Origin of the sequence: Frankia sp. AiPa1, assembly GCF_023243075.1 — a bacterium.
Classification (GTDB): domain Bacteria; phylum Actinomycetota; class Actinomycetes; order Frankiales; family Frankiaceae; genus Frankia.
Genome location: NZ_JALKFZ020000126.1, coordinates 1 through 115,343, shown reverse-complemented (window position 1 = coordinate 115,343; position 115,343 = coordinate 1). Strand labels below are relative to the sequence as shown.

The 115,343-nt window shown below is 71.4% G+C and carries 91 protein-coding genes, 2 tRNA genes and 1 pseudogene (1 of these 94 running past the window's edge); 41 read left to right on the top strand and 53 right to left on the bottom strand.

Translation table 11 applies throughout. From position 1 onward, the window contains the following. The 11 genes from MXD95_RS12180 to MXD95_RS28505 all read right to left on the bottom strand — a co-directional run. Positions 1 to 2,048 carry the 5' portion of an ATP-binding cassette domain-containing protein gene (locus MXD95_RS12180; RefSeq protein WP_250640696.1) on the bottom strand. It extends 568 nt beyond the left edge of the window, so the window shows 2,048 of its 2,616 coding nt (coding positions 1–2,048); it begins with the start codon at positions 2,046 to 2,048; the stop codon falls past the left edge of the window. A gap of 236 nt (positions 2,049 to 2,284) precedes the next feature. Beyond that, positions 2,285 to 2,731 carry an FHA domain-containing protein gene (locus tag MXD95_RS12175; protein WP_250640695.1) on the bottom strand — a complete coding sequence of 149 codons (447 nt, stop codon included), beginning with the start codon at positions 2,729 to 2,731 and terminating at the stop codon, positions 2,285 to 2,287. A 470-nt stretch (positions 2,732 to 3,201) separates the two neighbouring features. Continuing rightward, positions 3,202 to 4,557 carry a vWA domain-containing protein gene (locus MXD95_RS12170; RefSeq protein ID WP_250640694.1) on the bottom strand — a complete coding sequence of 452 codons (1,356 nt, stop codon included), beginning with the start codon at positions 4,555 to 4,557 and terminating at the stop codon, positions 3,202 to 3,204. After that, positions 4,557 to 5,663 carry a PP2C family protein-serine/threonine phosphatase gene (locus MXD95_RS28225; RefSeq protein WP_250640693.1) on the bottom strand — a complete coding sequence of 369 codons (1,107 nt, stop codon included), beginning with the start codon at positions 5,661 to 5,663 and terminating at the stop codon, positions 4,557 to 4,559. The genes MXD95_RS12170 and MXD95_RS28225 overlap by 1 nt, the downstream gene beginning before the upstream one ends. Continuing rightward, complete coding sequence (locus tag MXD95_RS12160) at positions 5,660 to 7,960, bottom strand: serine/threonine-protein kinase (protein WP_250640692.1); 2,301 nt, start codon at positions 7,958 to 7,960, stop codon at positions 5,660 to 5,662. The genes MXD95_RS28225 and MXD95_RS12160 overlap by 4 nt, the downstream gene beginning before the upstream one ends. Continuing rightward, positions 7,957 to 9,183 carry a hypothetical protein gene (locus MXD95_RS12155; RefSeq protein WP_250640691.1) on the bottom strand — a complete coding sequence of 409 codons (1,227 nt, stop codon included), beginning with the start codon at positions 9,181 to 9,183 and terminating at the stop codon, positions 7,957 to 7,959. Before MXD95_RS12155 ends, MXD95_RS12160 begins: the two co-directional genes overlap by 4 nt. Before the next feature lie 27 nt (positions 9,184 to 9,210). After that, entirely contained in the window at positions 9,211 to 10,188 is a 978-nt protein-coding gene (locus MXD95_RS12150) for a glutamate ABC transporter substrate-binding protein (protein ID WP_250640690.1), read from the bottom strand. Further along, on the bottom strand, positions 10,188 to 11,168 hold the full coding sequence (locus MXD95_RS12145; RefSeq protein WP_250640689.1) for a glutamate ABC transporter substrate-binding protein: 981 nt from the start codon (positions 11,166 to 11,168) through the stop codon (positions 10,188 to 10,190). The genes MXD95_RS12150 and MXD95_RS12145 overlap by 1 nt, the downstream gene beginning before the upstream one ends. After that, entirely contained in the window at positions 11,165 to 12,583 is a 1,419-nt protein-coding gene (locus MXD95_RS12140; RefSeq protein ID WP_250640688.1) for a GlnX family signal transduction membrane protein, read from the bottom strand. Before MXD95_RS12140 ends, MXD95_RS12145 begins: the two co-directional genes overlap by 4 nt. Positions 12,584 to 12,771: 188 nt before the next feature. Beyond that, positions 12,772 to 15,252: a beta-glucosidase family protein gene (locus tag MXD95_RS12135; RefSeq protein ID WP_250640687.1), complete on the bottom strand. Its 2,481-nt coding sequence runs from the start codon at positions 15,250 to 15,252 to the stop codon at positions 12,772 to 12,774. A gap of 103 nt (positions 15,253 to 15,355) precedes the next feature. Further along, positions 15,356 to 16,513 carry a Clp protease N-terminal domain-containing protein gene (locus MXD95_RS28505; RefSeq protein WP_285223608.1) on the bottom strand — a complete coding sequence of 386 codons (1,158 nt, stop codon included), beginning with the start codon at positions 16,511 to 16,513 and terminating at the stop codon, positions 15,356 to 15,358. A 105-nt stretch (positions 16,514 to 16,618) separates the two neighbouring features. On the opposite strand from MXD95_RS28505, the gene MXD95_RS12125 reads away from it, so the two are divergent. Further along, on the top strand, positions 16,619 to 16,981 hold the full coding sequence (locus MXD95_RS12125; RefSeq protein WP_250640686.1) for an excisionase: 363 nt from the start codon (positions 16,619 to 16,621) through the stop codon (positions 16,979 to 16,981). Positions 16,982 to 17,110: 129 nt separating this feature from the next. Here the strand turns inward: MXD95_RS12125 and MXD95_RS12120 are convergent, their stop codons facing one another. The 3 genes from MXD95_RS12120 to MXD95_RS12110 all read right to left on the bottom strand — a co-directional run bounded on the left by MXD95_RS12120 (position 17,111) and on the right by MXD95_RS12110 (position 22,904). Then, positions 17,111 to 18,157, bottom strand: a complete 1,047-nt coding sequence (locus MXD95_RS12120; protein WP_250640685.1) for a TIGR03857 family LLM class F420-dependent oxidoreductase — start codon at positions 18,155 to 18,157, stop codon at positions 17,111 to 17,113. A 144-nt stretch (positions 18,158 to 18,301) separates the two neighbouring features. Further along, entirely contained in the window at positions 18,302 to 22,534 is a 4,233-nt protein-coding gene (locus tag MXD95_RS12115; protein ID WP_250640684.1) for an SNF2-related protein, read from the bottom strand. 91 nt (positions 22,535 to 22,625) lie between these two features. After that, on the bottom strand, positions 22,626 to 22,904 hold the full coding sequence (locus MXD95_RS12110) for an FMN-binding protein (RefSeq protein ID WP_250640683.1): 279 nt from the start codon (positions 22,902 to 22,904) through the stop codon (positions 22,626 to 22,628). Here MXD95_RS12110 and MXD95_RS12105 point away from each other — a divergent pair. Continuing rightward, positions 22,903 to 23,217, top strand: coding sequence for a hypothetical protein (locus MXD95_RS12105; protein ID WP_250640682.1), 315 nt, complete (start codon positions 22,903 to 22,905; stop codon positions 23,215 to 23,217). The genes MXD95_RS12110 and MXD95_RS12105 overlap by 2 nt on opposite strands. Positions 23,218 to 23,524: 307 nt before the next feature. On the opposite strand, the gene MXD95_RS12100 is transcribed toward MXD95_RS12105, so the two are convergent. The 6 genes from MXD95_RS12100 to MXD95_RS12075 all read right to left on the bottom strand — a co-directional run bounded on the left by MXD95_RS12100 (position 23,525) and on the right by MXD95_RS12075 (position 30,828). Beyond that, positions 23,525 to 24,220: an ABC transporter ATP-binding protein gene (locus MXD95_RS12100; protein ID WP_250640681.1), complete on the bottom strand. Its 696-nt coding sequence runs from the start codon at positions 24,218 to 24,220 to the stop codon at positions 23,525 to 23,527. A gap of 7 nt (positions 24,221 to 24,227) precedes the next feature. After that, positions 24,228 to 27,140 (bottom strand): ABC transporter permease subunit, encoded by a 2,913-nt coding sequence (locus tag MXD95_RS12095; RefSeq protein WP_250640680.1) that lies wholly within the window; start codon positions 27,138 to 27,140, stop codon positions 24,228 to 24,230. A gap of 82 nt (positions 27,141 to 27,222) precedes the next feature. Beyond that, positions 27,223 to 28,437: an ABC transporter substrate-binding protein gene (locus MXD95_RS12090; RefSeq protein ID WP_250640679.1), complete on the bottom strand. Its 1,215-nt coding sequence runs from the start codon at positions 28,435 to 28,437 to the stop codon at positions 27,223 to 27,225. Positions 28,438 to 28,834: 397 nt separating this feature from the next. Beyond that, complete coding sequence (locus MXD95_RS12085; RefSeq protein WP_250640678.1) at positions 28,835 to 29,011, bottom strand: SDR family oxidoreductase; 177 nt, start codon at positions 29,009 to 29,011, stop codon at positions 28,835 to 28,837. A 65-nt stretch (positions 29,012 to 29,076) separates the two neighbouring features. Beyond that, positions 29,077 to 29,994 carry an LLM class F420-dependent oxidoreductase gene (locus MXD95_RS12080; protein WP_250640730.1) on the bottom strand — a complete coding sequence of 306 codons (918 nt, stop codon included), beginning with the start codon at positions 29,992 to 29,994 and terminating at the stop codon, positions 29,077 to 29,079. Between the two features lie 228 nt (positions 29,995 to 30,222). Further along, positions 30,223 to 30,828, bottom strand: coding sequence for a TetR/AcrR family transcriptional regulator (locus MXD95_RS12075; RefSeq protein WP_250640677.1), 606 nt, complete (start codon positions 30,826 to 30,828; stop codon positions 30,223 to 30,225). A 511-nt stretch (positions 30,829 to 31,339) separates the two neighbouring features. Between MXD95_RS12075 and MXD95_RS12070 the strand changes: the two genes are divergently transcribed. Beyond that, complete coding sequence (locus tag MXD95_RS12070; RefSeq protein WP_250640676.1) at positions 31,340 to 32,920, top strand: DMT family transporter; 1,581 nt, start codon at positions 31,340 to 31,342, stop codon at positions 32,918 to 32,920. 23 nt (positions 32,921 to 32,943) lie between these two features. Here MXD95_RS12070 and MXD95_RS12065 read toward each other — a convergent pair whose 3' ends face one another. After that, positions 32,944 to 37,656: a LysM peptidoglycan-binding domain-containing protein gene (locus MXD95_RS12065; protein ID WP_250640675.1), complete on the bottom strand. Its 4,713-nt coding sequence runs from the start codon at positions 37,654 to 37,656 to the stop codon at positions 32,944 to 32,946. Between the two features lie 815 nt (positions 37,657 to 38,471). On the opposite strand from MXD95_RS12065, the gene MXD95_RS12060 reads away from it, so the two are divergent. Continuing rightward, positions 38,472 to 39,095, top strand: a complete 624-nt coding sequence (locus MXD95_RS12060) for a hypothetical protein (protein WP_250640674.1) — start codon at positions 38,472 to 38,474, stop codon at positions 39,093 to 39,095. 33 nt (positions 39,096 to 39,128) lie between these two features. Here MXD95_RS12060 and MXD95_RS12055 read toward each other — a convergent pair whose 3' ends face one another. From MXD95_RS12055 to MXD95_RS12030, 5 genes are all read right to left on the bottom strand, one after another. After that, positions 39,129 to 39,413 (bottom strand): hypothetical protein, encoded by a 285-nt coding sequence (locus MXD95_RS12055; protein WP_250640673.1) that lies wholly within the window; start codon positions 39,411 to 39,413, stop codon positions 39,129 to 39,131. A 49-nt stretch (positions 39,414 to 39,462) separates the two neighbouring features. Continuing rightward, entirely contained in the window at positions 39,463 to 39,678 is a 216-nt protein-coding gene (locus tag MXD95_RS12050; RefSeq protein WP_250640672.1) for a pyrophosphorylase, read from the bottom strand. Beyond that, positions 39,647 to 44,386 (bottom strand): FtsK/SpoIIIE domain-containing protein, encoded by a 4,740-nt coding sequence (locus tag MXD95_RS28500; RefSeq protein WP_285223607.1) that lies wholly within the window; start codon positions 44,384 to 44,386, stop codon positions 39,647 to 39,649. Before MXD95_RS28500 ends, MXD95_RS12050 begins: the two co-directional genes overlap by 32 nt. Before the next feature lie 124 nt (positions 44,387 to 44,510). Beyond that, positions 44,511 to 45,710, bottom strand: coding sequence for a diguanylate cyclase domain-containing protein (locus MXD95_RS12035; RefSeq protein ID WP_250640671.1), 1,200 nt, complete (start codon positions 45,708 to 45,710; stop codon positions 44,511 to 44,513). 249 nt (positions 45,711 to 45,959) lie between these two features. Continuing rightward, positions 45,960 to 46,739, bottom strand: coding sequence for an NAD(P)H-dependent oxidoreductase (locus MXD95_RS12030; protein WP_250640670.1), 780 nt, complete (start codon positions 46,737 to 46,739; stop codon positions 45,960 to 45,962). 150 nt (positions 46,740 to 46,889) lie between these two features. Between MXD95_RS12030 and MXD95_RS12025 the strand changes: the two genes are divergently transcribed. Beyond that, entirely contained in the window at positions 46,890 to 47,738 is an 849-nt protein-coding gene (locus tag MXD95_RS12025; RefSeq protein WP_250640669.1) for a helix-turn-helix transcriptional regulator, read from the top strand. A gap of 133 nt (positions 47,739 to 47,871) precedes the next feature. On the opposite strand, the gene MXD95_RS12020 is transcribed toward MXD95_RS12025, so the two are convergent. The 4 genes from MXD95_RS12020 to MXD95_RS12005 form a co-directional block, all read right to left on the bottom strand. After that, a tRNA-Ser gene (locus tag MXD95_RS12020) sits at positions 47,872 to 47,962 on the bottom strand. A gap of 76 nt (positions 47,963 to 48,038) precedes the next feature. Then, a complete protein-coding gene (locus MXD95_RS12015) occupies positions 48,039 to 50,453 on the bottom strand; it encodes a [protein-PII] uridylyltransferase (protein ID WP_250640668.1) in 2,415 nt (804 codons plus the stop codon). A gap of 183 nt (positions 50,454 to 50,636) precedes the next feature. Continuing rightward, positions 50,637 to 50,978 (bottom strand): P-II family nitrogen regulator, encoded by a 342-nt coding sequence (locus MXD95_RS12010; protein WP_250640667.1) that lies wholly within the window; start codon positions 50,976 to 50,978, stop codon positions 50,637 to 50,639. Then, complete coding sequence (locus MXD95_RS12005; protein WP_250640666.1) at positions 50,975 to 52,261, bottom strand: ammonium transporter; 1,287 nt, start codon at positions 52,259 to 52,261, stop codon at positions 50,975 to 50,977. The genes MXD95_RS12010 and MXD95_RS12005 overlap by 4 nt, the downstream gene beginning before the upstream one ends. A gap of 610 nt (positions 52,262 to 52,871) precedes the next feature. Here MXD95_RS12005 and MXD95_RS12000 point away from each other — a divergent pair. Then, on the top strand, positions 52,872 to 54,131 hold the full coding sequence (locus MXD95_RS12000) for a C40 family peptidase (RefSeq protein WP_250640665.1): 1,260 nt from the start codon (positions 52,872 to 52,874) through the stop codon (positions 54,129 to 54,131). 90 nt (positions 54,132 to 54,221) lie between these two features. Here the strand turns inward: MXD95_RS12000 and MXD95_RS11995 are convergent, their stop codons facing one another. After that, positions 54,222 to 54,911, bottom strand: coding sequence for a metal-dependent transcriptional regulator (locus MXD95_RS11995; RefSeq protein ID WP_250640664.1), 690 nt, complete (start codon positions 54,909 to 54,911; stop codon positions 54,222 to 54,224). Positions 54,912 to 55,056: 145 nt separating this feature from the next. On the opposite strand from MXD95_RS11995, the gene MXD95_RS11990 reads away from it, so the two are divergent. Next, positions 55,057 to 55,281, top strand: coding sequence for a DUF3039 domain-containing protein (locus tag MXD95_RS11990; protein WP_250640663.1), 225 nt, complete (start codon positions 55,057 to 55,059; stop codon positions 55,279 to 55,281). A 455-nt stretch (positions 55,282 to 55,736) separates the two neighbouring features. Beyond that, positions 55,737 to 55,809: transfer RNA gene (locus tag MXD95_RS11985), tRNA-Arg, on the top strand. 1,288 nt (positions 55,810 to 57,097) lie between these two features. On the opposite strand, the gene MXD95_RS11980 is transcribed toward MXD95_RS11985, so the two are convergent. Further along, positions 57,098 to 57,541, bottom strand: a complete 444-nt coding sequence (locus MXD95_RS11980) for a type II 3-dehydroquinate dehydratase (RefSeq protein ID WP_250640662.1) — start codon at positions 57,539 to 57,541, stop codon at positions 57,098 to 57,100. Positions 57,542 to 57,879: 338 nt separating this feature from the next. On the opposite strand from MXD95_RS11980, the gene MXD95_RS11975 reads away from it, so the two are divergent. From MXD95_RS11975 to MXD95_RS11965, 3 genes and pseudogenes are all read left to right on the top strand, one after another. Beyond that, the gene (locus tag MXD95_RS11975; protein ID WP_250640661.1) at positions 57,880 to 59,046 is read left to right on the top strand and encodes a DegT/DnrJ/EryC1/StrS family aminotransferase; all 1,167 of its coding nucleotides are present in this window, start codon (positions 57,880 to 57,882) and stop codon (positions 59,044 to 59,046) included. 86 nt (positions 59,047 to 59,132) lie between these two features. After that, positions 59,133 to 60,332 (top strand): Gfo/Idh/MocA family protein, encoded by a 1,200-nt coding sequence (locus MXD95_RS11970; protein ID WP_250640728.1) that lies wholly within the window; start codon positions 59,133 to 59,135, stop codon positions 60,330 to 60,332. A 141-nt stretch (positions 60,333 to 60,473) separates the two neighbouring features. Then, positions 60,474 to 61,043 (top strand): annotated as a pseudogene (locus MXD95_RS11965) (HAD-IA family hydrolase); the annotation flags it as partial. 230 nt (positions 61,044 to 61,273) lie between these two features. On the opposite strand, the gene MXD95_RS11960 reads toward MXD95_RS11965, so the two are convergent. The 3 genes from MXD95_RS11960 to MXD95_RS11950 form a co-directional block, all read right to left on the bottom strand. Further along, the gene (locus tag MXD95_RS11960; RefSeq protein ID WP_250640660.1) at positions 61,274 to 62,287 is read right to left on the bottom strand and encodes an ROK family protein; all 1,014 of its coding nucleotides are present in this window, start codon (positions 62,285 to 62,287) and stop codon (positions 61,274 to 61,276) included. 96 nt (positions 62,288 to 62,383) lie between these two features. Next, a complete protein-coding gene (locus tag MXD95_RS11955; protein ID WP_250640659.1) occupies positions 62,384 to 63,286 on the bottom strand; it encodes a shikimate dehydrogenase family protein in 903 nt (300 codons plus the stop codon). Then, the gene (locus tag MXD95_RS11950) at positions 63,283 to 64,368 is read right to left on the bottom strand and encodes a 3-dehydroquinate synthase family protein (RefSeq protein WP_250640727.1); all 1,086 of its coding nucleotides are present in this window, start codon (positions 64,366 to 64,368) and stop codon (positions 63,283 to 63,285) included. The genes MXD95_RS11955 and MXD95_RS11950 overlap by 4 nt, the downstream gene beginning before the upstream one ends. Positions 64,369 to 64,763: 395 nt before the next feature. Between MXD95_RS11950 and MXD95_RS11945 the strand changes: the two genes are divergently transcribed. Continuing rightward, a complete protein-coding gene (locus MXD95_RS11945) occupies positions 64,764 to 65,234 on the top strand; it encodes a hypothetical protein (protein ID WP_250640658.1) in 471 nt (156 codons plus the stop codon). Positions 65,235 to 65,365: 131 nt separating this feature from the next. Here MXD95_RS11945 and MXD95_RS11940 read toward each other — a convergent pair whose 3' ends face one another. Continuing rightward, positions 65,366 to 65,944 (bottom strand): VOC family protein, encoded by a 579-nt coding sequence (locus MXD95_RS11940; RefSeq protein ID WP_250640657.1) that lies wholly within the window; start codon positions 65,942 to 65,944, stop codon positions 65,366 to 65,368. 299 nt (positions 65,945 to 66,243) lie between these two features. Here MXD95_RS11940 and MXD95_RS11935 point away from each other — a divergent pair, with 299 nt between their 5' ends. Continuing rightward, positions 66,244 to 66,606, top strand: a complete 363-nt coding sequence (locus MXD95_RS11935) for a cupin domain-containing protein (protein ID WP_250640656.1) — start codon at positions 66,244 to 66,246, stop codon at positions 66,604 to 66,606. Between the two features lie 74 nt (positions 66,607 to 66,680). Here the strand turns inward: MXD95_RS11935 and MXD95_RS11930 are convergent, their stop codons facing one another. After that, complete coding sequence (locus tag MXD95_RS11930; RefSeq protein WP_250640655.1) at positions 66,681 to 68,330, bottom strand: NAD(P)/FAD-dependent oxidoreductase; 1,650 nt, start codon at positions 68,328 to 68,330, stop codon at positions 66,681 to 66,683. A gap of 203 nt (positions 68,331 to 68,533) precedes the next feature. Then, positions 68,534 to 68,737, bottom strand: a complete 204-nt coding sequence (locus MXD95_RS11925) for a hypothetical protein (protein ID WP_250640654.1) — start codon at positions 68,735 to 68,737, stop codon at positions 68,534 to 68,536. Positions 68,738 to 69,042: 305 nt separating this feature from the next. On the opposite strand from MXD95_RS11925, the gene MXD95_RS11920 reads away from it, so the two are divergent. Continuing rightward, entirely contained in the window at positions 69,043 to 69,837 is a 795-nt protein-coding gene (locus MXD95_RS11920; protein ID WP_250640653.1) for an HD domain-containing protein, read from the top strand. A gap of 595 nt (positions 69,838 to 70,432) precedes the next feature. On the opposite strand, the gene selA is transcribed toward MXD95_RS11920, so the two are convergent. Continuing rightward, on the bottom strand, positions 70,433 to 72,286 hold the full coding sequence (gene selA, locus MXD95_RS11915) for an L-seryl-tRNA(Sec) selenium transferase (protein ID WP_250640652.1): 1,854 nt from the start codon (positions 72,284 to 72,286) through the stop codon (positions 70,433 to 70,435). 407 nt (positions 72,287 to 72,693) lie between these two features. On the opposite strand from selA, the gene MXD95_RS11910 reads away from it, so the two are divergent. Next, entirely contained in the window at positions 72,694 to 73,476 is a 783-nt protein-coding gene (locus MXD95_RS11910) for a TMEM165/GDT1 family protein (RefSeq protein ID WP_250640651.1), read from the top strand. A 33-nt stretch (positions 73,477 to 73,509) separates the two neighbouring features. Here MXD95_RS11910 and MXD95_RS11905 read toward each other — a convergent pair whose 3' ends face one another. Beyond that, the gene (locus MXD95_RS11905; RefSeq protein ID WP_250640650.1) at positions 73,510 to 74,061 is read right to left on the bottom strand and encodes a frankia-40 domain-containing protein; all 552 of its coding nucleotides are present in this window, start codon (positions 74,059 to 74,061) and stop codon (positions 73,510 to 73,512) included. Positions 74,062 to 74,332: 271 nt separating this feature from the next. On the opposite strand from MXD95_RS11905, the gene MXD95_RS11900 reads away from it, so the two are divergent. Further along, positions 74,333 to 74,692, top strand: coding sequence for an STAS domain-containing protein (locus tag MXD95_RS11900; RefSeq protein ID WP_250640649.1), 360 nt, complete (start codon positions 74,333 to 74,335; stop codon positions 74,690 to 74,692). A 58-nt stretch (positions 74,693 to 74,750) separates the two neighbouring features. On the opposite strand, the gene mshD is transcribed toward MXD95_RS11900, so the two are convergent. Further along, on the bottom strand, positions 74,751 to 75,815 hold the full coding sequence (gene mshD, locus MXD95_RS11895) for a mycothiol synthase (RefSeq protein ID WP_250640648.1): 1,065 nt from the start codon (positions 75,813 to 75,815) through the stop codon (positions 74,751 to 74,753). Between the two features lie 164 nt (positions 75,816 to 75,979). Further along, a complete protein-coding gene (locus MXD95_RS11890) occupies positions 75,980 to 76,732 on the bottom strand; it encodes a response regulator transcription factor (RefSeq protein WP_250640647.1) in 753 nt (250 codons plus the stop codon). A gap of 126 nt (positions 76,733 to 76,858) precedes the next feature. Here MXD95_RS11890 and MXD95_RS11885 point away from each other — a divergent pair, with 126 nt between their 5' ends. The 8 genes from MXD95_RS11885 (at position 76,859) to MXD95_RS11850 (ending at position 82,477) form a co-directional block, all read left to right on the top strand. Next, on the top strand, positions 76,859 to 77,722 hold the full coding sequence (locus MXD95_RS11885) for an alpha/beta hydrolase (RefSeq protein WP_250640646.1): 864 nt from the start codon (positions 76,859 to 76,861) through the stop codon (positions 77,720 to 77,722). After that, positions 77,712 to 77,990, top strand: coding sequence for a MoaD/ThiS family protein (locus MXD95_RS11880; RefSeq protein WP_250640645.1), 279 nt, complete (start codon positions 77,712 to 77,714; stop codon positions 77,988 to 77,990). The genes MXD95_RS11885 and MXD95_RS11880 overlap by 11 nt, the downstream gene beginning before the upstream one ends. 159 nt (positions 77,991 to 78,149) lie before the next feature. Continuing rightward, positions 78,150 to 79,247 carry a hypothetical protein gene (locus MXD95_RS11875; protein ID WP_250640644.1) on the top strand — a complete coding sequence of 366 codons (1,098 nt, stop codon included), beginning with the start codon at positions 78,150 to 78,152 and terminating at the stop codon, positions 79,245 to 79,247. Between the two features lie 112 nt (positions 79,248 to 79,359). Further along, positions 79,360 to 80,115 carry an LmeA family phospholipid-binding protein gene (locus MXD95_RS11870; protein ID WP_250640643.1) on the top strand — a complete coding sequence of 252 codons (756 nt, stop codon included), beginning with the start codon at positions 79,360 to 79,362 and terminating at the stop codon, positions 80,113 to 80,115. A gap of 205 nt (positions 80,116 to 80,320) precedes the next feature. Further along, complete coding sequence (locus MXD95_RS11865; RefSeq protein ID WP_250640642.1) at positions 80,321 to 80,716, top strand: thioredoxin family protein; 396 nt, start codon at positions 80,321 to 80,323, stop codon at positions 80,714 to 80,716. A 208-nt stretch (positions 80,717 to 80,924) separates the two neighbouring features. Then, positions 80,925 to 81,344, top strand: a complete 420-nt coding sequence (locus MXD95_RS11860; RefSeq protein WP_250640641.1) for a DUF4395 domain-containing protein — start codon at positions 80,925 to 80,927, stop codon at positions 81,342 to 81,344. Beyond that, positions 81,341 to 82,174: a sulfurtransferase gene (locus MXD95_RS11855; protein ID WP_250640640.1), complete on the top strand. Its 834-nt coding sequence runs from the start codon at positions 81,341 to 81,343 to the stop codon at positions 82,172 to 82,174. Before MXD95_RS11860 ends, MXD95_RS11855 begins: the two co-directional genes overlap by 4 nt. Before the next feature lie 3 nt (positions 82,175 to 82,177). Then, positions 82,178 to 82,477: a DUF1416 domain-containing protein gene (locus tag MXD95_RS11850; RefSeq protein ID WP_251078215.1), complete on the top strand. Its 300-nt coding sequence runs from the start codon at positions 82,178 to 82,180 to the stop codon at positions 82,475 to 82,477. A 225-nt stretch (positions 82,478 to 82,702) separates the two neighbouring features. Here MXD95_RS11850 and MXD95_RS11845 read toward each other — a convergent pair whose 3' ends face one another. Together MXD95_RS11845 and MXD95_RS11840 are read right to left on the bottom strand one after the other, a co-directional pair. After that, positions 82,703 to 82,963: a hypothetical protein gene (locus MXD95_RS11845; protein ID WP_308301481.1), complete on the bottom strand. Its 261-nt coding sequence runs from the start codon at positions 82,961 to 82,963 to the stop codon at positions 82,703 to 82,705. A 138-nt stretch (positions 82,964 to 83,101) separates the two neighbouring features. After that, entirely contained in the window at positions 83,102 to 83,464 is a 363-nt protein-coding gene (locus MXD95_RS11840; RefSeq protein WP_250640638.1) for a DsrE family protein, read from the bottom strand. A 306-nt stretch (positions 83,465 to 83,770) separates the two neighbouring features. On the opposite strand from MXD95_RS11840, the gene MXD95_RS11835 reads away from it, so the two are divergent. Then, positions 83,771 to 84,301: a nitrobindin family protein gene (locus tag MXD95_RS11835; RefSeq protein WP_250640637.1), complete on the top strand. Its 531-nt coding sequence runs from the start codon at positions 83,771 to 83,773 to the stop codon at positions 84,299 to 84,301. A gap of 52 nt (positions 84,302 to 84,353) precedes the next feature. On the opposite strand, the gene MXD95_RS11830 is transcribed toward MXD95_RS11835, so the two are convergent. After that, positions 84,354 to 84,848: a type III secretion system chaperone family protein gene (locus tag MXD95_RS11830; protein WP_250640636.1), complete on the bottom strand. Its 495-nt coding sequence runs from the start codon at positions 84,846 to 84,848 to the stop codon at positions 84,354 to 84,356. 143 nt (positions 84,849 to 84,991) lie between these two features. After that, positions 84,992 to 86,290: a D-inositol-3-phosphate glycosyltransferase gene (mshA, locus tag MXD95_RS11825; RefSeq protein ID WP_250640635.1), complete on the bottom strand. Its 1,299-nt coding sequence runs from the start codon at positions 86,288 to 86,290 to the stop codon at positions 84,992 to 84,994. A gap of 398 nt (positions 86,291 to 86,688) precedes the next feature. Between mshA and MXD95_RS11820 the strand changes: the two genes are divergently transcribed. Beyond that, complete coding sequence (locus tag MXD95_RS11820; RefSeq protein WP_250640634.1) at positions 86,689 to 87,573, top strand: class I SAM-dependent methyltransferase; 885 nt, start codon at positions 86,689 to 86,691, stop codon at positions 87,571 to 87,573. Here the strand turns inward: MXD95_RS11820 and MXD95_RS11815 are convergent. Beyond that, positions 87,527 to 88,063 (bottom strand): O-acetyl-ADP-ribose deacetylase, encoded by a 537-nt coding sequence (locus MXD95_RS11815; RefSeq protein WP_250640633.1) that lies wholly within the window; start codon positions 88,061 to 88,063, stop codon positions 87,527 to 87,529. The genes MXD95_RS11820 and MXD95_RS11815 overlap by 47 nt on opposite strands. 195 nt (positions 88,064 to 88,258) lie before the next feature. On the opposite strand from MXD95_RS11815, the gene MXD95_RS11810 reads away from it, so the two are divergent. Then, a complete protein-coding gene (locus MXD95_RS11810; protein ID WP_250640632.1) occupies positions 88,259 to 88,765 on the top strand; it encodes a DUF1269 domain-containing protein in 507 nt (168 codons plus the stop codon). A gap of 54 nt (positions 88,766 to 88,819) precedes the next feature. Here MXD95_RS11810 and MXD95_RS11805 read toward each other — a convergent pair whose 3' ends face one another. From MXD95_RS11805 to MXD95_RS11790, 4 genes are all read right to left on the bottom strand, one after another. After that, a complete protein-coding gene (locus MXD95_RS11805; RefSeq protein WP_250640631.1) occupies positions 88,820 to 89,776 on the bottom strand; it encodes an aldo/keto reductase in 957 nt (318 codons plus the stop codon). Positions 89,777 to 89,905: 129 nt separating this feature from the next. Continuing rightward, on the bottom strand, positions 89,906 to 90,802 hold the full coding sequence (locus tag MXD95_RS11800; RefSeq protein WP_250640630.1) for a hypothetical protein: 897 nt from the start codon (positions 90,800 to 90,802) through the stop codon (positions 89,906 to 89,908). Positions 90,803 to 90,991: 189 nt separating this feature from the next. Then, on the bottom strand, positions 90,992 to 91,705 hold the full coding sequence (locus MXD95_RS11795) for a helix-turn-helix domain-containing protein (protein ID WP_250640629.1): 714 nt from the start codon (positions 91,703 to 91,705) through the stop codon (positions 90,992 to 90,994). 308 nt (positions 91,706 to 92,013) lie between these two features. After that, positions 92,014 to 93,228 carry a DUF349 domain-containing protein gene (locus MXD95_RS11790; RefSeq protein WP_250640628.1) on the bottom strand — a complete coding sequence of 405 codons (1,215 nt, stop codon included), beginning with the start codon at positions 93,226 to 93,228 and terminating at the stop codon, positions 92,014 to 92,016. A 445-nt stretch (positions 93,229 to 93,673) separates the two neighbouring features. On the opposite strand from MXD95_RS11790, the gene MXD95_RS11785 reads away from it, so the two are divergent. From MXD95_RS11785 to MXD95_RS11775, 3 genes are all read left to right on the top strand, one after another. Beyond that, positions 93,674 to 95,017, top strand: a complete 1,344-nt coding sequence (locus tag MXD95_RS11785) for an extracellular solute-binding protein (protein ID WP_374122013.1) — start codon at positions 93,674 to 93,676, stop codon at positions 95,015 to 95,017. 43 nt (positions 95,018 to 95,060) lie between these two features. Continuing rightward, on the top strand, positions 95,061 to 95,963 hold the full coding sequence (locus tag MXD95_RS11780; RefSeq protein ID WP_250640627.1) for a class I SAM-dependent methyltransferase: 903 nt from the start codon (positions 95,061 to 95,063) through the stop codon (positions 95,961 to 95,963). 722 nt (positions 95,964 to 96,685) lie between these two features. After that, complete coding sequence (locus MXD95_RS11775; RefSeq protein ID WP_250640626.1) at positions 96,686 to 98,035, top strand: NsdA family TPR-like regulatory protein; 1,350 nt, start codon at positions 96,686 to 96,688, stop codon at positions 98,033 to 98,035. 94 nt (positions 98,036 to 98,129) lie between these two features. Here the strand turns inward: MXD95_RS11775 and ygfZ are convergent, their stop codons facing one another. Further along, positions 98,130 to 99,479 carry a CAF17-like 4Fe-4S cluster assembly/insertion protein YgfZ gene (ygfZ, locus tag MXD95_RS11770; protein WP_250640625.1) on the bottom strand — a complete coding sequence of 450 codons (1,350 nt, stop codon included), beginning with the start codon at positions 99,477 to 99,479 and terminating at the stop codon, positions 98,130 to 98,132. A gap of 1,203 nt (positions 99,480 to 100,682) precedes the next feature. Between ygfZ and MXD95_RS11765 the strand changes: the two genes are divergently transcribed. Further along, entirely contained in the window at positions 100,683 to 101,420 is a 738-nt protein-coding gene (locus MXD95_RS11765; RefSeq protein WP_250640624.1) for a phosphoglyceromutase, read from the top strand. Positions 101,421 to 101,608: 188 nt separating this feature from the next. Here the strand turns inward: MXD95_RS11765 and phoU are convergent, their stop codons facing one another. Further along, on the bottom strand, positions 101,609 to 102,256 hold the full coding sequence (gene phoU / locus MXD95_RS11760; RefSeq protein ID WP_250640623.1) for a phosphate signaling complex protein PhoU: 648 nt from the start codon (positions 102,254 to 102,256) through the stop codon (positions 101,609 to 101,611). Positions 102,257 to 102,616: 360 nt separating this feature from the next. Between phoU and MXD95_RS11755 the strand changes: the two genes are divergently transcribed. The 10 genes from MXD95_RS11755 (at position 102,617) to MXD95_RS11710 (ending at position 115,113) form a co-directional block, all read left to right on the top strand. Further along, positions 102,617 to 103,915 carry a sensor histidine kinase gene (locus tag MXD95_RS11755; RefSeq protein WP_250640622.1) on the top strand — a complete coding sequence of 433 codons (1,299 nt, stop codon included), beginning with the start codon at positions 102,617 to 102,619 and terminating at the stop codon, positions 103,913 to 103,915. Beyond that, positions 103,912 to 104,592: a response regulator gene (locus MXD95_RS11750; RefSeq protein ID WP_250640621.1), complete on the top strand. Its 681-nt coding sequence runs from the start codon at positions 103,912 to 103,914 to the stop codon at positions 104,590 to 104,592. The genes MXD95_RS11755 and MXD95_RS11750 overlap by 4 nt, the downstream gene beginning before the upstream one ends. 122 nt (positions 104,593 to 104,714) lie before the next feature. Next, positions 104,715 to 106,019 (top strand): Ppx/GppA phosphatase family protein, encoded by a 1,305-nt coding sequence (locus MXD95_RS11745; protein WP_374122012.1) that lies wholly within the window; start codon positions 104,715 to 104,717, stop codon positions 106,017 to 106,019. Positions 106,020 to 106,598: 579 nt separating this feature from the next. Further along, positions 106,599 to 107,453, top strand: coding sequence for a sugar phosphate isomerase/epimerase family protein (locus tag MXD95_RS11740; RefSeq protein ID WP_250640619.1), 855 nt, complete (start codon positions 106,599 to 106,601; stop codon positions 107,451 to 107,453). 160 nt (positions 107,454 to 107,613) lie between these two features. Then, complete coding sequence (locus tag MXD95_RS11735; protein WP_250640724.1) at positions 107,614 to 108,363, top strand: class I SAM-dependent methyltransferase; 750 nt, start codon at positions 107,614 to 107,616, stop codon at positions 108,361 to 108,363. 399 nt (positions 108,364 to 108,762) lie between these two features. Beyond that, positions 108,763 to 111,384, top strand: a complete 2,622-nt coding sequence (locus MXD95_RS11730; protein WP_250640618.1) for an acyltransferase — start codon at positions 108,763 to 108,765, stop codon at positions 111,382 to 111,384. A gap of 264 nt (positions 111,385 to 111,648) precedes the next feature. Next, entirely contained in the window at positions 111,649 to 112,449 is an 801-nt protein-coding gene (proC, locus tag MXD95_RS11725) for a pyrroline-5-carboxylate reductase (RefSeq protein ID WP_250640617.1), read from the top strand. 129 nt (positions 112,450 to 112,578) lie between these two features. Beyond that, positions 112,579 to 112,677 carry a 30S ribosomal protein bS22 gene (locus MXD95_RS11720; protein ID WP_003948845.1) on the top strand — a complete coding sequence of 33 codons (99 nt, stop codon included), beginning with the start codon at positions 112,579 to 112,581 and terminating at the stop codon, positions 112,675 to 112,677. Between the two features lie 231 nt (positions 112,678 to 112,908). Next, a complete protein-coding gene (locus MXD95_RS11715; RefSeq protein ID WP_250640723.1) occupies positions 112,909 to 113,772 on the top strand; it encodes an SAM hydrolase/SAM-dependent halogenase family protein in 864 nt (287 codons plus the stop codon). Between the two features lie 297 nt (positions 113,773 to 114,069). Continuing rightward, positions 114,070 to 115,113, top strand: coding sequence for an NAD-dependent epimerase/dehydratase family protein (locus tag MXD95_RS11710; protein ID WP_250640616.1), 1,044 nt, complete (start codon positions 114,070 to 114,072; stop codon positions 115,111 to 115,113). Positions 115,114 to 115,343: the final 230 nt, after the last annotated feature.

Below are 115,343 nucleotides of genomic sequence, written 5' to 3'. Positions count from 1 at the left end.
TGCAACACGGTGATGATGAACAGCACCAGCACCTTGGAGCCGACGTAGGCGGTCCGCGACAGCCCGATCGCGCGTTCCCGTTGGTAGATCGCCCGTTCCTTGACGATTTCCCGCACGGAGTTCGACATGCCCATGAAGCAGGCACACAGCACCATGATCAGGAAGATGGTGGGGCCGTTCGAGTTCGGGGTGAACGGATCGTGGGTGTCGGCGAAGTCCCCGCCGATGAACCGGGGGATCGCGCCCAGCACGAACGGGAATGCGACGGCCAGCCGCAGATAGCCCTTGTCGGACACGATGACCGACAGCGTCCGTCTACTGAGCGACACCAGCTGGGACAGCACCGTCTGTTGCCGGATGCTCGGCAACTCCTCCGGCTCGGGCCGCGCCGACGGCGCCGTCACCGAGGCGGGGACATAATGCCGCGACGCCCGGAAACGTGCCGCGGACTCGGCGCCCGGGTCTTCCTGCAGGCGCAGGAACACCCACGGGTAACCCTGTTCGCCGAAGAACGGCAGCGCATCTCCCGGCGGGCCGAAGTAGGCGACATGACCGCCAGGGGCCAGCACCAGGACGTAGTCACAGAGGTCAAGCTGCGCCACCGAGTGGGTGACGACGATGACGGTGCGGCCGTCGTCGGCGAGCGCGCGCAGCGACTGCATGACCTGCAGGTCCATACCCGGATCGAGACCCGAGGTCGGCTCGTCCAAGTAGAGCAGCGTCGGCCGGGTGAGGAGCTCCAGGGCCACCGACACCCGCTTGCGCTGACCGCCGGACAGCCGCGCGACCACCGTGTCGGTATGCGGGGTGAGGTTCAGCTCGGCGAGTACCTCGTCAATCCGCCGGTCCCGCTCGGCCTGCGTCACGTCGGGCGGGAACCGCAGCTTGGCGCCGTACTCGAGCGCCTTGCGCACGGTCAGGGAGGTGTGCAGGATGTCGTCCTGCGGCACGTAGCCGATCCGGCGGCGCAGCTCGTCGTACTCGTCGTAGAGGTCCCGGCCGGCATAACGCACGGAGCCCTCGTTGGCGGGGCGGAAGCCGGTCAGCGCGCCCAGCAGCGTCGACTTTCCGGCGCCCGACGGGCCCACGACGCCGAGCAGGGCCTGCCCTGGCAGGCGAAACGTCATGTCGTGCATGAGCTGCTTGTCGCCGGCCCACACGTTGAGATGCTCGGCCTCGAAGCTGACGTCGCCAGAGTCGATGTACTCGACGAGCTGGTTGCCCTCGAGCTGCAGGACATGGTGACCGATGGCGATGATGTCGCCCTGGACGACCTGGGCGCGCTGGATGCGGCGGCCGTCGAGGAACGTTCCGTTCGCCGAATCCATGTCGACGAGCTCGATGTCGGATCCGCGCACGGTCAGCGTGGCATGCAGCCGGGAGGCGAGCAGGTCGGAGATGACGATGTCGTTGCCGCGGCCACGGCCGATCTGCATCTGGCCCTGGCGCAGCGGGTAGGTGGTGCTGCGCTCGTGCTCGCGGTCCAGGCGGGTATGCCCGGCCGGGGTGGGGGGCACGGCGGGGGCGGCGCCGGCGGTCCGGCGGGCGTGGCCGGATCCGGATCCAGCACCGGCACCGGCCCGGACCGGCGCACGCGGCGGGGCGGGGGCTGTGCGCTCCGGTCCGCGGGGCGGAGCGTAGCTCGGCTGGCCGGGCAGCATCGTCTGCAGGTCGGCGTACCCGCCCTCGAGACCTCCGCCGAACGTGCCACCGAAGTCATCGGACGGGTAGTTGCCCCGACCGCTGTCGACCTCGACGCGAAGGAGGACCTCGGGGCCGCTGAGCGAGCCGAGCCGGAAGCGCGTATCGCCGCGCACCTCGATGGCGGTCAGCATCCGGCTGCCATCCAGCCAGGTCCCGTTGGTGCTGACGTCCCGCACCGCCCAACCCGGCCCGGTCTTCTCGATCATCAGATGCTGCCGCGAGACCTGGCTGTCCGCGATCACGTGGTCCGCGTTGCGTGCTCGCCCGATGATGAACCGCGGCTGTCCCGAGGGGACAGTGACCTCTCCGGCCATGCTGGTCACCTTCAGAACGGCCGTGGACATGTTTTTCTCCCCCTCAGAGCGAGATCGGCCGATCAGCCCCGCCGATTGGCCGCGAGCATATGCGGTCCGATCGACCTTGGCCGGCCTTTGACTGAAAGCCGACGAAAGAGGACGATAAGGCCGGCCTGCGCGATAGGACAGTGGGCTCGGGCGGGCTCCCAATCCGGCTTCACATCGGCGCTGACCGGCGCGGACGTGGAATCGGTCAGGGTGGCGGCCGGGGCCGTCCCGGTAGGTCAGCAGGTGCGGCGGACGGTGATGCGGGTGAAGGAACCGACGTAGATGTGGTCGCCGTCGGCCAGGGGGACTGTCCGGCCCGGCGGGATCGGGCGCGGGTCGCTGCCGATCCAGGTGCCGTTGGCCGAGCCCGCGTCGGTGACGGCGAGCCTTCCGTCGTCGGAGTGGTCGAGGAAGGCGTGCACGCGGGACACCCCGCGGTCCTCGGGGGGCAGTGTCAGGTCGATCTCCGGGAGGACATTGCGCCGGGGGCTGCGTCGTCCGATGAGGGTCCGGTCGCCGGCGAGGGCGACCTGACGCCGCGTGACCAGGTCCGGAAAGTCGACGTCGTCGTCGTTGCGGTCGAAGAACGCGCGGTCAGGACCGATCTCGGCGACCCAGCCGACGCCCGCGCCCGCGCCCGCGCCCGCGCCCGCGATGACGGTCTGGCCGTCGGCCGAACGCACGGCGGCGACCGGATCGGCTGTCGCCGGCAGGTGGGGGCGCGGCGGGGAATGGGGCGGCGGGCCTGAACGAGACGCCGGGCCCGCGTGGGATGCCGGGCTTGGACGCGCGACCGGAACGGGGGCGCCGGGCACGGTTCCCGTGTCGAAATCGTAGGCGCACGCCTCGCAGTAGCGGCTGCCGGAGCGCGGTTCGGTGCAGACCGGGCAGGCCGGGGCGGACGGTGGGGGCGTGGTCAACGGTGCGGCCGACCGGGTCGTCGGCGGCAGGTCGGCCCCGTCGGCAGGTCCGGCCCCGTCGGACGGCCCGGCCTCATCGACGGCGCCGGCTGGACCCCGCTGACCATCCGCGGGAGGCGGGCCGGCCGCGCGGGACGGCTGGGCGCGGGGAGAAGGACCGGGGGCGATCGGCGAACCGCAGAGGTCACACCAGTCCTCCGTGGCGGACAGATGTCCCTCGGGACAGACCGCGCTCACGGCGTCTTCGGGGTGACGGTCAGCGTGGACGACGCGTCGAGGTCCATCTCGTCGAGCTTCTCGACACTGTGGCGCGGGCGAACCTGGCCGGTCTGCGCATCGACGATCTCAACGACCTTTTCCAGCCGGCGCAGGGTCAGCTCGTCGCCGGCGGCGGCGGCGAGCTGAGCCGCCCGGCCGAGTGCGGTGACGGCGCTGTCCTCGTCCCCGGCCTGCCGGGCGCGGATCCCGTCCTGGATGGCGCGAGCCAGTTCCGCCTGCCCGGTGTAATGGGCGACGACCTCGTTGATCCGGGTGGACTCCACCGAATCGTCGGTCCAGATCACCTCGACCTTGGTGGTGGAGAGCGTCTGTTCGCCGTCGAGCAGGCTGATCCGGGCGGCCAGGCGTCGGCCGCCGACCGGGGCGGGCGGCACGTCGACACACACGTGGTAGTCCCGCGTCTCCGATCCCCACGCACCCGTCGGATAGTCCTGAACGAGGTCACTGACGGCGACGGCCCGGCCGGTCAGCTCGTCGATCTGCGGCGAGACCTGCCGGACGAACCGGATCCGGGCGCCCCGCGGGGCCCAGATCCGCAGGCGGACGTCCCGCACCCCGCGATCCATGACGGTCTGGATCACCGCCTGGAAGTCGGCGGCGATGTCCGCCGGTTGCCGCAACAGGGCGACGCTGCCCAGCAGAGCGGTGGCGATCAGCCGCAGCTCGTCGACCTTCCAGTCCGCGCCGACGCCCCGGGCGTCGCACTGGAAGACGCCCTCGCAGGCGGCCAGGGCCTCGGCGAGCGTGTCCGGGGGCTCGTTGTTCTGCCCGTCGGTGAGCAGCAGGGCGTGGTGGATGGCGTCGGGCGCGAGCAGCATCAGCGCGCGGGCCGCCCGCAGCCAGGCGCCGATCGCGGTGCCACCACCCGCCGCCAGCGTCCCGATCCTGGCCTTCGCCTCCTGCCGGGTGCGGTCGGAGACGATGGCGAGGCCCTCGTCCGGATAGATCATGCTCGCGCCGGAGGTGCCGCAGATCACGGCGAACCCGACACCATCACGCAGCGTGTCCACCGCGACCGCCGCCGCCCGCTGGGCTTCCGCCATCTTGCGGCCACCGGACATCGACCCGGAGCAGTCCAGCAGGATGACCTCCACCGCATCCGGCCCGCCTCCGGCCGCCCGCCCGGTACCAGCACCGGCAGGGTCCCCGGCGGCAGTACCGGCGGCCTCGCCGTGCGCGGGTCTGGCCGTGGCAGCCGGCCCGGCGCCGTCGACGTCGGCGGTGACGGTGACGGTGACCACCGCGTCGACCTGCGTGCCGTCCTCGGGCAGGTAGGGGTTCTGATGTACCTCGCAACGGAACGACACCATCAGGCTCTCCCGGGGATATCCATGACGACGACGGTGATGTTGTCCCGGCCGCCGGCGCGCAGGGCGGCGGCGACCAGGTGGCGGGCGGTCTCGGCCGCGGAGGCGTCACCGGGCAGCTCGGCGATCTGGGCGGCCAGCGCACCGGGCGACGACGCGTCGTTCCAGAGACCGTCCGTGCAGACCAGAACCCGGCCAGGGCCGACCGGGTGCGCGGTCCGGACGTGGGGGATGGGTTGGCGGCTGTTCAGGCCCAGCCAGGAGGTGATCGTATGGGCACCGGGTGCGGTCTCCGCCGCTTCGGGCGGGATGAGGCCCTCGCGCGCGGCGGCCGCCGCGACGGTGTCGTCAAAGGTCAGCAACTGGGGGCCGGTCTGGTCGAGCAGGTAGACCCGGCTGTCGCCGAGCCAGCCGACGGTCAGCACCCCGCCCGCGTACAGGGCCGCCGCGAATGTGCAGGACGGCTCGTCACCGGTGGATGCCGCCACAGCCTCGATCGCCGCCTGCCCGGCACCGGCCGCCGCGCGGATGGCGTCTCCCGCCGGGCCGGCAGCTCTCGCCAGCGACGCCAGCGCGGCGGCAGCCGCCGCCCGGGCGCCGGGGCCAGAGCCGACGGCCCGGGACACGCCGTCGCACACCACCGCGATCAGCGCACCGGCCGAGCCCTCGGACGCGGCCATCGCATCCTCGTTGGCCTGATGCACCAGGCCGCGGTCGGAGACTCCCGCGAGCGGGCCAAGGTCGAACTCGGTCCGCTCGGGCCGGCCGGATCCGGGTCGGCTGCGCTGAAGACCGCACGTCAGGCAGTACCCCTCGGCGTCGACCACGACGCCCTGGCACTGCGCGCATGGCTCTGGCCGCGACAGTGCCGCCCCCGGATCCGGACCAGGCTGGACAGCCGGTTCCGCGACCGCTGGATCCGCTGGATCCGCTGCATCCGCCGCATCGACCATGGCGGCCAAGCCGAGCGGCGTGACCGGGATGTGCAGGGCGTCGGTGTGCAGGGCGGCGCCGCAGGCCTCGCAGAAGCGGTCGGCCGCAAGCGCCTCCTCGCCGCAGGACGGGCAGGCCGACGACGCCCGGTCGGCAAGACCACCAGGGCCGCTCACACAAGCGTCCAGGGTCGGATCCGGTTGGCTTCCTGGACCAGGCGGTGGCGTTCGGCCTCGCTGCCCGCGAGGCGGGCCGCCTGCCGGTAGACCTGTTCCAGGCCAAGCCGCAGGTCGGGACCGCGCAGCGGCCGGCCGGCGATCGTGATGTCGTCGCCAGGCGCGAGCGGACCGGGTTCGATCAGGTCCACCGCGGCGGTGAGCAGCTCACGGGTCAGCTCGACCCGGCGAATCCCATCGAGGTCGAGCGTCTCCAGCACGCGCGCGGCCTCGGCCAGATCGTCCCGTGAGGGCGTGCCGGCGACGGTGGTCGTTCCCAGCAGACGGACGAGCGCCGCCCGGGCGTCCACGTAGGCGGCCGAGGCCGGCGCCACCCGCCGGTAGGCGGCAACCGCACCGACCCGGTCACCGACCGCCGCACGCACCCGGGCCAGGCCGAACGCGGCACTGGTAAAGGTGTCGTCCGTGCTGGACACGACGTTGTACAGGCGTTCGGCGGACGCCAGGTCGCCGTCGGCCTCGGCGGCGTGCGCCAACGCCAGTTTGGGCGCCAGCTCGCCCGGCGCCTGCGCGTACACCCGGTCGAAGAAGCCGCGGGCGGCGGCGGTGTCCCCTTCGGCAAGGTTGATCATGCCCCGGTAGTAGGCGGCGCGCCACTCCCACGGGTCGTCGGACTCGAGGGCGTCCAGCAGGTCCCGGGCCCGGCCGAACCGGCCGGCCTCCACCTGGGCCCGGATGAGCCGTAGCCGTACCTCGACCCCGTCGATCCCGGCCGCGGTCAGCAGCGGCTCGAGCTCCTCCGCGTTGACGGCGGGCAGCCGGGCGAGCGCGATCGCGGCCGGGTCGGAGTCATCGACGAGCAGCACCGGCAGGACGACCCACGGCGGGCCGGCGGGGGTGCCGTCGGCGGCGCGCCCGGTTGGATGGGCGTCGCCGGTGAACCGCCGGCTGGTCGACCGGAACGGTCGGCCGGCGACGTCCGCCCCGACCTCGCGTAGCACCCCCTCCAGCTCGTCGTGCATCTCCTCGGCGGAGACGAACCGGTCGTCCGGATGCACGGCGGTCGCCTTGACCAGGAAGCGGTACAGCGAGTCATAGCGGGCCAGCGCCGGATGGTCGGCGGCGGGCGGGATGCTGTGCCGGTAGGTGCTGGTGTTGCCGCGGAAGTCCAGCAGCAGCGCGGCCAGAGTACGACCCACCGTGTACAGGTCGGAGGCGAGGGACGGCCCGGTCTCCGACACCTCCGGGGCCTGATAGCCCTTGGTGCCGTAGACCGCGCCGCCCTGCTGGTCGAGGTGCCGGACGGCGCCGAGGTCGATCAGCTTGACCGTGTCCCGGCTGAGCATGACGTTGTCCGGTTTGAAGTCGCAGAAGACCAGGCCGGCGCGGTGCAGGTAGGTGAACGCGGGCAGGACGGCGAGGATGTACGAGATCGCCAGGTGCGCGGGCAGCGGGTCAGTTCGCCCCGCCGCGGCCCGGCGGTCCTTCAGCAGGTCGCGCAGGGACGTCCCGCCGACGTACTCCATGACGATGTAGCCCGTGCCGCCATGCTCGACGAAGGTGAAGATCTTGACGATGCCCGGATGGTCGACGGTGGCCAGAAAGCGCCGTTCGGCGATGGCGGCGGCACGCGCATCCGGGTCGCCCTCGTCGAGCAGGCCCTTGAGTACCACCCAGAAGTCGTCGGCCACCGAGCGGTCCCGGGCCAGGTAGATCCAACCCTGACCGCCGTGGGCCAGCGCGCCGGCGATCTCGTAGCCGCCGATGGTGTCACCGGCACGCAACGCCGGGACGAACGAGAACGGCGCCTGGCACTCGCCGCAGAACCCGACCGTGCGGCCCGGCCGGCCACCGCGAGCCCGCCCGACTGGATGGCCCCGCGGGCAGAACCGCCGGTGCTCGGGCACGCTGGGTGAGGTCAGCAGTCGCGCCGTCGGATCGGGAGCGGGTAGCTCCGGCACCTGGACGATTCCTGCGCCAAGGCCACGCCGTCGCCCACCGGAGGGCGTCGACGGACGCGAACGCACCGACCCGCCGGCCACACCCCGGCTGGACGATCTGGTCGGCCCCGCGCTGGCGGGCATCGCCTGGGGACTGATCGGCCGCCCGCCTCCGCCGATCGCGTTGGTGGTCGCGGGAATCGCGTTGATGGGTTCTGGACCGCCCGGACCGCCCGGCGCCGTCCCGTCGGAGGCGACGCCGCTGGCGGGGGGCGGGTAGGCCAGGCCCGTCTCGGTGCAGTAACCATCCTCGATGACGCCCGGGCAGCCCGGCTCCGGACAGGCGATCACTGTCATGACGTCGCGCCCCGCCCCTCGTTGTTCGCGCGGCACGCTCCGTTCAGCGCCGACGCGTAGTCGGTAACCCGGTCCTGGGCCAGGGTCAGATCCGTCGGCGCGGTGTACAGGACGTCGCGCGCGCCGGCGTAGCTCTGCTCGAGCGCCGGGTCCTCGGCCTGCCCGGTCGCGACCGCCTTCTGCCGCAGCGCTCCCAGTAGTCCGCGCAGCTCGTCGCGCCGCCGCAAGGGGAGTGTGTTCGCCTCGGCGACGTGCCGGGCCTGCGCCAGTGCCTGCTCGGCGACGGCGGTCCAGGCGGCGAGGCCGCGCACGGCGGCGAGGCGCCGCTGCGGTGGGCCGGCGGCAAGCCCGCGCAGCCGTTCCAGCCAGGGGCGCAGGCCGTGACCGGGATCGTCCAGCCAGCCCTCGGGCAGGCGCAGCAGCTCGCCCTCGGCGAGGCGGATGCGGCCCGCGGCCCGGCCGGCGTCCCGCTCGCCGTCCGCGGCGACGCCCACCACCGTGTCGAGCAGGGTGGCGGCATCGCGCAGCCCGTCGTCCAGGGTGTCGTAGGCCCTGACCAGCGGGTCGATGCTGGCCGCGGCGCGGTCGAGGGCCGCCCTGGCTTCGATCGGCTGCCGCGCCGCGAGGCCGAGCGGGTCCGCGGCGATGGCCGCCGATAGCGGCGCCAGCGCCGCGGCGGCCGCGCCGAGCTCCGCCAGCGGCGGGCTGCCGATCCGGGTGGCCTCGGCGACGAGCCGGGCCAGCAGTTCCTCGGCGCCGGCGAGGATCGCCAGATGAGCCTGGTGAGCGTTCACCACCGCGTCGAAGTCGGTGCGTACCCGAGCGACGGTTCTGGCAATCGCGGCCAGGCCCATCTCGTCCGACGCCCCGCTGCCCGGCGGAGGATCCTCTGGTTCGGGATGGGGCGGGCCCGGGTGGGCCGCGGCCTCGGCGGTGCGCAGCAGATCGGTGAGCTGCTCGCGTCGCCGTCCACCCCGCCGTGCCGCCGCGGTGTCCGCCCTGGTGAGCAGGTCGAACAGGGCCAGGTACCGGTCCCACAGCCAGGCCAGCCGGTCGAGCGCGACGGTGGCGCGGGCGGCGGTGGCCCCCGCGCAGTGGGCCGGGTCCAGCAACGACCGGCCCCGATGGGCGTCGAGCTCGATCAGCGTGGCGGCGAGCTCGGTCGATGCCGCGCGCAGGCGCGCGACGGACGCGTCCACGCCGGAGAGCCCTTCGGCGATCATCGCGATCGTCCCGGTGGCACCGTCATGTCAGTCTCGATACCTCGGCGTCGGCGGGGCGGGGACGGCGCCCAGTTCCCCCAGCCGATGGCGGTAGATCTGCGCCCAGGTCCCGTCGGCGAAGATCCGCGCGAGCACGCCATTGACGAACCGGGTGAAGTCGGGGTGCGCGAGGCTGATGGCGATCGCGTCCGGCTCCTCCTCCAGCGACGGTCCGACGATCCGCAGGTGTGGGTCCTGCGCGACCATGCCGGCGAGGACCGTGTCGTCGTTGGAGGCGGCCTCGACCCGGCCCTGCTGGAGGGCGACCAGACAGTCGGCGACGTTCGTCACCGGGTAGGGCTGCGGGTGGGCGGTGCCCTCACCCTGGGCGATCCGCGCGATCGTGGTCGTGCCGACCGCGGCACACACCTTCTTTCCGTCGAGGTCGGCGAGGCTGGTGATGCCCGACCCGGCCTGGACGAGCAGCCGTTGCCGCGCGTCGTAGTAGACGGAGGAGAAGTCGACCTGCGTCCGGCGCTGGCAGGTCACCGACATCGTCGCGACGACCAGGTCGACCGCGTCGTCGCGGACGACGTTGATCCGCTCCGCGTTCGTGATGGTGCGCAGCCGAACGTGACCGTCGGAGCCGAACAGCGCCCGACCGATCTCGTCCGCGATGTCGACGTCAAACCCCTCCGCCTGCCCGGACAGCACGTTGATCGACCCGAAGGGCGGGGAGTCCCCCAGCACCCCGACCCGTAGGTAGCCGCGACGGACGATCCGCGCCATGAACGAGCCGGACGGCATCGCTCCCGGCGTCGGCTGGGTCGCGGCCGGGCGCCAGCTCGCCCGCGGATCGGTGCAGCCCGCGACCGGGGCGGCCGAGGTGGGCGGCGCGGCTGAGGACGAGGCGGGCAGACTCAGCGGGCGCGCCTGCGCCGGCAGCCGGCTCGACACCGTCGAGCAGCCCGTGACCACAGCGGCGGCCACCGCCGCCGCCAGCACCACCACCAGAACCCTGCGCATCAGCGGTCCCGGTAGTGCGCGGTGGGCGGGGCGAGGGCCGGGCCGAGCACCTGGGTCAGGCCGTTGGCGGCATAGAGCCGGACCCAGCTCCCATCGGCCGCCATCCGGGCCAGTACCCCGTTGACGAACCTCGTCAGTTCCGGATGGTCGCGGCCGACCGCGATGGCCGTGGGCACGTCGAGGGACTTCGGCCCGGTGATCCTGGTCTGCGGGTCCTGCGCCGCCATCCCGGCCAGCACCGTGTCGTCGTTGACGACGCCCTCGACCGTGCCCTGCTGCAGGGCGACCAGACAGTCGGTGACATTGGCGACCGGGTAGGGAACGGGGTGGTTCGGGGTGTCGACGACCAGCTGCAGCGAGGTGGTTCCCACGGCGGCGCAGACTCGGCGTCCGCCGAGGTCGGCCAGCGAACGGTAGGGCGACGAGGCCCGCACGAGCACGTTCTTGGACGCCTGGTAGTACACTGCGGAGAAGTCCACCTGGGCCCGGCGGGCGCAGGTGACGGTGACCGTCGCCACCGACAGGTCGACCTCGCCGCGACGGACCACGTCGATGCGCTCGGCCGCGGTCACCGCCCGGAAGCGGACATGGCCGTCGGCGCCGAACAAGGCCCGGCCGATCTCCTTCGCCAGGTCGATCTCGAAGCCGGTGAACTCGCCGGTATCCACGTCGACGGACGCGAACGGCGGCGTGTCCGGCCGCACGGCGACCGTCAGATAGCCGCGGTCGAGGATGGGGCGCAGCGCCGCGGTGGCAGGGGCCGCGTCCGGCTGCCCGGTGTGCGGGCGCAGGCTCGCGGTCAGATCGCCGCAGTCGGCGGTGTGCCGGGACGACGGTGTTGGAATGGCCAGCGCCGGTTGCCGGGGCGGCGTCAGCGGTTCGGCCGCGGCGGGCATCTCACTGCGCACCGTCGGGTCCGTGAGCGCGAGGACCCCCATCGCGACCAGGACGACGGCGGGCACCCACCAGCGGGGCGTCATCGGAACTCGTCGATTCTCGTCTGGTACCCGGCGAGGACACCGACCGCGGCCAGCGCCAAGGCCACGCTCACCAGCACGGCCAGGCCGCCCAGCGCGTCGCCGGCGGAGGTGAGCCTGGCGTCGAACCGGTGCTGGCTGGTGGTGAGCGCGGTGTCGGCAGCGGTGTCGAACTGGCGGAAGGCCGTCGTCCCGTCACCAAGGGCAAGGCGCACGGCCTCCTGAAAGCCGCCGAGGGCGGAGGCTCCGGCGCGGATTTGTCCGGCCTTCGCCGCGTACGCCTGCCAGTACTCGGCGAGGTGCGCACGGGTTGTGGCATCGGGCCCGCCGAGCTGCTCGGCCGCGGGCAGCACCCCGGTGCCGGTCGGCCGGCCGGAGGCGTCATAGCCGAGCCGGGCGGTGGCGCGCACGGCGTCGTCGTCCTGGGCCGCGCCGTCGCCGTGGGCGATCAGGGACAGGCTGCTGTCGCCCCAGGCCCGCAGAGCCAGTACCCGGGCCTGCGCGACGACCGTCATCGGCACGAACCCGCCATCGCGTCCCTCGACCAGCCGGGAACGTTCCACCGAGAGCGCCGCGAGCGTCAGCCCGAGCGAGACGGCCGTCACGACCGTCGCCGCGACCAGCGGGACGTTCAGGTAGCGGTGGGTGCGCCGGGCCAGCGCCACCTGCGCGACGACCAGGCCGCCCAGGGCCGCGAGCCCGGTGATCGCGACCAGGGTGGGCTGCCACCAGCGCGTCGCCCGACCGTAGCTGTCGTCGACCCGGACCGCCTCCGCCGCCGCCAGCCGGTCCGCGGCGGGCAGGATGGTGGTCTGCATCAGGGTCGAGGCCTGCCGCAGGTAGGCGCCGCCCACCGCATACCCGAGGCGGTTGTCCGCCCGCGCCTGATCGACCAGTCCGGTGTACACCGGGATCTGCCCCGCGAGGGTCGTCAGTTCGCCCTGCACGGACGCGGGAACCCGGGCCCGGGCCAGTTGCAGGACCTGCGTCGAGGCCTGCGCGATGCTGCGCTGGTAGGCCTGGCGCTGGGCGACGGGTTCGACGCCGCCGGCCAGGAACGCGGCGGCCGCGCTGGCATCGGCCTCGGACAGGTCGGCGTGCACCCGCTGCGCCGCCACGAACGCCGGGCCCGAGGTGTCCCGGACGTCGGCGACCGCCCGCTGGCGGGCCACCGTGGTGATGAACGCCGCCAGCCACAGCAGCACGATCGCGGCCACCAGCCCGGTCGAGACCAGCCGCAACCGCCCCGGCGGGGTGGCTGCCCGCCGGCGCACCCAGCCGGCCAGCCCCCACCACCGCAGAAGGCGCCCTCGCGGCGCTGGCCGCCGCGCGGGAGCGGAGACCTCCGGCGCGTGTGGCCCGGCTTCGGCCGGCGACGGCGGCGCGGCGCTGGACGGCACCACTGTTACGGAAGCCACATTTGTGAGCGTAGGGCGACAGAGTCGCTGCGACCAGTATGAGTCAGCTTCACGACGTGCACCTGCGCTTCCCGTGACCTTTGCGCCCTTCATCCCGCGAGCGCAAGTGCGAGCGTCCGTCGTCGTCGTCCGTCGGTCGCGTGGATCGCAGGGTTACGAGGTTGCAGGGTTACGAGGGTTGCAGGGGGTTACGAGGGTTGCAGGGTTACCTGGGTGGAGTGGGGCAGGTCGACGGCGCAGGTGCCGGTCCGCAGCGTGAAGGCGCCCGGCTCGTACTGCCATCCGGCGGACCAGTGGGCCAGCAGACGGGTGGGGACGTCGATGGTCGCGAGGCCGGTGCCGCCGGCGGGCAGGCGGACCGGGGCGAAGCCGACCAGCCAGCGGGCCGGGCGTTCGACCGTGGAGTCCGCGCGTTCGGCGTAGATCTGGATCACCTGCTTGCCGGCGCGGCGGCCGTTGTTGCGGACCCCGACCCGGACCGGGATCACGCCTCCAGGAATCGCCGTCGTCGGCGCGTCGACCGACGTGACGGTGATGTCGGTGTAGCCGAGGCCGCTGCCGAACCAGAAGGCCGGCCGCACGGGCGCGGCGGCGGCAGGACGGCGCAGCCAGGCGCGGTAACCGACGTGGATGTCCTCGTCGTAGTGGAGCTCGTCGTCGGTCGGAGCGGTATTCAGGATGGGAGCGTCGTCCATGGTCGCGGGCCAGGTGGTGGGCAGTCGTCCGCCTGGCTCGGCGTGGCCGAGCAGCACGTCAGCGAGGGCGTGGCCCGTCTCCTGACCGCCGAAGTAGCTGACCAGGACGGCCGCGACCTGGTCTCGCCAGGGCAGCAGCACCGGGGCGCCGGCGTTCACCACGACGACGGTGCGGGAGTTCGCCGCGGCCACCGCGCGGACCAGGTCGTCCTGGCGGCCGGGAAGGGCGAGGGTGGTGCGGTCGAAGCCCTCGGACTCGACGGTCGCGTTGGTCCCGACCACGACCAGTGCGACGTCGGCGTCCGCCGCGGCCCGCGCGGCGGCGGCGATCAGGTCATCTTCGTCGACCGGCACCGGCTCGGTGCCGAGCTGGAATCTGAACACGGTGGCGGCGATGCCCTGCCGGCCGCGCAGAGAGTAGGTGAAGCGGAGATCGACGGGCACTCCGGCAGTCGTCTCGATCTCGGCGCTGGCCTTCGGCGGGGCCAGGAACGCCGCGACCAGATCGGCGCCGTCCTCGGGCAGTAGCAGGCATTCGAGCAGCGGTTGCCCGTCGACGTGCAGCGTGGCCGGGCCCAGCAGGGCGACGCCGATCCGGACGGCGCCTGAGCCGGTCGGCGTCCAGCGGGTGGTCAACTCGAAGGCGGCGGCGGCCGCGACCGGCGCGTCGCCGCCGAAATAGGTCAGGCTGCTCACCAGACGGTCCTCGGCGAGCAGCTCCTGGCCGTCCTCGTCCAGGAAGCGGGCCCGCAGGCCCGGCGCGCCGGTGGCGGGGTTGGTCAGCTCCCGCGGTGGCAGGTCGGCCAGGCCATGGTGGACGAGCGCCCCGAGGGCGTGGCTGACCTCGATGCCGGGCAGCGCGGCGCGCAGGCCGTCGAGCGGGGAGACGACGTGGGCGGGGATCACGGTGGCACTGCCGCCGCCCTGCGTCCGGGCCTGGACGGCGTTGTGGCCGATGACCGCGACCGAGCGCAGTGCCGCCGCGTCCCAGGGCAGCTCGCCGTGGTTGACCAGCAGCACGGTGCCCTCGGCCGCCGCCTCGCGGGCCAGCGCGACACCGTCCTCGACCCAGCTCGGCGCCACCGGCGGGTAGCCGTCGAGCGCGCCGACCCGCGCGGCGAGCGTCAGGATCCGCGCCACCTTGCGGTCGACCACCGCCTGCGGGATCTTCTCCGTACGCACGGCCTCGAGCAGGGCGTCACCCCAGGGGCCGTCCGGGCCGGGCATCACCAGGTCCTGCGCGGCGGCCGCGCTGTCCAGGGAACGCACGGCGGTCCAGTCGCTGACGACGACCCCGTCGAAGCCCCATTCGTCGTTCAACGGGCTTTCCAGCAGCGGATGCTCGGTCATCGTCACGCCGTTGACCGCGTTGTACGCGCTCATCACCAGCCAGGCGCGGGCCTCGACGACGGCCTGCTCGAACGCGAGCAGATACAGCTCGTGCAGCGCCCGGCCGCTGACCACGTTGTTCACGGTGAACCGGTCGGTCTCGGCGTCGTTGGCCACGTAGTGCTTGAGCGTGGCGCCGACGCCGTTGCCCTGCACCCCGCGGACATAGGCGGCGGCGAGACCGGCGGTGAGCACGGGATCCTCGCTGAAACATTCGAAATGCCGGCCCGCGAGAGGGGTGCGATGCAGGTTGATGGTCGGGCCGAGAATCACGTCGACACCCTTGCGGCGCGCCTCCACCGCGGCGGCGGCGCCGTAGCGGCGGGCGATGTCCGGGTCCCAGGTGGAGGACAGCGCGGTCGCGGACGGCAGGTTCAGTGAGGGATCACGCTCGTCCCACGCCCGGCCACGCACTCCCGACGGGCCGTCGGAGAGCACCATCGGACGCAGCCCGATGCCATCGATGGCCTGGGTGCTCCACAGATCACGACCAGTGAGCAGCCGCACCTTCTCCTCGAGCGTGAGCGCCGCCAGCGCCCCGGCCGCGTGCTGTTCCATGCCGGACACCGGTGTGGAATCGTCCATCAGGTTTCCTCGTCGAGTCCAGAGTGCGCGCGCTCCTGCTCGTGGATGGTGTCCCGGATGGGCGCGGGTGTCGAGTTCGATCTGACCGTGTCACCGGTGTACCTCAGCCCTCCGCCGGGCTCGCGATGTCATGACTGGTGGGGGCGTCGGCCGTGGTGGGCCGCGGGCGGGCGTCGAGGGCGCGGGAACGGATCTCCTCCAGGCTGGCCTCCAGCACCGTCCAGACGGCGGACAGGCTCTCGGCGATCTCGTCGTGTCCGCTGATCGTCTCGGTGGGAACCTGCCCGCCGTCATGCGAGGCGTCGGCGGGGATGGGAGCGGTCGGGGAGCCGGCGGCGGGGGAGGCGCTGGCGCGGTGGCCGGCGAGCGCGGCGAAGGCGAGGCGGGCCAGGCCCACCAGGCGTTGGTCGGTCGCCTCGACGACGACGGCGGACTCGGTCAGGCGCAGCGACATCCCGCGCCGGCCGGCCACCTCGGGCAGCTCGTCGGAGGTTCCGGACAGCGCGGCGTGCAGAAGCGCGTCGCGGGCGGCGCCGATGTCGAGGCCAAGGTCGGTGAGGGTGCGGGTCGCGACGCTGTCCGGGTCACTGAGCAGGGCCAGCATGAGATGGTGGGAACCGACCGGGTCGCCCCCGGCAAGATCGTCCGCACCCGAGATGCCGGCGTTCGCCGCCACGGTACGGCGCGGCTCGCCGGCCGAGGCGCCGGACCCGACCAGGTGGGCCTCCGCGCTGAGATCGGTCCAGGCGCTGAGATCGGTCCCGGCGCGTAGCCGGCGCCGGCGAGTACGGATGGGCGAGGGTATGCCGGCCGCCCGGTCGGCCGATGCGGCGGCGGTCAGCTGGAGCACCCGGGCCCGCAGCCGCTCGGTGTTCACCTGCCACCCGGCCAGCAGCGTCGCGGACAGTCCGCCCTCGACCGCCAGCATCCCGAGCAGAAGATGCTCGGTGCCGATGTAATCGTGGCGCAGGGCGAGTGCCTCCCGCAGCGACTTCTCCAGAGTCTTCTTGGCCCGCGGGGTGAACGGGATATGGCCGTTGCGCGGCTTCTTTCCCCTGCCGACCTCGGCGACGATCCGTGACCGGGTCATCTCCAGCGACAGCTTCACCTCGGCGAGGGCCTGGGCGGCGATGCCGTCCCCCTCGGCGAGCAGCCCGAGCAGGAGATGCTCGGTGCCGATGTAGTTGTGATCGAGGCCGCGGGCCTCCTCCTGGGCGAGGACGACGACCTGGCGGGCGGAGGTGGTGAATCGCTCGAACATGACAGCAGTGTCGATTCAGCCTCTAGCATGGTCAATACCATGCTAATAGTAGGGTCAGGAGGTCGCGTCGGAGTCGAACGTGGTCATGGACCGCAGGAGGTGGCTGTGAGCTGGGACGATCGTCTGGATCAGTGGGATGTCGAGCGGGACCTTGCCGCCCAGCTCGAGGATTCCGACTGGGTGACCCTCGAGGAGGCGTCCGCCCGCACCGGGGTGTCCCGGGCGGCGCTGCGGACCTGGTACCGCGACGACCTGATCCCATCCCGCCTGATCGACGGCCCGCACGGCCCGCAGCGACTGGTCCCGCTCGCGATGGTGGCGGCCCGGGCGCAGGAGTCCCCGCGGCTGCGTCGAAGCCTGGAGCGTCGCCTTGGCGAAGAGGCGCAGCTCGAGCTGCTCCGGCACCGTGTCGAGGAGCTCGAGGCCCGGATGGCGGCGCTGGAGAAACGCGGCGATCAGCCGACGTAGACGGAGAGCTCGGTGTGTGGGCACAGATGGGCGGGGCATCTCCACGAGTAGTCGCTCGATCGCGATCTTGGAGCAATCGCGATCTTGGAGCAACGATGGATGCTGCGCGGCGTAGGCGAGCAGCGCCGCTTAGACGGGAACTGTGGCGCGGAATTCTTCGAGGATGGGGGCGAGTTCGGCCGGGGTGGCGCCGTGCATGATGACGCCGTCACAGCCGAGGTCGAACTGGTTGCGGACGGCGGCGACGCACTGGGCGGGGGATCCGGTGGCCGAGGGGGCGAGCCATTCGTCCGGGATGAGCGTCGCGGCGTGCTCGAGTTGTTCCTGGGTGCCGACGATGTCGAGGCCGCGGACCTGGGAGACCGGGTCGGCGAGGAAGCGCTGGAGGACGGCTCGGTCCCAGCCATTGGTCCGCACCAGCAGGTCGCCGTAGCCCTGCAGGTAGGTGCCGAGCCGGCCGACGGACTTCATCAGCCGGCGGTCCTCGGGGATGTGATCGCCGATGGTGGCGAAGCAGGACCACACCTTCACGGAGTCCGGGTCACGGCCCGCCTTCTCGGCAGCCTGCTTGACCGTCCGAACACTGCGGGCGGTCGTCTCGTCGGTGAAGTAGGTGTGCAGCACGACATGGTCGAAGGCGCGGCCGGCGAGCTCGAGCGTGTTCGGGCCGAAGGCCACCATGCCCAGGGGAAGGTACTCGTCGAGGGACGCGTCCAGGTGCAGTACCGGCCAGGAGCCCGCCGGGCCGTGGTGACCGATGATCGCCTCGCCGCGGAACAGCCGGCGCATGAGGTCGGCGAAGTCCTCCATCTCGGCGGTCGTGATGCGGGGGATGCCGTAGGCGTCCTGCAACTTGGGGACGCCACGGCCGAGGCCGAGGACGAAACGGCCGCCGGTGAGGCTCTGCATGGTGCGGGCGTAGCCGGCGGTCACAAGGGGGTGGCGGGTGTTGTGGTTCGTGGCGCCGGTGCCGATCAGGATGCGGTCCGTGACCGCGCCGGCGGCCCCCGAGAGCGTCGCCGCCTCCTTCTTGTTGTACCGCTCGGAGATCCACGCCATCCCGAGACCGAGCGCATCCGCCTCGGCGGCCTCGGCCACGATGTCGCGAGAGCTTTTCGGCTGGCCCGCAAGCAGGTAACAGCCGAGCTTTTCGACCTCCGTAGACGCGTCCGGCATGGTCTTCTCCTTGGTCTCGGATCCATCGGTCACTGCGTCGCCCGACGTTTCGCGGTGAGCAGGACATTGTGCGGGTCAGGGGTCCTCTCGGCCAGGACCCGGATCCCCTCGTGGAAGGTGGTCGTAGAGGTCGGCATGTGACCGTCAGGACAGCAACTGGCGGATGTCGTCGGCATCGAGGGTGGTGTCGACGAAGTCGCCGCCGTCCATGATGCTGGCGAACAGTTCGGCCTTACGGACCTTGAGCGCCATGACCTTCTCCTCGATGGTGTCCCGGGCGACGAGCCGGTAGACCATGACGTTGCGGGTCTGGCCGATGCGGTGGGTCCGGTCGACCGCCTGCGCCTCGGTAGCGGGATTCCACCACGGGTCCAGGAGGAAGCAGTAGTCCGCCTCGGTCAGGTTCAGGCCGGTCCCGCCGGCCTTCAGGCTGATCAGGAAGACGGGTACGGTTCCGGACTTGAACCGGCGCAGGACGGCGGGGCGGTCGCGGGTGGCGCCGTCGAGATAGCAGTACTCGATGCCGGCGGCGTCCAGTGCGTCGCGGACCTTGCCGAGGAACCGGGTGAACTGGCTGAACACCAGCGCGCGATGGCCGCCGTCGACGACGTCGCGGAGCTGCTCGAGCAGCACGTCTATCTTGGCGCTGGCGATCGCGTCATGGGCGTCGTCGACGAGACCGGCGTGCAGGCTGAGCTGGCGCAGGGTCGTCAGCGACTGCAGGATCGTGAACCGGTTGCGGTTCATGTCGTCGACCAGCCCGAGGACCCGCTGCCGTTCCCGTTGCAACCGGACCTGATATGCCCGGCGATGCCGGGGGTGCAGGTCGACGTCGATGACCTGTTCCTGCTTGGCCGGCAGGTCCGGCGCCACCTGTTCCTTGGTCCGGCGGGTGACCAGCGGTCGGATCCGGCGGCGGAGCTGGCCGAGGAGCTCGGCGTCACCCTGTTTCTCGATGGGGCGGGCGTAGTACTCGTGGAAGCGGGTGCGGTTCGGGAACAGACCCGGAGCGGTGATGGACAGCAGTGACCACAGCTCCATCACATTGTTTTCCAACGGTGTGCCGGTCACGGCCAGCTTGAACGGCGCGGGCAGCAGCCGGGCGCACTGGTAGGCCTTCGACTGGTGGTTCTTCACCGTCTGGGCCTCGTCGAGAATCAGGCCGGCCCAGGCGGCGGCGGAATAGTCCTCGGTGTCGAGCCGAAACAGCGTGTAGGACGTGATAACGACATCGGCGGTGGCGGTGATGTCGTCCAACGACTGGCCGCGGCGGCGCAGCGTGTCGGTGAGGGTCGCGACCCGCAGCCGCGGGGCGAACCGGGCGGCCTCGGCCGCCCAGTTTCCCACCACGCTCGTCGGCGCGATGATGAGAAACGGTGGGAGCGCCGGATCCCGCCTGCGCGCGTGGCAGATGAGCGCCAGGGACTGCAGCGTCTTGCCGAGCCCCATGTCGTCGGCGAGGATTCCGCCGAGCCCGCAGTCCCACAGGAACGTCAACCAGCGGAATCCGTCGACCTGGTATGGCCGCAGGCTCGCCCGCAGGGTGTCCGGCGGTTCCTTCGCCCCGGCGGTCTCGAAGGCGAGGATGCTCTCCACCTGGGTTCGCCACTGCTCCGCCTGGTGGCCGATCACGCCGAGGGCCACCAGTTCCTCCCAGAGCCCCGCCTGGAAACGGCTGATCCGCAACGGCCCGGCCGGGTTGTCCCGCAACGCGGCGGCCTCCTCGATCAGGCGGCGCAGCGAGTGCAGCTCGGGCCGGTCGAGGCGCAGGAAGGCGCCATCGTCGAGCAGCAGGTAGGGCTCGTCCCGGCTCAGTGCCTCGAAGACCGGTGGAAACGGTATGAGCTGCCCGTCCAGCCGCACGGCGACGCTGAGATCGAACCAGTCCGGCTCGCCCGGCACCGCATCGGTGGACACCTCGATCCGCAGCGTGTCGCTCGCGTCGCGGTAGTCGAGCGGGTCCCCGCCGATCTCGACGATGACGCCGTCCAGCGCGGTCAGCCGCGGCAGCAGCTGTGTGCTCAGCCGCATGGTGTCCATCCCGCGCAGCACAGTCGCCGCCGGCCCCCCCGTCGCACCCACACCCGCCACACCCGCCACACCCGCCCCGACCTGGCCCAGGGCCGCCAGGCCCAGGCCCGCGTTGGCCGGCAGCTCGGAGCGGTTCAGCCCGGAGAGGATCTCCGCCTCGGCCGCGTGGTCACGGTAGCCGGCATCCGGGCCGTCGGCCTGCAGCGGTACGCGCCGCCGAAGGGCACCGATCTCGTGGTTTCCGCTGGTCGGGTCGCCGTCGGTCAGAGCTGCGTCCGCCGCGGTCGCGTCCGTCAGATCTCCGTCCGCCAGATCTCCGACGGAGTAGTCCCACTCCCAGTCGAGCTGGACGGTGTGGTCGGGTCCGAAGGTCGCCCGGGCGACCAGGGTGGGCCTGGGCAGGGCGGGCGGCTCGAACGAGCCGTCACTGGAGACGATCCGAGCCAGCCGGGCGAGTCGTGGATAGAAGTCGACGAGGAACCGCGGCTGGTCGGCGGCCGGGATCCGCATGCGTTGGTTCGCCACCGCCATCCGCACCAGCGCCGGCGGCACCGGCGAGGTCAGCCGGGCGAGCCGCAGGTGCCAGTTCTCGTGCTGGTCGGTGGTCTGGATCTCGGCGCGGTCGATGGCGACGACACCGTGGCGGCCGATGAACGCGAACGGCGCGAGGTCCACGTCCGAGTCGCTGACCTGGAGCACCGGGCGAAGGGTGAGCGCGCGCGAGGTACGGGTGATGTCCAGGCAGAACTCCGCCGACGTGTACGGCTCGACGCTGCCCATCCGCTTGCGCTGGTGCACGAGCTCCACTCCGGCGGCGCGGGCCTCGTCGAGCAGCGGCCACAGCCGCGGGCTGTGGAACTCGCCGAGGTCAAGGTATTTCTCCTCGCCGTAACGCGGATACGGCGAGCTGCTGTCGCCGGCCTGGTAGACGGCGTGGATCTCGCGCAGGATGCGCAGCTGCGCCTCGTGATGGCCGCTGTGGTGGTACCTCCCGTAGGGCGCGTTCAGCTGCGACCAGGTGGGCGCGCTGATCCAGCCGGTTTTTCCCTGCTGCACCAGGCGTGCCATGACCCGCAGGGATGGACCGGCCGGTGGCCTGCGGCCCGCTGCCGGTTCGTCGGACAGCGACAGCTCGATGGCCAGCGGCGTCGTCCGCCCCGGCCCCTTCGGGCTCGACGTCTCGCCGAGCAGGTCCGTCAACGTCGATGCCCAGGTGGGCGGTGGTGTGACCGGGCGGATCGCACCGCCGCGCTGCGCCCGCGCGGGCGCAGCGGTACCGGAAACCATGGAGTCCGTCCATCTCTCGGCCGCGGGTTTCGCCACCGCGGTGAGGCTGGCGGCCTGCGCCGCGGCCAGGACGAGCGCCGCCGTGTGCTTGCAGTCGAGAGCCATCGGGCAGCTGCAGTTGCCGCCCCGGAACTGCCAGGGATGCGCCTGATCGCCCTCGACGAAGTACGCCGTGGTGCTGTAGCGCTTGCCGTTGCTTCCCGCCACCCGGCCGATGAGCGTGTTCCCCGACGGTTGCCACGACACCTCGGCCACGGCCCCCCTGCGGGCATACTGTTCGCCGCGCCGAAAGGTGGCCTCGCCGACCACGGCCCGCACACGGTTACGGTCAATGTCCCGCAAGGACGCCGGCACCATGCGTCCTGACGCTAGCAGCAGGCCATACGAATCCGGCACCCCGGACAGACACGGTCCCCGCCAGCCCAGACAGACCACACCGGCCACCATGTGACCACGCCGGCCGGTGCCCGGCCTTGACGATCGACGCCAGGCATGACATAGGTGCGCTACGGCGAGTTCTCCGGTACCGGTGCGTGGGTCGATGACGTGCGCACCTCGCTCGCGCGTCCCCGAGGTGGCGACGGCGAGGTCGCTGCCCTCGACGACCGCGACGAGGTGGCCGGGACGTGCCGGGTCGGCGATGCCGAGCCGCCACGGGACCCCGGGGGCGGCCAGTCCACGAACCCGTAGGTCCCCGGCCGCGTTCACGCAGTGCGCGGTGGCACTCGCGCGGGTCAGCGCCCAGGATGCGGCGTCGGCGGCCCAGCCCTTGACCAGCCCGGTCGGGTCAAGGGTGCCGTCGCGGCGCCAGCCCGGGTCGAACAGGCCACCGGTGCGTGCCCGGCAGGCCTCGGCCGCCCGGTAGATCGCCTGGATGTGCTCCGGGCAGTCGGACAGCGTGCACGCGCCACTTCGCATCCGGGACACCCAGGAGTCGGGTCGGAAGGTGCTGAGATCGGCGTCGGCTTGGTGCAGGACGGCCACGGCCGCGTCGATCGCGGCGTCGAGGCGATCCGGCGGCAACAGCGTGCGCACGTCGATGCTGACGACCGTGCCCATCACCGGTTCGGCGTGGACGCGCCGCACTCGACCCCCAGGGGCCTCGCCGCCCCGTGCGACCCGGGCGGCACCCCGCGCGGGGGCGGCGGGCCTAGACACCGGCCTTGTCCAGGGCGGACTGCACTGACCAGGCGTACCCGTAACTCGTGTACGACGCGCCGGAGACACTGTCGATCTTTGCGTTCTGCGCGGTGAGCACCTCCTGCTTGAGGATGGGCACGGCCTGGTCGTTGATCTCGACGTCGCGCCGCTCGCGGTCCGGCACCTGCACCGTCACCACATCCACGATCTTCTTGCCGGTCAGCACGACCTTGACCTGCACCGCCCCAAACCGGGTGTCGATCGCGTCCCCGGTGATCGTCCTGGTCATGGACGTGCCGGACGACGAGCTCCCGGACGAGGCGGCGGTGGACGGGCTCGCCGTCGGGGCCGTCGTGCCAGTCGATCCGGTCGAACCCGACGAAGCGGATGCCGTACCGCTGCCGCCGCCGGACGAGCCGTCGCCCGTCGTGCCCGGCGTGGCGCTGGCCGACGGTGTCGCCGTCCCGGCAGTTCCGGCAGTTCCGGTCGTCCCGGCGGTTCCGGCGGTTCCGGCGGTTCCGGCCGGGGCGGTGCCGAGCGCGACGGGACGCTCGCCCGACCCGGTCGCCGCCTTGCCGCCGACCACCAGGACGACCTGTTAGTTCCCCATGGGCCCCCTGTGGGTGACCTCAGAGCTTGCCGGGCTCTCGGACGACCCCCGAATGCCTTCCGTGTGATCGTCCCGCACCAGTTTCGTTGCCAGCCGGGAGGCCCGCGGGCCGGATGTCACCTTCCGTGACGGTCTCACCGAGTGCAAGATCCAGGTAGGTCGTCGTGGGGGTGTTCGTGTCCGATTTGCCCCCCACGGCGACCTGTTTGGGCGGATCTTGCTCGGCGGTCGCCGCAGGGCGTAGCAATCGTGGGGTGCGCGTCCTTCGGTGGGCCGGCGCGGGCCGGCGGGGGCGGGTGCTAGGCGTTGATGCCGAGGTAGCGTTCGTAGATCTCCTCAATGTCGATCTCCTTGGCGGGGCCGGAGCGGACCATGACGCCCTGATTGAGGATGAACGCCGTGTCGGCGATCGCGAGGGCCTTCTGCACGTACTGCTCGACGACGACCAGCGAGACATGGTGCTCGACCAGCCGGCCGAGCGCCTCGTAGATCGTGTCGACGGCCAGTGGCGCGAGGCCGAGCGAGGCCTCGTCCACCAGCACGATCTTCGGATCGGTGAGGTAGGCCCGGGTGAGCGCGAGCATCTGCTGCTCGCCGCCGGACATGCTCCCCGCGGTCTGGCGCAGCCGGCGGCCGAGCACCGGGTAGAGCTCGGCCGCCGTCGCGATCGACGCGTCCAGGTCCCGACCGCGGGCCTGGATCATCAGGTTCTCCCGGACGGTGAGGGACGGGAAGATCCCCCGGCCCTCGGGCAGCAGGCAGATGCCGTCGCGGGAGAAGTGCTGCGCCGCGCGGCCGGTGATGTCCCGACCGCCGAACTCGATCCGGCCGGCGGACGGGCGCAGCAGGCCGGTGGCGGTGCGCAGCAACGTGGTCTTGCCGGCGCCGTTCGGGCCCAGCAGCGCGACCACCTCGCCGTCGCCGACCGCGAAGTCGACGCCGCGCAGGACGGTCGTGCTTGCGTAGCCGGCGGTCACTCCGGTCAGGTTCAGCATCGTGAGCTCACCTCTTCCCCGCGGAGTCCTGGCCGGGCACCACGGACGCGAGCGTGCCCGCGGCGCCGCCGGCTGCCGCATCCGCGGCGGCCGGGTTCGACGTCACTGCCATATCGCCGAGGTAAGCGGCCCGGACCTGCTCGGAGCGGGCCATCTCCTCCGTCGTACCCGAGAAGATCAGGGCACCGAAGTCCAGAACGTAGACCCGGTCGCAGATGGCCCGCACCAGGGTCATGTCGTGCTCGACCAGCAGAATGCCGCAGCCCCGCTCGCGTACCACCTCGGTCAGGACCCGGCCGAACCCCTCGGTCTCGTGCGCGTCCAGGCCGGACGATGGTTCGTCGAGCAGCAGCAGGTCGAACCGGCCGGCGAGGACCCGGGCGAGCTCCACCAGCCGTCGCTGGCCGAGGGGCAGCAGGCCGACCTGCAGATCGGCGATGTGCTCGATGCCGGTCAGCGTGATCGCGTCCGCGGTGGCCGCGGCGACCGCCCTGGCCTGTGCGCGGGTGCCGACCAGTTGGCTCGCCGGGTTGCGGCCGGCGAGCGCGGCCTCGTGGCCGAGGGCGACGTTCTGTCGCACGGTCAGGCTGTTGAACAGTTCGATGCGCTGGAACGTCCGGCCGAGCCCGCGCCGGGCCCGCTGGGCAGGGCCGTGCGCGGTGACGTCCGCGCCGTGCAGCAGGATCTGGCCGTCGCTGGGCCGGTTCAGGCCGCTGCAGGCGTTGAAGGTCGTCGTCTTTCCGGCGCCGTTCGGACCGACCAGTCCGGTGATCGCACCGGCGGGTGCCGTGAGGCTCACGCCGGACACCGCCCGTACCCCGCCGAATCGGACGGTCAGATCCCGCACGACCAGTCCCGCGTTCTCGCGTCCTGGCTGGGCGGGCAGGCTCACCCGCGGTGGTGTCAGGTCGCCGGGACCAGACCGCGCCGTGGAGCCGGCCGCGGCAGCGACGCCTGTGCTGCCATCCCCGGCCGGGGCGGAAGGTGCGCGCGTGGGTGCTGCCGGCTGGCCGGGGGTTCCCCCCGCCGCGATGGGTTCCAGGGCCAGCCGGGGTGCGCGTCCCCCGAGCCGGTCGAGGAGGCGCCGCGCTGCCTCGGGAGTCGTCCCGCGCCGCGTGCCGTGGGCGGAGACGGCGGCGCCGATGCCGAAGAGCAACGTCAGATACGTCGACGTGTCCGAGTTGGTGATGTAACCGGGGATGACGGTGAAGCCGATCGCCGCGATCACCGCGTACCAGGGTTCACCGATGGTGACGATCACGACGAGCGCGACCAGTGTCAGCGAGTCGAAGGAACCGAAGTAGGTCCCCACGCTGTACTGGTACAGCATGCCGGTGAGTGCGCCGGCGAGCGAGGCCATGGCCGCCGCGATGCAGAAGACCAGCACTTTCAGCACCGTCGAGGTGGTGCCCTGGGTCTCGAGGGCCAGCGGCGAGTCGGACATGGCGCCGAGCAGACGGCCGAGGCGGCCATGGCTGATCGCGGTGACGACGAGCACGCACAGGACGACGATCAGCAGGAGCAGATAGTAGAACCCCGTGTCGCTCGACAGGTCCCAGTTTCCGATCTTCACCATCGGGCGCGGATCGGGGATGCCGATCGAGGTCGTCCCGAACATGAAGTGGCGCGGGTAGAAGACCTGTTGCAGCACGATGCCGAGGCCGAGGGTGGCAAGCGCCAGGAACACCCCCGACAGCCGTACGGCCGGGATCGCGACCAGCGCGCCGACCGGGACGGCGATCAGCGTGGCCAGCAGGAGCGCGACCAGCCACGGCAGGCCCGCACCGACCGCGAGGTGGCTGAACGCGGCCGCTCCCACCGCGGCGAATCCGAGCTGGCACAGCGAGATCTGACCGGACTGGCGGACCAGCAGGCCCAGCGACAGGAACAGGATGATGTAGATCAGCGCCGCCGACCACACCGCGATGTGACCCGCCTGCAGGCTCGGCACCAGCGCCAGCAGCACGATCGCCACCGCCCCGGCCACCAGCCGGACGCGGCCCGGCGCCTGGTAGGAGCGGCGCACCGAGGCGACGCCCGCGGGACGGCGCGGTGCGAGCCGGGCCCGTGGGGTGACGATCAGAACGACGAAGAGCACCAGGAACGGCAGACTCGGCGGCAGCCCGCCGACCCAGCTCACGGTGGCGGCGTACTTGTCCAGCAGTGCGCCGCCGATACCGACGAGCAGACCACCGGCGAAGGTCAGCGGCAGGTTCGAGAAGTAGCCGATCGCCGCCGCGCCGAACGACGCGAACACGGCGGTGGTCAGGGTGACCCCGTCCAGCGACAGTGCCGGGGCCACCATCAGCCCGGCGATCGAGGCGAACACGGCGCCGATCATCCAGGCCCAGCGTCGCACCCGCACCGGGTCGTCGCCGCAGACCGCGACGAGTTCAGAGTTGTCCACGACGCCGCGCATGACGACGCCGAGCCGGACCGCGAGGAAGAACCAGTAAAGCAGCGCCGATGCCACCAGGGAGAAGGCGAAGATAATGATTTGTTCCCAGGTGACGTTCACGCCGAGCATGCGTACGGTCGACTGCGGGAGGAAATGCGGGAACGTCGGCGTCGCACTGCCGTGCCAGAGCTGGCCGAGCGCGGTGACGAGGAGAATGACGCCGACTGTGGACACCACTTTGATGGTGTCGCTCGCGCCGTCCAGGAGACGGGCGAGAAGTTCCAGCCCGAGGCCGAGAAGCGGGGCGAAGACGGCGACACAGACCAGTGCGGCCAGTGGCCAGGGTAATCCGTGGTCGGTATGCAGGAAATAGAAGAGATAGGCGTCGAGCGCGGCGACGGCGCCATAGCCGAAGTTGAAGATTCCGGACGTCTTGTAGGTGAGGACAAGACCGACGCCGGCCATGCCGTAGACCGCGCCGGTGGCAAGGCCGATGACAATGAAGGGAAGGAACTGGTGCACGCGGCGCTCCGATTCGGGCGTGGCACCGCCGTGTCCCGGGCCAGGCCTGTCCGCCTGGCCCGGGGCGGTGGCGTCGTTTCGGCTAGCTGCTGGTCATGCAGGTGGGTTTCGTGCCGTTCGGCACGCTGTACTTCCCGTTCACCAGACTGGTCTCGAACCAGCAGTTGACCTGATGTGCCTTTCCGGCGTCGAAGGTCAGCGGTGCGGCGAACCCGTCGAGGGTCTCGCCCTTCAGGGAGTTCAGTCCGGTGATGACCTGCGCGGCCGACGGCGCGGAGCCGTTCGCGCCGAGCCCACCGGCCTTGGCGGCGGCGGCGAACAGCAGCCCGGAGACCCAGCCCTCGCTGGGGAGCTCGCCGTAGGTCGCATGGTCGTCGCGCAGACCGGGCGCGTACTTGTCCAGGGCCGCGTTCATGGTTGTGACCACGGGGGCGTCCGAGAAGTACGGCAGGTTCGGCGACGGCGAGACCAGGTGGTCCTTGAGGCCCGGCGAGGTCAGGAACGTGTCGGTGAGGATCTCACCATCCACCACGTAGATCGGATGGTAGCCCTGCTGCGCGCAGTTCGCGCCGAGCTTCTCGGCGACGAACGGGACGTCGGCGATGAACAGCGCCTCGATCTTCTTGTCGCGCGCGGCGATGCACTGGGCCGTGTAGTTGGGCGCGGTGGCGGCGACCTCCGTGCTGTAGGTCACCGGCAGACCGAGGCTGTTCCCGACCTTCTTGAGGGGATCGATCCCCTCCTGGCACTGCACGGCCTCGGCGCAGTAGACCAGCCCAAGACTCTTCGCCCCGGCATCCTTTGCTGTCTGGATGATCGAGGGGAACAGCGCGTTCTCGGTCTGGCCCTCAGGATAGAAATCGGGGTTGCTGTACATCGGTGTGGTAGAGGTCGACAGGCCGACTACCGGAATCTTCGCATCCTGCACCAGCTTGGCCCATGGTTCGTCGACATTGGTGATGTCGACGATGGCCACGACGTGCTTCGAGATGAGGGTGCGGGCGAACGTCACGGACTTGCCAGCGGTTCCGCCGTCGTCCAGTAGGGTGAACTCGATCTGATGGCCGTTGATGCCACCGGCCGCGTTCGTGCTGGCGACCCATGCCTTGTAGGTGTCTGCCCCGCCTTTCAGGCCGAGCGGGCCGGAGCAGGTGCAGATTGCCCCAATTTTGATGGGCGATCCGGTGGCCGTCGAGGTGCCGCCGTCCGAGGAGCCGCTGGAGGAACAGGCCGCGGCGGCCACGATGACGGCGGTGGCAACACCGACGGCCCGGAGTAATCCATGTAAGGTGCGCATCGCCGAGTTCAACGTCCTTTCACGAGCATGGTCGTGCCGCCCTGAATGCGCCGGGCACCGAAAGTCCCTGTGTGGACGAATTTCGGCGCGGGCTCGGCGAATGGGCTGGATTGATGGCGGCCGGGTGAGAGTAGCGCCGTGTCAATGTCGACGTCAACCTCGACTTCGACTCGGACGGAGGCGGCCGCGCAATCGATGGTGAGCCGTGGCAATGTGATGTGATCGCATTTACGGTGCGTAATCGAGAAGAGGTGACCTGCCCCTTTCAGGGCCTTTGTCCTTTTCTCCCGATCGGAATCGCTCCGTGCTCCGCCGGTCTACTGGGCCAGGCCCGACGGATCGGTCACGGCGAGCGCGTCCAGCAGGTAGGTCGGGGGTGGTTCGCCCAGCCCTCGACCTACCAGTGGAACTGGCCGGAGGACGCGTGCGTGCCGCCGTCCACATGCAGGGTGGTGCCGGTGACGTAGCTGGACAGGCCGGAGGCCAGCAACACCGCGGCGTGCGCGACGTCCTCGATCAGCCCGGGCCAGCCCATCGGGATGGCGACCGCCGTGCCGGCCGGCACGCCGGTCACCCCCGATGCGCCGGCCCGATCACCTCGCCGGTCCGATCACCTCGCCGTCACGGTGACAGCGCCGGTCACCGGGACGACAGGTAGGTTGCGCCGACGGTCTCGATAAAACGGAGGGTGTCCGCTGGCGTGCGGGTGGGGCGGGAGATCACGAGCCAGGTCACGCCCGCCTTCTCGAGATTGGCGAACGCCTCTCGATGACGGTCCGCGGCCGCGGCGGGATCGGACTGCGGGCCCGCGATACCCGGGTCGACGTACGAATAGGTGACGTCGACCGGCTCGCGCCCGGCGCTGGCAGCTTCCGTGCGGACCTCGGCGATCAGCTCGGCGAGATGCGCCTCCGAGCTGATGTTGGCGGTCTGGGCGGACTGGCTGAGCTGCGGCGAGCCGGCCATCGGCATCCAGCCCTGGGCCTGGTGGGCGACCCGGCGCCGGGCTCGCCGAGAGTTGCCGCCGATCCACACCGGGATCGGGTCCTGCACCGGCCGGGGGAGGGCGATGACGTCGCGGGCGTTGAAGTGACGTCCGGTGTAGCTGAACGGCTCGCCGCTCCAGTGCAGCGGCAGCACCTCGAGAACCTCGTCGAACAACTCGCCGCGTTCGGCGATGTCGACGCCGAGCGCGAAGTACTCGGACTTCTGGTAGCCCGCGCCGAGCCCCAGGATGAACCGTCCATCGGACAGCTTGTCGACGGTCGCGGCGGCTTTGGCCAGCAGGAACGGGTTGCGGTACGGCGCGACGGACAGGTAGGTAAGCAGCCGGAGCCGAACGGTTGCCGCCGCGACATAGCTCAGGGCTACGAACGGGTCGAGGCTCTGGTGCCCGCCGTTGTCCAGCCACCGGGCCCCGGGGATGGGGTGCTCGGTCAGCGAGAAACCGTCGAACCCGGCCTGTTCCGCGGCTTGCGCCACCTCGCGTAGCGTCCCGGCGTCGAGCATGTCGCCGTCCCGGCCGTGCTTGTCGGGATAGTGGTAGATGAAGCGCAACGCCATGATCCCTCTTCCCGTTGGCCCGTGGCGTGCCATCGCGGTGGCTGACGTTCGCCCGGACTCGGCCGATGCCCCTTCGCGTGTCCCCGATGCCGGCGCCTGCGGGTGCCGGCAGGTTCAGGCGCAGGCAGGACGCGCCCGGTTCCTGACGCTAGCCAGGGTGAGATTGCGCGGCAACCGTCTCGAATCGGCGTCCTGGGATGGCGTCCCAGGACGCGGGTGGCGTCAGCGCGGTGCGGTGACCGCGGGGGCGATCCAGCGCCGTAGGAAGTCGCGTAGCTGCCGGTCGGAACGTGGCGGGCGGGGCGGGTCGATCGTCATCGACTGCAACAGGCGTAGCAGCAGCTCACCGAGTTCGTCCAGGCGGCGGTCGTCGAAACCGGCGGCGGCCCAGTCGATGTGCGAGCGTGAGATCAGGGTGCGCAACAGCCGCAGAGACGTCGCCGACGTGACGCCGCGGCTGAACGACTCGGTGCGGCCGGCCGCCAGCAGCAGCGTCAGATGGCGCTTGCTCGGCAGCCGCTCGATCGTCGACGCCAGCGCCTCGACCACCCAGTCCTCCGGCCGTTCCAGCGCCGCGAGGTGCGCGGTGAGCTCGTCGACGAACGAGTCGACCGTCGCCCGGCCGACGGCGTTGAACAGCTCGTCGGCGCTCGGGTAGTAGCGGTAGACGGTCTGGCGGATGACGCCCAGCTCCGCCGCGACGTCCGACAGGGTGCACTCACTCGGCTCGGACCGGTCGACGCAGCGCAGCGCGGCTTCGATGATCCGCGCGCGAGCCTCGCTCTCATCGGCCGGAGGACAGCCGGCCCAGCCGCGTCGCCTTGCCATGTTCCGTGCACCCTCACGATTCCGCGCGGTGCCGGCTCGGCCCTCCGGCCGATCTCGGAGCTCTTGTCGCATACCGCGCTGTTTGTCACCTTAGCGGCACACGGTAACCATACGCGCCCGCACAGTATGTGTTACCTGGATTCGTGCCATCTGGCTGCCCGCATCGTCGATGACCTGGATGAGCGTCGCTCGTGCCCGGCGCCCGTCCCGGCTGAAATGACGTCTTGTCACGATGCGGGCAAAGCATCCGAGGGTCTCCCATGGGAAACCCCTGGGCTCGTGATGGCAGGAATCCGACCCTCGTGTGGATCCGCGGCTATCCAGTGTGACACTGGATGTCCGCGTAGCCCAGTTGGGTACAGACGACCGGCCAGAGCCCGACGTCGGGCGCCAGGCATGACACCCTGTGAGGTGACCAGCTTCCAGGCCGTTGGAGGGTACCGCGGGGTCCGCGCTCCGCGGCAGCACAATGATCACCGTCCACGAACACGGACGGTGGGATCGAGGAGGCGTGTCGACCTATCTGCTGGGCCTGTCGGCCGCAGTCTGTTTCGGTATCGCCGCCGTGATACAGCAGCGGGTGGCCTTCCGCGCGCCACCGGGCGACGTCCTGCGCCTGCGGCTGCTGTGGTGGCTCGTGCGCCGGCCGACGTGGGTGTTCGGGGTCGCGATCGGCGGCGTTGGCAGTCTGCTGTCCGCGGCGGCGCTGACCAGCGGAGCGGTGGCCCTGGTCGAGCCGTTGCAGATCTGCCAGCTGCTGTTCGCCCTGCCGCTGGCCGCGCTGCTCGCCAGGCGGGTCGTCCCCCAACGGGACTGGACCGCCGCGGCGGCGACGGCCGTGGGCCTCGCGCTGTTCGTCGTCGCCGGCCGTCCGGACTCCGGTGACGTGGACCATGCCACCTCCGGCGGATGGCTGGCGACCATGCTCGTCGTCGCCGTCGTGATGGTCGCCTGTCTCTGGGGGACCCGCGGACTGCCCGCGGTGCGCCGCGCGCCGATACTGGCCGGCGCGGCGGGCCTGCTCTCCGCCCTGCAGGCCGCGCTGGTCAGCGGTGCTGGCCAACTGTTGACCTCCGGCGGGATCGGTGCGCTCGCCCGCTCGTGGTTTCCCTGGATCATCGTGGCCGCCGCCGTGATCAGCGCGCTGCTGGCCCAGAGCGCCTACGGCATGGCACCGCTGCCGGCCTCGCTGCCCGCCTCGGTCAGCGTCGAACCGCTGGCCGGGGTCGCGATCGGAGTGGTCCTGCTGGGCGGCGGCCTGCGTCTGACCCCGTGGGCCGTGGCCGGGGAGCTCGTGGGCCTCGCCGTGATGACCTTCGGTGTACGGAGCCTGGCTCGCTCGCCGCTGATCACCGGCCAGATCTCCCGCCTCGCCGCGCGTCAGGCGCAGGGCCGGCTGTCACGGTTGGAGGAGCAGGTCCATCATGATCTGGAGCGGCTGCGCCACGACCTGCGCCGCAGCCGCGAGGCCGGCCCGAGCGGCCCGGCGGTCCGGCGACTGCGGCGGCGCCTGGTCCGCGACCTTGACCGCATCTGCGAGGAGCTCGCCAGCCTCGCGGACGAGCGCGACCGCTTCGAGGAGCAGCTGCGCCCGGTCCGTCGCCGCCCCCGTCCGGTGAGCGTCGCACGGTCCGCACGCAGGAGTACGGACCGTCCCCTTGCCTCGGTCGGCGGACGTCCGGCCGGTGGCGGTCCGGCGTCAACGCGTCCGTCGAGTTCCGCGCGCTCCCTCTCCGTCGCCCGGGGGCCCTCCACCCGCGACGAGATTCCGGCACATATCTCCGCGAGGTCGCGTCCGGCACCATCGACCGCGGCCGTGCCGCCACCGGCGCGCCCGGCTGCGTTGCCACCGGCGCGTCCGGCGGGGGCGCGCGCGACGACCCACGGGCCGTCAGCTGGCGGCGGGCCGGCAGCCGTTCCAGGGCCGGCGGCATCTGATCAGCGCAGCGCCCTCGGGGACGACGGGATCGCCTTGGAGGGTCTGCTCGCCGCTCGGCGCGAACTTGACGCGCGGGCCGAGGAGCTGCGCCGGCAGGCCGAGCGTCTGGGCCGGGCGACGCGACGCGTCCTCGCCCAGAACGGCCTGACCTAGCCTGGCTGCCGCTGCCGGCCGGGTCAGCGCCGGGTCCGGCGGTATCCGGGAAGCAGTGTCTGGACCAGCGCGTCCGTCTCAGCCTCGGCCCGTCCGCCGCGACGGGACCCGTCGGCGCTGATCGTCCGGTACATCTCGGTGACCACCGCCTCCAAGGTCCTTCGGTCACCGCGGGTGGCCACGGTGCGCAGAAGATCCCGCCACAGCACCTGCGCTGCCGGCACCGCGCGCAGCCCCGTGCGGCAGGCGGCCATCGCCGTCATGGTGTCGCCGAAATCAAGCGTGAGCCCAGCCAGGCGATGCGCGACGTCGACGACCCCGGCCCGCGTACTGCGCGCGATCGCACTGGTCGTCGCCCACCTGTATCGCTGGTCGGGAAGGCCTGTCCACAGCGGACCGCTCACCATGCGCAGTGCCGTGGTCAGGTCGGCCTCGGTGTCGCTGCCGGGCAGGTCAGCCCGATGGGTGTAGGCGACGAACAGCTCCCAGTCGCAGCGCACGTCGGGGCTCAGCCGCCAGCGGCCCTGCAGGTCCGCGGCCAGCCGCGGACCGCCGGCCGCGTCGACCCCCAGCCACTGTCCGGCGCGGGCCAGCACGGCCGAGACGACACCGTCGGCGACCGGACCGGCATCGGCGAACCAGATCTCCTCGGCGAGGGTGCGCTCGTGCGCGCCCTCGCGGTGCAGGGCGAGATAGATGATGATCTCTGTGAGCAGTTCCGTGTCCACGACCGGCGGTCGGCCCGGGGCCTCCACGGTCGGTGCGCCGAGGATCCGTACCTGGGCCTCTCCCGTGGCCGGTGGCTCCTCGGCCGCGAGTGGGGCCGCCCGCCCGCCCGCGGGCGTGCCTGCCGGCGGCGGCGGAGGAGGCGGAGGAGGAGGTCCCGCGGCCGGTACGGCCGCTCCCGGAGCCGGCGTACCGGCCGGCGGCAGCGCGGGCGGGGCCGGCACGGGGGTGGACAGTCCCGCCGCGGGCGCCGCGACGGTCGGCGTGGGGTGGGCCGGGGCCGTGGTCTCGCCGTCCGAGTAGGGCGCGCCGGGCCTGGGCCGACCCGGCTGGGCCTGCGACGCCGGGCCGGTCGTCTCGCCCGGCGGACGCGGTGGCGTTGCGGAGACCTGCTGACCGTTGGGCATCTCACCGGGAGGTGGGATGGGTGGACGCCGGGGTGGCGTGACCGGCGGCGCGGTGGGGACTCGCTGCTCGGGTGGCGGGCCGATCTCAGGAGGTCCATCCACCACGGGAGCGGCCGCGGACGGCCCGGCTGGCGGGACAGGTGCGCGATCGACATCCCGGCTCGCCCGCATCCGAGGGGTCTCGTAGTAGAGCACCGGCGGGACCCGGGGAATGTCCGTGGGTCGAATCAGCGGATCACCGGGACGGAACAGCGGCGCCGGCCGGCCGGCCGGGGCATCGACATTCTCACCATTGGTGTGCGACCGCGTCGGAGGATCGCCGCGGGACGGCTCGGCCGGGGACGGCGGAGGAACTGCCGGGTGCCGCTGGCCGGCGGCCGGTGGACGGGTCTCGTCAACGTCGAACCCGGCCAGGGCGGCGCTGGTCGGATCCAACGCGGACGCCGGTCCGGTGGAGATCGGTTCGGTAGAGATCGGTCCGGTGGGGACCGGTCCGGCGAACGGCGGGCCGGCGAGTGGGGGCGGCATCCACGGAACCGCGCCCGGCACCGATCCCAGCGCAGGTGGCCGGGTGATCTCGTCCCGAGCTGCCGGGTCCGGTGCTGCCGGGTCCGGTGGCGGGTTGAGCGCCGCTGGACCCGGGCCTGGTGCCAGTGCCGCCGGGCGCCGGCTGGCCGCCTGGTCCTGGCTGGCTGGCTGGAACAGGCCGGCTACCGCGGTGTACTCGTCCGGTCCGAGGGCCTGCGCCCAGACCTCGACGCCGAGAACACCCAGCGACATCCGGCGGTTCGCCTGCACCGTGAACCGCCACTGTGCGATCGGAAGATCGCCGATCGTGAGGACCCCGATGGCGTGCCGACGTCCCCGCGCCATCCGGCTCAGCCGTTCGGAACCGGCCGCATCCACCGGCTCGGCTATGATCAACAGGTCAGGTGCGAGCGCCTCCGGGTTGCCCGGGATGCGCTGCCCCGCTTCCAGTGGGAAGTCCGTGTCGCCGAGATGCGTGACCGCCTCCTCGTCGTCGGGTCCCGACAGTTCGTCCAGCGCGTGCGCCACGCTGGGCGCCGTCCACAGCCGCTCGGGGGCAATGGCCAGCAGGCCCTCGAACGCGGTATCAGGGGGGAACCCGATGAGGCAGACCCGCAGGTCATCGGACCAGACGTTGGTCGCGAGCTCCAGTGCGATCGTCATCGCCACCTGCACTGCGGCGGCCCGGTCGCCGAGCAGGCTGATGACACCGGGCGCGCCCTCGAGGTCCACCAGGATGCGGGAGCCGGAGTCGTCGTGCCCGAAGCTGACCAGGGCCGGGTAGGGGGCGGGCACCTGGTCGGCGGCCAGGGCAGCGTCGGTGGGCAGATCGGGATCGTCGAACAGGCCGGCGCCGCGGTCGATCCGCCACGAGCCGGGAACCTCTCCCGCGAGCCACGGTGCGGGGGGCGGGTTGGCCTCGGGCGGCGCCATGTGCAGGATCAACGTCTCGTCGGTGAGGATCGCCGCATAGACGGGGGGGAGTAGACGACGTTGCGCGGTGAGCCCGACAGCCAGGGCACGCAGCGCCTGGTCGACGAAATGGGCGGTGTCGACGTCCGCAGCCAGCACCAGTGCCTCATGTGCGGCGCCGGCTGAGGACGCGTCGTTGCCCGCGACGGAGCGATGCCGGCCCAGCGCGGCGAGAACCCCGGCGGCGAGCAGACCAGCCGTGGCGATGCCGGCGAAGCCGCGCGCGGGTACGAGGGACGCGGCGGCCGGCGCCGGCGGATCGAAGCGGTCTGACGATGCGAACGCCCGCGGCCCGGATTCCAGCCCGCCCTCCGTCGCCGCCGATTCCGGCATACCCGATTCGTCCTCGTCGGACGGCTCGGCCGGCAGTGCCGGCACCGGCACGAAGTCTTCGCCGCCCGGATGGTCCGTGGTGAATCGGTCGCTACCTGGACCGTTCGGATCGTGATGGTCGTCCCGCCCGGTGCCGACGACGCCGTGCGCATCCCCGTCCAGGTCATCGTTCAGGAGGTCTCCGTCACCGTCCTCGTCCACGTCCTTGATGGCCGTGGACCAGCCGGCCGTGGCCTCCGACAGGCGCAGGATTCGCAGCCCGTCACCCTGGGCATCGGCCGGGAGCAGCAGGACCCAGCCGGCGTGGATGAGCGACGGCTTGGACAGCGTGCGGCCGTCCGGCTGGGTGCGACCCTCGTTGAGGTCGAAGATCTCGCGGTACCGCAGCCCGTCGCCGAGGAATCGCTCGGCGATGCCCCACAACGTGTCGTGATGGCGTCCTTCGGCCGAACGGACCTCGTAGAGCTTCACCACCCGCTCGGCCGGTACGATCCCGCGATGATCGTCCACGATCGGGCCGATCAGCTCCGGCCGGTCGGAGGGACGGGCCCCGGTGTCGGGGTCGGTGTCCTCGGACCTGGGCCAGGTGGATCGAGCAGGGACGGAACTGGCATGGACAGATCCGAGATCGGGGAAGCCGGAGCCGCCGAATTCGAGATCCTCAGGCGGACCGATGTCGTCGCCGAGCTGATCGTGGTCCGTCTGGCCGCTTCGCTCACCGTGGCCCTGCGCTCCCGGTGGAGCGGGAAGTTCACGGTCCGGCCTGGGGTGATCAGGCCGACCGTCCGGCGCATCGCCGCCCGCCAGACCCCGCTGCGAGGGGCGCGGGAGCTGTGCCGGCATGGAGTGCTGTGCCGGACCGGGGTGCTGTGCCGGCATGGGGTGCTGTGCCGGACCGGGGTGCTGTGCCCACCTGGGAGTCGCTGCTGTCGGGGTGGGGAACGGCGCCGATCCAGGGAACCGCGCCGGCTGGGTGAAGCCGGCGTCGCGTCCCCAGGTGTCGACCGGCCGCCGGGGGACGGTCGCCGCGACATCCTCGGGGTCCGCGTACTGGTCGGTCGGGCCGGCACCCGGCGGCAGGTCTGCGGGGAAAGCGCCGGGAAGCTGCGGCCGGCTGGCCGCCGGGACGCCGACCGCCGTCCGGGTGCCGGTTGCCGGTGGGCCGTCGGCGTTCGCCGGGATGCCGGCCGCCCGCGGTCGTGCGCCGATGGCCTGGCTGTACGTCACCGGCACAACCAGCGCCGTCGTGCCCGACAGCAGGAGGGCCGTGACCACGAGGCGGCGGGCGCCTGCCTGCGGAGGGCCACCGAACGGGATGCGGGGGGCCAGCCCGCTGCCCCGCACCTCGGCGCGCCACTCCGCGAACAAGCACGCGACGAAGTGCGCCCATCCCGCCCACAGCAGTAGGGAAAAGATCGCCCGAGTGACGGCGCCGGAGCCGCCGCCGTGCATGATGGGCGCGCCGAGCAGCAACGTGAGCAGTACCGGGATGCCCACCACGGCGAAGACGATCGCCGCGAGAGCGGCCACGGCGTGCAGCTTTTCCCGGGCTCGCTCTGGTGGGGGCGAGATCGGAAGCTCCCGCCGGGCCGGCACGGCCCCCGCGGCCGGAACACTCTGCCCGGGCTGCTCGGCCGTCCAGGTCTGGCCGGTCGGGACCTCCAGCTCGGCCGGCGAGCCATGTCCGGTTCCTGGCGGAAGGGACCGGTAGCCCTCGTTGCCCGGCGGCGGCATCGGCGGCGGCGGCGAGGGAAACGATGCGGTCGACATGGATCGCCCCCGATCAGGTACAGGGCCGGGCGGACAAGTGTGCCGGGTGGGGGTCGTCGTCGATCCGCGGGGCACGTCGGGTGGCGCTCATGCTAGGTCGGACGGGTGGGAATCCGGTGCGAAACGAGAGTTCTCCCGTCGTCCAGTGATGATCGGCTGGAATCGGTCCTCTGATGGGCACGGAGAGCTCCGGCCACCTGCCGTTCGGGGCGGCGCGGCGTGTCGGCGGCAGCTGATCCGCTGCGTCCGTGACACCCCCTGCCTGCGGTGCTGGGCGGGCATCTGGCCTCCTCGCGGGCTGGGTTAGCCGGCGCCAGTCGGACAAACCCGCAGTGACCGTACCAGTGCGGTCGCGCAGCGACCATCGTGGGGTGACGGATATAGCGGCATTACTGCACGTTAAGCGGCCACGAGGTGAGCATTCACCGGATGTTCCCGCACGTGCTTGCTCTGGGTGATCGGGCGTTTGACGCTTCAGTCAGGTCGGAGCCCGCCGGCACCCGGGTCCGCGCCGCCCGGCCGCGGCGGGGACGCCGTTTGATGATCACCGTGGGTTCACTGTGGTGGATCTCCAGGTGGGGTGGCGTGGAGGTGGCGGGTAGTGGCCCGTCGGTGATGGTGCGAAAGGCGGGCATCGTTCGGCTGTGCCCGGCAAGCGTGTCGTCTCGCAGGGACAGGTCTGCTCCCTGGCTCGATGTGATCACGGATTGGTGGCGCATCTCCGCCCCATTCGTTAAGTTAGGCAAACCTAAGTGGATGCTCAACTGTAGGTCGAGTGGAGGCCCTGGATGGCGGAGCAGCGGCGAAGCGACGGCGTGAGCGCGGTCGAAGCGGCCACGGCTTTGATCGCAAGCGTGCCGTACGCCAGCCTGGTTGGCTGGGACGGCCGGGTCGCGTACGGCCTGCGATTCACGACCGAGACAGTGCGCCGTGCATCGAGTGCACCGAGCGACTCCGTCACTGCTCCCTGGCTGAATTCCGGGGTCTCCCCGGCTCATCCGGTAGCCGGCGCGGCGGTGCCGATGGAAGCGGAGCCGCCGTCGGACGCGGTCCCGGCCGATGCTCTGCGGTCCGGCGCGGACCAGGCGGCCGCCGCCGGTGCCCGGGTGCTGCTGTTGGCCCCGGGCCCGTTCGTGGTGGGCCTGGCACACGGCGAGCTGGCGGTGCGGCTGAACCTCTGTGGGTGGGCCGCGGGTACCCGGCGCTGGATCTCGGTCGCGCTGGGCGGGTGGACGTCGTTGTTGTCCGACGCCGACCGGCGCGCGGCGGCGGTCCATTTCGCACAGCGACACCCCACCGATGACCTCCTTGATCTCGGCTCGCGCTGGTCGCTGGTGCAGATGGACGTCGGTGAGGCGCTGCTGCGTACCAACCGGGAGTGCCTGCAGCTTGGCCGTGCGGGGGCGATCGGGCTGCTGGTGTCCGCCGGGCCCCGGTGAGCGGGCCGGGGCCCTGACCCGTCGTCGTGCCACTCATCCGGCGTTCTGGATCTCGCTCTGAATCTCGGCGAGCCGTGTGCGCAACTGGTCAAGCTGGGTGTGCAGATCCGTCAGCGTGCGCTCGTATCCCGGCCAGACATTCGTCCGGAAGTCGGTTGCCGCCCGGCCGTCCCAGGTCTCAGGGTCGGTGAGGGTCCTGGCGATCGAGCGCAGCTCGTCGAAGTGACTCAGCAGTGGGCCGTTGACGATCGAGGCAAGATCGGAGACGGCGGCGACGGCTTCGGGGGTGCTGCGGACGGTGACGTCGATCGAGGTCACGGATTCTCCCTGGTTCTCGTGGTGGCCCGGCGGGTAACGGGCCGAATGATCAACTTCCAGCTTCCGCGGTTCGCCGGTTGATCTCGGCGATGCCGTGGGCGAGCTCGGTGAGGTTCGTGTGCAGGGCGGTCAGCGCACGCTGTACTTCCGGCCAGATCTGGCCCCGAAAGATCTGGGCCTTCGGCCCTTCCCAGTTCCTGGGATCGGCCAGGGTGCTGCCATGGCCGATCAGGTCAGTGGCCGTTCGTTGCAGTCCGGGCAGCATCTGGTTCATCCGGGAGGCGGCCTGCGTCGCTGCCGGGGTGGTGACTGTCCGCATAGGGGATTCCTTCGTGGTGGGCGTGGGATGAGCCGACGACGTTCGCGGTGACCGGGCCGGCGACCTGCACGGGCACCATGCGGCCCCGGTGCAGAAGAAGGCCCCGCCCGGGTGGGCTGTAAGGAGCCGGGGCGCGGGGAAGCCGGACGCCGAGCAGATCACCGTCGGTTGCGCGCCGAGGTGCGAGCAGTAGCCCGTGACCGTCGCGGCGAACATCGACGGCGAATCCCCGGTACTGGAGCAACAGGTCCTCGGTCGATCCAGCCAGGACGAGAGGCGCGCCGCTGCCGCGCGCCTGCCGCCAGTGCTCTGCCAGCGCGCCGGCCGCCGGCTCCGCGACCAGTTCGGCATCGTCGACGAGAATCGCCGGCGTCCGCGTTCCAGGTGGCCCGGCCCACGGGGGACGGGCGCCGGGCTGTGGCCAGGCCAGATCACTCAGCTCGTCGTCGGCCAGCACCAATACCCCGGGGCGGCCGTTCAGAGCGCGCAGTGGGGACGGTCTGGGGGTCACGATGACCAGGGGCACCTCGCGATCCAGCAGGGCAGTAGCGACGGCCAGCAGTACTGAGCTGCGTCCGGAACGCGGCGGGCCACCGACGACGAAGCCGGGATCGGCGCTGAGATCGATCTCCACCACCTCGAGGTCGTCACCGCCGAGCCCGAGAGGTATCCGTAGGGCCGCCGCGGGCATGCCGGCGGACGGCGCTGGGCGAGCACGCAGCGCCGCGCGCAGCTGGGCCACCGCGACCTGCTCGGGGAGGGGCTCGACTCGGAAGGGCCGGCAGCTGGGATCCCGCCCAGTGCGGACCTGGGCGCGGCCCGCAACCGCGCGCAACGCGGCCACCTGGGCCCGCCCGGCCGGATCTGGATCAAGCAGACCCACCTGGACCTCGACCGGATCGGGGTAGCGCCCTCCGATGACCACCCCACGACCCGGCGGCTGATGTTCCGGCATATCCGCTGCCGAGATCCCGGCGAGCGCGCCGTCCGTGGGATCCGCCAGCCGCAGGACCAGGCGCTCGGCCACCAGGGCCGCGAATCGGCCGGTCAGGCCTCTGCGGTCCGCGGAGAGGATCACCCTGATTCCGGCCGCGGGCCCTTCGCGTAGGAGCCGAAGCAGGACATCGACAGTGTCACCGCCGTCCACGTCCTCGAAGTCGGCGAGGAAGCCCTCAAGCCCGTCGATCAGCACGAGCAGATACGGCGGCCTGGCGGTGGCCATATCGGTTTGGCGCGCCTCGCGCAGGTCCGAGACGCCGCGGGCGGCGAAGTGGCGGCGACGTTGTCCGGCCAGTTCTGCCAGCCGGTTCAGCAGCCGAACCACCCGGTCGACATCGCCCCGCTCGACCAGGGCGCCGGTGTGCGGAAGATCCGTGAGCCCGATCAGCGCACCACCACCGAAGTCCAGGCCGTAGAGGTGAACATCGCGGGCGGACAGGGCGTCTGCGATCGAGCCCGCGATGCTGCGCAGCGCCGTCGAACGGCCGGAGCGCGGCGCACCCACGATCAGCAGATGCCCGCCCTGCTCGACATCGATCGTGAACGGCAGTTGGAGCTGCTTGTCGCACAGGTCAGCCAGACCGACGGGTACCGGCGGGATCGCCAGGTCCGCATCGGGCCGACCGCATCGAGCAGCCTGCGGCAGTGGGAGAGCGAGCAGGTCTGGCAGGGGCGGCAGCCAGGGGCTCGGCTGCGCAGGCAGCTGCAGACGGGCGGCTGCGCGACACACGGCCTGACAGAGGATCGTCAGATCGGTGTCGATGGACGCTGTCCTCGACCGGGAGGCGGTGCTGGCAGAGCTGCTCGAACCGGGGGAGCCAGCAGGGCTGTCATCGGAGGCGGGGCTGGCGGGGCTGCCTCGGTGGGTGCGGCCGGTGCGATCTGCGACATTCTGGCCGGCAGGCCAGGGGGCGATATCGGTGCGCCAGGGCCAGGGCAGCGCGACCGCTTCGGGCGCGGACGGACCGGCTCCCGCCCGAACACCAGTGCGGCCGGGCCGGGCGGCCACGTCGCCGACCCAGGCCGTCTGGACGACGGTCACGTCGCCCGGTCCCGTGCGCACCACCGCACGACCAGGCGTTGCCCTGCTGATCAGGGCGGCGTCGGGCCGGCCGACCACATCCTCGCTCTCATGGGCATCCGTGACCCGCAGGGCGATGCGCAGATTGGTGTTGGCCCGGATCTCGGGCGAGACGACTCCGCCAGGGCGCTGCGTGGCCAGCAGCAGGTGCAGGCCCAGCGACCGACCGCGCTGGGCGAGACTGACCAGACCAGCCACGAAGTCGGGTAGATCGCGGGCGAGCGTGGCGAATTCGTCGACGACCAGCACCAGCCGGGGCGGGATCTCTCCCGCTTCTCGCCTGCCGGGCTGGCGGGCCAGGGCATCGAGGTCCTTGGCGGCGAAGCGGGCCAGCAGCACCTCGCGGCGCCGTAACTCGGCTGACAAGGAGGTCAGCGCACGCCGAACGAGATGCGGGTCGAGATCGGTCACCAGGCCCACGGAGTGGGGCAGGGCGGCACACTCGGCGAACGCGCTGCCGCCCTTGTAGTCGACGAGCACGAACACCAGCTCGTCGGGCCGGTAGGTCACCGCATGCGCCATGATGATCGTCTGGAGCAGCTCGGATTTGCCGGCCCCCGTCGTTCCTGCGATGAGGCCGTGCGGGCCGTCCGCGGGGAGACTCAGTCCGTAGGTCCCGCCACCCGCGATGCCGATGGGGACCAGACGCCCGGATGCGTTGTTGTCGGCGCGTGCCGAGGTCCAGCGGCGCAGGATCGCCGCCGCCGACGGTTCCGCCAGGCCGGCCAGGGCGGTCAGACGCACCATGGCCGGCAGGACGGTTTCGTCCGCGTCCGTGTCGCGCAGGGGCGCCAATGCCCGGGCCGTCGACTCGCACCAGCGCACCGTGCCGGCCAGTCCTGACGTGCCGGCGAGGCTCGACGAGCCGGCACCTCTGCCGACCGGCCCGACCAGATCGGGCAACACTCCGACGATCGTGGCGCCCTGATCATGACGGACGGTCAGTCGCCGGCCTTCCGGCTCGATCGTGGCGCGGCACTCCGCGGGAAGGCCGCGGCGGTCCCGTTCAAGGCAGAGCAGGGCGATCCCGGCGGCCGGCCCCGCGCTCAGCAGCGTGCGGATCCCGGGTATGGCACGCAGATCCCGGGTGCCGTCGAGCAGAACCAGGACATCCGGACTCGCGGCGACCTGGCCTCCTGGCTGGTCCCCGCGCTGGTCTATCAGGGAACGCAGCTCGGCCACGCAGGCGGCGCCGGCCACCCGCCCCGCCGCGAACCGCAGGGCCCTCACGTCGCCGGCCACCCGCCGACAGTGCGGCAGCCAGCGGATCCAGGACCACGCATCGGCGTCGGCCTCGTCGGCGAGCAGCACCCAGATGGCCAGATCGGCCGGGCTGTGCAGAATGGCGGCCTGCACCACCAGCCAGCATGCGAGCGCCCGGGCCACCGGGGCTGCCGCGGCCACCCCCACGACCCCCACCGCTGCCAGCTCGATGAGGGCAGGCAGATCGGCGCGTAGACGCCTCGGAGGATCTCCTGGTGCCGCGGCGACGATCTCCACCGCGCTGGGCTGGGTGGCCACGCCCAGCCGAAGGCGCAGATAGTCCGGGTCCTCGCGGCGACGGCGCCAGAGCCCTTCATCCCGTTGCCAGGCAGTGGTGAACAGATCCGCGGGCCCGGGATGGTCGCCATGTCGCCGGTCCCGCTCGGCGCGCAGCGCGGCCCGCGCCGCCAGGTGGACCTCCGTCCGCCTCCGTCGGTGTTCCTCATGGTCTCTCCGGTAGGCCCGGCGGTCACTGCGGCGGGAGCTGACCAGGGAGGCCACCAGGCTCACCGGCCCGAGCGCGGCGAACACCAACAGGGTGAGTGAGCCCAGCACCATGGCCACCGCGCCGGCGGCCAGCAGCGGGAGCACCGACGCGACATAGGGGATCGGCGCCCGGCGCGGTCGTACCGGCGGGGCGGGCAGCCGAAAGCTGCGCACCTCGTGCGGCACCCGGATTCGGGGCGCCCGGTGCACGTCGATCGTCCCGGCAGCCCCGGGACACGGCGAGGATCGGCTGTCCGGACGCTCGGAGTGGAGCAGACGCAAGGTGCAGAGAGGCGCGTGGATCGTGGCGACGAGCCGGCCAGCGCTCGCGCCCCGCTCCGCGGCCGTCACCCGGGCCCACCGCTGTGGGAATACTTCGCAACGTCCGTCGGGAGCGACCCGCACGAGGACCAGCGGTTGCGCCGCCTGTTCGTGCAGCGTGACGAGACCGGCCGAGGTGATGCCGACGCGATGCTCGCCGACGGGCAGCGGGTGGATGACGCCGGCCCCGACGCCGGCGGCCACCTCCAGGTCCACCAGACCGGCTGCTGAGGCTCGCCGGTGCGGCGGCGCGTCCAGGAGCAGCAGCGATCCCTCCCGCAGTGGGGCATCACCCAGACGAAGCGCGGGGTCGAGTGACCGGGACGCCCCGGCGAGCGTCAGGCTGGGATCTGCGGGCAGCCGCCTCGGTCTCGACGAGACGGGCCGGACCGCCTCCGCGAGTACGCGGGCGAGCTCGCCCAGAGTTGTGCGGGCATCGGCGCGCAGAAGAAGGTCGATCTGACGACCGTCGCGGGCGTCGAGCGCGGTAAAAGCGACCTGCATACGCCGGAGATTACGTGGGGAAAAGCGTCTGCGGCCAGGGCGGGCGACGCTGCGTATATGAACTCGAGAAAATGGTCGCGAGTGCGGATTCGAATTCGAGCGGACCGGCGAACAGAAAGATATGTCAGGGGGCGGTGCGATCCGCGCGATCGAGGCGGTTCCGTCGCCGGGCCCGGGTCCGGGTCACCTCCTCGCCGGCCCGCGCGATCAGGACCCTGGCGTCCTGTGTCAGTGCGTGATCGTCGCCCCGGGTGGTGACGTGCCGTGCGGACCTGGCCGGCGCGCCGGCTGCCGACGGCGAGAACCTCGAGGTGCTGGTCGTTGTCTGTGCGCGCGCGACGCCGACGCTGACCGACAGCTGGATGCGATGGCCGTGCACCTCGAGCGGTTCGTCCAGTGCCGCGGCGAGCCGCTCGGCGAGATCGGCCACCGTGGGCGCGGTGCTGGGACCGGTGAGAACGACGAACTCGTCGCCGTCCCATCGGCCGAGAATGTCGGAGGATTCCAGTACGCTCGAAAAGCGCCGGGCTACGGCATGCAGGGTGGCATCGCCGACCGAATATCCGAAGGAGTGGTTGACGCGACGGAATGCGTCGATGTCCAGAAAGAGCGCGGCCGGCTCGGCCGGATTCGAGGCGAATGAGCTGGGGGTGTCCGACGGATGATGTGAGTCACGCGCCGGCGATTCCACGACGCCGGTGGTTTGGCCCGGTCGGAGCCGGTCGGCCGCACGGACGAGAAGCGCGTGCCGGTTCGGCAGGCCCGTCACCGGATCGGTGGTGGCCTGGCGTTGGAGATCGCTCTCACGGTGGTGCCGGTCAGTCACGTCATCCACGATGACGATCACTCCGTCGCCGCGGACGAGGGCCCGGAACCGGACGTCGAGCCAACGGCCGCCCGGCCCGGGGTGTGGTAACTCGAGTCGAGCCCTGGTTCTGCGCCGGTCGATCATCTGCCGGGACAGCAGCGCGAGCGTGCGCAGCGGAGCGGCCGGATCGGTGCCGCGACCGTGGTCGCCGAGACCGTGCCCGCCGGGCCCGGAAAGCGGGAGCCCGGGCGTGTCCGGGCCGGCGGCGTCAGCGCTGTTCGACCGGAGCGAATCCCCGGTGGCGGGTGCGGTGGCGAGCGCTGCCGCGTCCGCCGCGGCGTGATCACAGGCGGCCAGCCAACTCATGCCGGGCCGTACCGGCAGGAGGGCGACTCCGGTGGCGGCGCTTCGCCGCCAGGCCTCGCTCAGTCGGACCACCGAACCATCCGGTCCGAGTAGAGCGACCGGGGTGGGGAGCGAGTCGAGGACGGCAGCTGCGACATCATCGCTGATCACCGGGTTGGGATCCTTCCGGCTGCCGGACCGTGGTGGCGCTGACAGTCCGCATCTTCGACCCGTCGCCCACTGCATCGTCGCGACTTGATTGAATGGTGTCCGGAGAACCCGTTCCATGAGGGGTTTGGGTGGGGAATGGGGCTAACCGATGGATGAAGCCGTCGCCGTGCGTGAATAGATAGCTTTTCCCCGAGTTCCGGTGTTGTCGTATCGTGAATATTGTGTTTTCGTCGTGAGTCGGTCTGGTCGTCAGTCGCGCACGTGCAGCCTGAAACCCGAGCGGCCCGTGGGCTCCAGTCCCTCCTTCAGATGCAGCGAGGGAATCTCGTAGTCGCCGAAGTTCTGCCGCCGAAAGGCGATCGGCTCGGTTGACTCCACCGCGAGCAGGCGCTGCTGCCAGGCCCTGGCGACGTGTGTGTAGTCCTCGTCGGTCATCTGGTCGGTGCCGTACAGCACGAACGGCGGCAGTACCTCGATGCCCGGGTAATAGAGGATGCCGTGCTGGATCGGAAACAGCAGATCGTCGATGGGTCCGTTGATCCCGCGAGCGGCGTAGTGCGACCGCGGGCCACCGACGGTCACCGACAGCAGCGCCTTTCTGCCGGCGAGGGTGCCTTCACCGAAGCGCTCGCCATACCTGGTCGCACTGTGCTCGCCAACGCCGTAGGCGAAGTGGAAGGTGAATACCCGGTCCACCCAGCCCTTGAGGATCGCGGGCATCGTGTACCACCACAGTGGGAACTGAAAGATGATCGTGTCGGCCCAGCGCAGCTTCTCCTGCTCGGCGAGGACGTCCGGGGTGAGCGTCCCGGCGTCGAAGGCCCGGCCCGAGTCCAGGGCGACCTTGAGCGGACGTGATGTGTCGAGGCCGTAGTCGGCGGCATCCACGACCGCCTTCCAGTTCATGGCGTACAGATCGCTGACCCGTACCTCGTGCCCGGCGGTCTCCAGGGTGGTCACCGCGAGGTCCTTCAACGAGCTGTTGAGCGACGTCGGCTCCGGGTGGGCGTAGACGATCAGGGTCTTCACGGGAACTCCTTCGGATCTGGCGCCTTTCGGTTCCCTCTGATCCTCGGCTTCGCGGCGCCCGGCAGTCAGAGGTGCCTTTGTCCGTCGGACGGGACTTCCTGGTAGTGGCAGGACCACCTTCATCGGCGCCGCCGAGGCCATACTGGAGGTATGGACGATCTTGCTGGCTTCCTGCGGACCCGACGTGCCCGGGTCGACCCGGCCGCCGTCGGCATCCCCGTCGACCGGCGCCGCCGGGTCGAAGGGCTGCGCCGTGAAGAGGTCGCGCACCTGTCCGGAGTCAGCGTCGACTACTACATACGCCTGGAGCAGGGCCGTGCGACCCAGCCATCGGACCAGGTCCTCGACGCGATCGCCCGCGTCCTCGGCCTCGATGGGACCGAACGTGGGCACCTGAGCCGGCTCGCATGCCAGCGGCGCCGTCACGCGAAGGCGCCAGGCGGGCGGGTCCGGCCGGAACTGCTGCGCGTCCTCGACCTGGTGGTCGACGCGCCCGCGCTGATCGTGGACCACCGCCTGGACGTCCTCGCCGGGAACCGGTTGGCCGGACTCCTCTACGGCCGGCCGATACCGGGCCTGAACACCGCCCGGCACATCTTCCTCGAGGAGGCCGAGCACGGCCTGTACGCGGACTGGGAGTCCTGCACCCTCGACGTGGTCGGGCACCTGCGCCTGGCCGCCGGCACCTACTCCGAGGACCCCCGGCTGGCCTCGCTCATCGGCGAACTGGCGATGGGCAGCGAGCGTTTCCGCCGGCTCTGGGCCCGCGCGGACGTGCGCGCCCGCACCCATGGACGCAAGGCGTACCGGCACCCGTTGGTCGGACTCCTGGAACTGCACCAGGAGAACTTCGTGCTCCCGAACGAGTCAGGCATGGAGCTGGTGGTGCTGACCGCGGCTCCCGGCAGCCCCGCGGACGACGGCCTGCGCCTGCTCGCGCGCCTTGACGTGGACCGCGGTGACACGCGTCCGCCCACGCACGTTCAGGTCCGTGAGTGAGGAGCGAGTCCGGATCGTTCGCCGTCCTGCGCGCCGCTGCCTTGGTGCCATCCACGTGCCATCTCAAGCACTTTATGATCTTCACGTGAAGACCTGGCCTCCCGAACGAATGTTCAAAAGGCCTGGTCGAGGGCGGAGGCTGAGGGATTTGAACCCTCGATGGGGTTGAAGCCCCAAACCGCATTAGCAGTGCGGCGCCATAGACCGGACTAGGCGAAGCCTCCCAACGTGCTCGCTCATCATAGCGTCTCGCCCGGCGGTGCCGGCAGGCCGGGTCCCGAGGGTCGAGCGCGGGATGGATCACAGCGCCGGTCGGCCCCCCGCGGCCAGGGCCGCACCCGACGACGACGGGTCCGTGCGGTCCGCGCTGGGCACTGTGCCGGCCGGCCCGCTGGTCTCCTCACTGAGGGCACCCAGTACCGACCGGGCGATCTCGGCGCGGCGGTCCGGGTCGGCCACTGGGCCGCCGTCCGCCTCGCGCAGGTAGAAGGCGTCCACCACGTCCAGGCCGAGGGTGGCGACGACGGCGGTGCCGACATCGAGGCGCAGAGTGGACAGCGCCCGCACGATGCGGAACAACACCCCGGCCCGGTCGGGTGCCCGCACCTCCAGCACGGTGGTCGTGCCCAGATCCTCGAAGCTCGCCTGGGGTGGTCCGGGAGTGGTCCACTGGCGGATGCCCGCGTAGTCGCGTTCCCGGTCGGCGAGCCGCCGGGCGATGTCCAGGGATCCGGCGAGGGCGGCGCGCAGATCGGCGAGCAGCTTCTCCCGGTCGGGCAGGTGCCCGTGCTGCGCGGCGACCGCCGCCTGCAGCAATGCTCGCCCGCTCGCACTGCGTGCGGAGGCCCGGCGGATGTCGAGCCGGTTCAGCGCCAGCACGCCGGCGGTGACCGCCAGCAGTCCGACCTGGTCGTCGGTGACCACGACGACCTCGAACATCCCCTCGTCGGGCAGCCGGTTGACCTGGACGACCTGCTCCGACGTCAGCGCGAGCAGGTCGCGCTGACGCTCGTCCAGCCGTGGGGGACAGACCGCGCCCTCACCACCGAGCACGGCCCGCGCCCGCGCGACCAGATCGCCGATGAGTCGCGCCTTCCACGCGTTCCACGCGGTGGGGCCGGTGGCGCGGGAATCCGCCTCGGTCAGGCGATGCAACAGGGTGAGGATCCGGTCGCTGCCCGCCGCGGCGGCGACGGCCTGGATCGTCGCCAGATCGTCGATGTCCCGGCGGGTGGCCGACTCCCCGAGCAGAAGATGATGGCGGACCATGGCGACGAGCACCTCGACGTCCGCCGGGGGCAGGCCGAGGCGTGGGCCGATCACACGCAGCTGCCCGATGCCCGCCTCGGTGTGGTCGCCGGGGTAGCCCTTGCCGATGTCGTGCAACAGCGCGCCGAGCAGGAGCAGGTCGGGGCGGTCGACATCCCGGGTGAAGGCAGCGGCGCGGGCCGCGGTCTCCATCAGATGCCGATCGACGGTGAACCGGTGGTAGGGGTTGCGCTGCGGCCGGCTGCGCACGGCGGCCCACTCGGGCAGCAGCCGCACCAGCAGGTCCACCTGATCGAGGGATTCCAGGACGCCGATGGCGGCCTCCCCGGTGGCCAGCAGCGCGACGAGCGCGTCGAGCGCGGCCGGTGGCCACGGTGTCGGCATCGGGGGGGCCTCGCGGGCCAGCCGGTCGACGGCGAAGCGGCCCAGCGGCAGGCCGGTGCGGGCAGCGGCGGCGGCCACCCGCAGGACCAGGACGGGGTCCTGCGCCGGGTCGACGTCCAGGGCGAGCTGGATCTCGCCGTCCTGGTCGACCACCCCTTCGTCGAGCGGGCGGCGGACCGGCCGGCGGCCGCGCCAGCGTGAGGTGCTGCGCAGACCGGCCGCGGTGCGATACCAGGTGGCGTCCCAGGCCCAGGAGATGGATCGGCCGGCGTCGGCCACCGCGTGGGCCAGCGCCATCGAGTCCGGGTAGCCGAGCGCGGCGGCGAGGGCGCTGCCGTCCTGCAACAGCAACCGGTCCTCGGCCCGCCCGGCGCTGATCCGGCGGATCTCCCCGCGGACGTCGAGGAGCACCTCGGCGGCGGCCAGCACGCGCGCGGAGGGGACCTCGGCGACCCAGGCGGCGGCGAGGGCGTGCAGGGCGGCGACGTCGCGCAGCCCGCCGCGGGACTCCTTGAGGTCCGGCTCAAGCAGGAAGGCCACCTCGCCGAGCTGCCTGGCGCGCTCGGTCACGGCGGCGGCGAGCTCCGGCAGCCGTTTCGGAGCGCGGGTCCGCCATCGGTCGCGAGCCCGGCGAGCAAGGGTCCGGGAAAGCTCGACGTCCCCGGCGATGTGCCGGACGTCGAGCAACCCGAGCGCCGCCTTGAGATCGTCATCGGCGACAACGATGGCCTCGTCGACGGTACGGACGCTGTGATCGAGGTCGACCCCGGCGTCCCACAGCGGGTACCAGAGGGCGTCGGCGACCGCGCTGACGGCCGGGTGATCGCTGCCGTGCCGACGGGCGCCGTCGTGCAGGAGAAGAAGATCAAGATCGCTGCCGAAAGCGGGCTGGGACCGCCCGTAGCCGCCGACGGCGACGAGCGCGATGCCGGGGCCCGGGTCGCCGAGCAGTTCGGTCAGCACACCGTCGGCAAGCTCCGTGAGCAGGCGGCGCAGCGCGGGGCCGGTCTGCTCGGGCAGCGGATCGTGCCGTCCCCGCAGGATGTCCAGGCGGTCCCGCATGACTGTCCTCCTCCGCCCTCCTCCGCACCCGCCGCGCGGCCAGCCGGTGTGGGTGCCGGGCGCATGGCGCGGCACCGCGTCAGTGGTCACGCGGTGCCGCCACATGTGCTCATGTGTTACTGGGTGCTGCGTTCGTGCGGATGGTGCGGATGGTGCCGTGGTGTAGCAGGGCCGTGGGCCGGGTTACAGGGCGTCGCTTCCCCGCTCGCCAGTCCGGACGCGGACCACCGAGTCGACCGGGACGACCCACACCTTGCCGTCGCCGATCTTGCCGGTCTGCGCGGCCGCGGTGATGGCCGTGACCAGCTCGTCGGCGGTCTCGTCCGAGACCACGACCTCGACCTTGATCTTCGGGACGAAGTCGACCTTGTACTCGGCCCCGCGGTAGACCTCCGTGTGGCCCTTCTGCCGGCCATAGCCCTGGACCTCGGAGATCGTCAGGCCGTGCACGCCCAGCTTCTCCAGCGCCGCCTTGACATCGTCGATCTTGAACGGCTTGATGACGGCGGTGACGAGTTTGGTCATGCCTGAGCCTCCTCGGGTACCTTGGCCGGGGTCACGGAGGAGGTCAGCGAGCCGCCGCCCCCGATGGAGGTGTAGCGGTAGGCCGTCTCACCGTGCAGGGCCTCGTCCATGCCGGTGACCTGGTCATCGTCGCTCAGCCGCAGGCCGATCGTGTACTTGATCGCCAATGCGATGATCAGAGTGACGACGGCCGAGTAGCCCAGCGTGGCGCCGACGGCGAGTGCCTGCTCGCCGAACACGCTCGCCGGACCGCCATAGAAGAGGCCGTCCTTGCCCGCCGGGTTGGTGTCGACGGTGGCGAACAGCCCGGTCAGCAGCGCACCGAGCACACCGCCGACCAGGTGGACCGCACCGACGTCGAGTGAGTCGTCGACCCCGACCTTACCCTTGATCGAGGTGGCCAGGGCGCAGATGACGCCGGCGAGGCCGCCGACCGCGATCGAGCCCATCGGCGAGACGAAACCGCAGGCCGGGGTGATGGCGACCAGGCCGGCGACCGCACCCGAGGCGGCGCCGAGCGTGGTGGCCTTGCCGTCCCGCAGCCTCTCGATGGCGAGCCAGCCGAGGATGGCCACACCGGTCGCGATCTGAGTGTTGAGCAGGGCGAGGCCGGCGAGCTTGTTCGCGGCCAGCGCGGAACCCGCGTTGAACCCGAACCAGCCGACCCACAGAATTCCGGTGCCGAGCAGGACGAACGGCACGTTGTGTGGACGGAAGTCACCCTTGGGCCAGCCGACCCGCTTGCCGAGCACCAGCGCCAGGACGATGGCGGCGATACCGGCGTTGGCGTGGACGACCGTGCCACCCGCGAAGTCCATCGCGCCCCGCTTGAACAGCCAGCCGTTGGACGCCCACACCCAGTGCGCGATCGGCGAGTAGACCAGCAGCGACCACAGGGTCACGAAGACCGCGAAGGCGCTGAATTTCATCCGGTCGGCGACGGCGCCCGTGATGAGCGCGGGGGTGATGATCGCGAACATCAACTGGAAGGCGACGAACACGACATACGGGATGGCGCCGTCGCCGGCGCTGAGGTTCTGCAGAGCCGAGTAGTGGAAGCCGCCCCAGAAGCCGTTGCTGTCACCGAAGGCCAGGCTGAAGCCCACGAGCGACCAGACGAGCGTGACGATGCCGATGACGAAGAAGTTCTGCATGATCATGCCGAGGACGTTCTTCGCGCGGACCATGCCGCCGTAGAAGAAGGCCAGTCCGGGCGTCATGAACAGCACGATCGCGGAACTTATGAGCATCCACGCGGTATCGCCCGAATTCAATTGAGCCATGTCTCTCCTGTCATCCCCCCGCGCGTTGCGCGGACTGCGCTCACCCGGTCCCTGGCCACGCTGCGCTCGTCCCGGATCCTCGGGACCGAAGAGTCGGGACGACCTGTTCCCGACCTGTGTCTATGCTGTTTCCGACGTGTGAAATCGCTAAATTGGGTGCCCCGTGGCCCCTTTTGGGCGCCTTCCGGTGGGCGTGCGGAGACTCTCCGCCCGGATCGGCGTGCTTCCGTGACTGTACAACTGCTCACAGTTACGGTCCGGCGGTGTGAGCAGCGTCCCTACGGAGGCCTGGCATAGCGCTGGCGAACCGTTTCCCAAGGCCCGCCCCCCTCACGTCGCCGCCCGGTGCGACACCGACTCTCCCCACGGGCGATCAGACGTCCCACCGCCTCTCCCGGACCATGCTGGCACGGACCCCTCCAAAGTGGGTACGTCGAATCCGTCACCAGCGAAAACGCACTCACCAGAAATAGCCATACGGCTATCGAGAGATCGATGCGCGGCGAATGGCCGCTCTGCGAGGAGGCGCCGCCGTGCCGTGCAGGACGAGGCCCAGGTTCGGCCTGTCCCTGGAGTCCGTACCGACTCCGAGGTGCACAGGGACGTCGGGGTGAGTTCCGCCGCGCAGGTGCGCACCGACTCCGAGGTGCGGGCCGCTCCCGTGGTTCGTGGCGGTCGTGGGGCTCACGGCGTTCGGGTGGGGGGTTCCGTGGCGATGGGCCTGACCGGGCTGTTGCTGGTCGGTCCGACCATGCTGGCGGGATCGACCGGTGCGGCGTGGGCGAGCCCTAGCACGTCGGCGTCACCCACCGGGCTGGCCGGGACGCAGGCGCAGATCGATCGGGCGCAGGCGGAGCTGGACGTCCAGGCCGGGCAGGCGGCACAGGCCGCGGAGCAGTTCAACGCCGAACGGATCAAGCTGGCTGCCGCGGAGCAAGCCGCCCGAGCGGCGCAGGTCCGGGTCGCCCGGGCGGATCAGGCGGTGCGGGCGGCCGCCGGCCAGCACCGTGGACTGTCGGTGTCCGCGGATCAGGCGGGTGGGTTTGGTGAACTGTCCCTGCTGCTGACGGGGGACCCGCAGCATGCACTCGACCGGGTCGGCGCGGTCGACGCCCTGGCCAGGCGGGCACGTGCCACGGATACCCAGTTGCGCCTGGCGCGGCGGGACCTCACTGAGGCCCGCCGGGACGCGGACAGGGCGCTGGCCGAGAAGGAGAAGATCGTCGATGATCTTGGCGGTCGGAAACAGGTCCTCGAGGCTTCGGCTGACAGCCAGCGTGGCCTGCTGGAGCAGTTGCGCGCGCGCTTCGCGGAGCTCGAACGGCAGGCCAGGGCCCAGGCGGAGGCCGCCCGCCGAGCCCGCCAGGCCGCCGCCGCCGCGGCTGCGGCCGCGCTCGCCCGCCAGGCCGCACAGGCTCAGGCTCGCTACCAGAAAGCGACGGGGATCGCGGCGACGGCCGGCCGGGACTTCGCCGACACTCCGATCATGCCGACGTCCGCCAGACCCGCGCTGGGTAACGGGGGCGCGGCCGTCGCCGTGCGGGAGGCCTACGCTCAACTCGGCAAGCCCTATGTGTGGGGTGGGGACGGCCCGGACACCTTCGACTGCTCCGGGCTCACCCAGTGGGCCTGGAACAGGGCTGGGGTCTCACTGAGCCACTACACCGGCTCGCAGTGGAACGAGGGTCGTCGGGTGAGCCGAGCCGAGCTGACCCCCGGCGACCTAGTCTTCTTCCACCCCGACCTGGACCATGTGGGGATCTACGTCGGAAACGGAAAAATGATCAACGCGCCCCGGACCGGCGAGGTCATCCGGGTCGAGAGCGTCTGGTGGTCGGCCTTCCAGGGCGCCGTGCGCCCCGGAGCGTGACCCGGGGCATGCTCGCGTCAGGCCCGCGCGCCGATGGGACGGATGGCCGAGCGATCCTGGTCACCCGCCCCATGCGGTAAGCGCGGTAGGTCAGCGGTCGACGTAGACCAGCGCAGCCGTGCTACGACTGATCTCGGCGTCGGCCTGGCCGTTCGGGTTGACGATCCGGACCAGGTCACCGCGGGAGCCCGGCATGACCTGGGCGCCCGGCACGATGGCTGCGTCCTGCAGCCGGCGCATGACGGACTCGTCGGTCTGCAGCCGCTCGGAGATCCAGCTCACCGTGACCGGCGGACCACCATCCGCCGGAGCACGGTCGGCAGTGGCCAGCAGGCTGACCGGCGCCGACCCGGGGACCGTTGCTTCGGGACGCAGCGCGGGCGGGATCTCGTTGCCGAACGGGCAGCGTTTGGGGTCGCCCAGCAGCACGGTGAGCCGCGCCTCGACCTCGTCCGAGATGACGTGCTCCCAACGGCAGGCCTCGTTGTGGACCAGGGCCCAGTCCAGACCGATGACCTTGGTCAGCAGCAGTTCGGCGAGCCGGTGCTTGCGCATGACCGCGGTGGCCCGGTGCAGCCCCTTCTCGGTGAACTGGACAGTGCGGTCGTCCGCGAGGGACACGAGTCCTTCGTTGGCCATGCGAGCCGTCGACTCGCTGGCGGCAGGCGCGCTGACATGCAGACGCTCCACAAGGCGCGCACGTAGCGGGGGGATGCCCTCTTCCCTCAGCTCGTACAGGGTGCGGAGGTACATCTCGGTACTGTCGATGAGTCCAGTCACCGCTCTCCTTCGTCGCCTTCCAGAGTACGCCGTGTGCGTCGAACGCAAGGGCCGGCAGTCCCGCGTGCGCCGTGCCTGTTGGCCGGATGTCCTGACCTCGGCCGGGCTCGGCCACCGCGTGCGTGCCCGGCACTAGAATCACCCCATGAGCACGACTCAGATCGCACCCGAGACGTCCGACACCCGGACGAACGAGGGCGACGACCACTCCCACTACGCCCGGCGGGAGGAGATCGTCCGCGCGTCCATCGAGGGCGGACGGGTCACGGCGCTGTGCGGCTACAAGTTCGAACCGGTGCGGGATCCCTCCCGGTTCCCGATCTGCCCCAAGTGCAAGGAACTTGTGGCGATGGCCCAACAGTTCGGCTGACGGTCCGCGGTCCGCGGGCTGGTCCTCGCAGGCCGGTCTCGGGCCCTGGCCGGCTCCGGATTGCACCGACCTGTCGGTAACGTCACCGAGCGGATCCGTGAGATCGCGAAGATCGCGAGACGTGGCCCCGGCCGAGGATGGGTCGGGGCGGGACGGCTCGTGTCGTCCTGGCAGCCTGGGCCGTCCTGTCCGACTCCTCGCTTGCTGCTCACGTGGGGCGGCTTCCTGCTCACGTGGGGCGGGCTGGTCGGGTCCGTCGATGCGCATCGCGGGCATCGTGGAATCGCTGGCTGGCCTGCGCGGGTGGCCGCCGGCCTGGCCGTCAAACCATCTCCTGACTGATCGTGTCGCCCATCCATCCATCCGATCCGGCTGGCCCGCCGGTGGGCAGATCCGCCGGAGTCGTACGATCAGCGGGCACCGGGCTTCGGCCCGGGTATCCGCTCCACCTGCCCGCCCCAGTAGCTCAGTGGATAGAGCGACCGCCTCCTAAGCGGTAGGCCGTAGGTCCGATTCCTACCTGGGGCACACACCTAGCCTGATCAGGCACGGACCGTACTGGATTGCTTCTCGTGGATCTCCGGCTCGCGGCCGGGTTCACCCGGTGAATCTCACTGTCCGTGATGGTTTTCGGGGTGGTGGCTCTGCCGGTGCGTGGGGATGCCGCTTCTACCGGGTAATCTGTCTGATTTGCCCCTTCGTAGCCCTGTAGAAGCGACACCAAGGTTTTCCGGGGCCGGTCCGTCGTCACGCGCTGCGGCGGGGGGCGGTAGCGGGTCGGCGGTCGGGAGAGGGCTCGCTGGTCGTGACGACCGGAGCCGACGGTGACAGCAGGGGGCACCCTGCGCCACCGGTCACCGGTCACCGGTACGCGTGCCGCCGAGGACGTCGGACGTGGTCCGGGCCCGACCGGGGATCGGGCGGGAACTGGCCGGTCTGCTGCGATGGGCCATCATGATCCGCGAGAAAAACCCAGGCAGGTCCGTTCCTGGTCGAGTTCCGCCTGGTTACCTCGGGGCCGTGCTCGGTCCTCTTCCTGCGCTGCGACCGCTGCCCCGTGTTGTGGGGGTGGCGCGGGCGCGTGATGCGGCGGGCGGGCGGCGTGGGAGCGTGGGCAGGCATTCAGGACAGTCAGGCATAAGGATGCTGGCGTCGCTCGCGGCCGGGAGCGGATGTGGACGGCTGGCCTGCGCCGGGAGGTCCCGCGACGCGAGCGGTGTCGTTGCGCCGGCAAATCGGAGCGAGTGGCGGAACCGGGAAGTGCGTAGCTGGGATGGAACTCGTGCCGAGCGGGCGGACGTCGCGTGGTTGTCTAGAATCGCTCCATCCTGCTTTGGACCCGTCAACGTGCGATCTAGAATGTAGTTCGCGGCGCGGACGGCGGGTCTGTGATCATGTCGACCGGGCGGCAATCCGGGCCCCTCTGGTTGTCAGGAAGCTGCGCCCGGCTGCCAGCGGGCTGTTTTGTGGCACCCAACGCGGAGGCCCCGGAACGGGGCCTGCCGGGTGGCCTGCCACGTGCGGCGAATGGCTCAAGGTGGGCCCCGACGATGGACCTTGGGCAGCCGGTTATGCGGGGCTTCCGAAATAACCGGGAAAGCCGCAGCGAGCGAACGCTCCCGGGCCCGCGCACGGCCCGTCGTGGGCGTGGTCTCGAGGCGTGCCCGTGGGGGTCGTGGCCGGGTCGTGGACCGCGAGCCGCGGTCGGCGGTCGGCGCCTGCCGACCCCGTGGGCCCGACGGGAACGCTCGCGGGATCGGCAGGCGCGGGGCGTGACCGCAACATCGGCCGGCCGCAAGATCAGCCGGCCGCAAGATCAGCTGGTGGCGGGCGGCACCAACTCGAGCAGGGCGGATGCCGCGAGCTCGTAGCCGAGGGCGCCAAGGCCGACGACGACACCACTGGCTATCGCGGAAAGAATCGACTCGTGCCGGAAGGACTCGCGCGCCCAGACATTGGAAAGGTGCACCTCTATCCACGGCGCGGGATAGTTCGCCAACGCGTCGCGCAGGCTCCAGCCGTACATCATGAGCGCGCCAGGGTTGACGATTGCCCCGACGGAGTCATAGTTGTCCTGGATGGCGTGGATCAGATCGCCCTCGGATTCACGTTGAACCGAGAGAACCTTCCATCCCCGGTTGGCGATCCGGGCGGAGACGGCGGATTCGATGTCGGAAAGTGTGGCCGTGCCGTAGACCTCGGGCTGGCGCCGGCCAAGAATGCCGAGGTTCGGGCCGTTAAGAAGTAGAAGGGTGCTCACGGGTCCCTCATCATGGCGGCCGGGCAACCGGCCAGGTCAGCCGGCACCGGCCCGGAGGCTATCGCAGGCCGACGCAGGCCGATCCGGACCCAGTGGTACCCATAACGGTGGGCGTGTTGCCCGCACCCGGTCACTCGTAGTTCACTTATTGTCTGAAGGTAGCTTCCGATGTGATGGGGCGTGGGTCCCGCCAGGGCTTCCCGAGGGTGTGGGGTACCGTCCGTCGCGCACCACTCGTGCGGATTCTGCGGACAACCCACGGTAATGAACCGTCGACGGCCGGGATCCTTACGCGAACCTTGCGAACCTTATCGTCACGTAAGAAAAGGGTGGGGACCATGAGCGGTGGAGTGCTACGCGCACCGGAGCTGCCGGCTTGGCCGCAGTACTCCGACGAGGAGCGCGACGGTCTGATCCGGGCCCTCGAACAGGGTCAGTGGTGGCGCATGGGCGGCAGCGAGGTGGACAGTCTCGAGCGCGAATTCGCCGCCTATCACGGTGCCGACTACGCCCTGGCCGTCACCAATGGCACCCACGCCCTCGAACTGGCCCTACAGGTGCTGGGAGTCGGTCCGGGTACGGAGGTGATCGTTCCGGCGTTCACGTTCATCTCCTCCTCACAGGCCGCGCAGCGCCTCGGCGCCGTGGCCGTGCCGGTGGACGTCGACCTGGACACCTACTGCATCGACCCGCAGGCGGCGGCCGCAGCCGTCACGTCCCGCACCAAAGTGATCATGCCGGTGCACATGGCCGGCCAGATCTCCGACATGGACGCGCTGGCCAAGCTGTCGGCCGACACGGGTGTTCCGCTGCTCCAGGACGCGGCGCACGCGCATGGCACCCGGTGGCAGGGGCGCAAGGTCGGCGAGCTTGGCTCGGTGGCGGCGTTCAGCTTCCAGAACGGCAAGCTCATGACCGCCGGTGAGGGCGGCGCCGTCACATTCCCGGACGCCGAGCTGTTCGAGCTGGCCTTCCTGCGGCACAGTTGCGGCCGGCCGCGCACCGACCGTCGCTACTTCCACCAGACGTCCGGCTCGAACTTCCGGCTCAACGAGTTCTCCGCCTCGGTGCTGCGGGCCCAGCTCGGCCGGCTCGCCGGCCAGATCGACACTCGCGAGCAGCGCTGGCCGGTCCTCGCCGAGGCGCTCGGGGCGATCCCGGGTGTGGTGCCGCAGAGCCGGGACGAGCGGTGCGACCGCAACTCGCACTACATGGCGATGTTCCGCGTTCCCGGTCTCGGCGAGGAACGCCGCAACGCCCTGGTCGACGCGCTTCTCGAGCGCGGCCTGCCGGCCTTCGCCGCCTTCCGGTCGATCTACCGCTCGAACGGCTTCTGGGAGACCGGTGCGCCGGACAGCACGGTGGACGAGCTCGCCGCCCGGTGCCCCAACACCGAGGCGCTCAGCGCCGACGGCATCTGGCTGCACCACCGCACGTTGCTGGGCACCGAGGAGCAGATGCACCAGGTGGCGGCGGTCGTGGCCGACGTGATGGCGGCCCGGTGACCCCAGCGGCCCCCAAGGTTCCGGAGGCGTTTCCGGAACGGTCAGCCGACGCCTTGGCGGCGGGCGGCGTGGGCGCGTCGGCACCGGTGCGGGTTGCTGTCGTCGGGCTGGGCTGGGCTGGGCGGTCGATCTGGCTGCCCCGCCTGCGTGAGCATCCACGGTTCGTGGTGACCGCCGTCGTGGATCCCGACCCGGCAGCGCGCAGCGCCGTCGCGCAGGATCTGGCGATTGCGCGGGATCTGGCCGTCTCGCGGGACCGAGCCGCGGCCGGCACGGCGCCGCAACCGGGCAGCACGGGTGGTCATCCGGCGCCGGCGGTCCTCGCCGAGGTCGATGATCTTTCTGTGGCGGGCCCGGCGCGACCTGACCTGGCCGTCGTCGCCGTGCCCAACCACCGCCATGCCGACATCGCCGAGCGACTACTCGCCGCGGGGGTGCCGGTCTTCCTCGAAAAGCCGGTCTGCCTCAGCGTGAGCGAGGCCGACCGGCTCGCCGCGGCGGAGCAGGCTGGCGACGCCACCCTGCTGGCCGGTAGCGCCGCACGTTACCGGGCTGACGTGAGCCGACTCTACGAGGTCGCCGCGGGGCTGGGCGTGATTCGGCATGTCGACCTCGCCTGGGTGCGGGCCAGGGGCATCCCTGATGCGGGCGGCTGGTTCACCCGCCGGGACCAGTCCGGCGGCGGCGCCCTGGTCGACCTCGGCTGGCATCTGCTGGACACTCTCACGCCGCTGCTCGGCACCGTCCGGTTCCGCGAGGTGATCGGGACGACGTCGGACGACTTCGTCAACGACGGTGGGTGGGCGGCGTCCTGGCGGCACGGCGAGGAGCCGGGCCCTGCCGCGGATCCCGGGTCCGGTCCGCGCCGCGGCGGGGACGTCGAGGACACCGCCCGCGGATTCCTGATCACCGAGCAGGGGACCTCGGTAGCCCTGCGAGCGAGCTGGGCCTCGCACGAGGCCCGAGACCTGACCGCCATCACCGTCGAGGGAGCCGGCGGCACGGCGTCGTTGCGCTGCACCTTCGGGTTCGGCCCCAACCGTCAGGACCGCTCCGTGCTCACCCTCACCCGCACCGGCGAGACCAGACCGGTTCCGTTGCCCGAAGAGCCGATCGGCGCGGAGTACCGCCGCCAGCTGGACGAACTACCCGCGATGCTCGCCGATCCGGCATCCCGGGGGCGTGCCATCGCCGAGGTTCGACCGACCATCGCCGCGATCGAACGGTTCTACGACTCCGCGCGCTCGTCCCGGCCGGTATCGGCCCTCGTCCCCGCGGGCCGATGACGCCCCGCCCGACCACCACCGATGTTCAGAGTGCCAGGGGGGCATGTGAGAACCGAACGTGAGAACGGAGTGCCGCGTGTCGCCCGGCGCCGCGCGGTGATCTTCGATCTCGACGGGGTGCTCGTCGACAGCTTCGGCGTGATGCGGCAGGCATTCACGATCGCCTATGCGGAAGTCGTCAGCGACGGAGAACCGCCTTTCGAGGAGTACGAGCGCCATCTGGGCCGGTACTTTCCCGACATCATGCGGATCATGAACCTCCCGTTGGAGATGGAGGAGCCCTTCGTCCGGGAGAGCTACCGCCTTGCCCGTGAGGTCGTGCTCTTCGACGGTGTCGCGGACCTCCTGCGTACCCTGCGCGAACGCGGTTACGGCCTGGCGGTCGCCACCGGCAAGGCCGGCCCGCGGGCCCGCCACCTGCTCGGCGAGCTCGGCGTCCTCGACCTGTTCGACCACGTCATCGGCTCCGACGAGATCGCTCGGCCAAAGCCCGCGCCGGACATCGTGCTGCACGCCCTGGACCTGCTCGGCGCGAGCGCGGGCGAGGCCGTGATGATCGGGGACGCGGTCGCGGACCTCGATAGTGCCCGCAGTGCGGGAGTGATGGCCGCGGCGGCGCTGTGGGGTGAGACGGACGGCGTCGAGCTGATCGCGGCCGAGCCGGACGCGGTCCTGCACCGGCCCGAGGATCTGCTGGCGCTGCTCGGCGAGTCGGCACCCGCCACCTCGGTGGTGCCGCCCGGGGCTGTGCCGGTTCCGGGCGGGCCGGCCTCCGTCGTTGCGGCTCCGATGGTTGCGGCTCCGATGGTCGCGTCGTCCGCGGTGGCCCGGGAGGCGGCTGTGGTGCGTGCCGATGTGGCCATCACCGCGCCAGCCGGGCCGGTTGCCGGACTGACCCTCGCCGCGGACTGAGCCGGGCCCGCCAACCAGACGAGGATCGATCAGCTGGTCTGGCGGGCCAGCAACAGCGCGCCGGACAGCGAGGACAGACCGCCGAGCCTCGCCGCCTGGACCGGCGCCGGTGGATGCCCCGGTCGGCCGAGTGCACGAGCCTGCTCGTCGACAGCCTGTGCGAAGCCCGGCAGCCCGTCCGCGAACCCGCCGCCGACGACCACCAGTTCGGGATGCAGCACCTCGGTCAGGCTGACCACGGCAACGGCCGCGGCCAGCGCGCTCTCCTGGACCGCGCGTACCGCCCAGTCGATGCCGTCCAGCCATGCCGGGCGCAGGTCGGCGAACTCGACGCCGACTGCGGCGGCCGGTGTGATGTCGCCCGACACCGTGTCGCCCGGCGCCCATGTGGCCGTCCTGGTCTCGGCTTCGGCGCGGTACTGCGCGGCACGGCGAAGCGTCGCCGGCCCACTGGCAGTCGCCTGCACGCAGCCGCGCCGTCCGCAGCCGCACCGCGCACCGCCAGCAGCGATCACCATATGGCCGATCTCCGCCGAGCCGTGGCCGAGAGGGGGACAGGGACGGCCCTCCAGCACGATCCCGCCGCCCACTCCGGTTCCGATCCCCAGATAGACCAGGTCGGGGCAGCCCGCGGCGTCCGCCTCGGCGAGGGCCGCGAGGTCACCGTCGTCGGCGTAGGCGACCCGGGCCCCCGGCACCAGGGTCCGCATCGCGTCGGCGAACGCCATTCCGGTCCAGCTCGGCCGACCCGGCCAGGTCGCGACCTGGCCGTTCGGGTCGACCGTCGCGGGCATCGCGATCCCAACCGCGCTCACCGGCCCGCTCCACCGGGCCCGCAACGCGGTGACCTCCGCGGCGAGGTCGTCGAGGTCATGCGCGGCGCTGGCGGACGGTGCCCAGCGCAACGAGGCCTCGACCGGCTCGGTGCCGTCGGCCCACGCCGGGCCGGTCGTCCCGGCGGGTTCGATGCGCAGCGCGACCTTGGTCCCCCCGACGTCGATACCGAGGATTCCGGGGGTCGGGGTGGGGACAGGCACGGGCATGGGGCGCGCCTTTCGCGGCGGTGAGCGGGTTGGATCGCGACTCGGGCCGGCCCCCCAGTCCGGTTCGAGCGGCTCGGGCTGGGCTGGGGGGCTGGATCAGGCGAGGGCGGCTGCCCGTCCGGCGGGGGCGAATCCGAAGAACTCCTGGTACAGGTCCACCTGCTCGGCCAGCATGTGGATGCCGGGATGGGTCTTGAGACCGAGCGCCGCGGCCGCGGCGAGCAGCCTGGTACGGGCGGGCTTCATGATGATGTCCGCGACAAGGCAGTTGATGGGCAGCCAGTCGACGGCGAAGGGAAGCGGGTCGCCAGGCCGCAGGCCGAGCGGGGTTGCGTTCACCACGATGTCCGCGTCGTGCAGGGCAGGGCGGAGGGCCAGCTCGATCCGCTCGGGCCAGTGCGCGTCGAGGCGAGCCACCAGATCGGCGCATTTCGCCTGGTCGGGGTCGTGGATCGAGAGCCGGTGGCAGCCGGCTTCCAGGAGGGCGACGGCGATGGCGCTGCCGGCGCCGCCCGCGCCCATCAGTGAGACCTGTGACCCATCGACCGCGTGGCCGGCAACCGTGAGGCCGCGGACGAACCCGGCGCCGTCGAAGTTCGCGGCCTCCCAGCCGCCGCCCGGGGCGCGGCGCAGCGCGTTGGCGCTGCCGCTGATCTGCGCCGCGGTGCTGCGCAGGGTGGCACCGGCGCAGGCGGCGGCCTTGTGCGGGATGGTGACGAGTACCCCGTCGACGTTGCCGGCCGCGGCCAGCCCGGCGAGGACCGTGCCGAACGCGTCCGGCCGGACATGCACCGGGACGAGCACGGCGTCGATGGCCAGCCGGGCGAACAGCGGGTTGAGCAGGGCCGGGGCCTGCACCTGGGCGACCGGATCGCCGAGGACGGCGTACAGCCGGGTGGTGCCGCTGACGACCGGCATCGCGGATGGGACCAGAGCGTCCCGCGGTGTGGCCGGTGCGGTGGCTGCGGCCGGTGCAGCGGGTGTCGTCGGTGCGGTCATGCCGTCTCCCGGGGCATCGCGGCGAGGGTCGCCCGCACCAGCGCCTCGTCGACGTCGGCGACCAGCTCCGGGCCGCTCGCCTCGTCCGGGCCGCTCGCCCGGTCCAGAACAAAGGTCAGCCCGGTGCCCATGGACTTCTTGTCCAGACGCATGACGGCGATGAGCGCGTCCAGGTCGACCTCGGCAGGCAGGGCCCAGGGCAGCCCGTAGCCACGCACCACGTCGAGATGTTCCGCGACCCGCTCCGGCCTGATCCGGCCGAGCGCGCCGGCCAGGCGGCCGGCGAAAACGGTGCCGACCGCGACCGCCTCCCCGTGGCGCATCGCGTAGTCGCTGACCCGTTCCAGGGCGTGGCCGAGGGTGTGCCCGTAGTTGAGGATGTGCCGGAGGCTGCCATCCCGCTCGTCCCGGGCGACGACGCCAGCCTTGAGCGCCACGCTCGCCGCGATCTGTTCGCCGACGGGCCGATCCATCAGGTCCGGTGCGCCGATGAAGTGGGCCCGGGCGATCTCGCCATAGCCGTTGACCCACTCCCGCCGGGGCAGGGTCGCCAGCAGCTCGGTGTCGCACAGCACGGCGCTGGGCTGCCAGTAGGCGCCGACAAGGTTCTTGCCGGCGGGAAGGTTGACGGCGGTCTTGCCGCCGACGCTCGCATCCACCTGGGCGAGCAGGGAGGTCGGCAGGTGCACGACGGTCGTGCCGCGGTGGTACAGGGCGGCGGCGAGCCCCACGACGTCGGTCGTCGTGCCGCCGCCGCAGGAGATGATCACGTCGCTGCGGGTCAGCCCGAAGCCCGCGAACTGGCTGCAGAGCGCCTCGACGTTGGCCAACGTCTTGTCGACCTCACCGTCACGGGCCGCCACGCGCAGCGCGGGCACGCCCGGGTCAGGAACGGTGCCGGCCGGACGGGCGGAGACGATGACGGCGCGGCGTGCGCCGAGCCGGGCGACGACGGCGGGCAGGAGGCGGCGAACCCCCGCACCGACGTCGACGGGGTAGGCGCGATCGCCCAGGTCGACCAGTACGCGCCGGTGGTCGGGCCCGACCTGTTCGATCGGGCTGAGCCGCTGGGCGGCAGGCATGCCGGTCACGTGGAGTCTCCGGATCCGCGAGGTCTCGTGGCGCCGGACCTGTCGGACCCGCCATTTCGGCTGCCGGGGGGACAGTGGGCCCCGCTGGCCGTTGGCTGGTCCGCCGCGACGCCGTCGTCCAGTCTGCCCGGGACGGTTCCGCCGGCGTGCACCGGGGCACTGCGGCGGGCGTTCGTGGCCGAAGGCGCGATCGGGTTCACATGTGGTAGCGCCTTCGGGTGATCGTGGGGTCTGATTGATCCTGTTCTCGCGTGGAGTCGGGACAGCGGGCGGAAACTACGTCAGGCTCTGGGACATGCTCCCGGAACCGCTATCGGGAGATCCCACCTACGGGCGGTGAGAACACCGCCGCGGAGAACTGTCGAGTTGTTCAGGAGGAGTTCGGGATGACCAAGGCCACCGCCGAGACCAATGCCGATTCCGGGGCAGCACGGTCCGCTCCGGGCGGTGGTGCCTCGGCCGGGCCGGGCGATGCGGACCGCGACGATGGTCGCGAATCTGCAGGCGGGTCGGGGATGGTTCCGCAACAGGTGGGAAGCGGGCCCGAGGGGCGGCCAGGTGAAGCTGGGGAAGCGGCGGGACCACAAGATGCTCTGTATGCGGATCGTAGCGGGGAGCGGAGTGCCGATCCGGAGCTCGATCCAGACGACGAGCTGCCGGACGCCCGCGCGCTGTGGATCGTCGCCTTCACCTTCGCGGCGTTCGGCCTGTTCTTCCCCTTGGCCGGACTGATCGCAGTCGGGTGCGGCGCGCTGGCCTGGCGCCGGGGCAGCGGCCAAGGGCGGATCGCGACCTTCGTGGCCCTCGGGACGACCCTGATCGGCGTCCTGCTGACGATCATCGTCCTGCTTCGGTGAGCCCGCGAGGATCCGTGCCGCGAGCCGGGGCGGCTGAAGAGGCCGCCCGGCTCGGGGGGTGCCGGGCGACCTCAATTGATGATGACATTTATGGGGTGCCCGGCACAAGCCCACCGGTGCGATTCGCTGGATCAGCTCGGCCCGTTGGCGCCGCCATGCAGCAGGTTGAGGAGCAGCCCGGAGCCACCGTCGAGATAGATCTCAGTCGGCGTGACCAGATCGGGCCCCACCTGCTCGACCGTCGTCCCGGCGACGAGCGCGGCGCCCAGCGCGGCGATCGGGTCGTCGACCTGGTAGCCGATCGCGAACAGCCCTTCACCGCGTCGGTCGAGTGCCTCGCGGGCCACGGTAAGGCCAATGCCGGGCTCGATCAGGCGGACGAGTCCTGAACCGAGACTCCCCACCGCCACCCGGGCGCCGCCCTGTGCCACGGTACGGCCGTGGCGCTCGACGGCGCCCGTCAGGGTCCGGGTCCGCCACGCCCCGATGCCGAGCATGACCGTGTAGATCTCCCGGGCCTCGTCGAGCCCGGCGACAGCGATGTCGAAGTGATGAAACGTCAGGCCGGCGAGGCACGAACCGATGGCTGCGAATCCCGCCCCGGTGGGTGCGGGCGTGCTGAAAAGCTGTGGCCGATTATCGTGCGCTGCCGACGGATTGTCGCTGTGGGGCACGCCTGCCTGGGCCAGTAAGGCTGATTCGGTTTTCATGAAGCCCCCTCCGCATTCCACCGGTACGCGCTCCGCCGATGTTGCACCTGTCGGTATCGTGTTCGTCCGTATCGCGTCCGATCGGCATCGAGGAAGCAAAGCAGATAGTAGCGTCGCCGTCCATGGTCGGCCTCAGCCGGCCCCACTGCTGCCCGGGAACCGGGTGGTCTTCGTCGTCCCTGGTGGGGCCACGTCCCGGTGCGGTGTGCCCTGGGGTGGGGTACACGGACGGCCGCGCGGGAAGCCCATCGACGGTGCACGGCGGGCCGTATACCGCCGGCCGGATGCGATGATGTCTCATGCCAACGTTCATCGAGCGGCCCACCATCGTCGAGGCGGCGGGGAACCTGCCGAAAATCATTCGCGAGTACGTCGGCGTCGTGAACACCGGGACGCACGGCGTGAGCATCGCGCACATGTCGAGCCCGGCCGGCTGGGCGGAACCGGGTCAGCGGCCGGAGTTCGACGAGTACACCGTGGTGCTGCGCGGCACGGTCCGGGTGGAACACGAGGGCGGGCTGATCGAGGTCGCGGCGGGGCAGGCGGTGCACACCCCGGCCGGCGAATGGGTGCGGTACAGCACCCCGGGCTCGCAGGGCGCCGACTACGTCTCGGTCTGCCTGCCGGCCTTCCAGCCCAACACAGTCCACCGCGACGTCTGAGAGCGTGGGGTAGGGCCGCGCACGGATGAGCTGTCCGCGCCGGCCGGTCCGCCGGCCGGCGCGGACAGGGGGTGTCAGAAACTCGCCGGCTGTGGGGCGCCGCCGGTTCGGGCCAGCAGCTTGTCGAGGTCGTACTCGTACCAGCGCCGCATCGATTCCGGGGAGTCGCTGCGGCCCCACTCATACATCCGGCGCTGGGCCTCGAAGGACCCGTCGTGCCAGCGGCGCAGCACATCGCCGAGCTTCAGGGGGGTCGGCAGGAACTCCGCGCCGCCCAGTAGCTCGGCGAGCCGTCCGACCGCCTCGGCCGGGGTCCGCCGGCCCTCCTCGACGTCGACCATCACGCCGAACAGGGAGGCGAACAGCGGCTGGAACTCCGGCAGATCCGGGCAGAAGGTGCCTAGGTGTGGGGCGTCGAGCAGCTGGTCGAACAGAGCGCGGTCGCCCTTCTCCAGATAGCCGAAATACGTGCCGACGATGCGGGCGATGCCCATGTTCCAGCCCAGGAACCAGACCTTTGACCATGCCCGCCACAGGTCGAAGTCCCGGAACGAGACGTACGAGCCGTAGACGAGCTGATCATTGACGTCGAGGATGGTCTGGTTGAGCGTGTCGATGTGGGCGAACCGCTGCGCGGAGAAGTCGTCGTCGCCGAGCGCCGCGAGCAGGGTCGGAGTGAAGGCGTAGATCACCTGCATCGTGTTGGCCATGCCCCGGGAGAACAGCGCGTCGATCGCGCCGGCCGCGTGGCTCATCATCGCCCAGCGGTCGCCGACAGTGTGGCTGCTGGAGTACTGGGTACGTCCGGTGGACACCCAGTTCCATGCCGGACGCGCGCCGGCGAACTGACGGGCCACGCTGGGGAAGCGGTCGAGAAAGGCAGCCCACTCGTCGTCCGCGCTGCGCCCCTCCTCGCGCGGGAAGCGCCGGTCGTCGAGGTTGAGTCCGACGCTGCACAGCGGGTTGGTGGCCTTGCGGTGGTTATCGAACGGGATCACCCACAACCAGCCGCCGTCGAAGATGTGGTGCAGGGTGCCCTGGTGCCACCGTGTCGGCTGTCCACTGGGCGTCGTGACATCGTCGAACGGTGTGACCCCGACCATGTGGGTGAACAGTGTTCGGGAGCTGGTGCGGAATCGGCACGGCTCCTCACGCAGGTGGAACGTGTTCGCGAGCACCGAATTACGACCGGATGCGTCGACGACGTACCGCACGCGGATCGTTTCGCCGGAGTGGGTGGTGAGCGTCGCGGCGTCTGCGCTGAACTCGACCCGTTCGACCGTCGTCCGCTGGCGCGGCTGGGCCCCGTAGCGGACGGCCGTGTAGAACAGGTAGGAGTCGATGTCCTGGCGATGCATGTGCATCTCCGGGCCGTTCGGGAACTCCGCGACGCTGCACTGGGTGACTTCCGCGGGGTCCTGGACAAGCCCGTCGCGGTGGTAGACGAAACCGAAGTTGCGCTTGACTCCGCAGGCGGACGTGACGTGCGAGCGTACCCCTTCGAAGCTGCTGACGTGGGCGAGTTCGGGCACGTCGAACCGCTCTGCCAACAGTTTGAGGAGATAGGTCGTCTCGCCGATCGTCGATTCCCCCAGTGCGAACCGTGGATGGCTGCCGCTGTCTACTAGTAGCACGCTGTGACCGTGACGCGCGAGGATGTTCGCCAGCGTCGAACCGGCGATGCCGCTGCCGAGGATCGCGACGGAATAGTCGTACCCGATCATGATTGGGCTCCCTGGACGCTACAGGAAGTGGGCCGGGCGCACCTGCCACCCCACAAAGATCGCAATAATTGCAACTGGTGCACAACTGGCACCTAACCATCCCTATGAGATGTGCCTGCAATAAACGACCGATCAATGCTTATGGGTCAACGGCTACCCCGATATATGGCTTTAATGGTAATTAAGAAGTATTTCGATATTTGTCAATTTATGGGGGGATTTGGTGGGCTGGGATCGACGGATTGAATCTCGACGAGGCGGATGGATCGCCAGTTGACCAGCATCGTGCGGCCGTCGGCCAGGTGAAGCTGCTCGACCTCGCAGCGGAAGACCGCCTGGGCGACCCGTCGGCGCAGCTCCGCCGGATCGGTATCCGCCGGCAGCGGATAAGCCTGCCCGTCGATCACTATCTGCACTCCCACCACCCAGCGGTCGCACGTATGTTCGACGATGGCAAATGTCGGGGTGGCCTGATCGGGGGCAGTGGCTGATCCGGGACGGCTCCCGATCACGGACGGATCTTGGGGCGGCTCCCGATCGGTGCGCGCCGATGCCGGGGGGCGCCGCGCGGAGACGGTCGGCCGTCCCGGATCGTTCTGGTACGCAGGGGTGTGTTCGCTGACATGCGGGGCCCCGCTGGGCGCCTCGACCCAGCGGCCCCGCGCGGCCGCTGGGGAGTATGAGCGGGCCCGAGCGGGAAGATGAGCATGGGTTGGGAGGGAATGTGAACACCGTCCATGGTTCTGCGCTGGCAGTGTCGCGCACACCGCTCGCCCGGGTCTTCGACGACGCACTGGTCAGCGCGGGCGCCGGTGCGGACGTCGGCGAGCGGGTACGGGCCTTCGTCGATCTCGCCCGTCGCTATCAGCAACCGGGCCGCTACTATCACACTCTGCGTCACGTTGCGGAGGCCACGGCCGCCCTGCGGGTGCTGGTCACGGCCGAGCGGCAGGCCAGCGACGCGAAACTCGCGCCCGCCTGCATTCTCGCCGTCTACTTCCACGACGCGGTGTACGACCCCGACCTGGCCGACAACGAAGGGCGCTCGGCCGAGCTCGCCGTCCGGGTCCTGCGAGATCTGGACTGCCCGCCCGAGATCGGGGACACCGTCGCCCGCCTGGTGCTCGCGACCGCGTCCCATGGGTCGGGTGCACCAGGTTCATCCGGCCGTGGTGAGGCCCTTGTCAACGACGCGGACCTGCGGACCCTCGCGCGCGGGCCGGCCGCCTACGACCTTTACGTCCGCCGGGTGCGCCGCGAGTACGGTGCCGTTGACGAGGGGCGGTGGCGGGTCGGCCGGGCGCAGGTGCTGCGCCGTCTGCTCGACGGCCCCCTTTACTCCACCGGATGGGCGCGGCGCCGGTGGGAGCCATCCGCCCGGCTCAACCTGGGCCGTGAGCTGGATGCCCTGACCACCCGCGCTCCCGGCGCGCCCCGCTCGGACATCATCAGCGGCTCGGACGTCCGTCGCGGTTCGCGGACCATCCACGGTTCGGAGGCCGTGTGAGCGTCGGCGGCCCGCTGGGGCTTGGACACCGACCGAGGCGCGGGGACCGACGTCGACGCAGGGTGGGCTGACCGGGCTGACCGGGCAGTGCGCGCGACGGGTCGTCTGCCTGGCCGATGGGGCGGGCCACCCGGCTCCGGCGGGTAGTACCGGGCCCAAGCCGTCGCCAGCACGCAGGCCAGCAGCAGCCCGCTGATGACCGGGCCGGCGCTGAAGTCGGTGGGGGTCGGCTCCAGGCCTGGCCAGGTGATCGCATACAGCCCCAGGGATGCGGCGCAGCCTGTGCCGGTGGTGGCAAGGTGATGACGGCGTAGACCCGGTATCCCGACCAGCCCGGCGGCTCCGGCGGCATGACCCAGAACGGTCACCCCGAGCAGGATCCCGGCGACCCACCACACCGCGCTCGCGGGTAGCCAGTCCAGCAGGTGGGTGTCCCCATTCCAGCGGTAGCGTTCGCCCGGCGTGCCCGTCGGCGCACCCGGCCAGACCAGGAGATGGACCAGTCCGAAGCACAACAGCACGGCTGCTCCGCTGGCTGTGTAAAGCCGGCGGAGCAGGTCGATGACGACGGGATGGTCAAGGAGGCGAGTGGTGGTCACGGCGCCCCCCACCCCGACACCTGCCGTCCCCAGGCCTGGGCCGGTGGGATGGTCGTGGACTCCACCGTGTCCATGTCCGCCGGCTCGATCCCGACTGGACACGGATCCGGCCCGGAAAGCCCCCGCTCCGACGCCCATCGAGGCCCGGATCGCGGTCTGGCCAGTGGGCCGGAGTGACGGAGCATGCTCACACCGGCCGACGTGGCCGCCGTACTCGATGTGGCCGCCGTACTCGATGTGACAGACGCGCGTGCGGCGACGGGCGCGCGGGAGAGGACGGAGGCACGCGATGTGAGGGCCGCTGCGGGCGGTACGGCAGCTCCCGATGAGGTGGCTGTGCCCGTGCCCGTGGAAGCGGTACCTGAGGGTGGCCCATGGGCACCCGGATGGGCGGCGGCTGTTCGGGGTGTGACGGCTGTTCCGCGGCCGGCGGTCGCTCCGGGCGCCGTCACCGCGGGAGGGGCTGTCACGGGAGGGGCTGTCACCGCGGGAGGGGCGAAGGCCCTGGGCGTGACGATGGTGCCTGGCACGGAGGTGGCCTGGGGCGCGGTGGGTGCCTCGGTGAGGGCAGTTGCCCCGATCGTCGTCGCGGCCCCGAGCACGGCGGCACCGAGCACCGGATCGAGTTCCGCGGGGACCGCTCGCAGATCCAGCAGGCAGCACCCCTGCTCCACCCGGCCGAGAACGGCCGGGTCACCGTCGCGCAGCGGTGCCGCGATCAGCGCGTCCAGGGCCACCGCGGCGCTCGGCAACTCGGTGCCGTACCTGCCGTACGCACCGACCTGACCGGAAGGGAAGCCGGACGTTCCGGGTACGGAACCGGCAACGCCCCCGCTGAAGCTCGCGGCGAGAGCCTCGTCGACGCACGCGCGGCTGGCCACGGCGGACGCGGCGATCCCGGCCTGACGCAGCCAGCCGGCGAGCCGCTCCGCTCGCACGACAAGCTGCTCCGGGCGAGCGCGCAGAGCCTGGCGGATCGGCGGATCGTGGCGCAGCGTCGCCTCGAGGGCGGCGAGGGTGAGCTTGCCGACCTGGTGCGCACGGGACAGCGGATGGCGCCGGATCCGGTCGACCATCCCGGCGTGGCCGAACAGCAGGCCGCACTGAGGGCCGCCGAGCAGCCTGTCGCCACTCGAGAGGACCACTGCCACGCCCCAGCCCAGCCAGGTCGTGACATCCGGCTCGTGGATCAGGGACGGCTCCGGATGCAGCAGCCCGGACCCACAGTCGCCGATCAGCGGAACCCCGAGATCGACGCACAGCGCGGCGAGATCACCCACGGTGGGGCGGTCTGTGAACCCGACCATCTGATAACCCGTGGTGTTGACCCGCAGCACGACGCCGGTCTGGGGACCGATCGCCTGGGCATAGTCACCGAGGGTGGTCCGGTTGGTGGTGCCGACCTCACGCAGCCGGGCGCCGGTGGCGGTCAGCAGCTCCGGTAGTCGCAGGCCGTCCGTGGTTTCGCCGAGCTCGCCCCGGCTGACGACCACGTCCCGCCCCGCGGCCAGCGCCGTCACCGCGAGAGCCAGCCCGGCCGCCTCGTTGTTGACGACGTGCACGGCGCCCGCGGCCGGGACCGCCACGGCCAGGGCGTCGAGCGCGCTGCGACCGCGCCGATCGCGCCGACCCGTGGCCAGGTCAAGTTCCAGATCAATGGTGCCGGCGGCCAGGTCGAGCGCGGCGCGGGCCGCCGCGGACAGCGATGCTCGGCCCAGCGCGCCGTGCAGGAGCACCCCCGTCGCGTTGATCACCGGACGGAGGCCGGTGGCCGTGCGGGCACGCGCCGTCGGCGCCGGCACCGGGTTGTCGACACCGCCGCCGTACGCGGGAGAGCCCTGGTCGTCCATCACTTCACGTAAATCTACTGACGCCGAGGGTGATGTCCATGCGCGCGGCCGGTACGAAGGTGTGTCCTTTCGTGTGCTGTCCGATTGGCCAGGTGACGGGAGCGTGAGGTGATGCACCGTATCCGCCGGGCGGGTAGTCTTCGTCCCCGAAGGGGAGTAGCCCCACCGAGCGACCGGCTTCGGCAGTCAGGTGACCGTGATGGTCCACCCGGCCGGAGCGGAGGTTCGTATCGGTTCGTACGTCGACATACTGGCGTCCGTACCGGCCCGTCGAGGACCGGTACGTGGATGCCCGGTGTACGGGCCCGGCTGTGCTGCGGCCGGGTGGGCGAGACCTTCGACACGGCAGGCATGCCGGGTCGAAGGAGTGTCCCCGCTCACGATCCGGCCTGACGAGAGGTCCCGGCGTGAGCATCACCGCGGCATTGGTTACTTTCGGCGTCATCGTCCTCGCGGAACTTCCCGACAAGACGATGGTCGCCAGCCTTGTTCTGGGCAGCCGGTTCCGACCGATCCATGTGTGGGTCGGGGTGGCGGCCGCCTTCCTCATACACGTGACCGTGGCCGTCGCCGCTGGCAGCGCGTTCTCCCATCTGCCGGGCCGCGTCGTGGACGCGATCACCATGGTGCTGTTCATGCTGGGCGCGGTCCTGGTGCTGCGGGAGGGCACTGAGGATGGCGAGCGGGCCGACGGCGAGGAGGCCGACAGGAAGAGTGGCGGTGCGAACCGCACCGAACCCAACCCGGGCGATCGCCCAGGTGGTGTCGGCGAGTCGCCCGGGACCAGCACGGACCCGGACGCCCCCGCGGGCGCGCTGACGTGCGATGAGACGGAGGCGTCGGGAGCGGGGGTCCCGCGATCGGCCGCCGCGATGACGGGCGCCAGCGGGCCGGCCGCTCCCGGCACGGCGACGTTCTGGCCGGTAGCGGTGACCTCGTTCGGGGTCGTCTTCCTCGCGGAGCTCGGCGATCTCACCCAGATCACCACCGCCAACCTTGCCGCCCGGTTCGACTCACCGGTGAGCGTCTGGCTCGGCGCGGTGCTGGGCCTGTGGACGGTGGCAGCGTTGGCCATCGCTGGCGGGCGCGGACTGCTACGGCTCATGCCGATTTCCGTGATCACCCGGATCGCCGCAGTGGCATTCCTGGTTCTGGCCGTGATTTCGGGAATCGAGGTGGTGCGCGGGTAGCCGGCCGGGCGGCCGGCGATGCCGTGGCCAGGCTCATGCGCCCGGCTCCTCCTGCGCGCTGGCCGGGCCGGACCGAACCGGCCAGCGCGGATCGTCTAGGGCAAAGACCAGCACGACATCGGCATCCGAGGAGAAATCGACGAGCCGGGCGCCCACCGGCAACGCGGCCAGGGCCTGCCACACTTCGGCCACCGCCACTCCCTCCGGCGCTATGATCACAAACCGCGAACTCGCCGGGCCATGATCATGGGCGCCGACGGTGGCGTCGGCCGAAGCATCGCCCGGCGGGGGTGCCGACACGCCGTGCCGCGGGGAGGCTGCGAGCGGGCCGCCGAATGCCTCGGCACCGGACTCGAGCGCCTCGACAAGCAGGCCGGACAGGCGCATGGCCTCGTCGGGCGCGAGCTGCAGGGCGGCGGAGAACGTGCCGGGCAGCCGGACGCCGAGAGCGACGAGCCCGGCGGCGGAGCCGGGGTGACTGGCGGGCGGCCGGCCGACCGAGATGGCGGCTCCATCCGACCGGCACAGGAACGTGACGATATCGACGGGGGCAGCGCCGCGGGACCAGGGCGGGTTGATGTCCATGCGACGACGCTCTCACTGCACGACAGGTCGTCCCATCCCGTCCGGCGGGGAGAAATCGGGAAACTGTGGCGGTGCCGGCAGGGCGCCCAGGTGATGAACCGGCGGTGAACCGCTGTGAGGGAGGACGCTTTCCGGTGAGAATCCGGCGGGTGTGGGAGTGGTGTGGTCGGGGTAGGCCGCCACCATCGAGCTTGGCAGAGGCGCGATGCTCGGTGGGGAGCTGTCCGGCCCGTTCCCCACCGTGCCCATGCCATCCGGTCGGGGTGGAGTCATGGAACCACGTGTACGGGTCGAAGTGACTGGGCGTGACACGATCGTCGTGCACCCGGTGGGCGACATCGACTACTCCTCGCTGGACCCGTTGCGTGAGGCTCTGCTCGACGCCCGGGTGGCCGGAGTGCGGGACATCGTCGTGGACCTGGCCGAGGTGAGCTTCCTCGACTCGCAGGGACTCGCGGTCATCCTGTTCGCTCACCAGCGTCAGCGCTCGGCTGGTGGCCGGCTGGCCCTGCGCCACCTGAACGAGGAGACCCATCGCCTGCTGCACATCACCAATCTGAGCACGGTCATCGCCGTCGACGAGGGCGGCCCGGCTGCGGCATCGGGCCTGGCGAGCCGCCGCGGCGCCTGATCGCCGGGCACGTGTCCGCGGATCCGCGCGACCGCGACGCCCAGGCGGATCAGACCAGTCAGGCTGGATCGGCGCCGGAGCCGTTCCAGTGGTAGGACACGTCCCTCGCGTGCTCGGTGAAGCCGAGCCCGGTGTACATCCGCACCGCGCGTTCGTTGTCCTCGTCGACGTACAACAGGACGTCGGCCAGACCCGCGGCTCGCAGGTGATGCAGCCCGATGAGGGTGAGCGCCCGCCCGAGCCCCGCGCCGCCGGAACCGGGCAGCACGCCGACGACGTAGACCTCGCCGATGGGGCCGAGCAGGGCGGGCGGCGTGCCCGGCACAGGCGTCGCGTCGATGTCGTGGACCTTGGTCCAGTGGAAGCCGACGACCTCACCGGCCCGCTCGGCGACGAAGAATCCGCGCGGATCGAACCAGGGCTCCTCCCGGCGTCGGGCCAGGTCGTCCACCGTCCAGCGGCCCTGCTCGGGATGGTCGGCGAAGGCGGTCGCATTGACCGCGAGCCAGGCCTGGTCGTCGCGGCCGGGGACGAACGCCCGCACGGTGACGCCGGCGGGCAGTGTCGGCTGCGGCAGGGGGTCGTGCAGCGGGCGGCGCAGCTGGAACAGCACCCGGGCGCGGGTGAAGCCGAGCCGCCTGGCGAGGGCCGTCGCACCGGGCAGATCTCCGTGCGCCCAGACGTCGAGCCCCGCGGACGGCGACCCGCACGCCGTGGTCAGGGCCGTCACAAGCTGCCGGCCCACGCCGCGGCGACGGCCGGCGGGATGCACCACCACCTCTGCCTGCCGACTCTCCGCCGGGCCGCCCAGGTGTGCATAGCCGACCAGCGGGCCGACCGAGTGGAGCGAGACTCCGGCATCATCGGCCGAGCCGACCGATCGCGGCCGACCGGTCGGCTCGGCGGCGTCCGGCGCCGCGGCCGGCAGGTGGGCCAGCAGATGGCGCCCGGAGCCGACCGGCAGACCCGGGCGCAACATCAACCGGACGTCCTCGGACACCGGCCCGCTTCCGTCGGCCTGCTCAGCGGCGGCGAGCAGGCTCTCGATGTCATCGACGTCCGCGCCGCTGAGCGTCGGAGACCACTCCAGGCGCGCGGCTGGACGCGAGATCGGGGAACTCACCACTCTGACGGTACGGGGGGCCCGCGGTCGATGTCGCGTGATCCCTGCTGCCCGGTGCGGCGAGCCGCGTCCGGCAGCAGGACAGGCGGCACCCGCGTGAGACGCGGGACGCCGCCCGTCGGTCGACCAGGGGGCGAGCGGGCCTGAAACAGGCCTGAACCTGCCTAGACCCGCTCGGGCGTGCGAGAGTCGTCGCGGTCGGCCCGGCCGCCGGGACCGGGGGCGCTGTCGGCCAGTGGTGTGATCGACGGGGCCACGAACTTGTAGCCGACGTGCCGGACCGTACCGATCATCGCCTCGTGCTCGGGGCCGAGCTTCGCCCGCAGCCGGCGGACGTGCACGTCCACCGTGCGGGTGCCGCCGTAGTAGTCGTAGCCCCAGACCTCCTGCAGCAACTGTGCCCGGGTGAACACCCGGCCGGGGTGCTGCGCGAGGTACTTCAGCAGTTCGAACTCCTTGAACGTGAGCTCGAGCGGCCGGCCCCGCAGCTTCGCGGAGTAGGTGGTCTCGTCGACGGAGAGGTCGCCGGACCGGATGACACCGGCCTCGGCGGTGCCGCCGGCGGCGGCGACCCGACCGATGGCCAGTCGCAACCGGGCCTCGACCTCGGCGGGACCGGCGGAATCAAGCACGACGTCGTCGACTCCCCAATCGGCCGACACCGCGGCGAGACCACCCTCGGTGACCAGCGCGAGCAGTGGAGTAGTGAGCCCGGTGGTGCGCAGCAGCCGGCACAGGCCGCGGGCGATGACGAGTTCTCGGCGCCCATCCACCACGATCACGTCGACCGGAGGCGCGTCCAGCAGGGCGCTCGCCTCCAGCGGGGCGACCCGAACCGTGTGCGTGAGCAGCCCGAGCGACGGAAAGGACTCGGCGGAGGGACCGGGGGCGTTGGTGAGCAAAAGGACGACGCTCAAGAGGACTCCTCCAGTGCGATGTGGTGGGGCAGCGTCGACCCGGTGAGTAACTAGATGTCCGGTGCTGGGCGTCGCACGACCGTCATGGGCATGAAACGAAGGCCGGTATGGGGGGAGGATAGCGGAGTGCCCTACTCGGCTCCTACCGTCTACCGGCTCCTGCCGACAGCGGATTCTGAGATTCTGGCCACCCGGCATGATCAAAAGTTTGGCGATCTGCGCGGAGAGTCACAGAGCGTGGTGGCGGTGGTGGTCCATGGCTTTTCCGGCTCACTCTCCCGTCCCATGTTACGTGACGTGACATCCGGATTGCGGCGATATGTAAACGTGCTGGCCATGGACCTGCGCGGCCATGGCCGATCAAGCGGGCGCTGCACGTTCGGCGACCGTGAGGCGCTCGATGTCGATGCCGCGGTCGGCGCGGCTCGCGCACTGGGCTACCTGCGGGTTGTCACCATTGGGTGGTCGATGGGCGGGGCGGCGGCCATCCGGCATGCCGGATTGGCCAAAACTGGTACGCTCTGTCACGGGCATCGCCTCCGGCACCTGCCGGACGCGGTGGTCAGCGTCAGCGCGGCAAGTCGTTGGTTCGTGCGGGACACCTCGCCCATGCGGCGAATCCACTGGTTCACTGAGTCTCCCACGGGCCGTATGGTGGCGCGCGCGGCGTTACGGGTGCGTATCGATCCGGGCGCTTTTGTGCCCGTTCCGCCGTCCCCGTTGGAGGTGGTCGGCGCCCTTGTGCCAATCCCTTTACTGATCGTGCACGGATGCCGGGACCGATATTTCACCCTGGAACACCCGCGCGCCCTGGCCGCGGCCACCGGCGGGCATGCGCAGGTGTGGATTGAGCCCGAGTTCGGACATGCCGAGGCGGGGCTGAGCCCTGGCCTTCTGGATCGCCTGGGAGCCCACCTGGTGAAACTCATCGCGTCAGAGAGCGACGTGGCGGAACCTGAAGCGGTTGAGGGCGGGCATCGTGACCGATGACCAGCTGCCGGCCTCGAAGCTAGTGACGGTCCGTTACTGGGCTGCGGCGCGTGCGGCGGCCGGAACCACCGAGGAGACGCTCGATGCGGCGACCCTCGCCGAGCTGCGGGAGACGATCGCGGCCCGGCACGGCGCAACGCTGGCCCGGCTGTTGGAGCGCTGCTCCTACCTGGTGGACGAGCAACCAGCCGGGCGGCGTGACCCGGCCGCGCTTGCGCTTGCCCCCGGCGCCGTCATCGAGGTCCTCCCGCCCTTCGCCGGCGGTTGAGCCCCGCATCTGAGCGGGGCGCGCCCGTGCGTGGTTGGGCCAGCGGCACGGCGTCTGCCTGGACATGACAGCATGACGGATGTGAGTGCTGGCGATCCCGGACCCGGTGCGGCCACTCGTCCGCGGCCAGCCGCCCCGCCCCGGACGACGGCGCTTGCGGTGTCCGGCGCCGCAGCGCTCGCCGCCGGCCTCGCGATCGCCGCGGCGGCCCTGTCCACCTGGGCGCTCGCCGTGGTCGTCGCCGTGGAGCAGATGGCGCTGGCCTGGGCCTGGGGTCGGACGCTACGTGCCTCACCCGGCACGATTCCGTTGATCGCCGGCTGGTCCCTGATCGGCGATCTCAGTCTGATGCTGACCCATGGTCATCCGTACCACTCGGTCGTCGGGGTCGTTGGTACGGGCGTCGCCGCGGTGATCGTGTATCAGCTCGCGCTCCGCAGGGCCGTGACGCTGCGCGCTCCGGCAGCCACCACGGGCGTGCGGGGCGCCACCGAACCCCCGCGGCCCGCCACCCCGGACGCGGTGACAGCTGCCTCGGACGCGGTGACAGCCGCCCCGGACGGTGCGTCAGCCCGGGAGACCTCGACGGCGCTGGTCGCCCCTTCCGACCGGGTCAGCGCCGAGTTGGTCACCGCCCTCAGCGGGATTGTGCTCGGCCTGCTTTTCACCGGGTACCTCGCGCTGCGCGCCGGACCTGACCGTGCCGGACATGACCTGGACCAGCCGGCCGACATGCTCGCGATCGCCGGGCTGCTCGGCGCGGGCGTGGCAGTCGTGGTGGGCCGGCTGGCGGGCTGGTCGGGGCTGCCGCCGCCGGCGGCCGGGTCGCTGGGAGCGCTCGTCGCCGCCGGGGCCGGGGCCGGTCTCGGCGGGCTTGGCCCGGGCCAGCTGTCCGTCGGCGCTGCTCTCGCGGCCGCGGCGGCCGGCGCCGTCACAGCGGGCCTGGTGAATCTCGTGCTGGTCCGTGCCCGTGGGGACGTGTCGGTCAGCGGTTCAGGCGCTGGCCGGGCCGTGGACGCCTCCAGCACCGAGATCTCCAGCACCGAGATCTCCAGCACCGAGACCTCCGCCGCCGAGCCTCCCGCCGCCGAGCCACCCGGTGCTGGAGCCCCCGGTGCCATGCCCGGTCATGGAGGCCCTGCGTCCGAGGGGCAACGGCGTGGTGCCACGGTAGCCGCGGCCCTGCTCGGCGCGGTTGTGCCGCTGGCCTGTGCGGCTCCACTCGTGTACCTCGTCGGACGGCACCTGCCCGGATGACGCCTCCTGCCGCTGCCACCAGGGCAACGGTCCTCGCCCGGGACGGCATGCGTCCCGGCTCGGGACGCGGTATGTCGGGCCGTGCGGTACCTGTGACCGCCCGGTGGGGGAGATGAGCGGCCGCCCCGGTGGCGGGCTGCGGATCACCATCGTGGTCGCGGTCGTCCTGCTGGGACTGTTGCTCGCGGTCGATCGGATCACCCCGCGGGTGGTGGCCGGCCAGATCGCCACCCAGGCACAGCGCAGCGAGCGGCTCTCCTCGAAGCCGGAGGTGTCGCTCGGGGGCTTTCCGTTCCTCACCCAGGTCGCCACCGGTAACTACCGTGACGTGCGGGTGGACGTGCGGGGCCAGGCCGAGCAGGGGCTGCGGGTCGACCGGCTGCACGCCGATCTCGTCGGCGTCCACGTGCCCCTGGGGGATGTGATCAACGGCGACGTCCGCCGGATCCCGGTGGACCGTCTGAGCGCTCGGGTGGAACTGAGCTTCACCGACATCAATGCCTATCTGCGCAGTCAGGGTTCGGCCGTCACGGTCGGGCCGGCCGGGACGGCGATCCGAGTCTCCGGTTCGCTGAACGTGCTGGGCACCACCGTGGCGGCGGCGGGAATCGCCGGGATCGGCGTGGCGCCGACAGAGGTCACGTTTTCCCCCCATGAGCTCACGGCTCCGGTGGGTACGCCGCTGGGCCCGGCGATCAGTCAGCTGCTGACCGTGCGAGTTCCGGTGGTCGGCCTGCCGTTCAATCTCCGGCTTACGTCCGCGTCCGTCCAGCCTGACCGGATCGTGTTCCACGCTGCCGGCCGGAACGTGGTCCTGGACCCGAACACGGTCGGCCAGACCACCAGCGGCACCGGTCCGGCCGCCTGAGCCTCGCCGGATCGGGAACAGCAGCGGCCGCGCGGCGTTCGTACGTGTCGTGGTCGGTGTGTGGGTACTGCTGGGAGCCGTCGTGCTGGCGGTCGTGGTGGGTGTTGTGACCCGCACCCGGGACGGCCAGTTGCGTCCGGTCCGCCGTCATGCCCGGGGCCCGGTGGATGGTGCGGTCCGGCGTGACCCAGAGAAGGAGACCGGCGTGGCTCCATCCGCACAGGCAGGTCCCGAGCGGGGCGCCGAGATCGCCGCGCTCGGCGAGACGCTGGGGGAGCGGGCGACTCTGCTGCAGTTCTCCTCGGCCTTCTGCGCGCCGTGCCGCGCGACCCGCACCATCCTCGCCGGGGTCGCCAAGGCCGTGCCCGGTGTCCGGCACGTGGAGGTCGATGCGGAGGCGCATCTCGACCTGATCCGTGCCCTGGCGGTGCGGCGCACGCCGACGGTGCTCATCCTCGACGCGGACGGCCGGGAAGTCCGGCGGGCGAGCGGTGCCCCGCCCACGCGCGCCGCGGTGTATGCCACCCTCGCGGAGATCATGCCGGCAAGCGGCGTTAATCGGACAGACGGTGATTCTTCGGAATCATCACCCATCGCTTAACACGGATCACACCATCGCTGCTAACGTGACACGAACCATGCTCCTGATGCAGCTTGTCCGCCGACGTGCGGTGGATCTCTGTCGCGTGCGCAGCTGCCTCTGTCGCCATTCCTGATCGGGCCCCTGCGTCGTGCCGGTGCGGCCGGTCCGGCACGGGCGTGTCCCTCCGGTGATCGGCCTGGTGATCTGCGCAGTCAGGAGAACGTCAGTGGTTGATCCTCGCGGCATGCGGTTCACTGCCGCAGTGACCACGGTGGTGCTTGCCGTGGTGCTCGTCACGGGCAGTGGATGGCTGCTGCTCGCGCAGACGGCGGTGTTTGTGATCGGGGCGTCGGCAGGCGTGCGGAACGCTCCCTATGCCCTCGTGTTCCGCCGGCTGCTGCGCCCGCGGCTCGGGCCGCCGAGCGATCTGGAGGACGCCGCACCTCCCCGGTTCGCCCAGCTTGTGGGCGCGGTCTTCGGGGCGGTGGGAACGGCCGGGTTCCTGTCCGGGCTCTGGGCGCTGGGCCTCGCGGCCACCGCCCTCGCCTTTGTGGCGGCATTCCTCAATGCGGCGTTCGAGTTCTGTCTCGGCTGCCAGATGTATGTGTTCTTTCGTTCTGCTACCGTGAAGGGAGCGCGGGGATGAGCCGCGAACAGGTTCTGGTTGATGCCGCGTGGGTCGAGGCGCACAGCGGGGACCCCAAGGTTGTTCTGATCGAGGTCGACGAGGACGTCTCCGCCTATGACCGTGGACATATTCCGGGTGCGGTCCGGCTGGACTGGAAGTCCGAACTGCAGGATCCGGTCATCCGGGATTTCGTGAACAAGGAGCAGTTCGAGAAGCTGCTGTCCAGCAAGGGCATCGCGAATGACGACACCGTAGTCCTCTACGGTGGGAACAACAACTGGTTCGCGGCCTACGCCTACTGGTACTTCACCCTGTATGGCCACGCGGATGTCCGGCTGCTCGACGGCGGGCGCAAGAAGTGGGAGCTGGACGGCCGCGAGCTGACCGCGCAGGTCGCTCCCCGTCCTGAGACGACCTACGCCGCCAGGGACGCACGCACCGATATCCGTGCCTTCCGGGAGGAGGTTGTCGCCGCGATCGGCGACAAGGCGCTCGTGGACGTCCGCTCGCCGGACGAGTTCTCCGGCCGGCTGCTCGCGCCGGCCCATCTGCCGCAGGAGCAGTCCCAGCGTGCCGGCCACATTCCGACAGCGAAGAACATCCCGTGGGCGAAGACTGCGAACGAGGACGGCACCTTCCGCAGCAACGAGCAGCTGACGGCGCTGTATGCGGAGGCCGGCGTCGACCTGTCCCAGGAGATCATCGCCTACTGCCGCATCGGCGAGCGTTCCGCGCACACCTGGTTCGCGCTGCACGAACTGCTCGAGCTGCCCGGTGTGAAGAACTACGACGGTTCATGGACCGAGTACGGCTCGCTCGTGGGCGTGCCGATCGAGAAGGGTGCGTGAACCATGTGCGGTGCGACCAGCGGTGGACCGTCGGTGGAGGGAATTGACGTGGCCAAGGAGACCGTGATCCAGGGCATCGTGGTGCGCGACGGCGAGCCGGTGTCGACCGGATACGCCCGCCTGCTCGACGAGGGCGGAGACTTCACCGCCGAGGTGCCGCTGTCCGCCACCGGGCAGTTCCGGTTCTTCGCCCGTCCCGGCCAGTGGACGGTTCGGGCGTTGGTGCCGGGTGCGACCGGTGAGCGGAAGGTCGTCGCCCGGCAGGGCGAGCCGGTGGACGCGCGGGTCGAGGTCGCGGCCTGACCGTCGCCGATCACGCGGAGCAGGACAGGCACAGCAACGACGATCCACAGCGACGACGAAGAGGACAGCGGGTCAACAATCCGCTGTCCTCTTTTTCTGCGTTCACCCGGCTGTCCGGTGTCGCCGGTGTGCCGAGCGCGCCGTTCCACCGCAGGATGATGGAGCGGGACTCGAAGGTGCTCGGGACTCGAAGGTGCTGGCGTGTCGATCCGGGTCCGGGCGGAATCAGTGGGGCACCCGACCGGCCCGTTCCATCCGGGCCACGGTCGGCGCGGGCTGGGTCGCCTGGGGCTGGCCTACGTCAACGGGAATGGTGGTGGGCACCGCGAAGTGCATCGGGCCGATCGTGTAACAGCGCAGGCCGTTCTCCCGGGCGAAGGCCAGGGCTGATCTGCGATCTGGGAACGGCGCGATGATGCGACGAACCGTACGTTGCCCGGCGGCGGCGAACAGGACTACGGCGAAGAGTGCGTCGGACTCAGCCATCATGCGATCAGAAAAGCGCATGTGGTGAGGGGTCGACCTCGTTTTTACGTGTGCCGGTCGTGGTCTGTTGTTGCGACTGCCGTGGCTTCTGGTGCTGGCTCCTGCCGTGAGCTCCTGCAACGGCATGGCGACCGATGGTCAGTAGACCAGGGCCTGGACAGCGTCGGCGAGCACCTCGTCGACGAACGTGGCCGCGCCGGCGATGCGGATACCGGGCAGGACATCCTGCGGGCCGAAGGAGCGTCGCGCCGCGCACTGGGTGCACACGGTGATCCGTCCGCCGGCGAGGATGGCGTCGAGAAGATCTGGCAACGGGGCCGCCTCGGCCAGACTGAACTCGCTCGCCCGCCCGGGCAGGGCGAACCAGGCTGATTCTCCGGTGAGCCACAGCGACACGTCGGCGCCGGCGGTCACCGCGACCGCCGCGACGGTGAAAGCCTGCGAGCAGCGCTCCGGAGCGTCCATCCCCGCGGTGGCCTTGACGACGAGAGATCGGGTCACCGTCCCAGTCTGCCCGAACCACCCGAACTGGTGCCCCCGGCGCCCGCCAGCGACCCGGTCCGGCCGGCAACCGACGGCCCTTGGCGGACACCCACTAGGCTGCGCAGCGTGTTGCACTACTTCTTCACCGGACTTCTGGTGGCGATGTGCGTTCTGATCGCCTGGTTCTCCGGCTATGTGGTCTACAAGCTGTATGAGGCGCAACGCTGAGCGCCTGCGACACGGCCATCGGCGAGTCGTGAAGGCGCGGCCACATCCGCGCGCCACGTCCGGCTGAGCACCGAGAAGACAGAAGGAGTGGAAGACATGGGACGAGTGGGAGGTGTGGTGGACCTGCATCCGAGCCTGCTGCCCCTGGCGTTCCTGGTCGGCACCTGGCGCGGCGAGGGCGTCGGCGGCTACGAGGGTCTCGACGGGTTCCAGTACGGCCAGGAGATCACCTTTGCCGCGGATGGACGTCCCGCCCTTGGGTACGTCTCGCATACCTGGTGGGCGGATGAACCGCGCGACGGGCGGGAACCAGGTAGCCCGTTGGCGACCGAGACCGGCTTCTGGCGGGTCCAGCCGGGTGAGGACGGGACGAACCTCGTCGAGGTGACCCTCGCGCATCCGTTCGGCATCGCCGAGATCTATGTGGGCAATGTCAGCGGCACTCGCATCGACCTCGACCACAACGTCCTCATCCGCACGGCGACCGCCCGGGATGTCACCCGGTCGGTGCGGCTGTACGGAATCGTGGAGGGCGGCGACCTGGCCTATGCGATCGACATGGAGGCCGGCGGGAAGCCGATGCAGTCGCATCTGTCCGCCCGCCTCAAGCGCGCCGGCTCCGGCTGAAGCCAGCGTCGTCCGTCCGGCCCGGGGAGGGGCGCCGCGCGGAATCCGGACGTCAGACGGGCCGGGCGGTGGCTCCGGCGTCGGCGGCGAGTTTCGCTCGCCAGGCCTTCTCCCGCTCGATCGCCGAGGCGAACCCGAGGGCGATCGCCGGGTCGAAGTTCTCGTCCGCGTAGGTGCCGACGCACCCGAGAATCCGGTCGATCTCCTCGGCGGACACGGCGGCCAGCGGAACCTGGCCGGTGAGGAAGATGTCCCCGACCCGGTCGATGGAGAAGTGCACGCCGTAGGTCCGCGCGTTGCGGGCGAGCAGGAACCCGTAGGTGCCGGCGGCGTTCTCCGCCGGTGCCCGCATGAAGAACGCCTCGACGAGCAGTGTGTGGTCCTTTACGACGAGCCAGGTCATCGTCCGCAGTTTGTGCTCGCCTTCCAGGGTGACCAGGAACGAGCCCGCGCCGACGCGTTCGAAGGCAAGCTCGAGGTCGGCGAGGGCGCTAGTGATCAGGGTGTCGAGCCGTTCGCGTTCCTTCGCGTCGATGGGTGCCGTCATGGCTCGGTACCTCCCCGGTTGTCGTGGCTGTGAAGCCGGATCCGGTTCAGATCCTCGCACGCGTCCCGGCGCGATGCGTACGGCGAACGGACGGCCGACGGCGACGCTCGGCATAGGGCGGATCGGCGGATCGCGGGACGAGCTCAGACGGCGACGGCGGCGGGGCTCAGCGCGTGCCGGTAGCTGCGCAGCACCCCACGGGCCGTGGCCGACCAGCCGAAACCGGTGGCCCGGTCCACGGCCCCGCCAGCCAGGCGCGCCCGCAGCCGCGGTTGGCGCAGCAGGCGGTCGAGCGCGTCGGCGTATCGCAGCGGATCGTGGCCCGGGACGAGCAGGCCGGAGACGCCGTCGGCGACCGCGGTGCGCAGCCCGCCGACCGCGGCGGCGATCACCGGTGTGCCGCAGGCCTGCGCCTCGAGCGCGACCAGGCCGAAGCTCTCGCTGTGGCTGGGTACCACCACCGCGTCGGCCGACCGGTACCAGTGGACGAGCTCTCTCTGCGGCGCCGGGGGCTGGAACCGGACGAGATCGGAGATGCCCAGATCCGCCGCGAGTTTCACCAGGGCGTCGGGCTGTTCCAGGCCCGTGCCGCTCGGCCCGCCGACGACGGCGACCGACAGCCGCGAGCGTCGGGTCGGATCGCGGCGCAACAACTCGGCGGTCGCGTGCAACAGCACGTCCGGCGCCTTCAGCGGTTGAATACGACCGACGAACAGAAGCAGCTCACCGTCGGGGTCGAGGCCGAGCCGGGCTCGGGACCGAGCCGGTGACCGGGGGCCCTCCCCGGGACGGAACACCGTCAGGTCGACGCCGGGGGCGACCACGTCCACCCGCTCGGGAAGCGCGCCGTACAGCCCGATCAGATGGCCGCGTTCCTCCGCGGTGGAGGCGATCATCCGGGTCGCGTCGGCGACGACCTCCTGCTCGCCACGCAGGCGCCCCGCGGGTTCCGGCCGGTCGCCGGCGGCAAGAGCGTCGTTCTTGACCTTCGCCAGGGTGTGCGAGGTGTGCACGAACGGCACTCCCCAGCGCCGGGCGGCGGCCCGGGCGACCTGACCGGACAGCCAGTAGTGCGAATGGATGAGGTCGAACCAGCCGGGATCGTGCCCGGCCTCGGCGCGCAGCACGTCCGCGGTGAACGCGCACAGCCAGGCTGGCAGGTCCTCGCGGCGGACCTCCTCGAACGGCCCGGCGTCGACATGGCGCACCGTCACACCCGGGGCGAGCTGGGCCGCGGCGGGTACCCGGCTGCTGACCGCCCGGGTGAAGATCTCGACCTCGACGCCGAGCGCGGCCAGCTGCCGGGACAGCTCGACCACGTAGACGTTCAGGCCGCCGGCGTCGCCGGTACCGGGCTGCTCCAACGGCGAGGTGTGCATGGACAGCATCGCGACCCGGCGCGGGCGGGCGGACCGCCCGGACTCGACGCGGATCAGCCGCATGGGGAACCTCCGCCCCACGGCGCCTCCCGGGCCCAGGACATCTCCGTCCGGGGGCGCCAGGGGCGTCTGCCCGATACGACCATCGCTGTTCTGGACCGACACGAGAACCACCGTTCTCCCCGCCCCGTTGTCCGGTCAACCGATCGGGGGTGTCCCGATCCGCCGCCGCGCGCCGGGAACATCCCGGTCACTGCTGGTCAACGCGGCGCGGCCACGAACGATGCCGGACCGATGCGCACCGGCCCTGTAACGAACCCGACGCTCGGGTAGCCCACCGACAGGCCCGAAGGAGGGACGCGACCTGGGCCGCCGCGAACCGTCTTCGAGGATGCGCCGGAACCGGACGGAGACGACCAGCCCCCCGCCGGCCCGACATGTCGATCTGCGAGGCTGGGTGGATGGCCGGCCCCCGCGGTGTGCGTGGCGTGCGGCTTGCGGCCGGCCGGGCCCGCACCCTGGGACTCCCTACCCGGGGGACAACCGCGCCGAACCGGCTTCGCCGCGTCGATCGCTGGCTCACCGACACCGCCGGTACCCTGCTGCGGGGCAGCGCCGACCCGGTGGTCGTGGATCTGGGCTTCGGCTCGTCCCCGGTGACGACGGTCGAGCTGTACGAGCGGCTGCGTGGGGTGTGCCCGCGGGTGCGGGTCGTCGGCCTGGAACTCGATCTGGCGCGGGTGCAGGCGGCCCGGCCGGCAGCCCGCCCGCCGTGGCTGACTTTCGACCACGGTGGATTCGGGCAGGTCGCGCAGCATGGCCGCCCGGTTCTGGTCCGGGCCCTGAACGTGCTGCGACAGTACCCGGAGCCGGCAGTCGCGGGAGCGTGGGCAACCATGCGCAGGCTGCTCGCCCCGGGCGGACTGCTGATCGAGGGCACCTGCGATGAGAGCGGCCGGCGGGCCTGCTGGTTCGGTCTGCCAGCGGTGGACGCCCCGCCCGGGTGGCTCGCGGCCGCCGGCCGGATCCCGCCCGGGCCGACCCTCACCCTGGCCGCACATCTGCCGAGTCTCGGCCAGCCCTCCGAGCTGGCCGAGCGGCTGCCCAAGGCCCTGATCGCGCGCAATGTTCCCGGCCAGGAGGTCCACCAGCTGCTCGACGCGCTGGATCAGGCCTGGGCGCGGGCGGCCGGCCAGGCGGTGTTCTCGCCGCGGCAACGCTGGATCGCCGCGGCCCGCGACCTGCGGGCGCAGGGCTTCGCGGTACGGGGGGACGCGCGGCGTTGGCGCCTGGGGGAGCTCACCGTGGACTGGACGGGGGGTGGGTCGCCGCCAGGGCAGCGCTGAATGCCTGGTAGGCGCCGGCGTTGAACAGGACGAACCGGACGTCTCGTACCTGCGTCATCGCACCGAGCACACTCGTCACCGCCAGGCGCGCCGCATCGTCCAACGGCCATCCGTAGACCCCGGCGCTCACCGCGGGAAAGGCCACCCCGGACGCGCCCAGCTCGTCCGCGACCCGCAGCGCCGAGGTGTACGCCGAGCGCAGCAACGCGGAGCGGTCCTCGCTCCGGTCGTACACCGGACCGACGACGTGGATGACGTGCCGTGCCGGCAACCGACCGGCCGTCGTCGCGACCGCCTGGCCGGTCGGCAGGCCGTGGGGCAGGGTCGTCTGGCGCAGCCGTTGGCACTCGGCGAGGATCTCCGGCCCACCGGCGGCATGGATCGCCCCGTCCACCCCGCCGCCGCCGCGCAGACCGCTGTTCGCGGCGTTGACGATCGCGTCGATCTCGACCTGGGTGATGTCGCCCTGTTGCAGGCTCACGCGCACCATGGTGACCAGTCTTCCCGACCAGCCGTCCTGGTCTCTCGACTTCCCGCCAGGACCACCGCGGGCAGGGCCCGTGCGGTGGGCCCGGACCCGGCCGCTCGGCTGGCGCCCCGCTCGTCTGGTGTGGCTCGTTCGGTGGGCCCCTCGGTAGGGTTCCGCCGGCAGGCCCGTTCGGCGCAGTGACCGGAAGGAGCGGCGGTGATCGCGAAAGATCCGCGGCTGATGGTGCTCGGATTCGACAGCGTCGAGCAGGCGCGGGCGGCATGGTCGCTGACCAGACGACTGCGCCGCCAGCGCGTGTTCGATCTGGCTGGCGGAGCGCTGGTCTGGCGGGACGACACCGGCGCGGTCAAGGTGCGGCGCCTGGAGAGCCCGCCGCGAACCGCTGCGCTGGGCGGAGCGGTCTGCGGCGGGGTCGTGGGGGCGGTGTTCTTCGCCCCCGTCATCGGGCTGGGACTCGGGGCTGGTATCGGCGCCCTGATCAGCCGGTTCCTGGGGCCTGGCATGGACGAGGCCCAGGTCCGGCGGGTGGCGCGGCACCTGCAGCCGGGCCGGGCGGCGGTGTTCACGCTCGCGCTGCGCTCCGCGGACGAGCTCGTCGCCGCGCTGCGCCCGCATCAGCCGACCGTGATCATGGCGCTCGCGCCGGCCGGGCGCGAGCGCCGTCTCGTTCACGCCCACGGCCGCCGGGCCGCGCCGGCCTGAACCAGCGGCGCTTTCGGTCCCCCGGCCGCCGCGTCGCGGGATCAGGTCGCGGGATCAGACGGACAGCGGCCGCCGGGACGGCGCGATCTTGTTGAGTACCTCGAGGTCGTCGGACCGGGGCTGCCATTCGCCCGCGGTGGCATTCGCGCGCACCTGGCTCGCGTTCGTCGCGCCGGCGATGACCGAGGTGACACCTGGCTGCGCGGCAAGGCCGCCGATCGCCACGTCCAGCAGTGAGCGGTCCCGCTCCCGGGCGAAGGTCTCGAGCACCTCGATCCGGTCGAAGACCTCGTCGGTCAGCTCGTCCTGCCGGTTGGCGAGCCGCGTGCCGGCCGGGGGCACCTCGTCGCGCTGGTACTTTCCGGTCAGCAGCCCGTTCTCCAACGGGAAGTACGGGACAACTCCGATGCCGTACTTCAGGGCAGCGGGGACGAGTTCCGCCTCGACACCGCGCTCGAGCAGGCTGTAATGGTTCTGCGCCGAGATGAAGCGGTTCGTGCCCGACGCGCGCGCCGTCCATTCGGCGTCCGCGACCTGCCAGGCGTCCAGGTTGCAGGCGCCGATGTAGCGGATCTTGCCGGCCTTGATGAGTTCGTCGAGCGCCTCGAGCGTCTCGTCGATCGGGGTGAACGGGTCCAGCAGGTGCAGCTGGAGCAGATCGATGTAGTCCGTCTGCAGCCGGCTGAGTGAGCCCTCGACGGCCTTGCGGATGTACCGGCGGGACGCCCGGGCCCGGAAGTCCTGACCGTACACGCCAGCCATGTCGCCACCGAACTTGGTGGCCAGGACCACCTCGTCGCGACGACCGCGCAGGACGTGACCGAGCTGGGTCTCCGACCCGCCCTTGTTCCCGTAGACGTCGGCTGTGTCAAAGAACGTGATCCCGACGTCGAGCGCGGCGTCGACGACCGCGCGGGTGCCGTTGAGGTCCACGCGTGAGCCGAAGTTGTTGCACCCCAGCCCCACCACTGATACGAGCAGTCCGGACGATCCCAGCGAGCGATAGCGCATGCCTCAAATACTGCACACCCGATCGTGGCCCGCGTTCACCAGGTCCACGGACCACGATCGACTGCTGTGCGACAGGTGTCGCACCTGCGACTTAAGGCGGTAGTTTGGCAATTTTTGAGGTATTTGCGGCTAGTTTTGTGGAGCGGCGTCCACGATGGCACGGCCGACCGCTGTCGCGGCTCGGCGGGTCGTGGTGCGGGCCGCCCGGCCCTGGCTCACCGCGGTGCGGGTGCGCGCCACCGCCTGCTCCGTCGCCGGGCTGCGCCGGATGCTCGCCACCCGGCGCTCCCCGCGGGATGCCCACTCGTTGTACAGGTCGCTGGCCCGACCCTGCAGGTCGGAGATCTGTGCGGTGACCGTGCCCGGCAGCGCGCGGACGGCGGTGCCGACCTGCTGGGGAACCCGGGACGCCTGCTCGGGCAGCGAGCCGACCCGGCCGGAGAGCCGTCGCACCTCGTTACCAGCGGTGGTCGGCAGGGTACGCAGCTTCGCGACCGCGAGGTCGGCGGCGCCCACCGAGACATACAGCGGCTTGCGCACCTCGGCCAGGGGCACCCGGACATCGACCTGGGCCTGGGCGGTGTCCCCGTGGACGCCGGCGCTGGCCCGGGCGGTCGAGCGACTGCCCGGGCGGCTCGATCCGCGTGGCGACGCGGTCCGGGCGGACGACGTGGCGGTGCGCGCGGACGCCGGGCGCGTGGCCGAGCCGCGGGTGGTCGTCCCGGTGGACGCGGCACGGGTGGAAGAGGTGCGGGTCGACGCGGTGCGCGTGGACGGGGCGCGGGTCGAGGAGGTACGGGACGCGGAGGAGGTCGCGCTGGCACCGTTCGTGCCCGTACTGCCCGGGTTGCCCGTACTACCCGGGTTACCCGGGTTGCCCGGGTCCGAGAGCGCCGTACCCCCTGAGGCGGTCGCGCTGCTTGACGAGGCGGGGCTGGCCGAGCCGGCAGGCGCCGGGCTCGACGTGCCGGTCGAGCCGGAACGGGCGGACGTGTTACGGGTGGTGGTTGTGCGGATGGTAGCCATCAGGTCTCCCTTGGGATCTAGTTCGCGTCGTCGTATCGCGCTTCCTGGGTTCCGGCCGGCGCCGTGGGTAATCGTGCCGGCGGTGGGTCAGGGGATGGCTGGATGGACGCGCGTGGCGCCGGTGACGCGTGGTGGTCCGCAGTGCGTGGTGCCTGGTGCCTGGTGCCTGGTGCCTGGGAGTGCGTGGTGTTACGACTCGTCGTCTGGGCCGGATGCCGCCGTGGGCGGGGCAGTGCTGCCCCCGCCCACGGCGGCAGCACTGCCCGCCTCGGCCGGGTCGACGCCGGAGGTACGGCGCGCGGGCCGGCGCTTCGGCGTCGAGGTGTTGCCAGGAGCCCCGCTCTCGGTAGCCCCGCTCTCGGTAGCTCCGGTCCCGGAAGCCTTGGCCTCGGTGGCTGTGGCGCCGGTCGTCCCAGCGGGGTCCGGCGGCGCCTCTGTCGTCGCGGTGCTCGCTGGGGCATGCTCGGTTGAGGTAGGCCGGGTTCGCCGTGTCCGGGTCGTGCCGCCGCCGATTCGACCGGTTGCGGTCGAATCGGCCTTGCCTACCCCGGAATGGGCCGCCACGGCGTTCTCCTTGCAGAACGCCTCGTAGATGTCGAGCACCACCTGCTTCTGCCGCTCGGAGAGGGAGATGTCGGCGAGGACGGCGGCCATCACGGTGTCGCCGCCCTGCCGCTCCTCGAGAATGCCCGCCTGGACGTAGAGGGCTTCCGCCGAGATGCGCAGGGCCTTGGCGATCTGCTGGAGAATCTCCGCGGACGGCCGGCGTAGGCCACGTTCGATCTGGCTGAGGTACGGATTGCTGACCCCGGCCTGTTTTGCCAGTTCACGGAGCGAGATCTGGGCCGCGCGCCGCTGATCCCGGATGAAGTCGCCGAGTTCGCGGACATTCAGGGCAGCCACCAGGTCACACGCCTCCTCGGGAGGGCGGCCGGGCCACGGCCGCCGTCGGTGCCCGCCGGGATCGGTACGGGACGACCATCAGGCCGGCATACCGCGTCGGGGCACCGGAACAACGCGGCATCAACACCGGCGACGATACGTCGCGCTGCTAACTCTGGCAAGCGCACCAGTTAGCAGCATCCGCCCGTCATCGTCGCAGGCTGAACAGATATGTGCTGGTCGTGGAGGTGCTCCAACCCCAGGCGGAGAGCCGCCCGCATGGGCGCAGTGGCGCATGTCTCGGCAGTGCCCGCGGCCGGGACCTGCCGTCAGCTCTCGGCCTGCGCCAGCCAGGCACGCTGGGTGGCGAGCGCTGCCTTGGTCTCGGCGATCTCCTTGGTGCGCCCGGCGGCCTGGTCGCGCGCGAGCTTGTCCTCCAGCTTGGCGACGGACTCCCGCAGCTTGGTCACGAACGGCGACGAGGACAGGGACCGCTGCTCCCAGCGCGCATCCGCGGCGTCCCGCAGCTTGTCACCGATCGCGGCCATCTGCCGCTCGAGTGAAGCGGCCGACTCGCGCGGGACCCGCCCGATCTCATCCCAGCGGTCCTGCAGTTCGCGCAGGCGCCGCTGGGACCGGTCGGTGTCGGCCGGGTCGAGTGCGGCCGCCTCGGCCAGCAGTTTTTCCTTCTTGGCCTGGTTCCCCCGCAGTTCGGCGTCGCGTTCGGCGTTGGCCTCGTTGCGCCGGCGGAAGAAGACGTCCTGGACCTCGCGGAACTCGGTCCACAGCGCGTCGTCGACCTCCTTGGCAGCCCGGCCGGCGGACTTCCACTCGGTGAGCAGCGCACGGTACCGGGCGGTCGTACCGACCCAGTCGGTGGAGTCGACGAGCGCCCGTGCCTCGGCGATGATCGCGTCCTTGCGCTCCTTCGAACGGGCCCGCTGGGTGTCCAACGCGGCAAAGTGCGCGGTGCGCCGGCGGGTGAACTCCTCCCTGGCGGCGGTGATGCGCCGCCACAGGCCCGAGTCCGTGCGCTTGTCGAGCGAGCCGACCGCGTGGAACTCCTCCGCGATGGTCCGCAAGCGCTCGCCGGTGCTCTTCCACTCGGAGCTGCGCCCAAGCCGCTCGGCCTCGGCGACCAGCGCCTCCTTGGCGGCCTGGACGCGCGCGGTCCGCTCGGCACGTTCCGCCGCCAGGGCCGAACGACGCGCCTGCGTCCCCTCGACGACGGCCTCGAGGCGCGCCCGCACCGCGCCGAGATCGCCCACGACAGCCGCGGTGCCCAGCGAGTCCAGCAGCCGGCGGGCGCTGCCGGCGATCCCGGCCGGGTCGGCCGCGTTCGACGTCAGCCGCCGCTCCAACAGCTCGACCTCGGCGCACAGGTCGTCGTAGCGGCGCTGGAAGTGCGCCAGTCCTTCATCCGGGCTGCCGGCGCGCCACGATCCGACGGCGCGCTCTCCGTCCGCGAGGCGAACGTAGACCGTGCCGTCATCAGCGACGCGCCCCCAGACGGAGGCGATGCCGGATTCGCTGCGGTCATTCATGGCGTTCCCGAAGATCGGCTGATGTTTTCCCGTCATTCTTGCAGGCGTCGGCCCTGAAGGGGATAGCCGCCACGGATCCGGTCGCCGCGAACCGGCGCTGGCCCGCATGCGCCCTCGGTGACCGAACCGTTGCCGGCCCGCAGCGCCGGCATGCGCCTGATTGTTCGGCCGCGGTCCCGCGCGAACAAGCGCACCTCTTCGCCGTCGGCTCGTGAGTCTCCGGCCGCGAGCCCCGACCTGCCCGACCTGCCCCGCGCGGCCTGACCCGCGCGTCCGGGATTGCGGACCCTGGACACGAAGCGCGACCACGAAGCCGCGCGACCACACCCCGCCCGCGCGAAGGTGCGCGAACATGGTCAGGATACGTGACTGTGACGAGTCGGGCGGATGCCGGCCGCAAGGGTCGAGTCCGCCCGGTCCGGACAGCCGGAGGAGGGCCAGCCTGATGCGTGTCCACCGGACAGTGCCGATGCTCGTCGCTCTCGGCGTGATCGTCTTGACCGGATGTGGCGGAGGTGGGTCCTCCGGCTCGACCGAAGACGGCCGCGCCGCGGCGCGATCGGTGACGGCGGCTGTGGACGACCCGACGGGCGCCAAGGCCTCGCCGCAATGCGCCGCCCAGGTGAGGACGCTGCGCCTGGACGCCGTCAGCAGCCTCGCTGACGTGGTGAAGGCAGGTGCGGCGGCCATGCGCCGAGCCCACCCGGACCTGACCATCGACGTCGTCGCGGACGCCCCCGACTATCCCTCGCTCGCCGGGCGGATCGGGGCCGACCGGGCCGCGGGTCGCGGCGTCGACGTGGCGGTCGTCGGTCTTGACACACTGCCGACGGCCGCCCGCGCGCTGGGCGCCCAACCGCTCTCGCCGCGGGTGCTGCGGGCCAGTTACGACCAGCACCTGCTGGGCCTCGGCACCGTGGACGGCCGGCTCCTCGGCATCCCGGCGCAGGTCACCTCGCTCGCGCTGGTCTACAACCTGGACATCCTGGGCAAGGCCGGAGTCGATCCGGCGACGCTGTCGACCTCCGACGGGGTTCTCGCCGCGGCCGAGAAGATCAGGGCATCCGGGCAGAACGTCCAGCCCATCGAGCTGCCCACCGGTCAGCAGCTGGGCCAGTGGATCCTCGCCACGCTCGCCGGCTCCCGGGGAACACCGATCCAGGACGCGGCCGGCCGCCCCGCGCTGAACACGGCCACGACCCGCGATGCGGCGGCATTCCTGGCGAAGGCCGGCAGCTACGGGACGCAGTCGGAGAATCCCACCGAGGCGCTGCTGCGCTTCGGACTGCGTCGCCAGACGGCGATGATCGCGATGGACGCCGCCACGCTCGCCGGTGCGCTGAAGTTCATCGCTGGCCGGGGCGAGCAGGGATTCCGCGTCGGCGCGAGTGTCTTTCCTTCCCTGCCCGGCGGCTCCCGGCATCCGGTCGCCCTGGGCAGCGCGCTGAGTGTCCTGGCCACCGACCGCTGCCAGCGGGAGATGGCGACCGAGCTGGTCGTGACGGTGCTCTCGCCGGAGATCGTCGCCGCCGGAACGCAGGCGTCAAGTTCCATCCCGGTCGACACGGCGGCCGTGGACCAGCTCGGCACGTTCTACGCCACCTATCCGCAGCTGCGGCCCTTCCTGGCCCTGACCGGCTCGCTGATCCGGCCGCCCGCCTGGGCCGGGACGCGCGGCGCGCAGGAACCGGCCGCGCTGTCCGCCCAGGTCGCCCGCATCCTGCGCGGTGAGAACCCGGCCCAGACCCTGGCTGCGGCCCAGACCGAGGCCGAGGACCTGACCCAGTAGCGGCCACGATGGACAGCCCGCCGGCAGGATGTGGACACCCGATATGGACGAAGGGATACGCGTGGTCGCGCAGGGCAGGAGCCGCTATGACGATGGCGTTCTCGGCGGTGACACCGACTCCGAGCGTCGTCGGCTCGCCGCGATGGCCGCGGTCTGCGACCCGACGACGACCCGTGTTCTGAGCGATCTCGGCGTCGCCACCGGCTGGCGCTGCCTCGAGGTCGGCGCCGGCAACGGGTCGATCGCTCGTTGGCTCGCCCAGCGCGTCAGCTCGATGCCGTCGCCTTCGGCCGGTTCTGGCCCTTCTGCCAGTTCTGGCCACGCGGTCTCCGAGCGTGCCGCATCGGGCCATGTCATTGCGACTGATGTCGACGTCAGTCAGCTGACCCGGCTGGTCTCCCCGGACCTGACGGTGCTGCGCCACGACATCACGCGCGACCCGCGGCCGGACGGCGGGCCCTTCGACCTCGTCCACGCCCGGTTCGTGCTGGAGCACCTGCCGGAACGGGAGCAGGTGCTCGACCGGTTGCTGGCCTGGCTGAAACCCGGCGGAGTCATCGTCGTCGAGTCGATCGCCGAGTTTCCGCTCGACTCCTCGCCGCACCCGGCCTTTCGGGATGCGATGCGCAGCGTCGCGGACGTTCTTGCCCACACCATCGGCACCGACTGTGCCTGGGCACGCGGATTTCCCGGCCTGTTGCTGCGCCGAGGCCTGGTCGAGGTGGGCGCCATGGTGCACCTCCCCGCCACCGGCGGTGCAGGCGCGTCCGCCCAGTGCTGGGCGCTGACGCTGGCCCGTCTCCGCCAGCACATTCTCGACCGCGATCCCACCCTGGCCGAAACCGTGGACCAGACCTTCGATCTGCTGGCCGATCCCGCCTTCTTCGATTTCGCGTTCGCCACCGCCATCGCCTGGGGCACAGCGCCCCGAGCGGGCGCTCGCTGAACAGGACGCCGCATCCATGGCCCCGCTGGCCTGTTCGGCGTGGCGGGTGAGCCGGTCGTCGCGGAGCCTGCGCATCGTCGCGGAGTCCGCTGATCGTTGGCGACTCGGATCCGTGAATGCCTGGACGGTCTCGTCCGTTGAAATTGTGGTTCATCCGTATTCGGGAGACGCCGGTGTCGGATGCGGAAATACGTGACGCGGGCGCCGAGATGTGATTTGCTGCTCGTCAAACGCCGGTAAGGCGATGTGGTGGGGTCTGCCGGGCGGGATTCGCTGCCGAGATCCCGTTTTGGAGCCCCGCGTTGGGGCGCCGCCTCCGGGGTGTCCTGTTTGGGGTGTAGCGGGCGTTACGTTCGGGTGCCGGGGTCTGGTGTAGCGGTCCGGTATTCGGGCGACGTGTTCTGTCCGGTCCGGACACGCGGGTGGGTTGCGTGTCCGGTGAGGTGTCCGAATGTGGTCTCGTGCGGCAGTCGGTCGACCTGATTGGCAGGTCCTCTGGTGTGAGCGGCGCGCGGGGCATTTCGGACGAGCGTTGAGGATCCGGGGTATTCAACCGGCCCTTGCCATCAATACCCGTGCAATTGCGGCTCACAGTGGTCCACCCGTGAGCTCTGTGCACGCATCGCACCGGGGTCATCACTATGGACACCAGGATGTCGCGACATAGCGTTAGTAGGCGCTCACGGAATTGGCCCAGGAGATCCGACTCGAGGAGATTGTCGATGCTGACGGATAACGCGCACGCCTGCACACATCCGCTTGCATTCGTCCGTGCCCAACGCGGTTGGTCCTATCAGCGACTGGCCCGCGTCGTCGCTCGCCGTGCCCGTGACCTCGGGGTGGCGAACATGGCTGCGGAACGGCAGAAGGTCTGGCGCTGGGAGCACCGGGGAGTGGTGCCCGACCGGGTTTCGCAGCTGGCGCTCGCCGCCGAGCTCGGCGTGCCGAACGACCGGCTGGAGTCGCACCCCTGGCCCGCCTGGCTGCCCACCGGTGACGCCGTACGCACCGAGTACCCGTGGACCCCGGTGGGCAGCGTCACGTCCCTGATGGACGTGGTCGAGGATGCTCTCTCCGACCGGCGAGGCTTCCTGACCATCAGCGGAATCGGCGTGGCGGATCTGGCGTCGCAGTGGCTGGGGCTGGAACCGGCGCAGCTGACCGCGGCGCTCGCCGGTGGCCGCGTCGACGATCAGATCGTCAACCGGATCGAGCACAACATCCCGGGGCTGCGCGTCATGGACGAGCGGCTCGGCGGTGAGAGCGTGCGCCGCCTGGTCGACGCCGAACTCGGCGTCGTCGCGGACCTGCTCGTCCGCGGTTCCTACACCGAGCAGGTCGGGCGTCACCTGCACACGGTGGCCGCGGAGCTCGCCCGGTTCGCCGGCTGGGTCTCCTTCGACGCCGGCTTCCACACCGCCGCCCAGCGGTACTGGATCACGGCGTTGCACTCCGCGCATTCGGGTGGGGACCGGCTGCTCGGCGCGAACGTGCTGAAGAACATGTCGCTGCAGTGCGTCGACTTCGCCCGGCCGCGTGAGGCGATCGACCTGGCCGAGGCGGCGGTGGCCAGCGTCGGCTCGGCCAGCAGCCGGGTCAGCGCCATGCTGCACATGCGGCTGGCCCGGGCCTACGCCGCCATCGGCGAGACGGGGGCCTGCACGCAGGCCATCGCCCGTTCGGAGGAGGGCATGGCCGCCGCGGCGCCCGAGGAGCCGGCCTGGGCGGACTATTTCGACGACGGCGAGTTCCAGGCCCAGGTCGGCAGCTGCTACATCGACCTGGGACATCTCGCCCAGGCCGACCGGTGGCTGGAAGGCTCACTGCTCGATCTGCCCGGCTCCCGAGCCCGGGACCGGGCGACCTACCTGCTGCGCCGGGCGTCGGTCCAGATGGATCTCGGCAATGTCGACCAGGGCTGCGCCCTGACCCGGGAGGCGATGCCGATGCTCGAGGCGACCCGCTCCAAGCGCAATGCCCGCCGCGCGGACGAGCTCCGTCGGCGGCTACGCAGACACAGTGGCGACCAGCAGGCCCGCGAACTCGACCAGGCCCTCGCCCGCAACGTCTGAGGTCAGGGCGACGGTACCCGGGCCGGGGGGAACCAGCCCGCAGGGCGGCCCGGGACGTCAGCCAGGGAACGCGACATCCGACCGGGGAAGCGGATCAGGGGGAATGGAGCAGACGTCCGGCGGGGCGCCTGGGCGTGGACGATGACTCCTCGCCGTCGGGGTCGATCGCGGCGGCGACGGGGGCGCCGTCCGGGTCGGTGACGACGAGCGGGGTATCGGCGGCGACTGAGCGCTTGACGATCGCCAGCGCGATTGGCCCGAGCTCCGCATGCATCTCCGACGTGCCCACGAAGCCGACCTCGCGGCCGTCGGCCGTGACCGGCGAGCCGGGCGCGGCCACCGTGCCATCGAGGTGGAGCAGCACCAGCCGGCGTGGTGGACGACCCAGGTTGTGCACCCGAGCGACGGTCTCCTGGCCCCGGTAGCACCCCTTGTCCAGGTGCACGGCGCTGGCGAGCCAGCCCACCTCGTGCGGGATCGTGCGGTGATCGGTCTCCTGCCCGAGACGCGGCTGGCGGGCCGCGATCCGGGTCGCCTCGAAGGCCGACAGCCCGGCCGGCACCGCACCGGCCTCCCGCAGCCGCGCCACCGTCGCGGCCAGCGTCGACCGCTCGACGAGCAGGTCCAGGCCGTGGTGCGTCCGCCGCACAAGCGTGTCGTCCGCGGCGCGAACGACCGGGTACGGCCCGACCGTCGGGGCGCCGGTCGACTCGGCAGGAAGCGGCTCGGGCAGATCAAGCGGCACGCCGTCGACGTCGGTTCCACCGGCCGTGCCGCTGGCGGCCTCGCCGCTGGCCGGGTCGCCTGCGCCGTCGGCGGCCAGGGCCACGCCGACCACCCGCACCGCGTCCGGGCCGAGCACGCTCAGGACGGCCCAACCGGCGCTGACGTCCTCGGGCTCGACCCGCAGCAGGAAACGCATCGACTCCAGGTAGCGCAGCAGCCCGGCGGCCGTGCCGGGCTCGACGTCGATCCAGGTGGCCGAACCGTCATCGGAGACGGTGAGATGATGCTCGACGTGGCCCTGCGGCGACAGGACCAACGCCTCGCTGCCGCGCATCGCACCCAGCCCGGACAGGTGCTGCGAGGTGATGCTGTGCAGCCAGCCCAGCCGATCCGGGCCGCCGATGCGGATGACCTCGCGGTGCGAACGGTCGACGACGACGGCACCGCGCGCCGCGGCGCGCTGCTCGCGCAACGGATCGCCGTAGTGCGCGGCGACCGCGCCGTCCCGACCACGGCCGGCGACAGCGCCGGGCAGTCCGAGAAGCGGGCTCGACGAGGCTGCCGGCGTCGCACTCGGTGCCGGCGTCGCACTCGGAGTCGGAGTCGGCGTCGCACTCGGTGCCGGCGTCGCACTTGCACTCGGCGTCGGCGTCGGTGCTGCCGTCGAGGGCGACTCGGATGGAGCCGTGCCGGGTGCCGTCCTGGATTCGGCGCTCATGCCTCCAGTCTAGGTCGCCGCCTCCCGCCACAGCATTTCGTGATCACCATCGGGCATCCCTCGGAAGATCGTTCGCCGCCTGCGGCGCCGGCTGGCCAGCCTCGCGTGTGGACCGGTGGGTGCGCCTCTCGGCGGCGCGGGTTTGTTCCCGCGCGGGGTGTCGCGAGCGTCCCAGTCGACGCGCCGAAAAATGCGTTGCGAGGTGCCCCCCGCGCCGCGTAGCGTTCGCGGTACGCGAGAAGGGAGGTGGTCCACGCTTTGTATGCTCATAGGACTCGTGAGGTGACTGTCCGCTAGCCGGTCTCGTGGTCCTCACCTCTAGCCGGGTGGCCTGCGGGCACCGGCACCGGCGAGTACCAGGCAGATCACCCGACCCCCGGGCGCCGTCGACAAGTCCCGACGGTCCTCGCTCCCGCGCACCGCGCAGGCGAGGAGACGCCCGGGGGTCGTTCGCTTTCCGGCTCTGACCGGCTCGCGGCGACTCCCGACCGGCTTCCGGCTCCTCCTGGGCGACTGCCCCCGACTCCCGAGCGGCTCGCGGCGGCTCGCGGCGGCTCGCGGGATTGTCGGTTGAGTGGCGGCCGCGAGGGGACTCCACCGCTGGCCGCTGTACCAAGGGCGTTTTACCGAGCCGCCGCGCCCGGACCACGACCTCGTCTCGGATGGGCTCGGTGGCGCCAGGATTTCCCCACAGGAGCCCCACCGCAGTCGAAACACCCCCTCCCACCTCCGGAGCACACCGGCGCGAGACGGCGCCGACCGCCCGGGCATCAGGTCCGGACCGCGATAGTCACGTCTCGCAGTGGGCTCCCGAGCAAGATTCGTCTATGTAGGTCGTCGTGGGGGGCAAATCGGACACGAACACCCCCACGACGACCTGTTTGGATCTTCGGCTCCCGCGGCCGCCGGATTGCTGTTACGGAGAGTGACATTGCGCGGGGCGGCGCGGGGCGGTGCGGGGCGGCGGTGCGGGCGGGGCGGGGGCGGTGCGGGGGCGGTGCGGGGGCGGTGCGGGGGGTGGTGTGGTGGGTCGTCGGCGGGAGTTGTGTGTGTGGGCGGTCGTGCTGGCCGTGCCCGGTCGGGCGGGGGCGTGGCAGCCGTGCCGGGGTGTGACCGGCCGCGATACGGACGCGATCCGGCGCAGTCCAGGTGTAGTGGCGGCAATGCTGGCCGAGGGCCGGCCCCGGCAGGCAGGATTCGGGTATGCCGACCCTCGTCCTGCTCCGCCACGGTGAGAGCAACTGGAACCGTGAGAACCTGTTCACCGGCTGGGTGGACGTCGACCTGTCCGACAAGGGTGTGAAGGAGGCCACCCGCGGCGGTGAGCTCCTGCTCGAGGCCGGTGTCCTGCCGGACGTGGTGCACACGTCCGTGCTGACCCGGGCGATCCGCACCGCCTGGCTGGCCCTTGACGCGGCCGGGCGGACCTGGATCCCGGTGCGCCGCACCTGGCGGCTCAACGAGCGTCACTACGGTGGCCTGCAGGGCCTGAACAAGGCCGAGACGCTGGAGAAGTTTGGCCAGGAGCAGTTCCAGCTTTGGCGCCGCTCCTATGACACGCCGCCGCCGGAGATCGGCCCAGAGCAGGTCAGCGGGGTGGACGAGCGCTACGCCGAGCTCGCCCCGGACCTCGTGCCACGTACCGAGTGCCTCGCGGACGTCGTTGCCCGGATGCTGCCCTACTGGTACGACGCGATCGTGCCGGATCTTCGGGCCGGCCGCACGGTGCTGGTCGCCGCGCATGGCAACTCGCTGCGAGCCCTCGTCAAGCATCTTGACCGGATCGGCGACGCCGACATCGCCGGCCTGAACATCCCGACCGGCATCCCGCTGCGCTACGAGCTTGACGATGATCTCAAGGTCGTCAGCTCCGGCTACCTCGACCCAGATGCCGCGGCGAGCGCCGCCGCGGCCGTCGCCGCGCAGGGCACGAAGAAGTAGTCCGCGCGGGGGTCCGGGCGGCGAGCGCCGGTCAGGTCGACCACCCTTGCCTCCGGTGCCTCCCGTCAGGTCGATCGCCGTTGCCTGGAACACCGGCTGTCCGGCCCGGGCAGCCGGCCCGGACGGTCAGCCCGCGGGGATGGTCCACCAGGCCTGCGGCGCGGTCGAGGGCCTGGGCCGGGCGCTGGTCACGCCGAGGTGTTCTCCCCGGTGACGAGGTAGATCACCCGTCGGGCCACCGACACCGCGTGGTCGGCGTACCGCTCGTAGTATCGACCGCACAGGGTGATGTCGATCGCGGCCTCCATGCCGTGTGGCCAGGGCTTCTCGATCAGCACGTGGAACAGGGTGCGGTGCAGCCCGTCCATCGTGTCGTCGTCGGCCTCGAGCTGCTTGGCCAGGTCGGTGTCGCGGCTGGCGATGACCGAGCCCGCCTTGGCGACGATGCGCTGCGCGACCTGGCCCATCTCCAGCATGGTGGAACGCAGCTCCGGCGGGATCGCCCGCCCGGGGTAACGGCGGCGCGCGACCTTCGCCACGTGCAGCGCGAGGTCGCCCATCCGCTCCAGATCGGCGACCATCCGTAGCGTGGTGACCATGATCCGCAGGTCGGTCGCGACCGGTGCCTGCCGCGCCATCACATCGAACGCGCGCTCCTCGATCTCGTTACGCAGCAGGTCGACGGTCTCGTCGCCGCTGATCACGTTCTCGGCGAGCTGCAGGTCGGCGTCGAGTAGGGCGGTCGTCGCCCGCGCCATGGCCGAGGCGACCAGGTTGGTCATCTCGATCAGTGACTGGTCGATGCTCTCAAGTTCGTCAGTGAAGGCGTCCCGCACGGACGGCTCCTTGTCTTCGCTAGATGGCTCTGTCGTTGCTGGACGGCTCGGGACGGCAGGTGGGGGCATATCGGCGAGATCCATGAGATCACGGGAACGGCGTGGGTGGGACACGCCGAACCTTGACGATGAGGTGCAGCTCTCGCGGTTCGGTGAACGTCGACGATAGGTCCGATGAACAACGAGCGACGATCGGCGCTGAAGGCTTGCGGAGCGATGCCCAGGTGGCATGGCGGGACCTAGCATGCGGCGAGTGGGTGACAGGTCGGTGGATGGCGTGACAAGCCGTGCGCTTCCCGTGAAGCCACCTGTCTGTGCTGGTCCTCCCGCTGCGGCGGTCGGTTTCTCCTGGGATGGACGATGACGCTGGTACCGGGTCGAACGCCTGCGCACACCGGTCCCGGCGGCGGTGCGCTCGACGGCGTGCTGCTGCCGGCGAAACTGATCCGCCGGGTGATCTCCGGGCTACCGACTGGCCTGGTGGTGCTGGACGCCGCCGACCGGGCGGTGCTGGTCAACACGGTCGCCCGCCGGATGGGCGTGGTGCGGGACTACGAGATCGCCGTTGCCGAGCTCGCCGACCTGGTCCAGGCCACCCGCCGGGCCGGGCGCGATCATGAGCGCGAGATCGACCTGCCTCCTGTTCCGGAGCCGCCGCTGACCCGACCCCGCCCGGATCAGGAGGCTCTCGCCGTGCGGACCCGGGCGCGCCTGTTGGACTCGACCGGTCATGTTGCCGTCATCCTCGATGACATCACGGAGTCACGTCGGGTTGAGGCGGTGCGCCGGGACTTTGTCGCCAACGTCAGCCACGAGCTCAAGACGCCCGTCGGCGCGCTGCATGTGCTCGCCGAGGCGGTCGCCGCGGCCAGCGAGGACCCGGTGGCCGTGCGCCGGTTCGCCTCCCGGATGACCCATGAGTCGGCTCGGCTGGCTCGGCTGGTGCAGGAGATCATCGACCTGTCCCGGCTGCAGGGCGCCGAGCCGCTGCCCGACCTGCGCCCGCTGCCCACCGGTGACCTGCTGACCGAGGCCGTCGACCGCAACCGGCTTGCCGCGCAGGCCCAGGAGATCTCCGTCGTGGTGATCGGTGACGGCGAGCTGCGGGTGCTCGGCGACGAGGGCCAGCTGGTCACCGCGGTCGCGAACCTGCTGGAGAACGCGATCAGCTACTCGCCCCGCGGTACCCGCATCGTGCTCGGCGTGCGCCGGAGCGGAACGACGGTCGAGATCTCGGTGGCCGATGAGGGCATGGGCATCGCCGAGAAGGACCTGGAGCGCGTGTTCGAGCGGTTCTACCGGGCCGATCCCGCGCGTTCACGGGCCACAGGTGGCACTGGCCTGGGGCTTGCGATCGTCAAGCACATCGCCACCAATCACGGGGGCACGGCCACCGTCTGGAGCGCCGAGGGCGCCGGGTCGACCTTCACCATCCGCCTACCGGTGTTCACGGCCGGCCCGGGCGTCGGGGCCGAGCTCGCCGCGGCGGCTGGTTCCGATGAGGCCGGGCCGGCGGCGGACATCGCCATGGACGGGGCGGATGCCAGTGCCCTGGCCGCAGGCGCGAGCGAGGGCACTGACGGTGCCGTCGCCGACAGAAACGGGAAGCGGTCCGGGTCGGCCGGTCCGTCGGACGGGACAAGGGGTGCGATCAGGTGACCCGGCTGCTGGTGGTCGAGGACGAGGAGTCGTTCTCCGACGCGTTGTCGTTCATGTTGGAACGGGAGGGATTCGAGGTCGGGGTCGTGGCGGACGGCCCGAGCGCCCTGGCCGAGTTCGACCGCCGCGGCGCTGATCTTGTCCTGCTCGACCTCATGCTGCCGGGCCTGTCCGGCACCGAGGTGTGCCGCACGCTGCGGACCCGCTCGAGTGTGCCGATCATCATGCTCACCGCCCGGGACAGCGAGATCGACAAGGTGCTCGGGCTGGAGCTCGGCGCCGACGACTACGTCACCAAGCCGTTCTCCTCCCGGGAGCTCGTCGCCCGGATCCGCGCGGTGCTGCGCCGCCGCTCGGAGACCGAGGAGGTCTCGGACACGACGCTGGAGGCCGGCCCGGTGCGGATGGACGTCGAACGGCACGTCGTCACGGTCGAGGGAACCACGGTGACGCTGCCACTCAAGGAATTCGAGCTGCTCGAGATGTTCCTGCGCAACGCGGGAAGGGTACTCACGCGGGGGCAACTGATCGACAGGGTCTGGGGGTCCGATTATGTCGGTGACACGAAGACCCTGGACGTACACGTCAAAAGACTTCGGACGAAGATTGAGCGCGAGCCCGGCAGCCCCCGCCATCTCGTGACCGTGCGGGGACTGGGCTACAAGTTCGAGCCGTGACCGCTGGCCGGTCACGATGAAAGGGCGGTGTTCGGGTGCTCGGTGGCGTTCGTCCGACGGGATGGTTCCCACTCGGGTCGCACCGTGCGGCTTCGCGATCGGGGGCGGGCGGTGCGCCGACCGTGGTCGCGCGGCCGGAGGAGCTGACGGAGGCCTCGGACGCTCCGGCACAGTCGGCGTCCACGCCGCTGGCCGCGTCCCTGGATCTCGCGGCGCCGGATCCCGACGGCCCGGTGGAGGTCGACGGCGTCGACGGGCTGGGCCAAGGGGTGGTGGCCGTACTGCCGGCGGTCCTCTCCGAGCCCGCCCTGCCGAACACGGGCACCATGCCCGCCGGGGTCGTGGTGGTCGAGGCCCCGTCCGCCCAGGTCGTGTCGTCCCAGGCCGTGACCGGTGGGCCGGTGGTTGCCGGGGGTGTGGTGGCCGAGCTGCGTCCGGTGCTGCCGGGCGTCGACGTCGGTCCGCTGCCCGCCGGGCCGCATCCCGGGCCGATGCGTCTGGGCGTGATCGATATCGGGTCGAACACGGCGCACCTGTTGGTCGTCGACGCCCACCGCGGTGGGCAGCCGCAGCCGGCGGCAAGCGTTCGGGTCCCCCTGCGGCTCATCGAGCTGCTCGAGGCCGACGGCTCGCTCGGAGCTGAGGGTGAGTATGCCCTCACTGCCTGCGTGCGGGAAATGCGTGAGCAGGCGGAGACGCTCGGGGTCCAGGACCTGGCCGCGTTCGCGACGTCCGCCCTGCGGGACGCGAGCAACGGCGATCAGGTGCTGGACCGGGTCCGGGCGGCGACCGGGGTGGGCATCGGCGTGCTGTCGGGTGAGGAGGAGGCCCGGCTCACCTTCCTGGCCGTGCGGCGCTGGTTCGGGTGGAGCGCGGGCCGACTGCTGGCTCTCGACATCGGCGGCGGCTCGCTGGAGATCGGCGCCGGCATGCACGAGGACCCGGAGGTCGTCGTGTCACTGCCGCTGGGCGCAAGCCGGCTCACCCGCGGCTGGCTCGCCGACGCCGACCCGCCGCGGCGTTCCGACCTGGCGGAGCTCCGCCGCTACGTGCGGGCCCAGATCGCGCCGGTCGTCGGCACGATCTACCACCTCGGCGAGCACACCCGCGCGGTGGCGACCTCGAAGACCTTCCGCTCGCTGGCCCGCATCGCCGGCGCCGAGCCGTACAGCCGCGGTCCGTACACCCGGCGGGTCCTGCGCCGCGACGACCTCGCCGATGTGGTCACGCGGCTGACCCGGATGTCGGCCGAGGAGCGGGCGGCTCTGCCGGGGGTTTCGGCGAGCCGGGCGGGACAGCTCGTGGCGGGAGCGGTGGTGGCCGCCGAGGCGCTGGATCTGTTCAGCATCGAGGAAGCCGAGATCTGCCCGTGGGCGCTGCGGGAAGGTGTGATCCTGCGCCGGCTGGACTGGCTCACCTCGGCCTGATGCTGACCCCTGGTGGCCGTAGGTCCACGTTCGGTGGCCGATCCCGATCCCGATCCCGATGCCGGCGCGCCGGTGAGCGTGGGCGGGCGTGCGGTTGCGGCACTGTCCGGCCGACCCGCTGGCCCATAAAGGGGAAAAAGGACTTTTCGGGTTGTGAAGTGCCCATCCCAGTGCGATGATGATCGAATGTGGCCGTTGTCACGTGAGATGTCGGGCTATGTGCCCCCCTTGGCTGAGGCTCACCGCGGGCGGAGCCGTGGAGATGGCCTAGCCTGGACGAGGAGGGCGACCGCAAGGTCCGGTCGCCGACTCTTGGGGCAGGGAGAAGGATTGCGGGCGCGGCGAGCGGGTGCGTGGCCGGCCGACTCGGCTCGGTCGGTGGTGGCTGGCCCGCCCGCGGCCGCAGTTGCGCCGTCCACCCCGTCCCCGTCCCCCTCGCCCGGATCGTCTCCCCGGGCCGGATCGTCTGCCTCGGACTGGGCCGTCGCCGCAGTCTCCTTGGGCTCGGTCCCGCCCGGCTCGGTCCCGCCCGGCTCCGTCCCGGCGTCGTCCGCGCGCAGGACGGGATCCGCACTCGCGGTGCCCCGGTCCCTTACCGGCCCGGCGCCGCAGGCCCCCGCGGCCCGGGTCGCGCTGTCCACCGCTTCGACCTACCCCGAGTCGACGGCGTCGGCCTTCGAGATGGCCGCCCGACTCGGCTACGACGGCGTCGAGATCATGGTGTGGACGGACCCGGTCAGCCAGGACCCGCAGGCACTGCGCCGCCTGGTCGACTATCACGGGCTGCCGATCCTCGCGGTGCACGCGCCCTGTCTGCTGCTCACCCAGCGGGTCTGGGGAAGCGACCCGTGGTCCAAGCTGGTGCGTGCCCGCAGCGTCGCCGAGACCCTCGGCGCCCCGACGGTCGTCGTCCACCCACCGTTTCGCTGGCAGCGTGACTACGCGCGGGATTTCATCACCGGCATCGAGCGGATGGGGTCAGAGACCGACGTCCGGTTCGCCGTGGAGAACATGTTCCCGCTGCGGGCCCGCGGCCGAGAGGTCTCCGCCTACGCGCCGGACTGGTCGCCCGTCGGCGACGACTATGCGCACGTGACTCTCGACCTGTCGCACACCAGCGTGTCCCGCTCCGATGCGATGGCCATGGCCGGCCAGCTCGGTGACCGCCTCGTCCACGTGCACCTGGCCGACGGTCTCGGTTCGGCCAAGGACGAGCACCTCGTGCCCGGCCGGGGCACCCAGCCCTGTGCCGAGCTTCTCGAACTGCTTGCCGCGGGCGGCTTCGACGGCACGATCGTCGTGGAGATCAACACCCGTCGGGCGGAGTCACGCGCACAGCGGGAGGCCGACCTCGCCGAGGCGCTGGCCTTCACCCGCCTGCACTTCGCGGCACCGTCGCTCGCGACCGTTCCCGGCCCGGCCCCCCGCCCATGACCGTCCGTGCCCGGCAGCAGGGGCTGACACGGTCGGGGAGGCTCGGCGCAATCGGGCCGTGACCCGTCCGAACGGCACACCGAGAGAGCCCGGCGATCCTGCCCCGGGCGCGGGATCGTCCCCGGCCCTGCCGTTTCGGGCCCGCACCGCCACCGGCTCGGTGTTCGACGCGCTGGCCGACGCCTACGCGGCCACGCGGCCGGGGTATCCGGAGCAGATCCTGGTCGACATCGAGCGGATTCTCGGTCGATCGCTGTTCGGTGCGGACGTCGTGGACGTCGGAGCGGGCACGGGCATCGCCACACGTCTGCTGCTGCGGCGTGGCGCGCGGGTCGTGCCGGTCGAGCCCGGCCCCGACATGCTTGCTCGGCTGCTCGACGACACGCCCGGGCTACCGGCCGTCCGAGGTGATGGCGAAGCGCTCCCGCTGCGGACCGGCGTGGCCGATCTGATCTGTTATGCGCAGGCCTGGCACTGGGTGGACGTCCCGGTGGCGGCAGCCGAGGCGGCCCGGGTCCTGCGCGGGGGCGGTGCGCTCGCCGTCTGGTGGAACGACGTCGACGCGCAGCAGGCGCGCTGGTGGCAGCGCCAACAGGACCGCCTCGAGCGGATGAGCCCCGGCTATCAGCGCGGCTACCGCACCCGCCCGTATGCCGACGAGCTGCGCTGGACGGGTCACTTCGAGGAGGTCGTGACGCTCAGCGGGCGGTGGGAACGGCGTATCGGGCTTGCGGACTACCTCACCTGGCAGCGGTCGAAGTCATACGTGGCAGCCATCGGCGACCGTCTTGAGGATTATCTGGCCGCCGAGCGGGACAGCATCCTGCGTGCCTTTCCGGATGGGGTCGTCGTCGAACCCTTCCGCACACTGTTGGTCATCGCACGCGTCCCCGGCCCTCTGGCCGCCTGACCGCATCGCACCGCACCGACGCCCGGCCCGGTCCATCCGGGTGCCCGGATCCGGGCACCCCCGGGAATCGCTGTAGTGGTTCTGTTTGATATAAAGTGTGTGCTTGTTTGTGTTGTATCGCACACCCTCCGTTGATTTATAGATGATGATGTTTTATCGGTTTCAGTGCCGTTTAGCCATCCGTTAGTCTGGCCGCGATCGCGGGGTGGTGACGGACTTTGCCGGCGTAGCGAGTGGTGGTGGGCCCATGGGCCGGATCCGCCGCTACGGCGCTGGTGAGGTGCGGCTGCGCACAGCCCGGCCCGCCGTCGCGTATCCACCCCGACGCAAACGCCGCTCGTCGGCGTGCTGATGGAGGAGGCGACGGTCACCATGGCGCGTGCCGCGAGCCAGGATGTGGTGAGAGAGCCTCGGGCCAGGTCGGCCGGCCCGCGTATGGACGGTCCGGCCGCCGCCGCCGCCGCGGCGCGGGCGGCCGCGGCGGATGCGGCCGCCCGTTTCGCCTACAACCCGGCACTCGACGGCATGCGGGTGATCTGCATCTACATCATCCTTGCCGGTCACATGGGCGCCATCCACGCCAGCAACGTCGCGGTCGATGTCTTCTTCGTCCTCAGCGGGTTTCTGATCACGGCACTGCTGCTGGCCGAACGTCATCGGACCGGAACGGTCTCGATCGGTCGGTTCCTGGTGCGACGCGCCTACCGGCTCATGCCTGCGATGTGGGTCTACCTGCTGGTCGGGCTGGCTGTGACGGTGGCGTTCAAATGGAACGACATCGCCTTCCGCGACGACTACATCGGCAGCGCCGTCTCGGCGTTCTTCAATGTGAACAACTGGTACAAGGTCCTGCATCCGGGGGCGGGTGGCCGCTGGCTTGCCCACGTCTGGTCGCTGTCGTTGGAGGAGCAGTTCTACCTGCTGTGGCCGGTGCTGTTTCTGACGGTGACCGGGTCCGCCCGACTGCGGCCTCACCTGACGAGCATCCTGGTGGGGCTGATCGCGGCGCTGTCCGCCTGGACGTTCGTCGTGGCGGGCAGCGGCGCGCCGCACTCACGCGTCTATCTGGCCCTGGACACGCACGTCGCGCCGTTGTTGATCGGCTGTCTGCTGGCGGTCTGGCGCGATGCTCGGCTGCGGGCCCTCGCCTGGGCGCAGGACCTGCCAGCCCCCCCGCGGCCCGGGTCGGACTCCGGGGAGCGTCGGCACCGACGCGCCGCCCGTGCGGATGCTGGTGGCACCCGCGGCGGCGGGCGTGCGGGTGGACGGGGCGCGGCGGACCGATCCACCCGGTCGACGAATGCCGCGACTCTGGCCGCGTTGGGGCGCTGGCCGGCGGGACGGTGCATCGCAAGCCTGGGGCTGGCCGCCGCGATCGGGCTGGTCGTGTTCGCCTTCGTCGGCCCGAACAAGGACAGCCGCACCGCGAACTGGCTGGACCATGCCGCCTACCTGCCGAGCGCCCTGCTTGCCGCCATCGTCGTCCTGAGCGCCGACCTGCGCCGGGACGCGGCCTGGGTTCGACTGCTCGGCCGGCCGCGGATGGCGTTCCTCGGAAAGATCACTTTCAGTATCTATCTGTGGCACTACCCGGTGATCTCGGCGGCAAACGGACAGCTCGTGCCACGGATCGGACTGTGGCCGTCAGTGGTCTGTGCGGCGGCGATCAGTACCGTCGTCGCCTACTTCTCCAACCGCTTCATCGAGAAGCCGGCCCAGCGGGCGCGCCCGGCCTGGGCGGACACCCCACGCGGACCCGCCAGGGCGCCCATCGCGGACGCGGCCGGCGCCCTGCCGGTCCCCCCGGCGCCGCGAGACCCGATGCCGGGCGAGCGCGTGGAGGACACCACCTGGCTCAATCTCCCCGGTTCGCCCGGTTCGCCCGGTTCGCCCGGTTCGCCTGGTCGGCACGCCTCGCCTGGTCGGCACGCCTCGCCTGGTCGGCACGGCTCACCTGATCCGCGCGGCACGTCTGATCCGTCCGGCTCGACCGGTACCCGTGCGCCGCGCGGGTCATCCGGCCGAGGGAGCGCGGAAGATTCCGGCATTTCGGACCGCCCGGGCGCTGCGATCGATGGCCGTCCCGACGATCGATGGCACCAGGCTGGACGACAGCGGGCCCGTGCCACGGCTGACCGTGAGTGGGCTGACGATGAACGGGCTGCTGACCGTGAGTGGGAGGACGACGCGCGGGAGCGGATGCGTCATCGGTCCGGTCCGGATGGCCGGGCTCCGTCATGGTCCGACGCGGCAGCCAGCTCCGCTGGCCAGGAGCACCGGGCCCAGGTGGGCGCCGAGAACCGAGCGGCCGACCTGTCCCGCAACGGCGGTCAGTCGGGAAACGGCCAGGTCCGGCCAGGTCCGGACGGCCACTGGGTCGGTGAGGAGACCGCCTGGCTGGCCGCCGGTCGGGCACCGAGGACATCGGCGCACTCAGGGCCGCGAGTTGGATCCGCGCCGCCGGTCGGCCCCAATGTCGCGCGCGACGGCGACGCGCGAAGCCAGCTGCCGTGGGATCCAGGCGACCGCCGCGGGCCTCGCGGTGCTGACCGGTACGTCGTCTCCCCGCCTGCCGGCCCGTGGGAATCCGACGATATCTGGGTGGACGAGGGCTACGCGCGCGCGCCCGCCGGGTACGCGCGCGGCCAGGCCTGGCCGTCCCCCGAGACCTCCGCCAGCCCCGGCCCGGTCCCTGGGCCTGCCCCCGGCCCGGTGCCCGGGGGGCCTGCCCCCGGACGTGGCGCGCCCGCCTGGGGTTCGGTGACCGGCCCGAGTCGGCCGCCGGCGGACCCGGCGTACATCGACGAGGTCTATCCGGGCGAGCTGCTCCGGGAGTCGCCCGCGGGGCAGGGAGCTGCCTGGGACCCGGGCGGGGCTGGGTACCTGGGTGGAGCTGGGTACTCCGGTGGGGCTGGGTACTCGGGTGAGCCTGCGGCGGAAAACCCGCCGCCCGCCGGGTATGCCTCGCGCCAGGCCCACAGGGGGGACGCCCCCGACGGGGGCTACCGCGCGGGGTGGTAGCCCGCCCGGGTCGACCTTGCGCGCACCCGCGGATGCCCGGCGTCGAGGGATCAGACCCGCACCGAGGGCCTGGGCGTGCGGACGTGACCGGCGGTCCTGACCGAAGGTCATGGTCCGGGGCCGCGACCGGGGCCGCGACCGGGGCCGCGACCGGGTCCATCGACCGGGGGGCATGGCTTGCGGGACGGCCGGCCGCGGGTGACGTCCGCGTGCGCCGTACTCTCCAGGCCGGCGGGTGGACGAGAGCTGAGGGAAGGGACGTTCATGGTCATTGGGGTCATCGGGGCAGGGAGACTCGGGAGCGCGGTGCTCGCCGGACTCCTGCGGTCCGGGCACGGTGCCACGGATGTCGTCGTGGCGGAGAAGGACGCGGGCCGGTCGCAGGAGATCGCGGACCAGCACGGGGTGCCGGTCCATCCGCCGACGGTCGTCGCGGCCAAGGCGGACGTGCTGCTGATCGTCGTCAAGCCGCAGGACGTCTCGACCCTGCTCACCGAGATCGCCCCGCAGGTGACGGTCGGCACGCTGGTCGTGTCGCTGGCCGCGGGAGTGACGACCGCGGCGATCGAGTCGCTGCTGCCGTCACGTCCGCCGGTCATTCGGGTCATGACCAACACCCCACTGCTCATCGGCGAGGCGATGTCGGCGATCTGCGCCGGCCAGCACGCGCAGGAGGAGCATCTGGCGACGGCTCAGGCGCTGCTGGCGCCGGTCGGCCAGGTCACCCGGGTGACCGAGGCGCAGCTCGACGCGGTCACCGCCCTGTCCGGCAGCGGTCCGGCCTACTTCTTCTACCTGGTCGAGGCCATGGTCGAGGCGGGGGTTGTGCTGGGCCTGCCCCGCCCGCTCGCCACCCAGCTGGCCACCCAGACGGCCGTAGGCTCCGCCCTGATGCTGCGGGACACCGGCGAGCATCCCGCGCTGCTGCGCGAGGCGGTGACCTCGCCCGCCGGTACCACCATCGCCGCGTTGCGCCACCTGGACCGGGCGGCGGTACGCGCGGCGCTGATCGACGCGTGCCAGGCGGCCAGCGAGCGATCCCGCGAGCTTGGCCGCGTGGGGTGATCGGCTGATGATCGGCTACGGTACACCCGGTGCGTGGCCGTGGCAGTCCGGAGTACTGGGCTCCCGTGTTCGCCCGCCGTGGCGGGTAGGCTCGCCCGGTAACTTCCTCAACATAGATCGGTCGGGTACGTGGGCTCAGTCATCAAGAAGCGTCGTAAGCGGATGGCCAAGAAGAAGCACCGCAAGCTGCTCAAGCGCACGCGCGTTCAGCGGCGTAACAAGAAGTAGGCGGGAGTCCGCCCTCTCGCTCCGCTGAGTTTTTCCCCGGACGATCCGGCCGCCCTACCCGGCACGCGAGTGTGGGTGACCGCCCGTCGGCCACCATGCTGCTGGGTGACGTGACGGCATACGCGCACTGTGCGGCATGAAACCAGGCATATCGCTCTACGTGCTTTGGCGATTACAGTGTGGCAGGCTGGTGTCACATGGTGGTGTTGCCGGCGCAGTCAGGGGAGCGGGATGGCGGGCTCGTGGATCAACTTCCTGTCTGATTATGGTGTGGACGACAGCTGTGTCGGTGTCTGCCACGGCGTGATCGCTCGGCATGCCCCGGCGGCCCGTGTGCTCGACCTCTGCCACGCCATCGCGGCGCAGGATGTCGGACATGCGGCGATCACCCTTGCTGACGCGATCGGCTACCTGCCGATCGGCATTCATCTCGTCGTCGTAGAGCGCCTTGACGCCGACGGGTACACCAGGGGCATCGCGGTGCGCGGGGTTGATGGTTCCATCTTCGTCTGTCCGGACAACGGCGTCGCCTCGCTGGCCTGGGAGGCGCGCGGCGGAATCGACGAGGTGCGCGAGATCGCCAATCGCGAGTTGTGGCTGCCGCTGCCGACGGCAGTCTTCCGCGGCCGAGACGTGTACGCGCCGGTCGCGGCGCGACTCGCGGCCGGGCTCGACCTGGCCGAGGTAGGGCCGCGCCTTGACCCCGGCAGCCTCACCGAGTTCCGTCCCCGCACCTGCACGGTCGATGATGACCATGTGCACGGCGAGGTCGTGTCCATCGACCACTTCGGCAATCTCTCGCTCAACATGACCCGGATCGACCTCGAGGCCGCGGGCATTCTGTTGGGCGATCCGGTGGAGGTCCGCGCCGGGAGCCGGGCCATGCGGCTGACCTTCACGCACACCTACGGCGAGGTGCCTCGCGGTGGCGTCACCGTGTGCGAGGATGCGCTGCGGCGTGTGATGATCGCGGTCAACTGTGGGCGTGCCTGCGACGTGCTGCGTCTGCGTCGTCAGGAGGCCGTCGTCGTCGGTCAGCTTCCTCGCGATGCGTCTCCCTTCCAGATCGTTCGGGATCTGCCGCTCCCGGTGTGATGCGGCCGGCTCCGCCCGCGAAACGCAGGATTATTACCTGGAGTAGTCGACGTGCCGGGTGCTCTCACGCTGCGCAGCGAATCCGGCGTGGATGGGCGTACGATGACGACAGCATCGCGTGCCGTGGGTGGGTGGCGATCCGCGGAGAATTCCGGCGGTGCTGGGATCTACCGGTACCGGGATCCACCGGCTGGTGGGACACCATCGCGGAGCACCGCCGGGTTGCGGCTGAATCGCTGCGGAGGCGGCGATCGGTGCGCGGGGATGGTGCGCGGTGGGCGAGGCGGGGAGACAGCGATGAGACCACGCCGGGTGCTGGTGACCGGGGTTGCCCGTCCGCTGGGTGCGCAGGTCGCGTCCGTACTCGCCGCTGACCCCGAGATCGAGGCGGTCGTCGGTGTCGACACGATCGACCCGGATGCCGATCTGGGCCGGACCCAGTTCGTCCGGGCTGACATCCGGCATCCGTTGATCGCAAAAGTGATCTCCACAACCGGCATCGACACGGTCCTTCATCTCAACGTCATCGCGACGCCCGTCGGCGCCGGCGGCCGGGCCGCGATGAAGGAGACGAACGTGATCGGCACGATGCAGCTGTTGGCGGCGTGCCAGAAATCGACGACCGTCACCAAGGTCATCGTGAAGTCGACCACGGCGATCTATGGTTCCTCCGCGCGGGACCCGGCGCTGTTCACGGAGGACACCGAGCCGCGTTCGCTGCCCACGGCCGGCTATGCGAAGGACGCCGTCGAAGTGGAGGGCTATGTGCGCGGCTTCAGCCGACGCCGGCCCGACATCGCGGTCACCGTACTGCGCTTCACCAGTATCCTCGGCCCGCACTCCGACAATCCGCTCGCGTTCTACCTTGATCTCCCGGTCGTCCCGACAGTGCTGGGTTTCGACCCGCGCATCCAGCTGCTGCACTCCACCGATGCGCTCGCGGTGCTTCTGCGGGCCGCCCGCGGTCACCACGCGGGCACCTTCAACGTTGCGGGAGACGGAGTCCTGCTGTTGTCCCAGGCGACTCGCCGGGCCGGTCGACCGAGCATTCCGGCACCGTTTCCGGCCATCGAGATGCTGGGCGGGCTGGCCCGCCGGCTGCGGATCATCGACTATTCGGCGGAGCAGCTCGATCTGCTCGCCCACGGGCGAGCGGTGGACACGAGCCGGCTGATCGCAGTATTCGGCTACCGTCCGCGGTACACGACGGTGGAGACGTTCGACGCGTTCGTCCAGGCCCGCAACCTTCGATTCACGTTCGATCACGAGTTGGTGTCCCGGGCGGAACACGGTCTGCTCGGTTCGTTGAGCCGGTGTCGGCTGGTGGGCTCGGCGAAATGACGGTCCGGATCGGCGTTCCCCGCCCCACGCGGTGGACAGCCGGGGAAGGCGGCGGCACCCATGGCTGACGGTGACGTTCCCGAGCAGACCCAGGGCGAGGCACGGATCATCCCGCTCAACGGGGAGCGGCGCCCGGCCACCGCGGACCGTCCGGATGGTGCCCCCGCCGACAGCCCGACCGCTGCCTCCGGCCCGGGATCGTCCGCCCGGGCTGCCGCGCCGCGCCGCCC

Excerpts from the sequence above, each read along its gene's own strand:
- MXD95_RS12170 (WP_250640694.1), bottom strand. The coding sequence starts at position 4,557 with ATGGTGTCGTTCCGTTGCGAGGTACATCAGAACCCCTACCTGCCCGAG.
- MXD95_RS12160 (WP_250640692.1), bottom strand. The coding sequence starts at position 7,960 with ATGACAGTGATCGCCTGTCCGGAGCCGGGCTGCCCGGGCGTCATCGAG.
- MXD95_RS12155 (WP_250640691.1), bottom strand. The coding sequence starts at position 9,183 with ATGATCGCCGAAGGGCTCTCCGGCGTGGACGCGTCCGTCGCGCGCCTG.
- MXD95_RS12150 (WP_250640690.1), bottom strand. The coding sequence starts at position 10,188 with ATGCGCAGGGTTCTGGTGGTGGTGCTGGCGGCGGCGGTGGCCGCCGCT.
- MXD95_RS12145 (WP_250640689.1), bottom strand. The coding sequence starts at position 11,168 with ATGACGCCCCGCTGGTGGGTGCCCGCCGTCGTCCTGGTCGCGATGGGG.
- MXD95_RS12135 (WP_250640687.1), bottom strand. The coding sequence starts at position 15,252 with ATGGACGATTCCACACCGGTGTCCGGCATGGAACAGCACGCGGCCGGG.
- MXD95_RS28505 (WP_285223608.1), bottom strand. The coding sequence starts at position 16,513 with ATGTTCGAGCGATTCACCACCTCCGCCCGCCAGGTCGTCGTCCTCGCC.
- MXD95_RS12120 (WP_250640685.1), bottom strand. The coding sequence starts at position 18,157 with ATGCCGGACGCGTCTACGGAGGTCGAAAAGCTCGGCTGTTACCTGCTT.
- MXD95_RS12115 (WP_250640684.1), bottom strand. The coding sequence starts at position 22,534 with ATGGGCACGGTCGTCAGCATCGACGTGCGCACGCTGTTGCCGCCGGAT.
- MXD95_RS12105 (WP_250640682.1), top strand. The coding sequence starts at position 22,903 with ATGGACGTGCCGGACGACGAGCTCCCGGACGAGGCGGCGGTGGACGGG.
- MXD95_RS12110 (WP_250640683.1), bottom strand. The coding sequence starts at position 22,904 with ATGACCAGGACGATCACCGGGGACGCGATCGACACCCGGTTTGGGGCG.
- MXD95_RS12100 (WP_250640681.1), bottom strand. The coding sequence starts at position 24,220 with ATGCTGAACCTGACCGGAGTGACCGCCGGCTACGCAAGCACGACCGTC.
- MXD95_RS12090 (WP_250640679.1), bottom strand. The coding sequence starts at position 28,437 with ATGCGCACCTTACATGGATTACTCCGGGCCGTCGGTGTTGCCACCGCC.
- MXD95_RS12075 (WP_250640677.1), bottom strand. The coding sequence starts at position 30,828 with ATGGCAAGGCGACGCGGCTGGGCCGGCTGTCCTCCGGCCGATGAGAGC.
- MXD95_RS12065 (WP_250640675.1), bottom strand. The coding sequence starts at position 37,656 with ATGTCGACCGCATCGTTTCCCTCGCCGCCGCCGCCGATGCCGCCGCCG.
- MXD95_RS12050 (WP_250640672.1), bottom strand. The coding sequence starts at position 39,678 with ATGCTGCCCGGACTGCAACGAACGGCCACTGACCTGATCGGCCATGGC.
- MXD95_RS28500 (WP_285223607.1), bottom strand. The coding sequence starts at position 44,386 with ATGCAGGTCGCTTTTACCGCGCTCGACGCCCGCGACGGTCGTCAGATC.
- MXD95_RS12025 (WP_250640669.1), top strand. The coding sequence starts at position 46,890 with ATGGACGATCTTGCTGGCTTCCTGCGGACCCGACGTGCCCGGGTCGAC.
- MXD95_RS12015 (WP_250640668.1), bottom strand. The coding sequence starts at position 50,453 with ATGCGGGACCGCCTGGACATCCTGCGGGGACGGCACGATCCGCTGCCC.
- MXD95_RS12010 (WP_250640667.1), bottom strand. The coding sequence starts at position 50,978 with ATGACCAAACTCGTCACCGCCGTCATCAAGCCGTTCAAGATCGACGAT.
- MXD95_RS12005 (WP_250640666.1), bottom strand. The coding sequence starts at position 52,261 with ATGGCTCAATTGAATTCGGGCGATACCGCGTGGATGCTCATAAGTTCC.
- MXD95_RS11990 (WP_250640663.1), top strand. The coding sequence starts at position 55,057 with ATGAGCACGACTCAGATCGCACCCGAGACGTCCGACACCCGGACGAAC.
- MXD95_RS11975 (WP_250640661.1), top strand. The coding sequence starts at position 57,880 with ATGAGCGGTGGAGTGCTACGCGCACCGGAGCTGCCGGCTTGGCCGCAG.
- MXD95_RS11960 (WP_250640660.1), bottom strand. The coding sequence starts at position 62,287 with ATGCCCGTGCCTGTCCCCACCCCGACCCCCGGAATCCTCGGTATCGAC.
- MXD95_RS11955 (WP_250640659.1), bottom strand. The coding sequence starts at position 63,286 with ATGACCGCACCGACGACACCCGCTGCACCGGCCGCAGCCACCGCACCG.
- MXD95_RS11950 (WP_250640727.1), bottom strand. The coding sequence starts at position 64,368 with ATGCCTGCCGCCCAGCGGCTCAGCCCGATCGAACAGGTCGGGCCCGAC.
- MXD95_RS11945 (WP_250640658.1), top strand. The coding sequence starts at position 64,764 with ATGACCAAGGCCACCGCCGAGACCAATGCCGATTCCGGGGCAGCACGG.
- MXD95_RS11940 (WP_250640657.1), bottom strand. The coding sequence starts at position 65,944 with ATGAAAACCGAATCAGCCTTACTGGCCCAGGCAGGCGTGCCCCACAGC.
- MXD95_RS11935 (WP_250640656.1), top strand. The coding sequence starts at position 66,244 with ATGCCAACGTTCATCGAGCGGCCCACCATCGTCGAGGCGGCGGGGAAC.
- MXD95_RS11930 (WP_250640655.1), bottom strand. The coding sequence starts at position 68,330 with ATGATCGGGTACGACTATTCCGTCGCGATCCTCGGCAGCGGCATCGCC.
- selA (WP_250640652.1), bottom strand. The coding sequence starts at position 72,286 with ATGGACGACCAGGGCTCTCCCGCGTACGGCGGCGGTGTCGACAACCCG.
- MXD95_RS11905 (WP_250640650.1), bottom strand. The coding sequence starts at position 74,061 with ATGGACATCAACCCGCCCTGGTCCCGCGGCGCTGCCCCCGTCGATATC.
- MXD95_RS11900 (WP_250640649.1), top strand. The coding sequence starts at position 74,333 with ATGGAACCACGTGTACGGGTCGAAGTGACTGGGCGTGACACGATCGTC.
- MXD95_RS11870 (WP_250640643.1), top strand. The coding sequence starts at position 79,360 with ATGAGCGGCCGCCCCGGTGGCGGGCTGCGGATCACCATCGTGGTCGCG.
- MXD95_RS11855 (WP_250640640.1), top strand. The coding sequence starts at position 81,341 with ATGAGCCGCGAACAGGTTCTGGTTGATGCCGCGTGGGTCGAGGCGCAC.
- MXD95_RS11850 (WP_251078215.1), top strand. The coding sequence starts at position 82,178 with ATGTGCGGTGCGACCAGCGGTGGACCGTCGGTGGAGGGAATTGACGTG.
- MXD95_RS11845 (WP_308301481.1), bottom strand. The coding sequence starts at position 82,963 with ATGGCTGAGTCCGACGCACTCTTCGCCGTAGTCCTGTTCGCCGCCGCC.
- MXD95_RS11835 (WP_250640637.1), top strand. The coding sequence starts at position 83,771 with ATGGGACGAGTGGGAGGTGTGGTGGACCTGCATCCGAGCCTGCTGCCC.
- MXD95_RS11830 (WP_250640636.1), bottom strand. The coding sequence starts at position 84,848 with ATGACGGCACCCATCGACGCGAAGGAACGCGAACGGCTCGACACCCTG.
- mshA (WP_250640635.1), bottom strand. The coding sequence starts at position 86,290 with ATGCGGCTGATCCGCGTCGAGTCCGGGCGGTCCGCCCGCCCGCGCCGG.
- MXD95_RS11820 (WP_250640634.1), top strand. The coding sequence starts at position 86,689 with ATGGCCGGCCCCCGCGGTGTGCGTGGCGTGCGGCTTGCGGCCGGCCGG.
- MXD95_RS11815 (WP_250640633.1), bottom strand. The coding sequence starts at position 88,063 with ATGGTGCGCGTGAGCCTGCAACAGGGCGACATCACCCAGGTCGAGATC.
- MXD95_RS11805 (WP_250640631.1), bottom strand. The coding sequence starts at position 89,776 with ATGCGCTATCGCTCGCTGGGATCGTCCGGACTGCTCGTATCAGTGGTG.
- MXD95_RS11800 (WP_250640630.1), bottom strand. The coding sequence starts at position 90,802 with ATGGCTACCATCCGCACAACCACCACCCGTAACACGTCCGCCCGTTCC.
- MXD95_RS11790 (WP_250640628.1), bottom strand. The coding sequence starts at position 93,228 with ATGAATGACCGCAGCGAATCCGGCATCGCCTCCGTCTGGGGGCGCGTC.
- MXD95_RS11785 (WP_374122013.1), top strand. The coding sequence starts at position 93,674 with ATGCGTGTCCACCGGACAGTGCCGATGCTCGTCGCTCTCGGCGTGATC.
- MXD95_RS11780 (WP_250640627.1), top strand. The coding sequence starts at position 95,061 with ATGGACGAAGGGATACGCGTGGTCGCGCAGGGCAGGAGCCGCTATGAC.
- MXD95_RS11775 (WP_250640626.1), top strand. The coding sequence starts at position 96,686 with ATGCTGACGGATAACGCGCACGCCTGCACACATCCGCTTGCATTCGTC.
- ygfZ (WP_250640625.1), bottom strand. The coding sequence starts at position 99,479 with ATGAGCGCCGAATCCAGGACGGCACCCGGCACGGCTCCATCCGAGTCG.
- MXD95_RS11765 (WP_250640624.1), top strand. The coding sequence starts at position 100,683 with ATGCCGACCCTCGTCCTGCTCCGCCACGGTGAGAGCAACTGGAACCGT.
- MXD95_RS11755 (WP_250640622.1), top strand. The coding sequence starts at position 102,617 with ATGACGCTGGTACCGGGTCGAACGCCTGCGCACACCGGTCCCGGCGGC.
- proC (WP_250640617.1), top strand. The coding sequence starts at position 111,649 with ATGGTCATTGGGGTCATCGGGGCAGGGAGACTCGGGAGCGCGGTGCTC.
- MXD95_RS11715 (WP_250640723.1), top strand. The coding sequence starts at position 112,909 with ATGGCGGGCTCGTGGATCAACTTCCTGTCTGATTATGGTGTGGACGAC.
- MXD95_RS11710 (WP_250640616.1), top strand. The coding sequence starts at position 114,070 with ATGAGACCACGCCGGGTGCTGGTGACCGGGGTTGCCCGTCCGCTGGGT.